Source organism: Nonomuraea solani (genome assembly GCF_900108335.1).
In the GTDB taxonomy this organism is placed as follows: Bacteria; Actinomycetota; Actinomycetes; order Streptosporangiales; family Streptosporangiaceae; genus Nonomuraea; species Nonomuraea solani.
This window is the reverse complement of record NZ_FNVT01000014.1, coordinates 1-110,413: the sequence shown is the minus strand read 5'-3', so window position 1 is coordinate 110,413 and position 110,413 is coordinate 1. Positions and strand designations below refer to the sequence as shown.

The 110,413-nt window shown below is 69.8% G+C and carries 118 protein-coding genes (1 of these 118 cut by a window edge); 70 read left to right on the top strand and 48 right to left on the bottom strand.

What is annotated here, in order from left to right; translation table 11 throughout:
- The 5 genes from C4V41_RS38945 to C4V41_RS38925 all read right to left on the bottom strand — a co-directional run.
- Positions 1 to 772: the 5' portion of a GNAT family N-acetyltransferase gene (locus C4V41_RS38945; RefSeq protein ID WP_103961017.1), read on the bottom strand. The gene continues 14 nt to the left of window position 1, outside the view; 772 of the gene's 786 nt are visible here — the first part of the coding sequence; its start codon is at positions 770 to 772; its stop codon lies beyond the left edge, outside the window.
- 41 nt (positions 773 to 813) lie between these two features.
- Complete coding sequence (gene uppS / locus C4V41_RS38940; RefSeq protein ID WP_103961016.1) at positions 814 to 1,593, bottom strand: polyprenyl diphosphate synthase; 780 nt, start codon at positions 1,591 to 1,593, stop codon at positions 814 to 816.
- A gap of 61 nt (positions 1,594 to 1,654) precedes the next feature.
- Complete coding sequence (locus tag C4V41_RS38935; RefSeq protein WP_103961015.1) at positions 1,655 to 2,266, bottom strand: LysE family translocator; 612 nt, start codon at positions 2,264 to 2,266, stop codon at positions 1,655 to 1,657.
- Between the two features lie 62 nt (positions 2,267 to 2,328).
- Complete coding sequence (locus tag C4V41_RS38930; protein WP_103961014.1) at positions 2,329 to 3,309, bottom strand: small ribosomal subunit Rsm22 family protein; 981 nt, start codon at positions 3,307 to 3,309, stop codon at positions 2,329 to 2,331.
- 308 nt (positions 3,310 to 3,617) lie between these two features.
- Positions 3,618 to 4,199: a TetR/AcrR family transcriptional regulator gene (locus C4V41_RS38925; protein ID WP_103961013.1), complete on the bottom strand. Its 582-nt coding sequence runs from the start codon at positions 4,197 to 4,199 to the stop codon at positions 3,618 to 3,620.
- A 74-nt stretch (positions 4,200 to 4,273) separates the two neighbouring features.
- Here C4V41_RS38925 and C4V41_RS38920 point away from each other — a divergent pair, with 74 nt between their 5' ends.
- Positions 4,274 to 5,278: a DsbA family protein gene (locus C4V41_RS38920; protein WP_103961012.1), complete on the top strand. Its 1,005-nt coding sequence runs from the start codon at positions 4,274 to 4,276 to the stop codon at positions 5,276 to 5,278.
- Here C4V41_RS38920 and C4V41_RS38915 read toward each other — a convergent pair.
- Complete coding sequence (locus C4V41_RS38915) at positions 5,263 to 5,685, bottom strand: VOC family protein (protein WP_103961011.1); 423 nt, start codon at positions 5,683 to 5,685, stop codon at positions 5,263 to 5,265. The genes C4V41_RS38920 and C4V41_RS38915 overlap by 16 nt on opposite strands.
- 88 nt (positions 5,686 to 5,773) lie before the next feature.
- On the opposite strand from C4V41_RS38915, the gene C4V41_RS38910 reads away from it, so the two are divergent.
- Together C4V41_RS38910 and C4V41_RS38905 are read left to right on the top strand one after the other, a co-directional pair.
- Positions 5,774 to 6,382 (top strand): RNA polymerase sigma factor, encoded by a 609-nt coding sequence (locus tag C4V41_RS38910; protein WP_235030653.1) that lies wholly within the window; start codon positions 5,774 to 5,776, stop codon positions 6,380 to 6,382.
- Positions 6,375 to 7,043 carry a hypothetical protein gene (locus C4V41_RS38905; protein WP_103961010.1) on the top strand — a complete coding sequence of 223 codons (669 nt, stop codon included), beginning with the start codon at positions 6,375 to 6,377 and terminating at the stop codon, positions 7,041 to 7,043. Before C4V41_RS38910 ends, C4V41_RS38905 begins: the two co-directional genes overlap by 8 nt.
- A 295-nt stretch (positions 7,044 to 7,338) precedes the next feature.
- On the opposite strand, the gene C4V41_RS38900 is transcribed toward C4V41_RS38905, so the two are convergent.
- The 3 genes from C4V41_RS38900 to C4V41_RS38890 form a co-directional block, all read right to left on the bottom strand.
- Positions 7,339 to 7,764 (bottom strand): hypothetical protein, encoded by a 426-nt coding sequence (locus C4V41_RS38900; protein WP_103961009.1) that lies wholly within the window; start codon positions 7,762 to 7,764, stop codon positions 7,339 to 7,341.
- Between the two features lie 93 nt (positions 7,765 to 7,857).
- Positions 7,858 to 8,691 (bottom strand): carbon-nitrogen hydrolase family protein, encoded by an 834-nt coding sequence (locus C4V41_RS38895; RefSeq protein ID WP_103961008.1) that lies wholly within the window; start codon positions 8,689 to 8,691, stop codon positions 7,858 to 7,860.
- A gap of 101 nt (positions 8,692 to 8,792) precedes the next feature.
- On the bottom strand, positions 8,793 to 9,224 hold the full coding sequence (locus C4V41_RS38890) for a MarR family winged helix-turn-helix transcriptional regulator (protein ID WP_200824511.1): 432 nt from the start codon (positions 9,222 to 9,224) through the stop codon (positions 8,793 to 8,795).
- 102 nt (positions 9,225 to 9,326) lie between these two features.
- Between C4V41_RS38890 and C4V41_RS38885 the strand changes: the two genes are divergently transcribed.
- Positions 9,327 to 10,718, top strand: a complete 1,392-nt coding sequence (locus tag C4V41_RS38885; protein WP_103961006.1) for an LLM class flavin-dependent oxidoreductase — start codon at positions 9,327 to 9,329, stop codon at positions 10,716 to 10,718.
- Here C4V41_RS38885 and C4V41_RS38880 read toward each other — a convergent pair.
- Entirely contained in the window at positions 10,642 to 11,865 is a 1,224-nt protein-coding gene (locus C4V41_RS38880; protein ID WP_200824510.1) for an MFS transporter, read from the bottom strand. The genes C4V41_RS38885 and C4V41_RS38880 overlap by 77 nt on opposite strands.
- Positions 11,866 to 11,906: 41 nt before the next feature.
- On the opposite strand from C4V41_RS38880, the gene C4V41_RS38875 reads away from it, so the two are divergent.
- The 7 genes from C4V41_RS38875 (at position 11,907) to C4V41_RS38850 (ending at position 15,705) form a co-directional block, all read left to right on the top strand.
- Positions 11,907 to 12,290: a MerR family transcriptional regulator gene (locus C4V41_RS38875; RefSeq protein ID WP_103961004.1), complete on the top strand. Its 384-nt coding sequence runs from the start codon at positions 11,907 to 11,909 to the stop codon at positions 12,288 to 12,290.
- Positions 12,278 to 12,904 (top strand): GNAT family N-acetyltransferase, encoded by a 627-nt coding sequence (locus C4V41_RS38870; RefSeq protein WP_103961003.1) that lies wholly within the window; start codon positions 12,278 to 12,280, stop codon positions 12,902 to 12,904. Before C4V41_RS38875 ends, C4V41_RS38870 begins: the two co-directional genes overlap by 13 nt.
- Positions 12,905 to 12,946: 42 nt before the next feature.
- Positions 12,947 to 13,075: a hypothetical protein gene (locus tag C4V41_RS65530; protein ID WP_268808756.1), complete on the top strand. Its 129-nt coding sequence runs from the start codon at positions 12,947 to 12,949 to the stop codon at positions 13,073 to 13,075.
- Entirely contained in the window at positions 13,051 to 13,317 is a 267-nt protein-coding gene (locus C4V41_RS38865; protein ID WP_200824509.1) for a class I SAM-dependent methyltransferase, read from the top strand. Before C4V41_RS65530 ends, C4V41_RS38865 begins: the two co-directional genes overlap by 25 nt.
- Before the next feature lie 208 nt (positions 13,318 to 13,525).
- Complete coding sequence (locus tag C4V41_RS38860) at positions 13,526 to 13,906, top strand: hypothetical protein (RefSeq protein ID WP_103961002.1); 381 nt, start codon at positions 13,526 to 13,528, stop codon at positions 13,904 to 13,906.
- A 105-nt stretch (positions 13,907 to 14,011) separates the two neighbouring features.
- A complete protein-coding gene (locus C4V41_RS38855; RefSeq protein ID WP_103961001.1) occupies positions 14,012 to 14,854 on the top strand; it encodes an LLM class flavin-dependent oxidoreductase in 843 nt (280 codons plus the stop codon).
- Between the two features lie 50 nt (positions 14,855 to 14,904).
- Entirely contained in the window at positions 14,905 to 15,705 is an 801-nt protein-coding gene (locus C4V41_RS38850) for a TetR/AcrR family transcriptional regulator (protein ID WP_103961000.1), read from the top strand.
- Between the two features lie 46 nt (positions 15,706 to 15,751).
- Here C4V41_RS38850 and C4V41_RS38845 read toward each other — a convergent pair whose 3' ends face one another.
- Genes C4V41_RS38845 through C4V41_RS38830 form a run of 4 tightly spaced genes read right to left on the bottom strand, consistent with a single transcriptional unit; the run spans position 15,752 to position 18,530 of the window.
- Positions 15,752 to 16,102, bottom strand: a complete 351-nt coding sequence (locus C4V41_RS38845) for a DUF4180 domain-containing protein (protein WP_103960999.1) — start codon at positions 16,100 to 16,102, stop codon at positions 15,752 to 15,754.
- The gene (locus C4V41_RS38840; protein ID WP_103960998.1) at positions 16,095 to 16,940 is read right to left on the bottom strand and encodes an alpha/beta fold hydrolase; all 846 of its coding nucleotides are present in this window, start codon (positions 16,938 to 16,940) and stop codon (positions 16,095 to 16,097) included. The genes C4V41_RS38845 and C4V41_RS38840 overlap by 8 nt, the downstream gene beginning before the upstream one ends.
- Complete coding sequence (locus C4V41_RS38835; RefSeq protein ID WP_103960997.1) at positions 16,937 to 17,338, bottom strand: helix-turn-helix domain-containing protein; 402 nt, start codon at positions 17,336 to 17,338, stop codon at positions 16,937 to 16,939. Before C4V41_RS38835 ends, C4V41_RS38840 begins: the two co-directional genes overlap by 4 nt.
- A 34-nt stretch (positions 17,339 to 17,372) precedes the next feature.
- Positions 17,373 to 18,530 carry a winged helix DNA-binding domain-containing protein gene (locus tag C4V41_RS38830; RefSeq protein WP_103960996.1) on the bottom strand — a complete coding sequence of 386 codons (1,158 nt, stop codon included), beginning with the start codon at positions 18,528 to 18,530 and terminating at the stop codon, positions 17,373 to 17,375.
- Between the two features lie 122 nt (positions 18,531 to 18,652).
- On the opposite strand from C4V41_RS38830, the gene C4V41_RS38825 reads away from it, so the two are divergent.
- From C4V41_RS38825 to C4V41_RS38810, 4 genes are read left to right on the top strand one after another with little or no spacing between them, the layout of a single operon-like run.
- Positions 18,653 to 20,188, top strand: a complete 1,536-nt coding sequence (locus C4V41_RS38825; protein WP_103960995.1) for a phenylacetate--CoA ligase family protein — start codon at positions 18,653 to 18,655, stop codon at positions 20,186 to 20,188.
- The gene (locus C4V41_RS38820; protein WP_103960994.1) at positions 20,185 to 20,631 is read left to right on the top strand and encodes a DUF4188 domain-containing protein; all 447 of its coding nucleotides are present in this window, start codon (positions 20,185 to 20,187) and stop codon (positions 20,629 to 20,631) included. The genes C4V41_RS38825 and C4V41_RS38820 overlap by 4 nt, the downstream gene beginning before the upstream one ends.
- Complete coding sequence (locus C4V41_RS38815) at positions 20,628 to 21,704, top strand: hypothetical protein (RefSeq protein ID WP_103960993.1); 1,077 nt, start codon at positions 20,628 to 20,630, stop codon at positions 21,702 to 21,704. Before C4V41_RS38820 ends, C4V41_RS38815 begins: the two co-directional genes overlap by 4 nt.
- Positions 21,701 to 22,618, top strand: coding sequence for a nitroreductase family protein (locus C4V41_RS38810; protein ID WP_103960992.1), 918 nt, complete (start codon positions 21,701 to 21,703; stop codon positions 22,616 to 22,618). Before C4V41_RS38815 ends, C4V41_RS38810 begins: the two co-directional genes overlap by 4 nt.
- Before the next feature lie 2 nt (positions 22,619 to 22,620).
- Here C4V41_RS38810 and C4V41_RS38805 read toward each other — a convergent pair whose 3' ends face one another.
- Genes C4V41_RS38805 through C4V41_RS38780 form a run of 6 tightly spaced genes read right to left on the bottom strand, consistent with a single transcriptional unit; the run spans position 22,621 to position 27,876 of the window.
- Positions 22,621 to 23,448, bottom strand: a complete 828-nt coding sequence (locus C4V41_RS38805; protein ID WP_103960991.1) for an alpha/beta fold hydrolase — start codon at positions 23,446 to 23,448, stop codon at positions 22,621 to 22,623.
- A 46-nt stretch (positions 23,449 to 23,494) separates the two neighbouring features.
- The gene (locus tag C4V41_RS38800; RefSeq protein WP_103960990.1) at positions 23,495 to 24,499 is read right to left on the bottom strand and encodes an amidohydrolase family protein; all 1,005 of its coding nucleotides are present in this window, start codon (positions 24,497 to 24,499) and stop codon (positions 23,495 to 23,497) included.
- Positions 24,496 to 25,308, bottom strand: a complete 813-nt coding sequence (locus C4V41_RS38795; RefSeq protein WP_103960989.1) for an ABC transporter permease — start codon at positions 25,306 to 25,308, stop codon at positions 24,496 to 24,498. The genes C4V41_RS38800 and C4V41_RS38795 overlap by 4 nt, the downstream gene beginning before the upstream one ends.
- Positions 25,305 to 26,099 carry an ABC transporter ATP-binding protein gene (locus C4V41_RS38790; RefSeq protein WP_103960988.1) on the bottom strand — a complete coding sequence of 265 codons (795 nt, stop codon included), beginning with the start codon at positions 26,097 to 26,099 and terminating at the stop codon, positions 25,305 to 25,307. Before C4V41_RS38790 ends, C4V41_RS38795 begins: the two co-directional genes overlap by 4 nt.
- A complete protein-coding gene (locus C4V41_RS38785; RefSeq protein ID WP_200824508.1) occupies positions 26,096 to 26,911 on the bottom strand; it encodes an ABC transporter permease in 816 nt (271 codons plus the stop codon). The genes C4V41_RS38790 and C4V41_RS38785 overlap by 4 nt, the downstream gene beginning before the upstream one ends.
- Positions 26,908 to 27,876: an ABC transporter substrate-binding protein gene (locus C4V41_RS38780; RefSeq protein WP_103960987.1), complete on the bottom strand. Its 969-nt coding sequence runs from the start codon at positions 27,874 to 27,876 to the stop codon at positions 26,908 to 26,910. Before C4V41_RS38780 ends, C4V41_RS38785 begins: the two co-directional genes overlap by 4 nt.
- A gap of 201 nt (positions 27,877 to 28,077) precedes the next feature.
- On the opposite strand from C4V41_RS38780, the gene C4V41_RS38775 reads away from it, so the two are divergent.
- The gene (locus C4V41_RS38775) at positions 28,078 to 29,088 is read left to right on the top strand and encodes a LacI family DNA-binding transcriptional regulator (protein ID WP_103960986.1); all 1,011 of its coding nucleotides are present in this window, start codon (positions 28,078 to 28,080) and stop codon (positions 29,086 to 29,088) included.
- Here C4V41_RS38775 and C4V41_RS38770 read toward each other — a convergent pair.
- The 4 genes from C4V41_RS38770 to C4V41_RS38755 all read right to left on the bottom strand — a co-directional run bounded on the left by C4V41_RS38770 (position 29,077) and on the right by C4V41_RS38755 (position 36,112).
- Positions 29,077 to 29,907, bottom strand: a complete 831-nt coding sequence (locus tag C4V41_RS38770) for an ABC transporter ATP-binding protein (protein ID WP_103960985.1) — start codon at positions 29,905 to 29,907, stop codon at positions 29,077 to 29,079. The genes C4V41_RS38775 and C4V41_RS38770 overlap by 12 nt on opposite strands.
- A gap of 42 nt (positions 29,908 to 29,949) precedes the next feature.
- Entirely contained in the window at positions 29,950 to 34,500 is a 4,551-nt protein-coding gene (locus tag C4V41_RS38765; RefSeq protein ID WP_103960984.1) for a WD40 repeat domain-containing protein, read from the bottom strand.
- Positions 34,501 to 34,521: 21 nt separating this feature from the next.
- Positions 34,522 to 35,025 (bottom strand): hypothetical protein, encoded by a 504-nt coding sequence (locus tag C4V41_RS38760; protein ID WP_103960983.1) that lies wholly within the window; start codon positions 35,023 to 35,025, stop codon positions 34,522 to 34,524.
- A 250-nt stretch (positions 35,026 to 35,275) separates the two neighbouring features.
- Complete coding sequence (locus C4V41_RS38755) at positions 35,276 to 36,112, bottom strand: nucleotidyltransferase domain-containing protein (RefSeq protein ID WP_235030652.1); 837 nt, start codon at positions 36,110 to 36,112, stop codon at positions 35,276 to 35,278.
- 76 nt (positions 36,113 to 36,188) lie between these two features.
- Between C4V41_RS38755 and C4V41_RS38750 the strand changes: the two genes are divergently transcribed.
- The 5 genes from C4V41_RS38750 to C4V41_RS38730 all read left to right on the top strand — a co-directional run bounded on the left by C4V41_RS38750 (position 36,189) and on the right by C4V41_RS38730 (position 39,135).
- A complete protein-coding gene (locus tag C4V41_RS38750; protein ID WP_200824507.1) occupies positions 36,189 to 36,776 on the top strand; it encodes an ArsR/SmtB family transcription factor in 588 nt (195 codons plus the stop codon).
- Position 36,777: 1 nt separating this feature from the next.
- On the top strand, positions 36,778 to 37,488 hold the full coding sequence (locus tag C4V41_RS38745) for an SRPBCC family protein (RefSeq protein ID WP_103960981.1): 711 nt from the start codon (positions 36,778 to 36,780) through the stop codon (positions 37,486 to 37,488).
- A gap of 264 nt (positions 37,489 to 37,752) precedes the next feature.
- Positions 37,753 to 38,091, top strand: coding sequence for a hypothetical protein (locus C4V41_RS38740; protein WP_103960980.1), 339 nt, complete (start codon positions 37,753 to 37,755; stop codon positions 38,089 to 38,091).
- 208 nt (positions 38,092 to 38,299) lie between these two features.
- On the top strand, positions 38,300 to 38,536 hold the full coding sequence (locus tag C4V41_RS62245) for a hypothetical protein (RefSeq protein WP_160150533.1): 237 nt from the start codon (positions 38,300 to 38,302) through the stop codon (positions 38,534 to 38,536).
- Positions 38,537 to 38,652: 116 nt separating this feature from the next.
- Entirely contained in the window at positions 38,653 to 39,135 is a 483-nt protein-coding gene (locus C4V41_RS38730) for a metallophosphoesterase family protein (protein ID WP_103960979.1), read from the top strand.
- Between the two features lie 281 nt (positions 39,136 to 39,416).
- Here C4V41_RS38730 and C4V41_RS38725 read toward each other — a convergent pair whose 3' ends face one another.
- Positions 39,417 to 40,481 carry an ABC transporter substrate-binding protein gene (locus C4V41_RS38725; RefSeq protein ID WP_103960978.1) on the bottom strand — a complete coding sequence of 355 codons (1,065 nt, stop codon included), beginning with the start codon at positions 40,479 to 40,481 and terminating at the stop codon, positions 39,417 to 39,419.
- Positions 40,482 to 40,772: 291 nt separating this feature from the next.
- On the opposite strand from C4V41_RS38725, the gene C4V41_RS38720 reads away from it, so the two are divergent.
- The gene (locus tag C4V41_RS38720; RefSeq protein WP_103960977.1) at positions 40,773 to 42,071 is read left to right on the top strand and encodes an FAD-binding oxidoreductase; all 1,299 of its coding nucleotides are present in this window, start codon (positions 40,773 to 40,775) and stop codon (positions 42,069 to 42,071) included.
- A gap of 666 nt (positions 42,072 to 42,737) precedes the next feature.
- Here C4V41_RS38720 and C4V41_RS38715 read toward each other — a convergent pair.
- On the bottom strand, positions 42,738 to 43,568 hold the full coding sequence (locus C4V41_RS38715) for a DeoR/GlpR family DNA-binding transcription regulator (RefSeq protein ID WP_103961179.1): 831 nt from the start codon (positions 43,566 to 43,568) through the stop codon (positions 42,738 to 42,740).
- A gap of 130 nt (positions 43,569 to 43,698) precedes the next feature.
- Between C4V41_RS38715 and C4V41_RS38710 the strand changes: the two genes are divergently transcribed.
- Both C4V41_RS38710 and C4V41_RS38705 read left to right on the top strand, forming a co-directional pair.
- Positions 43,699 to 45,216, top strand: a complete 1,518-nt coding sequence (locus C4V41_RS38710; protein ID WP_200824506.1) for a glycoside hydrolase family 31 protein — start codon at positions 43,699 to 43,701, stop codon at positions 45,214 to 45,216.
- Between the two features lie 39 nt (positions 45,217 to 45,255).
- Entirely contained in the window at positions 45,256 to 46,359 is a 1,104-nt protein-coding gene (locus tag C4V41_RS38705; protein WP_103960975.1) for an alcohol dehydrogenase catalytic domain-containing protein, read from the top strand.
- Between the two features lie 92 nt (positions 46,360 to 46,451).
- Here C4V41_RS38705 and C4V41_RS38700 read toward each other — a convergent pair whose 3' ends face one another.
- A complete protein-coding gene (locus C4V41_RS38700) occupies positions 46,452 to 46,889 on the bottom strand; it encodes a nuclear transport factor 2 family protein (RefSeq protein WP_103960974.1) in 438 nt (145 codons plus the stop codon).
- A 109-nt stretch (positions 46,890 to 46,998) separates the two neighbouring features.
- On the opposite strand from C4V41_RS38700, the gene C4V41_RS38695 reads away from it, so the two are divergent.
- On the top strand, positions 46,999 to 48,042 hold the full coding sequence (locus C4V41_RS38695) for a helix-turn-helix domain-containing protein (RefSeq protein ID WP_103960973.1): 1,044 nt from the start codon (positions 46,999 to 47,001) through the stop codon (positions 48,040 to 48,042).
- Positions 48,043 to 48,051: 9 nt separating this feature from the next.
- Here the strand turns inward: C4V41_RS38695 and C4V41_RS38690 are convergent, their stop codons facing one another.
- Positions 48,052 to 48,939: an RNA polymerase sigma-70 factor gene (locus tag C4V41_RS38690; protein WP_103960972.1), complete on the bottom strand. Its 888-nt coding sequence runs from the start codon at positions 48,937 to 48,939 to the stop codon at positions 48,052 to 48,054.
- A gap of 171 nt (positions 48,940 to 49,110) precedes the next feature.
- Here C4V41_RS38690 and C4V41_RS38685 point away from each other — a divergent pair, with 171 nt between their 5' ends.
- The 3 genes from C4V41_RS38685 (at position 49,111) to C4V41_RS38675 (ending at position 51,677) form a co-directional block, all read left to right on the top strand.
- Positions 49,111 to 49,596 carry a carboxymuconolactone decarboxylase family protein gene (locus C4V41_RS38685; RefSeq protein ID WP_103961178.1) on the top strand — a complete coding sequence of 162 codons (486 nt, stop codon included), beginning with the start codon at positions 49,111 to 49,113 and terminating at the stop codon, positions 49,594 to 49,596.
- 11 nt (positions 49,597 to 49,607) lie between these two features.
- Positions 49,608 to 50,942 carry an FAD-binding oxidoreductase gene (locus tag C4V41_RS38680; RefSeq protein WP_103960971.1) on the top strand — a complete coding sequence of 445 codons (1,335 nt, stop codon included), beginning with the start codon at positions 49,608 to 49,610 and terminating at the stop codon, positions 50,940 to 50,942.
- 204 nt (positions 50,943 to 51,146) lie between these two features.
- A complete protein-coding gene (locus C4V41_RS38675; protein WP_103960970.1) occupies positions 51,147 to 51,677 on the top strand; it encodes a hypothetical protein in 531 nt (176 codons plus the stop codon).
- Here C4V41_RS38675 and C4V41_RS62240 read toward each other — a convergent pair.
- On the bottom strand, positions 51,668 to 52,129 hold the full coding sequence (locus C4V41_RS62240) for a hypothetical protein (RefSeq protein WP_160150532.1): 462 nt from the start codon (positions 52,127 to 52,129) through the stop codon (positions 51,668 to 51,670). The two genes, C4V41_RS38675 and C4V41_RS62240, sit on opposite strands and share 10 nt — an antisense overlap.
- 458 nt (positions 52,130 to 52,587) lie before the next feature.
- Here C4V41_RS62240 and C4V41_RS38670 point away from each other — a divergent pair, with 458 nt between their 5' ends.
- The 4 genes from C4V41_RS38670 (at position 52,588) to C4V41_RS38650 (ending at position 57,001) form a co-directional block, all read left to right on the top strand.
- Positions 52,588 to 53,253 (top strand): Crp/Fnr family transcriptional regulator, encoded by a 666-nt coding sequence (locus C4V41_RS38670; protein WP_235030651.1) that lies wholly within the window; start codon positions 52,588 to 52,590, stop codon positions 53,251 to 53,253.
- 72 nt (positions 53,254 to 53,325) lie between these two features.
- A complete protein-coding gene (locus tag C4V41_RS38665) occupies positions 53,326 to 54,102 on the top strand; it encodes a nucleotidyl cyclase domain-containing protein (protein WP_103960968.1) in 777 nt (258 codons plus the stop codon).
- Positions 54,099 to 56,156, top strand: coding sequence for a hypothetical protein (locus C4V41_RS61050; RefSeq protein WP_146103948.1), 2,058 nt, complete (start codon positions 54,099 to 54,101; stop codon positions 56,154 to 56,156). The genes C4V41_RS38665 and C4V41_RS61050 overlap by 4 nt, the downstream gene beginning before the upstream one ends.
- 2 nt (positions 56,157 to 56,158) lie before the next feature.
- Positions 56,159 to 57,001 carry a hypothetical protein gene (locus tag C4V41_RS38650; protein WP_103960965.1) on the top strand — a complete coding sequence of 281 codons (843 nt, stop codon included), beginning with the start codon at positions 56,159 to 56,161 and terminating at the stop codon, positions 56,999 to 57,001.
- On the opposite strand, the gene C4V41_RS38645 is transcribed toward C4V41_RS38650, so the two are convergent.
- Positions 56,982 to 57,518 carry a Pycsar system effector family protein gene (locus tag C4V41_RS38645; protein WP_103960964.1) on the bottom strand — a complete coding sequence of 179 codons (537 nt, stop codon included), beginning with the start codon at positions 57,516 to 57,518 and terminating at the stop codon, positions 56,982 to 56,984. The genes C4V41_RS38650 and C4V41_RS38645 overlap by 20 nt on opposite strands.
- A 612-nt stretch (positions 57,519 to 58,130) precedes the next feature.
- Here C4V41_RS38645 and C4V41_RS38640 point away from each other — a divergent pair.
- From C4V41_RS38640 to C4V41_RS65525, 3 genes are all read left to right on the top strand, one after another.
- Positions 58,131 to 59,450, top strand: coding sequence for an MGH1-like glycoside hydrolase domain-containing protein (locus C4V41_RS38640; RefSeq protein WP_103960963.1), 1,320 nt, complete (start codon positions 58,131 to 58,133; stop codon positions 59,448 to 59,450).
- A gap of 113 nt (positions 59,451 to 59,563) precedes the next feature.
- A complete protein-coding gene (locus C4V41_RS38635) occupies positions 59,564 to 59,932 on the top strand; it encodes a hypothetical protein (protein ID WP_103960962.1) in 369 nt (122 codons plus the stop codon).
- Between the two features lie 33 nt (positions 59,933 to 59,965).
- The gene (locus tag C4V41_RS65525) at positions 59,966 to 60,088 is read left to right on the top strand and encodes a hypothetical protein (RefSeq protein ID WP_268808753.1); all 123 of its coding nucleotides are present in this window, start codon (positions 59,966 to 59,968) and stop codon (positions 60,086 to 60,088) included.
- 121 nt (positions 60,089 to 60,209) lie between these two features.
- Here the strand turns inward: C4V41_RS65525 and vanY-N are convergent, their stop codons facing one another.
- Positions 60,210 to 60,785, bottom strand: a complete 576-nt coding sequence (vanY-N, locus tag C4V41_RS38630; protein ID WP_103960961.1) for a D,D-peptidase/D,D-carboxypeptidase VanY-N — start codon at positions 60,783 to 60,785, stop codon at positions 60,210 to 60,212.
- A gap of 189 nt (positions 60,786 to 60,974) precedes the next feature.
- Here vanY-N and C4V41_RS38625 point away from each other — a divergent pair, with 189 nt between their 5' ends.
- The 9 genes from C4V41_RS38625 to C4V41_RS38590 all read left to right on the top strand — a co-directional run bounded on the left by C4V41_RS38625 (position 60,975) and on the right by C4V41_RS38590 (position 68,377).
- The gene (locus C4V41_RS38625) at positions 60,975 to 61,649 is read left to right on the top strand and encodes a response regulator transcription factor (protein WP_160150548.1); all 675 of its coding nucleotides are present in this window, start codon (positions 60,975 to 60,977) and stop codon (positions 61,647 to 61,649) included.
- A gap of 14 nt (positions 61,650 to 61,663) precedes the next feature.
- On the top strand, positions 61,664 to 63,199 hold the full coding sequence (locus C4V41_RS38620; protein ID WP_235030650.1) for a sensor histidine kinase: 1,536 nt from the start codon (positions 61,664 to 61,666) through the stop codon (positions 63,197 to 63,199).
- Positions 63,196 to 63,690 (top strand): hypothetical protein, encoded by a 495-nt coding sequence (locus tag C4V41_RS38615; protein ID WP_103960960.1) that lies wholly within the window; start codon positions 63,196 to 63,198, stop codon positions 63,688 to 63,690. The genes C4V41_RS38620 and C4V41_RS38615 overlap by 4 nt, the downstream gene beginning before the upstream one ends.
- 119 nt (positions 63,691 to 63,809) lie before the next feature.
- On the top strand, positions 63,810 to 64,391 hold the full coding sequence (locus tag C4V41_RS38610; RefSeq protein ID WP_146103947.1) for a hypothetical protein: 582 nt from the start codon (positions 63,810 to 63,812) through the stop codon (positions 64,389 to 64,391).
- Positions 64,392 to 64,395: 4 nt separating this feature from the next.
- Entirely contained in the window at positions 64,396 to 64,527 is a 132-nt protein-coding gene (locus C4V41_RS65520) for a hypothetical protein (protein ID WP_268808752.1), read from the top strand.
- Between the two features lie 43 nt (positions 64,528 to 64,570).
- Complete coding sequence (locus C4V41_RS38605) at positions 64,571 to 65,650, top strand: ABC transporter substrate-binding protein (protein ID WP_235030649.1); 1,080 nt, start codon at positions 64,571 to 64,573, stop codon at positions 65,648 to 65,650.
- Positions 65,643 to 66,740: a FecCD family ABC transporter permease gene (locus C4V41_RS38600; RefSeq protein ID WP_200824505.1), complete on the top strand. Its 1,098-nt coding sequence runs from the start codon at positions 65,643 to 65,645 to the stop codon at positions 66,738 to 66,740. Before C4V41_RS38605 ends, C4V41_RS38600 begins: the two co-directional genes overlap by 8 nt.
- A complete protein-coding gene (locus tag C4V41_RS38595; RefSeq protein WP_103960957.1) occupies positions 66,730 to 67,626 on the top strand; it encodes an ABC transporter ATP-binding protein in 897 nt (298 codons plus the stop codon). Before C4V41_RS38600 ends, C4V41_RS38595 begins: the two co-directional genes overlap by 11 nt.
- Positions 67,616 to 68,377, top strand: coding sequence for a DJ-1/PfpI family protein (locus tag C4V41_RS38590; RefSeq protein ID WP_103961174.1), 762 nt, complete (start codon positions 67,616 to 67,618; stop codon positions 68,375 to 68,377). Before C4V41_RS38595 ends, C4V41_RS38590 begins: the two co-directional genes overlap by 11 nt.
- A gap of 524 nt (positions 68,378 to 68,901) precedes the next feature.
- On the opposite strand, the gene C4V41_RS38585 is transcribed toward C4V41_RS38590, so the two are convergent.
- The 4 genes from C4V41_RS38585 to C4V41_RS38570 all read right to left on the bottom strand — a co-directional run bounded on the left by C4V41_RS38585 (position 68,902) and on the right by C4V41_RS38570 (position 73,113).
- Positions 68,902 to 69,861 carry a CU044_5270 family protein gene (locus C4V41_RS38585; RefSeq protein WP_103960956.1) on the bottom strand — a complete coding sequence of 320 codons (960 nt, stop codon included), beginning with the start codon at positions 69,859 to 69,861 and terminating at the stop codon, positions 68,902 to 68,904.
- Positions 69,858 to 70,436 (bottom strand): RNA polymerase sigma factor, encoded by a 579-nt coding sequence (locus C4V41_RS38580; protein WP_103960955.1) that lies wholly within the window; start codon positions 70,434 to 70,436, stop codon positions 69,858 to 69,860. Before C4V41_RS38580 ends, C4V41_RS38585 begins: the two co-directional genes overlap by 4 nt.
- 422 nt (positions 70,437 to 70,858) lie before the next feature.
- Positions 70,859 to 72,208, bottom strand: coding sequence for a cytochrome P450 (locus C4V41_RS38575; protein WP_103960954.1), 1,350 nt, complete (start codon positions 72,206 to 72,208; stop codon positions 70,859 to 70,861).
- Positions 72,205 to 73,113, bottom strand: coding sequence for a terpene synthase family protein (locus C4V41_RS38570; protein WP_200824504.1), 909 nt, complete (start codon positions 73,111 to 73,113; stop codon positions 72,205 to 72,207). Before C4V41_RS38570 ends, C4V41_RS38575 begins: the two co-directional genes overlap by 4 nt.
- 821 nt (positions 73,114 to 73,934) lie before the next feature.
- On the opposite strand from C4V41_RS38570, the gene C4V41_RS38565 reads away from it, so the two are divergent.
- The 3 genes from C4V41_RS38565 to C4V41_RS38555 are packed head-to-tail and all read left to right on the top strand — an operon-like array spanning position 73,935 to position 76,749.
- Positions 73,935 to 74,495 (top strand): carboxymuconolactone decarboxylase family protein, encoded by a 561-nt coding sequence (locus C4V41_RS38565; RefSeq protein WP_160150531.1) that lies wholly within the window; start codon positions 73,935 to 73,937, stop codon positions 74,493 to 74,495.
- The gene (locus C4V41_RS38560) at positions 74,492 to 75,685 is read left to right on the top strand and encodes an FAD-dependent monooxygenase (RefSeq protein WP_103960952.1); all 1,194 of its coding nucleotides are present in this window, start codon (positions 74,492 to 74,494) and stop codon (positions 75,683 to 75,685) included. The genes C4V41_RS38565 and C4V41_RS38560 overlap by 4 nt, the downstream gene beginning before the upstream one ends.
- 14 nt (positions 75,686 to 75,699) lie before the next feature.
- Positions 75,700 to 76,749, top strand: coding sequence for a beta-ketoacyl-[acyl-carrier-protein] synthase family protein (locus tag C4V41_RS38555; protein WP_103960951.1), 1,050 nt, complete (start codon positions 75,700 to 75,702; stop codon positions 76,747 to 76,749).
- A gap of 85 nt (positions 76,750 to 76,834) precedes the next feature.
- Here the strand turns inward: C4V41_RS38555 and C4V41_RS38550 are convergent, their stop codons facing one another.
- Complete coding sequence (locus tag C4V41_RS38550) at positions 76,835 to 78,232, bottom strand: cytochrome P450 (protein WP_103960950.1); 1,398 nt, start codon at positions 78,230 to 78,232, stop codon at positions 76,835 to 76,837.
- Between the two features lie 22 nt (positions 78,233 to 78,254).
- Entirely contained in the window at positions 78,255 to 79,313 is a 1,059-nt protein-coding gene (locus tag C4V41_RS38545) for a terpene synthase family protein (protein WP_103960949.1), read from the bottom strand.
- A 360-nt stretch (positions 79,314 to 79,673) separates the two neighbouring features.
- On the opposite strand from C4V41_RS38545, the gene mvk reads away from it, so the two are divergent.
- From mvk to C4V41_RS38515, 6 genes are read left to right on the top strand one after another with little or no spacing between them, the layout of a single operon-like run.
- A complete protein-coding gene (mvk, locus tag C4V41_RS38540; protein WP_103960948.1) occupies positions 79,674 to 80,588 on the top strand; it encodes a mevalonate kinase in 915 nt (304 codons plus the stop codon).
- Positions 80,558 to 81,583, top strand: coding sequence for a diphosphomevalonate decarboxylase (mvaD, locus tag C4V41_RS38535; protein WP_200824503.1), 1,026 nt, complete (start codon positions 80,558 to 80,560; stop codon positions 81,581 to 81,583). The genes mvk and mvaD overlap by 31 nt, the downstream gene beginning before the upstream one ends.
- Positions 81,580 to 82,617: a phosphomevalonate kinase gene (locus C4V41_RS38530; protein WP_103960946.1), complete on the top strand. Its 1,038-nt coding sequence runs from the start codon at positions 81,580 to 81,582 to the stop codon at positions 82,615 to 82,617. Before mvaD ends, C4V41_RS38530 begins: the two co-directional genes overlap by 4 nt.
- Positions 82,614 to 83,693, top strand: coding sequence for a type 2 isopentenyl-diphosphate Delta-isomerase (fni, locus tag C4V41_RS38525; protein ID WP_103960945.1), 1,080 nt, complete (start codon positions 82,614 to 82,616; stop codon positions 83,691 to 83,693). Before C4V41_RS38530 ends, fni begins: the two co-directional genes overlap by 4 nt.
- Positions 83,686 to 84,729 (top strand): hydroxymethylglutaryl-CoA reductase, encoded by a 1,044-nt coding sequence (locus tag C4V41_RS38520; RefSeq protein WP_103960944.1) that lies wholly within the window; start codon positions 83,686 to 83,688, stop codon positions 84,727 to 84,729. Before fni ends, C4V41_RS38520 begins: the two co-directional genes overlap by 8 nt.
- Before the next feature lie 9 nt (positions 84,730 to 84,738).
- Positions 84,739 to 85,929, top strand: coding sequence for a hydroxymethylglutaryl-CoA synthase (locus tag C4V41_RS38515; RefSeq protein ID WP_103960943.1), 1,191 nt, complete (start codon positions 84,739 to 84,741; stop codon positions 85,927 to 85,929).
- Between the two features lie 60 nt (positions 85,930 to 85,989).
- Here C4V41_RS38515 and C4V41_RS38510 read toward each other — a convergent pair whose 3' ends face one another.
- The 4 genes from C4V41_RS38510 to C4V41_RS61045 all read right to left on the bottom strand — a co-directional run bounded on the left by C4V41_RS38510 (position 85,990) and on the right by C4V41_RS61045 (position 88,907).
- Complete coding sequence (locus tag C4V41_RS38510) at positions 85,990 to 87,279, bottom strand: polyprenyl synthetase family protein (RefSeq protein ID WP_235030648.1); 1,290 nt, start codon at positions 87,277 to 87,279, stop codon at positions 85,990 to 85,992.
- An 18-nt stretch (positions 87,280 to 87,297) separates the two neighbouring features.
- Positions 87,298 to 87,666, bottom strand: coding sequence for an STAS domain-containing protein (locus C4V41_RS38505; RefSeq protein WP_103960941.1), 369 nt, complete (start codon positions 87,664 to 87,666; stop codon positions 87,298 to 87,300).
- On the bottom strand, positions 87,663 to 88,031 hold the full coding sequence (locus C4V41_RS38500; RefSeq protein ID WP_103960940.1) for an STAS domain-containing protein: 369 nt from the start codon (positions 88,029 to 88,031) through the stop codon (positions 87,663 to 87,665). The genes C4V41_RS38505 and C4V41_RS38500 overlap by 4 nt, the downstream gene beginning before the upstream one ends.
- A gap of 465 nt (positions 88,032 to 88,496) precedes the next feature.
- Positions 88,497 to 88,907: a hypothetical protein gene (locus C4V41_RS61045; RefSeq protein ID WP_146103946.1), complete on the bottom strand. Its 411-nt coding sequence runs from the start codon at positions 88,905 to 88,907 to the stop codon at positions 88,497 to 88,499.
- A 727-nt stretch (positions 88,908 to 89,634) separates the two neighbouring features.
- On the opposite strand from C4V41_RS61045, the gene C4V41_RS38490 reads away from it, so the two are divergent.
- From C4V41_RS38490 to C4V41_RS38475, 4 genes are all read left to right on the top strand, one after another.
- Positions 89,635 to 90,684: a tryptophan dimethylallyltransferase family protein gene (locus C4V41_RS38490; protein WP_160150530.1), complete on the top strand. Its 1,050-nt coding sequence runs from the start codon at positions 89,635 to 89,637 to the stop codon at positions 90,682 to 90,684.
- On the top strand, positions 90,657 to 92,027 hold the full coding sequence (locus tag C4V41_RS38485; protein WP_103960937.1) for a tryptophanase: 1,371 nt from the start codon (positions 90,657 to 90,659) through the stop codon (positions 92,025 to 92,027). Before C4V41_RS38490 ends, C4V41_RS38485 begins: the two co-directional genes overlap by 28 nt.
- 838 nt (positions 92,028 to 92,865) lie before the next feature.
- Positions 92,866 to 93,357: a DUF2975 domain-containing protein gene (locus tag C4V41_RS38480; RefSeq protein WP_103960936.1), complete on the top strand. Its 492-nt coding sequence runs from the start codon at positions 92,866 to 92,868 to the stop codon at positions 93,355 to 93,357.
- Positions 93,357 to 93,578, top strand: coding sequence for a helix-turn-helix domain-containing protein (locus C4V41_RS38475; RefSeq protein ID WP_103960935.1), 222 nt, complete (start codon positions 93,357 to 93,359; stop codon positions 93,576 to 93,578). Before C4V41_RS38480 ends, C4V41_RS38475 begins: the two co-directional genes overlap by 1 nt.
- A gap of 476 nt (positions 93,579 to 94,054) precedes the next feature.
- Here the strand turns inward: C4V41_RS38475 and C4V41_RS38470 are convergent, their stop codons facing one another.
- Positions 94,055 to 94,498 (bottom strand): tyrosine-type recombinase/integrase, encoded by a 444-nt coding sequence (locus C4V41_RS38470; protein WP_103960934.1) that lies wholly within the window; start codon positions 94,496 to 94,498, stop codon positions 94,055 to 94,057.
- On the opposite strand from C4V41_RS38470, the gene C4V41_RS62235 reads away from it, so the two are divergent.
- The 3 genes from C4V41_RS62235 to C4V41_RS38455 all read left to right on the top strand — a co-directional run bounded on the left by C4V41_RS62235 (position 94,497) and on the right by C4V41_RS38455 (position 97,961).
- Positions 94,497 to 95,642: a helix-turn-helix domain-containing protein gene (locus C4V41_RS62235; protein WP_103960933.1), complete on the top strand. Its 1,146-nt coding sequence runs from the start codon at positions 94,497 to 94,499 to the stop codon at positions 95,640 to 95,642. The genes C4V41_RS38470 and C4V41_RS62235 overlap by 2 nt on opposite strands.
- Complete coding sequence (locus C4V41_RS38460; RefSeq protein WP_103960932.1) at positions 95,567 to 97,180, top strand: tetratricopeptide repeat protein; 1,614 nt, start codon at positions 95,567 to 95,569, stop codon at positions 97,178 to 97,180. Before C4V41_RS62235 ends, C4V41_RS38460 begins: the two co-directional genes overlap by 76 nt.
- 100 nt (positions 97,181 to 97,280) lie before the next feature.
- The gene (locus tag C4V41_RS38455) at positions 97,281 to 97,961 is read left to right on the top strand and encodes an alpha/beta fold hydrolase (RefSeq protein ID WP_103960931.1); all 681 of its coding nucleotides are present in this window, start codon (positions 97,281 to 97,283) and stop codon (positions 97,959 to 97,961) included.
- A gap of 251 nt (positions 97,962 to 98,212) precedes the next feature.
- Here C4V41_RS38455 and C4V41_RS66220 read toward each other — a convergent pair whose 3' ends face one another.
- The gene (locus tag C4V41_RS66220; protein ID WP_407670133.1) at positions 98,213 to 98,281 is read right to left on the bottom strand and encodes a hypothetical protein; all 69 of its coding nucleotides are present in this window, start codon (positions 98,279 to 98,281) and stop codon (positions 98,213 to 98,215) included.
- Between C4V41_RS66220 and C4V41_RS64605 the strand changes: the two genes are divergently transcribed.
- From C4V41_RS64605 to C4V41_RS38440, 3 genes are all read left to right on the top strand, one after another.
- Positions 98,268 to 98,456: a hypothetical protein gene (locus tag C4V41_RS64605; RefSeq protein ID WP_235030647.1), complete on the top strand. Its 189-nt coding sequence runs from the start codon at positions 98,268 to 98,270 to the stop codon at positions 98,454 to 98,456. The genes C4V41_RS66220 and C4V41_RS64605 overlap by 14 nt on opposite strands.
- 192 nt (positions 98,457 to 98,648) lie before the next feature.
- Entirely contained in the window at positions 98,649 to 99,005 is a 357-nt protein-coding gene (locus tag C4V41_RS63325) for a hypothetical protein (protein ID WP_200824501.1), read from the top strand.
- A 305-nt stretch (positions 99,006 to 99,310) separates the two neighbouring features.
- Complete coding sequence (locus C4V41_RS38440; protein ID WP_103960929.1) at positions 99,311 to 99,886, top strand: GNAT family N-acetyltransferase; 576 nt, start codon at positions 99,311 to 99,313, stop codon at positions 99,884 to 99,886.
- Between the two features lie 729 nt (positions 99,887 to 100,615).
- On the opposite strand, the gene C4V41_RS38435 is transcribed toward C4V41_RS38440, so the two are convergent.
- Complete coding sequence (locus C4V41_RS38435; RefSeq protein ID WP_103960928.1) at positions 100,616 to 101,197, bottom strand: TetR family transcriptional regulator; 582 nt, start codon at positions 101,195 to 101,197, stop codon at positions 100,616 to 100,618.
- Between the two features lie 90 nt (positions 101,198 to 101,287).
- Here C4V41_RS38435 and C4V41_RS38430 point away from each other — a divergent pair, with 90 nt between their 5' ends.
- Together C4V41_RS38430 and C4V41_RS62230 are read left to right on the top strand one after the other, a co-directional pair.
- Complete coding sequence (locus C4V41_RS38430; protein WP_103960927.1) at positions 101,288 to 102,070, top strand: SDR family oxidoreductase; 783 nt, start codon at positions 101,288 to 101,290, stop codon at positions 102,068 to 102,070.
- 20 nt (positions 102,071 to 102,090) lie between these two features.
- Positions 102,091 to 102,264: a hypothetical protein gene (locus C4V41_RS62230; protein ID WP_160150528.1), complete on the top strand. Its 174-nt coding sequence runs from the start codon at positions 102,091 to 102,093 to the stop codon at positions 102,262 to 102,264.
- A gap of 188 nt (positions 102,265 to 102,452) precedes the next feature.
- Here C4V41_RS62230 and C4V41_RS38425 read toward each other — a convergent pair whose 3' ends face one another.
- From C4V41_RS38425 to C4V41_RS38415, 3 genes are all read right to left on the bottom strand, one after another.
- The gene (locus tag C4V41_RS38425) at positions 102,453 to 102,953 is read right to left on the bottom strand and encodes a hypothetical protein (protein ID WP_103960926.1); all 501 of its coding nucleotides are present in this window, start codon (positions 102,951 to 102,953) and stop codon (positions 102,453 to 102,455) included.
- 697 nt (positions 102,954 to 103,650) lie between these two features.
- On the bottom strand, positions 103,651 to 103,977 hold the full coding sequence (locus C4V41_RS38420) for a hypothetical protein (protein WP_146103945.1): 327 nt from the start codon (positions 103,975 to 103,977) through the stop codon (positions 103,651 to 103,653).
- Between the two features lie 52 nt (positions 103,978 to 104,029).
- Complete coding sequence (locus C4V41_RS38415; protein WP_103960924.1) at positions 104,030 to 104,344, bottom strand: DUF1330 domain-containing protein; 315 nt, start codon at positions 104,342 to 104,344, stop codon at positions 104,030 to 104,032.
- 76 nt (positions 104,345 to 104,420) lie between these two features.
- Here C4V41_RS38415 and C4V41_RS38410 point away from each other — a divergent pair, with 76 nt between their 5' ends.
- The 4 genes from C4V41_RS38410 (at position 104,421) to C4V41_RS38390 (ending at position 109,539) form a co-directional block, all read left to right on the top strand.
- Positions 104,421 to 105,143: a TetR/AcrR family transcriptional regulator gene (locus C4V41_RS38410; protein WP_235030646.1), complete on the top strand. Its 723-nt coding sequence runs from the start codon at positions 104,421 to 104,423 to the stop codon at positions 105,141 to 105,143.
- Positions 105,144 to 105,802: 659 nt separating this feature from the next.
- Entirely contained in the window at positions 105,803 to 106,312 is a 510-nt protein-coding gene (locus C4V41_RS38400) for a (2Fe-2S)-binding protein (RefSeq protein ID WP_407670132.1), read from the top strand.
- A 6-nt stretch (positions 106,313 to 106,318) separates the two neighbouring features.
- Positions 106,319 to 107,299: an FAD binding domain-containing protein gene (locus C4V41_RS38395; RefSeq protein ID WP_103960922.1), complete on the top strand. Its 981-nt coding sequence runs from the start codon at positions 106,319 to 106,321 to the stop codon at positions 107,297 to 107,299.
- Positions 107,296 to 109,539, top strand: coding sequence for a xanthine dehydrogenase family protein molybdopterin-binding subunit (locus tag C4V41_RS38390; protein ID WP_103960921.1), 2,244 nt, complete (start codon positions 107,296 to 107,298; stop codon positions 109,537 to 109,539). Before C4V41_RS38395 ends, C4V41_RS38390 begins: the two co-directional genes overlap by 4 nt.
- Here C4V41_RS38390 and C4V41_RS38385 read toward each other — a convergent pair.
- Entirely contained in the window at positions 109,517 to 109,801 is a 285-nt protein-coding gene (locus tag C4V41_RS38385; RefSeq protein WP_103960920.1) for a hypothetical protein, read from the bottom strand. The genes C4V41_RS38390 and C4V41_RS38385 overlap by 23 nt on opposite strands.
- A 199-nt stretch (positions 109,802 to 110,000) precedes the next feature.
- Between C4V41_RS38385 and C4V41_RS38380 the strand changes: the two genes are divergently transcribed.
- A partial coding sequence (locus tag C4V41_RS38380) for an AI-2E family transporter (RefSeq protein WP_235030645.1) occupies positions 110,001 to 110,413 on the top strand: 413 nt, incomplete at its 3' end.

Genomic DNA, 110,413 nt, shown 5'->3' with positions numbered 1-110,413 from the left:
ACGGCGTCGTCGTGGTCAGCGGCGCGAACCCCAGCCGCGCCAGGATCGGGCGGCTCTCGCTGGAGGCGTCCACCTGCAGGTAGTCGTAGCCCTGGGCGATGGCCTGCCTGGCCCGGTACGCCACCAGGGCCCGGTAGATCCCCCTGCCCCGCCACTCCGGCACGGTGCCGCCGCCCCACAGGCTCGCGAACCGCGTGCCGGGGTGCGGGTCGACGCGGGCCGAGCTGACGGGCACGTCTCCGGCCATGGCGACGACGGCCATGAGGGTGCCGTCGGCGAGCTGGTCGAGCAGCCGCCGCCCGAGCCGGTCGGCGCTCTCGCCGAAGGCCCGCTCATGTGCCCGCATCGCCAGCTTCACCCCGTCCTCGTCACTCACCGGAACCAGCCGCACTCCGTCGATGGCGGACGGCTCGGACGGCTCGGATGGCTCGCCCGCGATGCCGGCGGCCTCGGCCACCATGAGGGTCTCCGGCGGTTCGGCGGTGAAGCCGGCCGCCAGGAGACGGCGGCCGAGGTCGGCGGGCCGGTCGTGGGCGTACAGCTTCCACTCGAACTCCAGCCCCAGCTCGCCGAAGTAGCGCACCTGCTCGGCGATGGCCGCGTCCGCGTCGCCGGCGTCGAGGTCCGACCAGACGACGCCGTTCCAGGCGTGCGCGGGCCCGACCTGCCGCACCACGGCCCCGGCCCGCTCGACCCTGGCACCCGGGCCGTCGGGGCGGGCCCCAAGCCGTAGCTGCCGGTCGAACAGGGCGAGGACCTCGTCAGAATTCATCGGGCCACCTCAGCACCGCGCGGGCCGCCGTGCAACCGGATTTATCCGCCGAAGCGCCGCTGCCGGGCCGCGAAGCTGCGCAGCGCGCGCAGGAAGTCGATCTCGCGGAACGCGGGCCAGTACGCCTCGCAGAAGTACAGCTCGGAGTAGGCCGACTGCCAGAGCAGGAAGTTCGACAGCCGCTGCTCGCCGCTGGTGCGGATGACCAGGTCGGGGTCGGGCTGGCCGGCGGTGTACAGGTGGGGGGCGATGTCGTCCTCGGTCAGGGTGGCGGCCAGATCGCGCATGGACTGGCCGGACTCGGCCCGCTCGTACAGCAGTTCGCGCAGGGCGTCGATGACCTCCTGGCGGCCGCCGTACCCGATGGCGAGGGTGAGGTGGAACCCGGTCGTACAGGTGCGCGTCGCCTCGACGGCGCTCTTGAGCGCGCGGGCCGTGGTGTCGGGCAGGATGTCGAGCAGGCCCGCGACGTGCACCCGCCAGCGGGCGTCCGGCCGGTCGAACCGGTCGGCGACCATCCGCTCGATCACCCCCAGCAGGTAGGCCACCTCCTCGTCGCCGCGCCGCTGCAGGTTCTCCGTCGAGCACAGGAACACCGTCACGTGCTGGATGCCCAGGCCCTCGCACCAGGACAGCACGTTCTCGATGTGCTCGGCGCCGTACTTGTGGCCGATGCTCGGGTTGGGCAGTCCGCGCTGCCTGGCCCAGCGCCGGTTGCCGTCCATGATGAGGCCGACGTGCCGGGGCAGCGGCCCGGCCGCCGCGAGGTTGCGGCGCAGGCGCCGGGCGTACAGGGAATGAAGGAGGTCAGTCGTGGGCACCCGTCAAGGATGGCGCGGATGGGGTGCCGGAATCTGATCTTTCATGATTTTCGACGGTGGTTCACTGGTCGGTCAGGGCGAGTTTGGCGCCCATCGCGACGAACGCCGCCCCGAAGCCGCGCCGCATCCAGGTCAGAACCTTGGGCCGGGAGATGACGTGGTTCCTGACGGCGGCGGCGAACAGGCCGTACCCGGCGAAGACCACGAACGTCAGCGCCATGAACACGGCGCCGAGTTCGAGCATGCGGGCCAGGGCGGCCGGTTCGCCGGTGCTGACGAACTGCGGCAGGAACGCGAAGAAGAAGATCGACAGCTTGGGGTTGAGGATGTTGATCAGTACGCCGTCGGCGATCACCCTGAGCGCGGGGCGGGGGGCGGTGTCCCGCTCGACGCTGAGGCCGCCGCGCTCGCGCAGGGTGCTCCAGGCCATGTAGAGCAGGTACGCCACGCCCGCGTACTTGATCACCTGGAAGGCGACGGCGCTGGTGTGCAGCAGGGTGGCCAGGCCGGTGACGGCGGCCGCCATGTGCGGCACGATGCCCAGCGTGCAGCCGGACGCGGCCACCACGCCCGCCCTTCCTCCGCGTGACAGCCCGGCCGCCAGCGTGTAGAGCACGCCGGTGCCCGGGGTGATGACGATCACGAGGGTGGTCAGCAGGAACTCGATGCTCACGGCCGGCGGCCTTTCGGAGGGGGTGGGGTCCTCCGAAAGGCAATCACTCCTCGCGTTCTATGTCAATCGACGTTGGTTTTAGTGGGCCAGCCATCTCCCCATTCGACGTCTCTGGCCTGGCGGTAGAGGTCGCCCTGCCGTTTGGAGACGGTCTCGTCGCGGAGGCCGCCGGTCTCCGTGCAGAGGCGCAGCGCGACCACGCCCTTGCGTTTCTGCGGGTGGCGCAGGACGCGGGCCTCTGGACGGGGCCGGGGTGCGGGGGTGGCGGCCACGTACGAGAACTTCTCGTCCTCGAAGCTGAGGGTGCCCGCCTTGATGCGGCGGTGCAGGGCCGTTCTGGGGAGCCGTACGGAGAAGTGGCACCAGTCGCGGCCCGGCTGGATCGGGCAGGCGCCGTCGTGCGGGCAGGGGGCGACGATGGTCATCCCCTGACTCCTCAGGACGTCCCTGGCCTGGGCGATGGTGGCGTAGCCGGCCGGGGTGCCGGGCTCGACGATGAGGACCATCGCGGCGTCCTGGGCCAGCCAGCGGACCACCTTCGGGCGTTCCGGCTCAGGGAGCTCGCCCAGGGCGTACGACATGGTGACCAGGTCGGCGGGAGGCCGGTCGAGGGCGGCGGTGATGGACGCCTGCCGCCAGGTCGTACCGCGCAGGGCCGCCGTGTCGCGGACCAGGCGTTTGCCCAGGTCGATGATGTGCGGATCGTGTTCGATCACGGTGATCTTCTCAATGGACGGCCAGATCCGGCTCGCCGCCCAGATGGCCGCGCCCGTGCCGCCGCCGGCGTCGAGGTGGGAGCGCGGCTCGAAGCCGGGGGTGAGCGCCGCGGCCTGGCGCATCGCCGTGGCGGCGGCGGCGTGGGTGGCGGGCATGCGGTAGGCGGCGTAGGCGGCGATGTCGGCCCGGGAGCGCAGGTGGTTGCCGCCGGTGGAGATGCCGGTGCGGTAGCGCTCCGTCAACTGGGCCACGGAGCCGGCCAGCTCCTGCGGGGAGAAGCGGGCCAGGGCCTGGTCGAGGGCGGATCTGAGGTCATCGGGGAGCATGGCGGAATTCACCTGGTGTGGGGTTCGGGCATGACGGGGTCGGGAAATGCCGGCGCCGGCCCGCTGAGGGGCGCGCGGGCATGGGGGCACGCGAAAGGGATCCTCGAAAGGACAGGGGAAACGGTCGGTTAGGCGAGCGACCGCTTCAGACGTGAAGCATCGCCCGCCGGCGCGAGCCCGACGGCGATCGGATCAGGACGTGAAGCGTCCTCGCCTGGAAGCGGCGGCTGAATCCTTGTCGAGGCGCATGCGAACCCCCATCTATCGCGCGATATCAACCCAGCACATTATCAACCATCCGGGGAGTTTCAGCGGCTATCCGCCGCCTGGCATCCGTTGCGGAAGAGGCGCCAGAACGCCAGGGCCGCCTCGTCCGTACCGGCCCGCGGCCGGCTCGCCACCCAGTGCGCGATCACGCCGACCAGGGCGCCGGACAGGTAGGCGGCGTGCAACTCCGCGGGTACGTCGTCCCAGCCGGACGGCCGTAACCCGGCGGTGAAGCGGCCGGACAGTTCGACGGTGAGGCGTTCGCGCATGCGGGCGGCGAAGCGGGCGCTGCCGTGGGGGCCGAGCATCCGGGCGTACATGGTGGCGTTGGCGGCCACGTGCTCGAACAGCTCGCCGAGCGGTTCGGGGGCCCGGTGGCGGGGGGCGTCGAGGGGGCAAAGGGCGGCCGCGCGGGCGACCGCGGCGACGGCGTCCTCCATGGCGTCGGTGACCAGGGAGTCGACGTCGGGGTAGTGCAGGTAGACCGTGGCCCGGTTCACCTCGGCGCGCTTGGCCAGCGCGGACACGGTGATGGTGGCGAGCTCCTGCCGGGCGGCCAGGTCGAGCACGGCCGCCTTGAGCCGGGCGCGCGTGCGCTGGGCGCGGGGGTCATCCGGGTTCACGCCGCCACTATACGACAAGCGCCGCTTATGCGACATCTGTTGACTAATCAACATTTGTCGCATACTTTGCTGGCATGCGTATCGAGATCTGGGCGGACGTCGTCTGCGGGTGGGCCCACATCGGCAAGCGGCGGCTGGAGAAGGCGCTGGCGTCCTGGGAGGGCGAGCCGGTCGAGGTGGTCTGGCGGCCGTACCAGATCGATCCCTCCGCGCCCGCGCGGGCGGTGCCGATGGAGCGGATGCTGCGGGACCCGATGGTGGACGAGGCGCTGCGCACCTGCTCGCCGGGCCTGTCCCCCACGGAGAACCGGGCCCGGGTGGCCGAGATCGCCGCCGCGGAGGGCCTCGGGCCGCAGTGGGGCTCCGGATGGCGGGCCGGGACGCTGGAGGCGCACCGGCTGATCGCGCTGGCGTACGAGAAGGGCGGCGCCGAGCTGCAGGACCAGGTGGTGGACAGGGTGCTGCGCGCCCACTTCGTCGACTTCCTGGACATCAGCGACCTCGGCGTCCTGACGGACATCGCCACGGACGCGGGGCTGGCCGAGGAGGCCGGCTACACCACCGCGCCCGATCCGGCCCGGCAGACGCTCCCGGGAGCGGACCTCGTGCGGGAGCTGCTGCTCACGGGCAAGGCCAAGGGTGTACGCACCTCGCCCACGATCGTGGCCGGCAACCTGGCGCTGGAGGGCGCCCAGTCACCGGAGACGATCAGGGAGTTTCTGGAGGACGCGAGCCGGCGCACGCCGCGCCGCCTGCCCGCCGAGGTGACCCGGCTGCGCCACGCCGAGTCGCTGCTCGACCTGCGCGACCCCCTGGGCGCCCTCACCCTGCTGCGGCCGCTGCTCCAGGAGCACGGGGACGATCGGGGTGTGCGGCTGCTGGCGGCGCGGGCGTATTTCGCCTCGGCGCAGCTCAACCGGGCGCGTACGGCGCTGGAGTCATTGGTGACCGAGGTCCCCGACGACTCCTACGCCCGCCACCTGCTCGGCCGCACGCTGCGCCGCCAGGGCCGGCACGAGGAGGCGGCCTCCCACCTCACCCTGGCCGCCGCCATGACCCCGGACTACGCGACCGGCTGATAGGCCTCATAGCGCCGGAGCCACACCGCCCGGATCTCCGGCGAATGGCGATCTTGTACGCAGAACTCGTTGCCCTCAGGATCGGCCATCACCACCCAGGCCCGGTCGTCGCCCTGGCCGACGTCGGCGCGGGTGGCTCCCAGCTTCTCCAGACGGGCGACCTCCGCGGACTGGTCATCGGGCCGCAGGTCGAAATGCAGGCGATTCTTGATCGTCTTGGACTCGGGCACCTTGATGAACAACAGGTCGGCCACCACGCAGTCTTCCCGGCTGCCTTCCGGTGGCTCGACCACCCATTCGGGATCCTCGTCCCGGCTGATCACCCAGTCCAGGGCCTCCGCCCAGAACCTGGCGACCCGTCCGGGATCATGGCAATCGACGATCAAGGCACCTATACGCAACCCCATGGCAGCACCGTAGGACCCCGCGAGCGCGGCCGTCGACAGGTTGTCCCGTGAACCTGATCGAGAGCACCGGCATATAGCAGGTGTGACCATGATGGACCGATCAATCCCCCCGGAGATCGAGATCGAGCAGAGCGACGCGTCGCTGATCGACCGCTCACTGCGCGAGCCGGAGATCTTCGCCCTCGTGTTCGACCGGCACGGAGCACAGGTACACCGCTATCTGGCGCGGCGGGCCGGGCCGGCGGACGCCGACGACCTGATGTCCGAGACCTTCCTGACGGCGTTCAAGCAGCGCGATCGTTTCACCTCCAGCCGGAGTCCCACCGGCGCGCTGCCGTGGCTTCTGGGCATCGCGACCAATCTGCTCCGCATGCACCAGCGGTCCGAGACCCGGCGCTGGGCCGCGTGGGCGCGTACCGGAGCCGACCCGGCGGTACCGGCGCCGGCCGATCAGGTGGCCGACCGGGTCGACGCGGAAGTCACCTTCCGGCTGATGGCCGGTGTGCTCGAAGAGCTGGCCGACGGTGATCGCGATGCCCTGCTGCTCTTCGCCTGGGCCGGGCTGACGTACGAGGAGATCGCCGCCGCCCTGGACGTTCCCACCGGAACCGTACGATCACGCCTCCACCGGGCCCGGCTCCGGCTGCGCACCGCGCTCTCCACCACCAACGACGACGGGAATCACGATCATGGATGAGATCAAGCTGCTGAGCGGCATGGGAACGGACATGCCGCCGGTGTCCGAGCGGGCTCAGGCCAGAACGAGATCCCTGCTGCTGGCCGCGGCGACGGACGAACGCGGCAGCGCGGCCGAAACGCCCCTGCGCTCTGCACCGCCCCTGTCGCCCACCCGCGCCGGCCGGTTCCGGTCCTGGACCCGGCGAAGGGTGAGGCTCGGCCTCGTCGCCACCGGGCTGGCCCTCTCCGCGGTGATCATCATCCCCTTGACGACCGGCACGGACGACCCCGCGCACGCGGCCTACCTGCTGACCAAGAACCCCGGCGGCACGATCACCATCACGATCAACCAGTTCACGGACGCCGAGAAGCTGGAGCGGGATCTGCGGGGGCTCGGGGTCGCCGCCGTCGTGGACTACGTGCCCGAGGGCAGGCGCTGCCAGGAACCGCGCGCCCGCTACCTGGGCGCCGTCGTCAACCGCGTGGTACAGGGGAACGCGGGCGCGAGCTTCACGCTTCACCCGGAGGCGATCGAGGCCGGCCAGACCCTGGTGGCCACGGCGACGTTCAACGATCCTGCCAACGCCGACTCGGGCTCGGCGATCGGCTTCGAACTGGCGGAAGGCCCGGTCGCGCCCTGCACCCAGCTCGACACCGGCCTCCCCCGTACGGGGGGATAAGGGCCTGGCCTTTCACGCCTTCGAGGGATCCCGCCCGGTCGGCGTCCCGCGACAACGGTCCTGACGGCCTCGACCGGGTGGTGCCGAACGCGGTCACCGGTGTCCTCGGGACCGATCTGGACTCCGGAGGAGAGCCGGTCTTCCTCACCAGGCCGGCCGTGACCTTGCCGATCCGTCTGAGGGAGAGATGGCCACGGGCCTTCCTCGGCCGGGCCGACTCGTCGGTACCGGTCAGCCGTGGCCGCCGGGCTGGGCCTGCTCTGGTTCTCTTCGGCGTTGGGCGTGGTCTTCCTGACTACCGCCCAACGGAACGGTGGCGGCGGCGCAGATCCACCGTGGCGAGGCACAGCAGCACGGCCCAGACGGCACAGTACGCGCCGAAGATCGCGCCGCCGCGATCGGTGAGCACCGCGCCGCCGAGCATCCCGGCCGCTCCGACGGCGGCCACGGCCGTGCAGAGCCAGTGCGCCGCCAGCGTCACCCGGTACGTCCACCGCCCCCGGAACCGGAACCGCCCGGCCAGCAGGATCGCCATGATCAGCACCCCTGACCCGGCGTTGGCCCACTGAGCCGACGCCACCTCACCCGGCCCGTAGGTCAGGTAGCCGTCCGGGGACACCTTCGGCCCGCCCGTGACCCCCAGCCGTTCCTCCAGGGCGAAGACGACCTTCGACGCCACGTACAGTCCGGTCCACGCGATCCCCGCGTCAGCGATTTTCACACCATCGACCTTGCCGACCGGTTCGCCCGCCCGGCTCCCCCGTACAGGGGAGATGTCTCCCCCGGAAGAGCGTGAACGGCCCGGGGTGCGGCGTCAGGCGCGCACGGCCGTGTCCTGGGACGAGGGGCGGGGGTAGCCGGCGCGGGTGTCCTTGGCGCGGAGCGTGTGCAGGTCGGCGCGGGACAGGGTGGCCGTGAACAGGCCGGGGAGGGCGGTGGCCTGGGTGAGGCGGGTGCCGTCCGGGTGCCAGGCGCCGCTGCCGCCGCAGGAGACCCAGCCCGGCCCGGTTCCGGCGTGGTTGGCGGCGATGGCGTACATGCGGTGGTCCATCGCCCGCGCGCCGAAGTGCAGGTCCAGCCGCCGTGCCTCCTCCAGCGTGTACAGGACCGAGCCGGCGTAGACCTCGGCACCGCTACGGGCCGCGCGTTCGGCGTGGGCGGGGACGCCGGCGTCGTAGCAGATGGCGAGGGCGACCTGCCAGCCGTCCACGTCGAGCAGCCCGTCCTGGTCGCCGGGCCGGAAGAGGTCGCGCTCGCGGCCGTGCAGGTGCCGCTTGCCGTAGGTGTGGACGGTCCCGTCGGGGCGCAGGGCCAGAGAGGCGATCCAGGGCGTGCCGTCCGCCCGGCGACAGGCCGCGCCCAGCACCGTCGTCACCCCGTGGTCGCGGGCGGCCCGCCGGACGACGTCGAGGCGCGGGTCGTCCTCGGTCACCCAGACACCCGGGTCGTCGTCGGTCGCTCGGGCGGCTGGAGTGTCGAAAAGGTCGAGGTCGTAGCCGGTCAGGGACAGCTCGGGGAACAGCAGCAGCTTGGCGCCCGCGGCACCGGCCGCTGACACGAGGGCCGCCGCCGCCGCGGCGTTGGCGCGGACGTCGCCCGGCTGGGCGGACGTCTGAGCGACCGCCATGATCAGGGTCTCTTGGGACACGGCGGCATCGTAGCGAACCCGCCAACGCCTCCAAGGACACGGCCGTACCGTAGCGAACCCGCCAACGCCTCCAAGGGCACGGCCGCACGGTGGCCGACCCGCTAACCGCGCCCCCGCGTCAGGATCGCGGCGATGGCGGAGGCCAGCAGGTCGCGCTGGTCGAGCGGTAGTTCGGCCGCCAGCTCGTCCAGCCGTCGAGCGACCTCCTCGTGTGCCAGCACCCCGATCCGGGCCCCCTCGCAGGTCAGCTCGATGTGGCAGGCGCGCCGGTCGCGGGCGTCGCGGGTGCGGGCCACCAGGCCGCGCTTCTCGGCCCGGTCCACGAGCCCGGTCAGGCTGGATTTCTCCAGGTGCAGCGCACGGGTCAGCTCGCTCATCCCCACCGGCCCGTCCACGAGCAGGCACAAGAGCTGAGCCTGCTGCGACGTCAGGTCGTGCTCCCTGCTGACCTCCCCGAACACCTGCTGCACCAGGTGCGCCAGACGTACGAGCGCCTCGGAGAAGCGCAGCACCGGCTCTTTCGTCGTGACCACCCGACCGAGTCTAGTTGACAGTAGTTGGCAATACGAACTACTTTGCTGCAAACAGGCAACAGTTCGCTATGCCAACTAAAATGGCCCACAGGAGCCCTCCCCATGCCCGACTACGGTCACGACCTGCTCTTCAGCGCCAACCTGGTGCCCGACGCCCGGCAGCCGGACGACGTCGTGGCCGTCGCCCGGTTCGCCGAGCGCGCCGGGCTCGACCTCCTCACCTTCCAGGACCACCCGTACCAGCCGGCCCTGCTCGACACCTGGACCCTGCTCGCCTACGTCGCCGCCGCCACCGAGCGCATCCGGCTGGCGGGCAACGTGCACCCGCTGCCGCTGCGCCCGCCCGCGATGCTGGCCCAGGCCGCCGCCAGCCTCGACCTGCTCAGCCACGGCCGCTTCGAGCTGGGCCTGGGCAGCGGCGGCTACTGGGACTCCATCGCCTCCATGGGCGCCCCGCGGCTGACCCCGGGCGGGGCCGTGGACGCGCTGGAGGAGGGCATCCGGATCATCCGCGCCGCCTGGGACACCGACGCACCCGGCGGCATCCGGCACCACGGCGAGCACTACCAGGTGGACGGCGCTCCGCGCGGGCCGCGGCCGGCGCACGACATCGGGATCTGGCTGGGGGCGTACAAGCCGCGCATGCTCCGCCTCACCGGCCGGCTCGCGGACGGCTGGCTTCCCTCGCTCCCCCACCTGCGGACCTTCGACAAGATCGGCGAGGGCAACGCCGTCATCGACGAGGCCGCCGCCGAGGCGGGCCGCTCCCCCGGTGACATCCGCCGGCTGCTCAACCTCGGCGAGGAGCTGGAGCCCGGGCGGCTCGCCGAACTCGCCCTCACGTACGGCGTCAGTGTGTTCATTCTCCTGGCCGGTGAGCCCACCCGTATCGAGCGGTTCGCCGCCGAAACGGCCCCGGCCGTCCGGGAGCTCGTAGCCGCCGAACGCGGCCAGACGCCCACGGTCCAGGCACCCGCGCGTCTCTGGGACGAGGGCACCCGGCCCACCGCCGGCAACCCCAGCTCGTCGCGCAGCCATCACCTCATCGAGGTGCACGACCACCTGCGCGCCGAGCTCGCCCAGCTTCGCGACCTCGTCGACCAGGTGGCCGCGGGCACCATGGACGCGGGCGCCGCCCGTTCGCACATCGGCACCATGACCATGCGCCAGAACAACTGGACCCTGGGCGCCTACTGCGAGTCCTACTGCCGCCTGGTCACCATGCACCACTCCGCCGAGGACGCCGCCGTCTTCCCCGCCCTGCGCCGCGCGGAGCCCGCGCTCGCCCCCGTGCTCGACCGCCTCCAGGAGGAGCACGAGGTCATCCACAAGGTTCTCGACCAGGTCGATCGCGCCCTGGTGGCCTTCGTCGCCGACCCGGGCGGGTTCGACGGGCTGCGCGCCGCCGTTGACCTGCTCACCGACGGCCTGCTGTCTCACCTGTCGTACGAGGAGCGCGAACTGGTCGATCCCCTGTCCAGGCTCGGCTTCTAGGAGAGGCGGCCACCGCCAGCGCCACGGCGACCAGCGGCAGGGCCGCCCACGGCAGCGCGCCCGCCCCGGCGGACTCCAGCACCAGCCCGCCGGCCAGCGAGCCCGCCGCGATGCCCGCGTTGTACACGGTCGTCTGCAGGGAGGTGGCCACGTCCGCGTTCCCGGGGCCGGCGACGTTCACGAGCGCCGTCTGCAGCAACGTCGGCACGCCCCCGAACGCCGCCCCCCACAGCCCGACCGCCACCATCGACACGTCGGCGGCCCCGCCGAGCACGCCGAGCACCGCCAGCGCCCCCGCCACGACCGCCAGCACGACGACGAGCGCCGCCCGCGGCCGGCGGTCGATCACCACGCCGACCGCCCAGATCCCGGCCACCGTCCCCAGGCCGAACACCAGCAGCGCGGCCCCGGTGCGCGCGCCTCCCACGAACGGCGCCAGGTAGGTGTACATCGCCTGGTGCCCCACCAGCACCAGCGCCGTCATCCCCAGCAGGATCCGGACCCCGGGCAGGACCACCACCCGCCGCAACGGCACCCGCTCCCCGGCCGCCTCGCCGGGGAAGTCCGGCACCTGCCACCGCACCCACCCGATGAGGACGACCGCCACGACGGCCAGCCCGACGAAGACCGCCCGCCAGCCGGACGCCGAGGCCAGCGCCGCCCCCGCCGGGATGCCCGCGCACAACGCCACGGTGACCCCCGCCGACACGATGGCGATCGCCCGGCCGCGCCGCTCGGGCGGGACCATCCGGGCCGCGTACCCGACCAGCATCGCCCACATCACCCCGCCCATCACGCCGGCCAGCACACGGACTCCGAACGTCAGCGCGTACGAGGACGACAGCGCCGTCACCCCGTTGAGCACCGCGAACCCGGCCAGCACCCCGATGAGCACCCGCCGCCGCGCGACCCCCCGCAGCAGCGCCGTCACCGGGATCGCCGACAGGAACGACGCCACCGCGTACGCCGTCACGAGGAACCCGACCCGCCCTTCCGGCACGTCCAGCTCCCCCGCCATCAGCGGCAGCAGCCCGGCGGGCAGCAACTCGGTCATCACCGCCGTGAACGCGGCCGTGAACAACGCCAGCAGCCCCGGCCAGGGCATTCTCCGTACGCCAGCCGCGCTGGCGAGCACCGCATCACTCATGCGACCATGCTCAAAGGTTCACATCAATGTGAAGGCAAATCGTGAGGATCGGGCAACTTTCCCAGCGCACCGGCGTCCCGGCGCGGATGCTGCGGTACTACGAGGAGCAGGACCTCCTGCACCCCGAGCGCGCCGACAACGGCTACCGCCATTATCCGGAGTCGGCGGTCTATCGGGTCCAGCAGATCCGGGGGCTGCTCGACTCCGGGCTCACCACGGAGATCATCCGGCGGATCCTGCCGTTCCTCGGCCGGCAGGACGAGATTCACCTGCACCCGCAGTGTCTCACGCCGGAGCTCGCCGACATGCTGGAGGCCGAGGCGGCCCGGATCACGCAGCGCATCGACTGCATGGCCCGCAACCGCGACGCCATTCACGCCTATCTCGCCGTCGTACGGCGCCAGGGCCTTCCGTGGAGGAACTGATCGCCGGCGTGGAGCGCGGCCACCCGCCCGCGGCGGACGGCGGCCTGACGCTCGTGCCCCAGCCCTCGCCCCGCGACCTGGGGGTGATCGCCTTCACGGCGCACACGGTGGTCTTCGCCGACGTCGAACCGGGCTGGATCCGCGACCGGCTCCCGCCCGGCGACCTGTCGGCGCCGCTGTGCCCACCGTTCCTGCAGGCCCTGGCCGATCGGACCGGGCGGCGGGCCGGCGGCATCGACCTGCTGAGCCTGGCCGGGCCGCTGCCGGGACCGCCGCCGGTCGCGCTGGAGGAGGTCACCCGCAGCGCGCATTCGCGGGTGGCGCGGGCCCGCCGCTATCGCGACGCGGTCCGCGTCTGGACCGCCCACGACGGCGGCGCGCTGCTCAGCGTGGGACGCGGCGTGGCCGGCCGGTGGGAGGTGGCCGTCGAGGTCGAGCCGGAGCACCGGGGCCACGGGCTGGGGCGGCTGCTGGCCAGGTCCGCCCGGCACCTGGCGGGCGCGCCCGTGTGGGCGCAGGTCGCGCCGGGGAACGCGGCCAGCGTGCGGGCCTTTCTCGCGGCCGGGTACGCCCCGGTGGGCGCGGAAGCGCTGCTGACCGAGCCCACCGGTTGACCGGCCCGCACCGATGCGGTGGTCTGAGACGAGGAGGTGGACATGCCCCTCGCAAAGCATCACGAAGACCACACGAACGCCACCATCGGCCATCCCCGCGCCTACGAGCTGTTCGCCGATCTCGGCTTCGCCGACAGCGGCGCCTGGTGTTCACCCAGCTCGCCGCCCTGACCGGGGCCCGGCCTGGAGACCGGGTGCTGGACGTCGGCTGCGGCACCGGCTACCTCACCCGCCGCCTGGCGCCCCTGGTCGCGCCCGGCGGGGAGATCATCGGCGTGGACCCGGCACCCCAGATGATCGGGTACGCCCGCCGCCACGCCCCGCCGAACTGCTCGTACCGGGTGGGCGAGGGCCAGGCCCTGGACCTGCCGGACGAGTCGTGCGACGCGGTGGTCGCTGGAGACCCGGGGTGATCTGCGGCCGCTGCTGACGTACGTACGGGCGGTGAAGCCCTAGAGAAAGCGGACGGTTTCCCGCGTACGACATCGACCGGTGACATGGGCCGAGTTTGCCGGTCAACGCCCCCCTGTTGGACGAAAACGGGCGTGGCGCTGCATGAATGCCACAAGATCGCTACGTATAGTGATGGCCGATGTCACTTCGTGATTACAGGGGGAGATCATGAGAAGTAGCCTCATCGCAGGCGGTGCGCTGCTCGCCGCTGCCGCGCTCTTCGGGAGCGCGAGCCCGGCGGCCGCCGACATCTGGACCGACTGGAACCACACGTACCCGAAGGACTGTGGCCTCGGGCTCAACGAGGACACGACGTACCACCACGTCACGCACCACGGCGTCTTCGCCGGCACCCGCGACGCCGACGGCTGCAAGGGCGGCAGCCACGGCAACGGGTACGGCGGCCACAAGGGCCACGGCGGGTACCACGGGGACGACGGGCATTGGGCCGACGGCCACTACACGCACCGCAACTGGCCCAACAGCGGCAACGGCAACTGGGTCGGCCACGGCATCGGCCACGGAGTCGGTGTGGGCGTCGGAGACTGATCTCCCGCCACTCCTGTCCCGGCCCCCGCGATGGCGGGTGCCGGGACAGGCGCCGTTCGGCACCCCGGCGCACCAATGAGGATCATCAGCCGCTAGCCTGATCCGGTGCGACTAGGCGTGAACGTTCCCAACTTCGGCCCGGGCACCGACCCGGGCGTCCTGCGCCAGTGGGCCCGGACGGTCGAGGGGCTCGGCTTCGATCTCCTCCTGGTGTCCGACCACGTGGCGATCACCCCCGACGTCGCCCGGCAGTATCCCCCGCCGTTCTACGAGCCGTTCACCACCCTGTCGTGGCTGGCCGGCGTCACCGGCCGGATCGGGCTCGGCACCACGGTGGTCATCGTCCCCTACCGGCACCCGCTGCTGGTGGCCCGCATGGCGGCCAACCTCAACGACCTGAGCGGCGGCCGGTTCGTGCTGGGCGTCGGGATCGGGTGGGCGCGGCAGGAGTTCGACGCCCTCGGGGCCGACTTCGAGCGGCGCGGCCGGGTGACCGACGAATACCTCGCCGCCATCCAGGAGGCCTGGGCCGACGACGCCGACTACCGCTCCGGCGGCGTACCGATCTGGGTGGGCGGCAACGTCGACGCGGCCCTGCGCAGGGTGGTGCGGTACGGCCAGGCATGGCACCCGCTCAGGAGCACCGTGACCTGGCTGCGCGAGACGTTCCCGCGCCTGGAGGCCATCGCCGCCGAGCAGGGCAGGCCCGTGCCGGCGCTGTGCCCGCGCATCCTGCTGCGGATCACGAAGGAGCCCGTGACGGGCCCCGACCGGCGCGCGGGCGAGGGCACGGTCGAGCAGATCGCCGAGGACCTCAAGGCACTCGACGCGCTCGGTGCGGAGACCGTCGTCCTCGACCCGTTCGTCGGCGACCCGGAGGAGACCCGCCACCCGGAGAAGGCGTGGGAGATGCTCGCCACGGTGGCCGCGCTCCGGGCCGCGATGTGACCCGCCGCTGATATTCTTATCGTGTAAAGAATCGCACGGGGAGTTCCGCGTTGGTCGTCTTCGCCGGTCAGGGTGACGCACGGCGGTCGATGGCGCTGCTGTGGCGTGGCGGAGAGCGGCCCAGTGATAAACCGGGCGGCAAACCGGGCCCCAAGCCGGCGCTGAGCGTCGACGCGATCGTCGACGCCGCCATCGCGCTGGCCGACGCCGAGGGCATGGCGGCGCTGTCCATGCGCAAGGTCGGCGAGCGGCTGGGCCGCACGGGCATGGCGCTCTACACGTACGTGCCGAGCAAGAGCGAACTGATCGACCTCATGTACGACCGCGCCCTGGCCGAGCTGCCCGCCGGCTATGACACCGGCGCCGGCTGGCGCCCGGCCGTGGCGCAGTGGGCGGGCGACACGCTGGCCTTCTACCTGCGCCATCCGTGGATCCTGCAGGTGTCGCAGGCGCGGCCGGTGCTGGGGCCCAACGAGTTCGCGATGCTGGAGAGCGTGGTCACCGTCCTGCGCGTGACCGGGCTGGGGCCGCGCCGGTTGCGGGGGGTGGTGGCGCTGCTGTTCGACTTCGTACGGGGGGCGGCGACCACGATCGCGGAGTCGCGGATGGCGCCGTCGGTGACCGGGGTGTCCGACGAGGAGTGGTGGCTGGCGCGCTCGTCGCTGCTGGAGGAGGTGGCGCCCGGGTTCGCCGGCCGCTTCCCCATGGCGACCTGGGTGGAGTCGGAGGACGACGAGCCGGTGCCGGAGGAGTGCCGCGAGGAGTCCTACTTCGAGCAGCGGGTCGGCGAGACGTTCGCGGTGGGCCTGGCGCTGCTGCTCGACGGCATCGAAGCGACCATCAAGGGCTGACCCCCGCTCAGAGACCCCGCTCAGAGACCCCGCTCAGCGGCCCGGCTCAGAGGCCGCGCTCCGACCGACGGGCGGCGAGTTCGGCCAGGTCCTCGACGAACCAGAGCTGGCCGCCCCGGTTGGCCTCCAGCACCCAGGCGCTCAGGGCGGAGCTCTTGGCGGTGTGCTGGGAGACCTTCCCCACGATCGCCAGGCCGATCCGGTAGTTGGCGAACTTCTGCGCGATCTCGCCCGCCACCCCGGTGCGCAACGTGAAGAAGTCGCCGGGCAGCCGCCCGGCGGGCACCGCCACCCAGGAGGCGCCGTGCTGCCACGCCTCGGCGATGAGGTCGGTGACGTCGCGGGTCTCGCGCAGGGGCGCGCCGTCGGGGTCGCACAGCAGAACGTCGTCAGGCATGCGTGGCCTCCAGGAAGTGCATGATCTCGTGGGTCTGCGGGGGCAGCAGGTGACCGGTGCCGGGCAGGACGCGTACGTCCGCCGCCGGCACGGCCCGCCCCAGGCGGCGCCGGGTGCCGCCGGAGTCGATCATGCCGTCGCGGTCACCGGCGATCATCAGCACCGGCATGGTGAGCCGGCCCAGCTCCTCGCCGGAGAAGAGCGGCAGCCGATCACGCCGGTAGTGGTAGCTCCGCTGGATCAGCTCCATGAACGCGGCCCCGTCACCCGACGGGGTGTGCGGCCCGAGGATGAGCCGCAACGCCCGCCGCCGCCCGCGCTCCCCGCCCAGCGCCAGCAGCGGCAGCGCCGCGAGCGCCGGCAGGGACCGCTGCCGCCCGATGCCGCCCGGGCACATCAGCGCGAGCGCCGAAACCCGCTCGGGGTGGCGGGTGGCATAGGAGAGCGCCATCCATCCGCCCAGGGACATCCCCGCGACGGCGGCCCGCCCGACGCCCAGCCCGGTCACGACCTCCGCCAGCCATCCGGCATAGACGTCGGGCTCCAGCGGCGGCCGCGACGGCGCGCTCAGCCCCGGCTCGCCGATGAGGTCCACCGCGTGCACCCGGAACCGCCGCGACCAGGTGGCGACGTCGCCGAGCCACATGGCGCCATTGGATCCCGACCCGTGCAGGAGCAGCAGCGGCGGTGCTCCTTCGGGCCCGCACACCACGGCGAACGTCTCCCCTTGCGAGGTCGGCACCCGGACGTGCTCCGCCGGCACCGGCCACAGGCCGAGCAGTTCGCGGTAGCTCCGCTCCACGGCCCGCGCGGCCTCCGGCGAGGTGTAGATGTTCACGGTCTCACCAGCGCGTCCACGATCCTGAGCACCTGAGCGCTCTCCTCCAGCCCGCCCAGCACGATGATCTTCAAATGCGCCCGCTCCTCGTCATAGGCGAACTGCACGTTCAGCCCGCTCGGCCCGCCCGCCAGCGACGCCAGGACCATGGTGCTGAGCCGGTCCATCTCGTGCCTGGGCAGCCCGTCGACCTGCACGATGCTGGACACCTCGGCACGCCGGGGCGGCGCGGCCTCCTCGACCGGCAGCCCGGCGAAGGCCGCCAGGTCGTCCTTGGCGATCCGGTACTGCTTGCCGACGCGGACGGCGGGCAGCCGCCCGTCGCGCACGTAGTTGCGCACGGTCTTGACGTGCAGCCCCAGCAGGGACGCCGCCTGATCAATGGTGTATCGCTCCATATCGCTCCCTATTATGCACCACAATAGGGAAGGATCAGGCGTGCGCTCCCACGGTGACCGGGCCGACGGTGAGCCGGGGCCTGGCCTCCAGGACCTCGGCCACCCGCTCCACCTGCTCGCCGAGTTCGGTCAGTTGCGCGGTGGTGAGGTCGTGGAGGGGTTCGACCGTGACGTCGGCGCGGCCGCCCGAGCGGCGCTGGTGCCAGACGCCGGCCACCTCGCCGTCCACGAGGAGCACCGGGAAGTTGCCCGCCTGGCCGCCGGCCAGCGCCCGCCCGGCGGCGGCGCCGGGGTAGAGGAGCTCGCGCGGGCGGCCCGCGATCACGTACGCGTCGAAGTACGGCAGCAGGCGCACGCCACGGGGCGGTTCGCCGGGCATCGCCGTGTCGCCCGCGAGCACCCAGGAGCGCCGGCCTTCGAGGGACACCTCTTCCAGGTCCATGGCGGCGAACGCCGCGTTCGCCCACCGCACCGGCCCGCCGGCCCACTGGGCGAACTCCGCCGGGGTGGCCGGCCCGTACGCGGTCAGGTAGCTCCTGACCAGCTCGGAGAGCCCGTTCTCCATGACCGGGGCGGCCGGGGCGGCCGGGGCGGCGGTGTAGGTGACCTTGCGGCCGCGTACCGGGCCGAAGACGAACGCGCCCCGGTGCGCCGCCAGCCCCATGGCCTGACGCCAGCGCGGCCACCAGCCCGAGAAGGCGGGCATGACGAGGTCGCCCGCCCACGGCCCGGTGGCGGCGATGACCGCCTCGCTCAGCTCGTCGATCGTCAGCTCGGCCCCGGCCGTCACCTCCGCGATCGCGGCCACCACCCGCTCGGTCTGCTCGGGCGTCATCCGGGCGGACTCGGCGGCCCCGTTGTAGGCGACCGGCACCGACGACATCGCGCTCACCCACATCGGCAGGTCACGGGCGGGCAGCACGTGCACGGTCCCGCGCGGGCCGTACGTCTTGACCAGACTGCTCTCGCCTCGAAGCTCACCCCGAGGCTCGCCCCACAGCGCCTCGCGGACGTGGGCCCGGGTCACGCCGTCGAGCCGCAGCCCGATCGACACCTCGGCGGCCGACATCACCTGCGCGTGCGCCCCGCACATGGCCGCCACGATGCCCGCGGGCGTCCCCGGCTTGGGCACCAGCAGCCCCGCCCGCTCCAGGCGCCGGGCGCTGACCTGCGGCCATGACAGTTCGATCACTACGTCCTCCTCAGTCCGACGTCACCACGGTAGAGCCGAATGCGGAATGTCCGATTCCGCAATACAAAGGATGAAAGTGGGTCACAAGTGACTTTTCATTTGATCCCACTAAGGTCACCGACATGACCCGCCTCAGTCCGGTCCTCGGGCCGCTCACCCCCCGTCAACGCTGGCGAAGGGCTCGCCTCCAGGCCTACTCCTGGTCTCTGACCGGGCTCTACCGCCTGGGCGCCCTGCACCCCGCCATCTGGCGGCTGGTCGCCCGTGGTTACCACCCCGCGCTCGACTGGGTGGCCGCCCGGCACGCCCGGGTGGCCTGCCAGTTCGCCGCCGTGGACGTGCCCGCGTACCGGCACTTCCTGCGGGAGCGCGGCGCCGAGCACGCCAGGACGCTGGCCGGTTTTCCCGAGACGACCAAGCAGAACTACGCGGGAACGTACGACGAGGAGAGCCGCTGCCAGGAGGGCAGGCTGCACCGGCCGGGCGTGATCGTGGACGAGTCGTCGGGGTCGAGCGGCAAACCGTACAACTGGGTACGGGGCCCGCGCGAGCTCAAGGGCATCTACCGCAACGCCGCCGGCTACATCGAGCTGGTCTTCCCCGGCGAGCGGCTGTTCGTGATCAACGCCTACTCGATGGGCGCGTGGGCCACCGGGACGACCACGGGCACGGCCATGGCCCGGATCGCCATGGTCAAGAACACCGGCCCCGACCTGGAGAAGATCACCGACACGCTGCTGCACTTCGGGCCCGGTTACGACTATGTGGTGGCCGCGTACCCGCCGTTCCTCAAGCATCTGCGCGACCGCCTCGACGAGGCGGGCTTCCCGTGGCGCGACTACCGCGTCCGGGGCATGGTCGGCGGCGAGGGCATGACGGAGGCGCTGCGCGACTACCTGGAGGAGCGGTTCGAGGAGGTCCGCTCCGGCTACGGCGCCAGCGACCTGACGATCGGGATGGGCGCGGAGACCGGGTTCAGCGTCCGGCTGCGCAAGCGCCTGGCCGTCGACCAGCGGTTGCGCGACGCGCTGCTCGGCCCGGGCGAGCAACGGCTCCCGATGATCTTCCACTACAACCCGCTGGAGACGTTCCTGGAGGTGAACGCGGACGGCGAGCTGCTGTGCACGATCAACACCAAGAGCTGCCTGCAGCCCAAGCTGCGCTACAACGTCGGCGACGAGGCCCGCCTGCACACCCTCACCGCGGTCAAGGAGGCGCTCGGCGACGACTACGAGCGCATGTGGACCGACGAGCGGATGAACCTGCCGCTGCTGTTCCTGTTCGGGCGCAAGGACTCGACGATCTCCTACATGGGCGCCAACCTCTACCCGCAGGACGTCGAGTACGGCCTCTACCAGGGCAATCCCTACGCCGCCGCGATCAGCAGGTTCTGCCTGTCGCTGGAAGAGCTGCCGGGCCTGGAGTACCGTCCGGTGATCAACCTGGAGGTACGCGGCGAGGTGGACGCGGAGGAGCTGGCCACGATCTGCCGCAAGGGCGTGGTGGCCCACCTGAGCGCGGTCTCGCGCGACTTCGCCGAGTCGCTCAAGGAGGACCCGACGGCCGCCGACCTGCGGATCAGGGTCTTCGGCGAGGGCGAGGGACCGTTCGCGAAGCTGACCAAGATGAAGAACGTCTACCTGGTGAAGGACGCATGAGAACCACGGATTTCAGCAAGGCGCCGCCGCAGGGGCAGGCGACGGCCATGTTCGTCGGCGCGACCCGCTACCGGGGGCCGCTGTCGATCATCACGCTCACGCTGACGTGGTTCCGTATGGTCCGCGACATGAAGCGCATGCGCGGCTACCGCTGGCACACCATCTACTGGGAGTTCCCGTTCACGCTCGGCACGCTGGCGTTCTTCGAGGACCGCGACGCGCTGCTGCGCTTCGCCCGCTCCCGGCACCACCGCAAGCTGATGCGATGGGTGACCGACGGCACCAGGAACGCCACCGCCGGCTACATCCGCCTCTACAACGCCGAGCCCGAGGGTTACAGCAACGGCGCGTGGCGGGCGGAGGGCGGGCCGATGGCGCACATCGAGACGTTCACGCCGCTGTCCGTGGAAGAGGGCGAAGGGCCGCGGGTGAGGCGGAAGTGAAGGGTCTCCAGCGCGTGGACAGCCGCCGCGACCTGCGCGACTTCCTGGCGCTGACCGGCCGCCTGTACGCGGGGGACGAGCGTTTCGTCCCGCCGCTGCACGCCACGGTACGCGCCTGGCACCGGCAGGGCGTGCCGATGTTCCTGCTCCGGCGGGGTGGCCGGGTGGTGGCCAGGACGACGCTGCACACCGACGCCGCGCTCGACGCCAAGCTGGGCCGGGCCACGCAGTTGTTCGGGCTGACGGAGTTCGAGCGGGACGCGGCGGAGGAGTTGTTCGACGGGATCGGCGCGGCCGGGCTGGACGGGGGCAGGGAGGCGGCGTTCGGACCGGTCTCGCTGCTGCCCAACCAGGCGGGCGGCATCATCACCTCCGGCTTCGGCGAGCGCGGCTTCATCGACAGCGCCTGGAACCACGCCTACTACCCGGACGCCTACGAGGCGTACGGCTTCACCCGCCGCTTCGAGTCCGACACCTGGATCTGCCCGGTGCCGGACGAGCCGGTGTTCGCCTTCGACGACGCGCGGATCGGGGCCGAGCGGCTGCGGGTGCACCGGGGCGACCGGCGGCGGATCGGGGAGCAGTTGCCGATCCTGCGCGAGATGCTCAACGCGAGTTTCACGCAGCTCGGTTACTACACGGAGATCTCGGCGGAGCAGCTGGCGGCGCAGACGGACGGGCTGGCGTACCTGCTGGACGAGGCGCTGCTGCTGTATGTGACAAAGGCGGAGCGGCCGGTCGCGTTCGTGCTCTGCTTGCCCGACATTTCGCGATTTATCGCGAAAATTGGTGGAAACCTGCACCCCTTCCAGCAGCTTCGCCTCCTCGCCACCCGCTCCCGATACCGCCGCGAGGCCGTGCTGATCATCAAGGGCACGGTTCCCGGCGAGCAGGGGCACGGCTACATGCGGCTGCTGTCCAGGGAGCTGCACGAGGGGCTGCGGCGGGGCGGCTACCACACGTTGCGCAGCACGTACGTGGAGCGGACCAACCCCGGCTCGGCCGCCCAGTACGTCGCGATGGGCGGGCGCCCGCTGCACGGCTACACCTTCTACGGCAAGGATCTCGCGTGAGAGAGCTGCGGGCGCTGGAGCCCGACTTCTGGCGGGCGCCCAGCGCGCACAACACCCAGCCGTGGACGCTCACCTACGGCGATGACGAGGTGGCCGTCGGCTGGGACCCCGACCGGGCGCTGCCCATCAGCGACCCCACGGGCCGCGACCTGCGCCTCAGCCTGGGGGCGTTCGTGGAGTGCTGTCTCATCGTGTGCGCGGACGCGGGGCTCGGCGTCGCCTTCCGCCCTGACCCGGGGCCGCGCCGGGTGGGGTTCCTGCACGCGGCCGCGCGGCCGTACGAGACGCCGTTCACGACGGCGGACGTACGGGCGCGCGGCGCCAACCGCGGCGAGTACCACCCCGGGCGGCTGCCCGAGGAGGTGGCCGCCGGGCTGACCGGGCTGCGCCGGGTGGCCTGCCGCGACCTGGCCGACCTGCTGCACGCGGCGGACCTGCACCAGTTCGGGGACCGGGAGGTGACACGGGAGCTGCGCGCCTGGCTGCGCCTGACCCGGCGGCACCGCCGCTACCTCCTCGACGGCCTCAGCGACCGGGCGCTGTCGCTGACCAGGCTGGAGGCGCTCGGGCTGCGGGCCTCGCTCGCCCTCTACCCGGCGCTGCGGCGGCTGGGCCTGCCCCGGGTGCTGGCGGGCGCCTCGCGCGGGCTGCTGGACTACGACGGCGACGTGCTGGTGCTGGTGGGGCCACCGGAGGAGGAGATGGAGGCGGGCCGGGCCCTGATGCGGCACTGGCTGACGCTGTCGGGCCTCGGCTACACCACGCATCCCCTGAGCCAGATCATCGACTGCGAGCGGACGCGGCGCGAACTGGCGGACCGCCTGGGGGTCGATGATCCGTGCAGCCTGCTCCACGTGGCCAGGGTGGGCCGCCCGAAGGCCCCGGCGGCCCCTTCGGCCCGGTTGCGGGACTGAGGTCACACCCTTTCGAGCACGCTGACCAGCACCTTCGCGAACTCCGCCGGATGCTCGGTGTATCCGCCGTGCCCGCCGGGGAACTCGACCAGCTCGCCGCCGGTCTGTGCGGCGAGCTCGGCGGCCGGCCGGTACGGCAGGTGACCGCGCGACTCGCGCCCCACGGCCAGGACCAGCCGGTCCGCCACGCCCGAGAGCGCGGCGACGTCCGGCCGGTAGGACGTGAACTGCCGTAGCTCGTGCTCCATGAAGAGCGGGATGTTGGCGGTCACCCGGGCGACCATCTCGGCGGCGCGCGGCGGCAGCGTGGCCGGGTCCGGCAGTTCCTTCATCTTCCCGCCGATCCCGGCCAGCATGTGGGCGCCCGCCGCGCCGATGCCCTCGGCCCGGTAGATCGCGTACACCTCGCCGAAGAACGCCCGCTGCGCGGCCGCGTCCGGCAGCACCTCGACGCACGGCGGCTCGTGCGCGACCACCCGGCGCAGCCGCCCGGGGTGGCGGGCGAGCAGGTCGAGCGCGACGATGCCGCCGTCGCTGCCGCCGAACACGTACGCGCCCTCGCCCGGCGGGGTGAGCCGTTCGAGCAGCCGGTGGGCGTCCTCGCTGTGCACCTCGACCCGCTGGTCCTCGTGGGGACCGTCGAGGTGGCTGCGGGAGTAGCCGCGCGGGTCGACGGCGACCACCGTGAACCGCCCGGCCAGCTCGTCCGCCAGCGGGTCGAGGACACCGGCGTCGCCCCCGCCGCCCGGCACCAGCAGCAGCACGGGACCGCCGCCTCTCACCTCGTAGTACAGGCGGGCGCCGGGCACGACCAGATGACCGGATTCCATGACATCGGCTCCATTCCTAGGGTTCCTAGGTTGAAACCTACCATCTCTAGGTTCGTGCGTTCATCAGCCGCCGGAGGTTGCCGTGGTAGATCTGCTCCCGGACGGCGTCGGTGACGTCCAGGTCGTCGATGACGCGGATCGTCTCGCGGATGTACATGGGCCCGCCCTCGGGGTCGAAGGGGCAGTCGGTGCCGAACAGGACGTGATCGGCGCCGAAGAAGTCCAGGCCGCAGCGGGTGCCGATGGCGGAACCCGACAGCGCGGTGTCGGCGTAGAAGCGGCGGAAGTAGTCCAGCGGCCGACGGGGCAGCAGGTTCCGGTAGTCCTCCCCCGCCGTCCTGCTGCCGAGCTGGTCACTCCAGCCCAGCCCGATCCGGCCCTCCAGGTAAGGGATCATCGCGCCCATGTGATGCGTGATGATCTTGATGTCGGGATGGCGTTCGAACAGGCCGGAGAAGACCAGCCGGGCCATCGCGGCACTGGTCTCGTACGGCCAGCCGAACGCCCACCAGATCTCGTACTTCGAGGCGTCCTCGGTGGCGTAGTCCGCGAAGGCGGCGCCGCGCGCCGGGTGCATCCAGATCGGCAGGTCCCGCCGGGCCATCTCGTCGAACACGCCCTGGAACGCCGGATCGTCCAGCGGCCGGCCGCTGACGTTGGTGAACACCTGCACGCCGCGCGCGCCGAGGTCGTCGATGGCGTACGCGAGCTCGGCCAGGGCGGCGTCCGGGTTGTTCATCGGCAGGGAGGCGACGAACGCCGGGAACCGGTCGGGGTGCTTCTCGCACAGCTCCAGCATCGACTCGTTGGCCAGCCGCGCCAGCGCCGCCGACTCGGCCGGCCCGGCGAGCAGCTCGATCGGCGGCGAGGACAGCGTGAGGATCTGCTGGTAGCCGTCGCCGAACTCGTCCATCATCCGCAGCCGAGCGTCCACGTCGTGCAGCGCGGGCAGCTCCAGCCACCGCTTGAGCGCGCCCGGATCGACGGCGAGCTCGCGCATCCGCTCGAAGTACGGCGCGGGCAGGATGTGGCTGTAGGCGTCGATCTTCATCGGTCCCCTCTCGATGTCCTCGGAACCCAGCGGGTGATCCGCCGGTCGGCCGCCTGCACCAGGGCCACGGCCCCGAGCGCGACGGCGATGATGACCAGGAGCACGGCCAGCACGCCGGCTCCGTCGAACCGGCCGCCCGCCTGGGTGACGACGCGGCCCAGGCCCACGACGGCGATGAACATCTCGCCGTTGATCATGCCGGTGACGGCCCGGCCGACCCCGAGCCGGACTCCCGCCATGATCATGGGGGCGGCGGCCGGGAGCATGACGCGCAGCAGCACCTGGCGCTCGCTCGCGCCGTACGAGCGGGCCATCTCGACCAGGTGCGCGGGCACCGACTGGATGGCCGAGGCGGTGTTGATGACGATGACGAACATCGCGTACATGACCACCACCGCCACGATCGAGCCGCGCCCCTCTCCCAGCAGGGAGAAGAAGATCGGCGCGAAGACCAGCGACGGGGCGGTCAGCAGCGCGTAGACGTACACGCCGAGGGCGGCCTCGACCTTGCGGTAGCGGCCCATGGCGACGCCGATGACCAGGCCGGCGGCCAGGGAGAGGGCGAAGCCGAGCACCAGGTTGACCAGGCTGTCGGCCAGGCCGGCGACGATCAGGCCGCTGGAGACGAGATCGGCCAGGCGGGCCAGCACCGTGCTGAGCGGCGGGAAGAACGACACGCCGGCCAGGTGCCCGACGAGCTCCCAGGCCAGCGCGCCGGCGGCCAGGCTGACCGGGGCGGCCGGCAGGGCCCGCCAGGAGAGCCTGCGGCGGGGGCGGAGCGCGGGCGCGTGTTCCGTCACGGCGCTCATCCGGCCACCTTGGCGGGGCGGTGCTCCTCGTGCATGTCGCGCAGGCGGTCCCAGAGGTAGGCGGTGATCTCGGCGTACCGGCTCGATCGTTCGAGGGCGCCGACGTCATTGGAGCGGGGCCGTTCCAGCGGAACCGGGACGATCTCGGCGATCCGGCCGGGCCGGGCGCTCATCAGCACCACGCGGTCGCCCAGCAGCACGGCCTCCTCCATGCTGTGGGTGATGAACACGACGGTCATCCGGTGTTCCTCCCAGATCGACAGCAGCTCTTCCTGCAGCAGGCGGCGGGTCTGCTCGTCCACCGCGCCGAACGGCTCGTCCATGAGCAGCACCCGGGGCCGTACGGCCAGGGCGCGCGCGATCCCCACCCGCTGCTGCATGCCGCCGGACAGCTCTCCCGGCCGCTTGGTCTCGAACCCGGACAGCCCGACCATGGCGATGAGGTCGCGGGCGCGCTCCTCGCGCTCGGCCCGGCCGACGCCGCGCATCCGCAGCCCGAAGGCGACGTTGTCCAGCACGGTCGCCCAGGGCAGCAGCGCGAAGTTTTGGAACACCATGCTGCGGTCGGGCCCGGGGCCGCGCACGGGCGTGCCCTCGACGAGGATGTCGCCGTCGTTCCAGGGGATGAGGCCCGCGACGGCCTTCAGCAGCGTGGTCTTCCCGCAGCCGCTGGGGCCGAGCACGGTCAGGAACTCGTTCTCGCCCACGGTGAGGTCGACGTCCTGCAGGGCCTGGACGACGGTGCCGTCCTGGCCGGTGAAGCTCTTGCTCAGTCCACGAATCTCGATCATCGGGCGCTCCTCGCCATCGTGGTACGGGCCCAGCCGGTCAGCCTGCGTTCGCCCCACCGCGCCACGGAGATCAGCAGCAGCGCCTCCGCCAGAATGATCACGATGGTGCCGTAGAGCAGCGGAGCCTTGAACAGGCCGCGGTATTCGAGGATCAGCCCGCCCAGCGCGGTGGACACCATGAGCAGCTCGACGATCACCATCCCGGTGACCGCCCGCCCGATGCCGAGCCGGATGCCGGTCATGATGGCGGGCAGCGCGCCCGGCAGCAGCACCCGTGCCCAGATCCGCCGCTCGGTGGCCCCGAACGAGCGGGCCATCTCGATCAGCGACGGATCCACCTGGCGGACGCCCGCGCGGCTGTTCACCACGACCATCACGATCGAGAAGATCGTGACGAGGATGACGCGCGAGGCCAGCCCGAACCCGACCGACATCACCAGCAGCGGGATGATCGCCGCCATCGGGGTGACCAGCAGGATGTTGAGATAGACGTCGGCCAGGCGTTCCAGCGCGCGGAAGCGGCCGAGCACGATGCCGGCGGGCACGCCGACGACCACGGCGATGCCGAAGCCGAGCACGAGGGCCTGGTTGCTGACGTACATCGCCTGCCACAGCTCCGCCGTGCCGAGCAGCTCGGCCGTGGCCTGGACGGTCTCGGTGAAGGTGGGGATGAGCAGGCCGCCCCACTCGCGGGCGTACAGCTCCCAGCCGGCGGCGAAGACGGCGAAGGTCAGCAGTTGGTACGGCAGGCTCGCGTCGAGCATGCGCCGCAGCACCCCCGGCCGGTGCGCGGGCCGCGGGCCGGCGGTCACGCGGCCGCCTTGAGGAAGGACAGGTCGGCCGCGTCCCGCGCGGTCATGCCCGGCTTGATCACGCCGGCCCGGGCGAAGAAGTCGATGGTGCCCTGGACGTTCTGCTCGGTGAGGGCGCCGGCGTCGAACAGGCCCGCCGTGACGTACCGCTTGGCGATCTCGGCGACGTCGGCGGGTTTCTCGTCGGGCAGGTATTTGGCCACCAGGCCCACCAGGTGCCGCGGATCGGCGTTGATCTTGGCGTGCTCGCGGACCAGGGCGGTCACGAAGGCCTGCGCCGCCGCCTTGTGGCCGGTGAGGAAGTCCGCGTTGGCGTACACGGTCTGGGGGTGCAGGTCGGGCAGGGTCTTGCCGAAGTCGACGACCTGGGCGAACTTCGTACCCCCTTCCAGGGCCACCACGTCGGAGACCTCCAGCGGCGTCGCGTCGATCTCGCCCGCCACCAGCGCCTGGGCGCGCACGTCAGAGCCGCCGATGGTCAGGTAGTCGGGCTTCTTGCCCGCGCCGCACTGGGCGCCCACCCACTCCTTGGCCATGGCGGTCGCCACCGCGCCCTCACTGAAGATCCCGAACGGGCGCCCGCTCAGGTCGTCGCAGGAGGCGATGCCGGGCTTGCCGTAGATCGCCCACTGGTTGCCGATCACGTCGGCGATGATCTTGATGGGGGCGTCCTGCTCGATGGCGATCAGCGCCGGGCTGGTCGCCTCGGCCGAGATCGCGTAGTCGCCCTTGGCCAGGCCCTCGATGGCCAGCTCCGGCTCGGCCAGCTCGACCACCTCGACCTTGTGACCGGCCTGGCGGACGGCGTCCACCGCGGCCAGGATCGGCACCGTCGTGATGTCCGGCTCGATGACGGCGACCGTGAACGACGACGTGCCGTCCGCGTTGGTGCCCGCTCCCCCGCCCCCGCACGCGGCCGTCGCGGACAGGACCGCCAGCGCGGCGATCCGTTTCACAGCGTGCATGGCTCCTCCTCCTCACGTGACCTCAACCCGCAGGTCACCGGCTAGGCAAACGTCTGCCTTGCGGGCATGTTAGCCAGCCGCTCCGCCGTTTCGTCAAGGGGTGAGCACATGCTGATTACGTGCGGGTTTCCGGCATTCGATTGTTGACCTGGGGTTCTCGTGCGATGATTTAGGCAAACGTTGTCCTAGAAAGGCGAGCACGTGAGTTCACTGGTGGAGGTCGCCAAGGCGGCCGGTGTGTCGGTGTCCACCGCGTCGCGGGTGCTCAACGGCTCCGACCACCCGATCTCGGCCGCGACCAAGGCCAGGGTCATCGCCACCGCCGAGCGGCTCGGCTACTCCCCCAGCGCCCTGGCGCGGGCGCTGGTCTCGCGCAGCAGCCGGCTGCTGGGGGTGCTGGTCAGTGACATCATGAACCCGTACTTCTCGGTCATCGCCCGGGGCGTCGACGACGTGGCCAGCCGGGCCGGCTACGCCACCATGCTGTCCAACGTTGACCGGCGGACCACGACGGAGATCAACCGGCTGCAGACCATGCGCGACTACCGCGCCGCCGGGGTGATCTTCGCGGGCAGCGGGCACGTGGACGACCCGCACGAGCCCGAGCTGGCCAAGGCCGTGCGGCAGGCCAGGGAGCAGGGCATTCGCACGGTGTCGCTCACCATGCGCGGCCTCGGCTGCCCGACCGTCACCGCCGACAGCCGGACCGCCGCGTACGACATCACCGACCATCTCGTCTCACTCGGCCACCGCCGGATCGCCTTCATCGAGGGGCCGCCCGGCATGATCGCCACCCGGCAGCGCCGCGAGGGCTTCCTGGCCTGTATGAGCGACGCCGACCTGGCCGAGAGTGCGCAGTGCCTGCCCGGGGGCTTCGACTACGAGTCGGGCCACGCCGCCGCGCTGCGGCTCATCGCCCGCCCGCCGCTGCCCGACGCCATCCTGGCCGCCAACGACGAGGCCGCCGTGGGCGCGCTCAACGCGCTGCGGCAGGCGCGCATCGACGTGCCCGGCGAGATCTCGGTGGCCGGCATCGACGACCTCCGGGTGGCGCGGTTCGTCGGACTGACCACGGTCAGCCTGCCTCTTTACGAGATGGGCGCCATGGCCGCCCGTCACATCATCGACGGCGGTCCCGACGAGGCCACGACGACCATCCTGAGCCACCGCCTGATCCCCAGGGAGACGACGGCCCGGCGGTCAGACCGCTGAGAACACGGCCCTTTCCGCGCGGGCGGCCCAGCGGCCGTCGTCGCTGCGGATCAGGCGTACCGGGTGGTCGAAGCACGTGCTGACCAGGTCGCTGGTCAGCACGTCCGCGACCGGGCCGAGCGCCAGGCACCGGCCCTCGCGCAGGAGCATGGCGTGCGTGGTGGTGGCCGGGAGCTCTTCCAGATGGTGGGTGACCAGGACGGTCGCCAGCGAGGTGTGCCGGGCGCGCAGCCCGTCGATGCCGGCCAGCAGTTGCTCGCGGGCGGCCAGGTCGAGCCCGGTGGCCGGTTCGTCGAGCAGCAGCAGCCGGGGGCTCGGCATGAGGGCGCGGGCGATCAGCGCGCGGCCGCGTTCGCCCTGAGACAGGGTGGGCCACCCGGCCTCCGCCCTGGCGCTCATGCCGAGCATGGCGATCAGCCGGTCGGCCTGCTCCTCCTCCTGCTCGGTGGGCGTCCAGCGGGGCACGAGGGCGGCGGTGTTGGTCAGGCCGGTCAGCACGACGTCCCGGACCCGCAGCGGGCCGTCGGGGGTGTGGCGGGGGTTGACGTGGCCCAGGTAGGAGCGCAGCTCGCGGACGTCGACGCGGCCCAGCGTGCGGCCGAGCACCTCGACGACGCCCCGGCTGGGGTGGGTGACGGCGCCCAGCAGTCCGAGCAGGGTGCTCTTGCCGGCGCCGTTGGCACCGAGCAGGGCCCAGTGCTCGCCGGGGCGGACGGTCAGGGAGATGTCCCGCAGCAGGTGACGGCCGTCGCGGACGATCTCCACGGCCTCGGCCCGCAGAACGGGACCGGTGTCGGCGGGGCTGGAGACGATCGTCATCGGGACAACGTACCAGTCATCAGATGTCCGACCTTTGGCGGGTCAGGGACAGACGCGCTCGTAGGGGTCGTCGGGGAGATACTGGGACCATTCCTCCTTGGTCATGGGGGCGGCCAGCAGTTCGCAGGCGGCGGTGAAGGGGCCGGCGGGGATGGGGACCTCCCACATCCTCACCGTCATGTCCTCACCGGCGGACACCAGGCGACGGCCGTCGGAGCCGAAGGCGACCGCGTTCACGGCGGCGGTGTGGCCGGCCAGGGTGGTGATCGTCCTGCCGGTCGCCCGGTCCCAGAGATGGATCGTGGCATCCTCGCCGGCGCTGGCCATACGGGTGCCATCCGGGCTGAAGGCGATGGCACGAACGGGGCCGCTGTGGCCTTTGAGCGCGGCGGTCGCTTTGCCGGTGGCGGCGTCCCACAGCCGGATGATGCCGTCGTTCCCGCCGGTGGCCAAAAGAGAGCCGTCGGGGCTGAAGGCGACGGCGTACACCGCGTCGGCATGGCCTCGTATCGAAAGGATCTCCTTGCCCGAAGAGCCGTCCCAGAGTCTGGCGGCGCCGTCGGAGCCGACGGTGGCGAACCGGGCCCCGTCGGGCCTGTACGCGACGGCGAACACCGTCCCGCTGTGAGCCCGGACGATGGCGAGTGGCTTGCCGGTGGCGCTTTCCCAGAGCCTGGCGGTGCCGTCCTCCCCTGCGGTGATCACCCGCGAGCCGGCCGGCTGGAAGGCCACCACCCGGACGGCGCCGGTGTGACCCTTGAGCGTCATGTCCGCCTGACCGGTGCGGCCGTCCAGGACCTCGACCGCCCCATCCTCGCGGGTGACGGCCACGCGGGAGCCGTCGCGGTTGAAGGCCACGCTGTTCAGCGGGACTTTGGGGTACTTGCGCGTGATCATCGGCCTCCGGGTGGCCGTGTCCCACAGGTTGACGATGCCGGCGTGGTCGACGGTGGCCAGGCGCGAGCCGTCAGGGTTGATGGCGACACCGAACACGAATTCCGTATGGCCCTTGAATACAGCGGCTCTTCCGGTGAACGTGTCCCAGATGCGCGCCGTCAGGTCTTCGGAGGCCGTGACCAGGCGCGACCCGTCCGGACTGAAAGTCATCCGCCCGACATTCCCGGTATGGCCGGTCAGCGTGGCGATCTTCTCCCCGGACGAGCCATCCCACAACCGCACGGTACGGTCCTCGCCGCTGGTCGCCAGACGGGAGCCGTCGGGACTGAAGACGACGCTCTCCACGCTGTCGGTATGACCTTTCAAGACGGCGATCTCCTTGCCGGTCCGCGCGTCCCACAACTGCGCGGATCCATCGCTGCTCGCCGTCGCCAGGAGCGAGCCGTCCGGGCTGAACTGGACGCCGGTGACCCAACCGGCGTGCCCTTCGAGGTCGGCGAGCACCTTTCCGGAGGACACGCTCCAGATCCGGACCGCAGTGTCCTCGTAGCCGGTGGTCGCCATGCGGGAGCCGTCCGGGCTGAAGTCCGGAGCTCCGATCTCACCCAGCCGGGCGACCAGTTCGCCGGTGGCCGCACTCCTCAGCTCGCTGCCTTTGGGGAAAGACGCCACCATACGCGAGCCATCGGGGGTGAATACGAGGTCAGCCGCCTTGGAAGGCTTCATGATGACCTTGCCGGTGGACCCGTCCCGCAACATCGTCTTGCCGCCCTCGTTGACGATGAGCCGGGATCCACTCCGGTTCAAGGAAGGACGCGCGGAGATCGTGCCCTCGATCGTGGTGATCACCTTGCCCGTGACCACCTTCCGCACTCGCACGGTCGTGTCCTCGCCGCTCGTGATCAGGCGCGAACCGCCGGCGGCGAAGGCGACCATCAATACCCCGCCTTCGTGATCGGCGAAGCTGCGGACCACATCACCGGTGGCCGAGTCCACGATCCGCACCACACCCTCTTCATCGCCGGTGGCCAGCAGAGAACCGTCCGGGCTGAAGGCGGCCACGGGCCAGTCGGCCCTGCCCCGGACGGAAGATCCCATCGCTTCACCGGTCTCCGCGCTCCAGAGCCCTATGACGCCATCCTCGTCCACGGTGAACAACCGGGATCCATCGCTGCTGAACTCGGCCAGCGTTGTCCGTCCGGAACGACTCCGCGGAACGGCGATGATCCTGCCCGTGTTCCCGTCCCATAGCCGGGCGGTGGCGTTCTCGCCATAGGTGATCAGGCGCGAGCCGTCCCGGTTGAATTCGGCCCGCTCGACAGGGCCCGTGTGACCTCGGAGGATGGCGCGTTCCGGGCTTTGCAGCGTCTTGAGCAGGCTCAGCCGCGCCTCGCCGGTCGGCGCCATGTGCCAGGCCGCGGTGCTCAACCGGCGCGCCAGGTCGATGTCGGTGTCGCCGATGTTCTCGCTCTGCGCCGCCAGTTGCCGCGACAACGACCGGGCGCGCTCGTCCTCGGCGCGGGCGGCCATGACGGCGGTGGTCGCGAAGCCGGTGACGGCCGTGATCAGCAGCAGCACCAGCGCCAGCACGCTCAGCCGCCGTCTGCGGAACCGGCGGGCGGCGGCGGCCTGGCAGGCCCGCAGGAAGTCGCTCCTGAGGTCGGTGAGCGCCGGGTAGCGGCCCGGGTCGGTGCGCCACAGTGCTTCGGCGTTCTGGGCGGCCGACAGGCGGGTGCCGCGGTAGAGGAAGGCCGGGTCGCGGTCGTGGCGGAGCCATTCGGCGGCGTCCTCGCCGAGCTCCTGGTGGATCAGCAGGGCCGCCCTGTCGCTCTCGATCCAGAGGCGGAGCTGGGGCCAGGCCCGGATGAGGGCTTCGTGGGCGATCTGCGCGGTGTCGGCGTGGACGGTGAGGAGGCGGGCGCGGACGAAGCGGTCGAGGACCTGGCGGAGGGAGTCGTCCTCGGGCGTACCGGACAGCAGTTCGGCCAGCGGCATGCTCCGGCGGGTGTCGTCCTGGCCCTCGCCGAGCCCGATGAGGCGGGTGAGCAATAATCGCGCGCTCTGGCGGCCCGGCAGGTCGAGGTGGTCGAGGGTGGCGTCGGCGGTACGGGCGAGCGCCTCGCGGATGCCGCCGGTGGCGCGGTAGCCGCCCATGGTCAGCTCGCCGTCCTCCCGGTGCTGCCAGGTGACCAGGAGCGCGTGCGACAGCAGCGGCAGCACGGCCGCCCCGGTGCTCGGCGCGGGCTCGGTGGTGCCCGGGCCGAGATCCTCCAGGATCAGCTCGATCAACCCCGGCTGCAGGGTGAGCCCGGCACGCCGCGCGGGCCCCTCGATGGCCTGGCGCAGTTGGGCGGAGGTCATCGGGCCGACGACCATGGCGTGTTCCAGGGCGGGTACGAGTTCGGCGTGCGCGGCGCAGTGGCCGAAGAAGTCGGCGCGTACGCCGGCGACGACCGCGGCCGTCCCGGACAGGGCGTGCAGGGCCTGGATGAAGACCCGGCGCCGCTCCTCGTCCGCGCAGGCGGTGAACACCTCCTCGAACTGGTCCACGATGACGACCGCCTGCCGCGTCCCCATCGCCTTCCTGAACAGCCCGACGAGGGAGCCCGGCTCGCTCTCCAGACGCCGGCGCAGGTCGGCCGGGTGTGAGCCGTCGAGGTCGGCGAACCGTTCGGCCAAGGCTCCCACCGGATCGGAGCCGGGCGTCATGACGGCGATCTCGGTGCCGGGCGCGCGGCGCAGCGACGGGATCAGCCCGGCCCGCAGCAGCGAGGACTTGCCCGAGCCCGAAGGCCCGGTCACCACCAGCAGGTCACCCGCGCCGACCTGCCGCGCCACCCGGTCGACGAGCACCCGGGTCAGCTCCGTACGGCCGAAGAAGTAGTCGGCGTCCTCCGGCCCGAAGGCGGCCAGCCCCCGGTACGGGCTGAACTCCGCCCGCTCCTCCGTGGCCTGGGCGGCGGGGTTGGGTGCGAGGATCTGCCGATCGCCCTGGTCGGTGGCCTGGCGGCGCGGCGCGGGGAACCCGCGTTCGGGCAGCGTGCGCGCCAGGCAGCGGTAGACGTCGTCGAGGGTGAGCAGGCCGGGCGCGGTGGGGTCGCCGCCGGTCAGCAGTTCCACGAGCGCGCCGGTGAACGCGGTGTGCCGCTCCCCCTCCGGCGCCCACGCGGCCTGGTCGCCCGCGGCGGCCAGCAGGTACGTACCGCGCGGCGTGGCGTCCAGCACCCGCTGCCCGGCGTCCCGCGCGTCCGGCGTGGCCCGGCCGGAGAAGCAGCAGTCCAGGATCACCAGCACGTGCGGCGCCGCGCAGCGCGCGAGCGCCTGCCGGACCGCCGGGTACGGCAGCGCCTGGTGCTGCGTGATCCCCTCGTGGGGATCGACGGTCGCGTACGTGGCCAGGTAGAGCTCGTTGTCGGACCCCACCAGCCCATGGCCGACGAAACAGAACACCAGCGCGTCGGTGGCCTCCTTGGCCGCCTCCACCAGGGCCTTGCCCAGCTCCACCGGGTCCGCCGGGTCGATCAGCGTGGTCAGGCCGTCCGGATCGAGCCCCGCGCGTTCGACCAGGCAGCGGCCCAGGTCGCGTACCGACGCCGCCACCGACCCGACGTCCGGCAGGCTGGAGCCGGCGGCGAAGGTGCCGGAGCCGGCCACCACCACCCGGACGCCCGGAGACCCGAGCATCAGGTGCGCCATGTCCCTTCCCCCTCCCTTGGATCACTCTGCCGCACCTTCCCCCGGCCGCGCCAGAACGGGATGTTTCACCAGCCGGTCGGCGATTGCGGCGGAGCCCGGTCGAACCGCGCTCCGCCACGCGCGACGCGGAAACCGCGGCGGCGTCCCCAGAACGCGGCCTGGACGGCATGGAACCGGGCCCAGCGCTGAACCGAATTCGGCGAAAACGTCCAGCGTACGGTGCAGGGCCTTGCCCAGATCGTCCGCTTCGAGGAGGGTCAGGACGGGCGACTTGAGCAGGGCGCCGGCGTCGCAGGCCCGCGTATCCCTTGAGGGCGACGGCCGGCCACGGCTCACGGTCGGCGCGCAGAATGTTCCCGGGTGCGGGCCGCCGTGGAGGATGACGTCCGGCTGTACGCGTCCCAGCTCGCCGGCGGTCGACACGGCGGCGTCCACCACGTACGGCGGCAGGCTGTGCGTCAGCTCCTTGGTGTCCTCGCGCACCCGCTCCTCCCATTCGCCCGCCTGCTCCTGCAGCCGGGCCACCCACCTCAACGCGCCCAACGGACATCAGCCGCTCTACGAAACTTCACCTGCCTCCGCCCACCTCACCCCTTCCCGACGAACCCTGCCCGCCCTGCCTCAGCCCGCCCCTGCCCCGCCCAACCCGCCCCACCAGCCTGGCCTGCCCTCGCTCAACCTGCCCCACCAGCCTGGCCTGCCCTGCCCACCCCTACCTGCCCTGCCCGCCCCTACCGGCTGTGCCCGGCCTGCCGTGCAACCCGCCCAACCCGCTTTACCCGCCTTGCCCGCCTTGCCCGCCGCAGGCCGTACGGACCTCCGCCACGAGACGGGCCGCCGCGTCGATGGTGGCGCCGATCTCCTCCGGTGTGCGCCCGACCGCCGCCAGCACCTCTCCCGCCCGCTCACCGAACCCCTCAGGCGCCGACGGCAGCCGCGCCGCCGAGGCGACCATGCCCTTCTCGTTGATCAACCAGGCCCCATCGGCCGCGTGCAGCGCGTGACAGGCCACACCGACCGCGCGGAACAGCGCCCCCGCCGCATACGCCGGATCGCCGCCGGCGGCACCGTACCGAGCCGTGGACAGGGCGAAGTCACACTCCCAGAGACGACCGATCATCGCCTCGCGCAGCGCCGGCGGGTAGTGCGCGGCCTCCTCGCGCAATGCGCCCACCTCCCCCGTGGGATCGGCGAGCACCTGGCACAGGGCGACCTCACCGGCATAGGCGCACGAGTAGAACCCGAGAGGGTGCCCCACCTGGAAACCGATCTCGTAGCGGCCCTCCTGACAGTCGCGCCAGACGTCCCGTACACGATCGAGGTCGCGGTAGATCCAGTCCACCCGCCACCCGTCCACCGTGAGCCAGCCACCCCCATCCACCCACGGCCCCCAGCCGCCGGGCTCCGTCACGTCGGTGTCCTGGCCCGTCACCTCCCGGGCGAGCGCGCGCAGCCGGTCGACGTCGAGCCCACCCCGGTAGTAGAGACCGAGGTCGATATCGGAGTCCGGGCGATGGGTGCCCCGGGCCCGGCTACCGCCCAGGACGACCGCCACCACCCCGGGCACCTCGGCCAGCCGGGCGGCGATGCCGTGAAGATCAGGATTGCTCACGAGATCGAGCTTAGGGGGCAGTCCGAGCACCAGAGCTGTCTTGACAATGATTTTTTTCGGTGCCATCGTTTCATCCATGTACGAAGTGGCGGTGATCGAAGACCCCGCGGCAGCCGAGGCGTCGCTCGACCCCATGCGCTCGAAGCTGCTGGCCGAGCTGGTGGAGCCGGGCTCCGCCACCTCGCTGGCCGCCAAGGTGGGCCTGGCCAGGCAGAAGGTCAACTACCACCTGCGCACGCTGGAGAAACACGGCCTGGTGGAGCTGATCGAGGAACGCAGGAAAGGCAACGTCACCGAACGCGTGATGCAGGCCACCGCGGCCTCCTTCGTCATCTCCCCGACCGCGCTGGCCTCCGTACAACCCGACCCCGCCCGCTCACCCGACCGGCTGTCGGCGCGCTGGCTGCTGGCGCTCGCCGCGCAGCTCGTACGCGACGTCGGCACGCTCCTCACCGGCGCCGCGAAGGCGCAGAAGCGGGTGGCGACGTTCGCCATCGACGGCGAGGTACGCTTCGCGTCCGCCGCCGACCGGGCCGCGTTCGCGGAGGAGCTGGCGGAGTGCGTGACCTCACTGGTCAGCAAATACCACGACGAATCCGCCGAGGGCGGGCGCGACCACCGGCTCATCGTGGCCGTCCATCCCGCCGTGAACAAGGAGCGCTGACGTGGGGCACGAGTTCGAGCTCCCCCAGGAGGCCCAGGTCAACGCCACGCCGGAGGAGGTGTGGGCGGCCATCTCGACGGGGCCCGGCATCGACTCGTGGTTCATGGGGCGCAGCGAGGTGGCCGGCGGTGTCGTACGCACCGCGTTCGGGGCCTACGACCTGCCCCCGTCCACCGTGACCTCCGCCGAACCCCTCGAACGCTTCGCGCACACCAGCGACACGGGCGACGACGGGCGTTTCGTGGCCTACGAGTTCATGATCGAGGGCCGCGACCGCAGCAGCACCGTCGTACGCATGGTGACCAGCGGTTTCCTGCCGGGCGACGACTGGCACGACGAGTTCGAGGCCATGTCCAGGGGCCTGGAGGGCTACTTCGCGACGCTGATCGAGTACCTCGGTCACTTCGCGGGCCGGATCGCCACACCGATCACGGAGTTCGGCCCCCCGATCACCGACTGGCCACACGCCTGGGAGACCCTGTACACCGCCCTCGGCGGCCACCCCTCCCCCGGCGACCACGTCCGCTTCGGGGGCGTCGAGGGAATCGTCTTCTTCGTCAACTCCCAGGTGATCGGCATCCGCGCCGACGACGCGATCTACCGCTTCATCCAGGGCTTCGGCGGCTCCATGATCGCCGCACACCTCCTGTTCAAGGACGGCGACGACCAGGGCCCGCGATGGCTGACGTGGCTGACGGACCTGTACGCGTGATCTTCATCGAGGACCCGGCACGGGGCGGGGAACGGCGGCCCGAATACCGCGCCGCCCGGGCCGGGTCCCCGCTCAAGAACGAGGCCTCTGGATGGCTGAACGAATTCTCGAGGTCCATGTCGGATCCGGGCTGGACGAGCTGCGCTTCGGCATGAACGAGCCCCAGGCGAGGGCCGCGTTATCCGCATTCGGCAACCTCCTGGACGCCACGGCTCCCGGAGGTGCGCTCACTCTTCACACGAAAGGCTCCGACGACTCATTTTCGTGTACGCCGCTTTCAAGGCCGACGGATCTCTGTTCACTCTTGAGGCCTGGCGACCGGATGACATTTCCCTGGTCGAAGTGACCCTCTATGGCATCCCCCTCTTCGCCACTCCTGCCGACGACGTCCTGGCGCAGCTGACACGGATGAGACACCGGCTCGACCTTTCGGAGAGGTTCTACCCGCATCTGCCCGAAGCGTCGATAGCGCTGGGCCGAGAGGGCGGTGACGAATGCGATGACGAGGGCCTCAGCCCTTATTTCCGCTACATATTCATCGGCCCACCCGGATATTTCGCCATGCCCGGACGCTCGTCGGCTCCGGGCGAGGTGGAGCCTTAGCGGCTACCAGGAAGCCTTCGCCACGGAGGATGAAACTCCGGTGCCGTCCGAGGGGGCAGGCCGGTGAACGGCTCCGAGAGCGGGCATTAAGAGTGCACGAAACGCGAGGTACGCCGCGTGCGTGTCAGCACCGCGCAGAATATACGGGTCATCTCCGAACACCGCCGAGATCTGCAGTCGACCGCCCAGAGCCTGAACGTAGCCAGCGATGGCCTCGACGCTGGACACTTCGCCACGTTCGATCTGCGCGACCCGGCTCTTCGTCACCCCCCATCCGATCGGCCACCTCAAGCTGCGACAGGCCCAAGGTCTTGCGCCGTTCGGCCAGGCGATGGCCATCGATGCAGGCCTGATTGCGCCGCCGCGCCTCAGCCACCGCCTCCTCTCCGCCGGAAGTGGCCACGAGGCCAGCACGAACATCACGCCACTTGAGAAAGCTCCATAGACCGCCTCCCAGGGTGGGACCGGCCTTGGCCAGGCGGTCGATGGCATCGACAACCCGCAATCCCCTACTCAAGAGCCGGGTGTGACCATACGCTCGGGAGTGGGCATGGTGACGGCGTGAGAGTCGTCGCTCTGTCCGATACGCACGCACCCAGGCGGTGGCGTACATGTCCGCCCCGGGTGGCCGAGCTGCTGCGGGGCGCGGACCTCATTCTGCATGCCGGGGACGTCTGCGTGCCCTCCGTCATCGACGAGCTGGCCGTGTACGCGCCCGTGCACGTCGTCAAGGGCAACAACGACGGGCCCGATCTGGTGGCGCCTGAGACGCTGGAGTTGACGGTGGACGAGGTGCGGATCGGGATGATTCATGACAGCGGCCCGGCCAAGGGGCGGGCGAGCCGCATGCGGCGGCGGTTTCCGCATGCGGATCTGGTCGTCTTCGGGCACTCGCACATTCCGCTGGACGAGACGGAGGGCGGGCTGAGGATCTTCAATCCGGGGTCGCCCACCGATCGGCGCCGGCAGCCGCACGGCACGCTGGGGGTGCTCACCATCGAACGAGGCGCGCTGGCCCGGGCCGAAATCGTGAACGTCACCTGACCACGCCATCTCGCGACTTTCCCGACCGGGGACGTACCTGACCACGCCGCCTCGGCCTTCCCCGACCGTGGACGTCACCTGACCACGCCATCCCCGGGCTTCTCCGACCGGGGACGTACCTGACCACGCCGCCTCGGCCTTCTCCGACCGTGGACGTCACCTGACCACGCCATCCCGGGACTTTCCCGACCGCGGACATCACCTGACCACGCCGCCTCGGCCTTCCCCGACCGTGGACGTCACCTGACCACGTCATCTCGGGACTTCTCCGCCTGGGGACGCTATTTGACCACGTCGTCTCTGGACTTCTCCAGGTTGGTCTTCAGTTCCTCCATGACCTGGGCGTAGCCGAGGTAGCTGTAGCGTTCGGCGGCGTGCCACGGGTAGAGCTGGCCGGCCTTGACGGCGGGAAGCTTGGCCCAGGTGGGCTTCTTGGCCATTTCGTCGATCTTCATGGACTGCGACCGGGCGTCAACGAGGATCACGTCGGCCTGGTACTTGTCGGCGTTCTCCCAGCTCAGCACCTCCCAGAAGCCACCTTCGCTCTCCGTGGGCTTCGACGGGTAGACGATGTTCAGGCCGAGTTCGCCCCAGTATTTGATGTCGGGGTGGTCCGGCAGGTACGCGACGTACAGGGACTCGGGCGTACCGGTGACGATCATGACCTTGAGGTCGGGCTTGGCGGCGGCGAGGGTCTTGAGTGCGGCGCCGGCCGCGTCGAAGCGGTTCTTGGCCTCGACCACAGGCGCCGCCTTGGGGTCGGCGCCGAGAGCGGTGGCGAGCTGGCCGTATTTGTCGATGATGTCCACCAGCGGTTTGCCGCTGAGCTGTACGCCGACCGACGGCGCGACCTGGTCGACCGCCGCGACCGACTGCTCGGGGATGTACCAGAGCGTGTCCTTCTGGTACATCCCCGCCACCAGCAGGTCAGGCTGCAGCGAGGCGTACTTCTCGACGTTGAACTCCCCCCACACGTTCCCAATCGACTCGACCTTGGCGATGTCGACCTCGCCCACCTCCGGGTCGCGGCCGCCGTCCTTGAGCCGGTGCGGGCCGAACACACCGATGGGGCGCACCCCGAAGTCCCACAGCGCGGCCGCGGCCGCCGACTGGGCGACGACGCGCTGCGGTCGTCGCGGCACCGAGATGTTCTTGCCGCGGTCGTCGGTCCAGGTCCAGGCGCCCTGCGCGCCCGAGGCGGAGGGCGCGGCGGCGGACCCGGAGGCGGAGGACCCGGGGGCAGCGGGCGCGGCGGCTGGGGGTGCGGCCGTCCCGCCGCAGGCGCTGACGCCGAGCAGCGCGGCGGCGCCGATGGCGACGAGGGTGCGTCGCGGGACAGTGGCCATGGAATCTCCTCTTTGCGCAGGCTTTGCCCTTCCGACGGAATATTAGATTAGCCTTACCTAACTTCGAAAGTCCCCCTACGTCCAGCGAGGAAGACCGGTCGGCCATCCGTACGACCGGCGGTGTACGGGATCCGGCGACGGGCGACCGATTCGTGACCGGGCGCGACCGCCGATTCTGGAGGCCGTAAGAGGCTTAAGGCGCGGCGGTAAGGCGACCAGAACGGCGTCGTAAGCGCCCTCGAGCACTCTGATCTCAGTCGAAGAGAGCCGCTGACGTGAAGGGCCGGAACCATGAGCCAGCCGTACATCATCCAGGATGAGATCCGCCTTCCCGGCTTCACCGGGACCGTGCACCTGCCGGGCGAGGCCGGTTACGACGAGCTGCGCCGTTCGCTCAATCCGTCGGTGGACTCCCGCCCGGCGCTGGTGGCCGAGGCGTACGGGGCCGCGGACGTGCGGGCTGCGCTGCTGGCGGCGCGCGGGCATGGGGTGCCGTTCGCGGTGCAGGCGACCGGGCACGGCACGCACACCGCCTGCGACGGCGGTGTGCTGGTCAGGACGTCCCCGATGGCGTCGGTGCTGGTGGACCCGGCCCGCCGGATCGCCCGCGTCGGGCCCGGCGCGCGCTGGGGCGAGGTCATCGCCGCCGCCGCTCCGTTCGGCCTGGCGCCGCTGTCGGGGTCGTCGCCGTCCGTCGGCGTCACCGGCTACACGCTGGGCGGCGGGCTCGGCTGGCTGGCGCGCAAGCACGGGTTCGCCGCCGACAGCGTGGTGCGGGCCGAGGTGCTGCTGGCAGACGGCCGGCACGTCACCGCCAGTGCCGACAGCCACCCCGAGCTGTTCTGGGCGCTGCGCGGCGGCGGTGGCGGGTTCGGCGTGGTGACCTCGCTGGAGTTCCGGCTGTACCCGGTTTCGCGGGTGTACTCCGGGTTCGCGTACTTCCCGATCGAGGCGGCGGCGGAGACGCTGAGCGCGTACCGGAACTGGATCGAGGACGCTCCCGACGAGATCAGCACGGCCGTGGTGTTCAAGCGGATGCCCGGCGACGAGCAGGTCCCGGCGGCGGTGCGCGGGCGGCACGTGGTGATGCTGAAGGTCGTGCACACGGGCGCGGCCGAGGAGGCCAGGCGGCTGCTGGCGCCGCTGTTCCGGGCGGCGGGGCCGGCGCTGCTGGACGAGACGCGGGAGAGCTCGTACGCGGCCACCGCCATGGGCGGCACGCCGAACCGGCACATGGACATGTTCGACGCCGTGCCCGACGAGGTCATCGACACGCTGGTGAGGACGGCGGAGCACGCGCAGACCGTCGAGATCCGGCACTGGGGCGGGGCGATGGGCCGGCCGGGGCCGGACGCCGGGCCTGTCACGCACCGGTCGACCAGGCTGTCGGTGATCGTGGACACCGTGGTGCCCGGCCTGGCGGACGAACTGCGGCCGTACGCCAACGGCGGCACCTTCCTGAACTTCCTGGCCGACCCCGCACGGACCGCGGCGGCCTATGCGAGCGGGGATTACGCGCGACTGCGGGAGGTCAAGCGCGCCTACGACCCGGACCACTTCTTCCGCGTCGGCCACGTCGTCACCACGTGAGCGGGCCAGGGTCCGGGTCCGGGGCATGGCCGGGCCGGGCCGGGCCAGGAGCAGGGACAGGAACAGGTGACCGGCTTGACACCCTTCAAGCCAGCCCCGCCTCCGGAACATCCCTCCGCCCCGTCGCCACCTGAACCGCCCACGGCTCCGGAACGTCCCTGTGCGTCTTACGGCCGTCTGAACCACCCGCACCTCCGAGACGCCCCTCCGCCCCGTCGCCGCCTCAAGCGCCCGCACCTCCGAGACGCCCCTGACCGCCCCCCACCGCCTGAGTCGTCCGCGCCTTCGGGACAGGCCCTGCGCCCTGCGGTCGCCTGCAGCAGCCGGATCCGTTGGGTCGCGTCGGCAGCGGCCGAGCCCGCATCACGATCTTCAAGGCACCGAGGAACAGACCCCGGCGGCGGCCGGCCGACCGACCGCAACCCCGCGACCCCCAGGGCGGCCGCGCTTCGTGACCTGATCGTGTGCTCCACCGGCGGCCCGCGGGCGACCCCCCGTGGGACACGGCGAGCGGGCGGCCGAAGGACGCCGCCGCACGGAACAGGGAGAGCAGGCGGCCGAAAGGTGCCGCCGCACGGAACGAGACGAGCAGGTGGCCGAAGAATGCCGCCGCACGGAACGGGGCAAGCAGGCGGTCAAAGGGCGACGCCGCGCAAGACGAGGTCGTCATGTCTCCGTGCACACCTCGACATCGAGGCCCGCGTCGCGGCACTCGGCCACGACCTGGCCGTCCGCCGCCGCTCCGGTCAGCAGCAGATCGGCCTCGTCGAGCGCACAGATCGGGGCCAGCTCGATCCGCCCCACCTTGGAGCCGTCGGCCACGAAGATCCGCCGCCCCGCCGAACTGATCATGGCCTGTTTGAGCTCCGCCTCCGGCAGGTTGAGGTTGGTGAAACCCCGCTTGGGGTGGACGCCGTTGCACCCGAGAAAGACGGTGTCGGCGTTGATCTGGGCCAGCATGCCGGCGCCGAGCGGGTTGACGAGCGAGTGCTGGAGCGGGCGGACCGTGCCGCCGGTGACGACGACGGTGAAGCGCGGGATGGCCCGTTCGAGCTCCAGCGCGATCGCCAGCCCGTTGGTGAAGATCACCACATCACGCAGATCGGCGCGCTCGACGAGCGCCCTGGCCGTGGCCATGGTGGTGCTGCCCGCCTCCAGGATCACGCTCTCGCCGGAGGTGATCAGCCGCGCGGCGGCCCGGCCGATGAGGGTCTTCTCCCCGACGGCGGCGTCCATCGCATCCTCGAAGGAGGACTCGACGATCCCACCGGCGCGGCTGGCCCGCGACGTGCCGCGTTCGAAGGCCAGCGCGCCGCCTCGCACCCGTTTCAGCAGGCCCTGCCCTTCGAGCACGTCGAGGTCGCTGCGCACGGTGACCCGTGAGATGCCGAACGTCTCCGCCAGATCGCCCACCCGGACGAACCCCCGGTCGGACACCAGGGTGGCGATCTGCTCACGGCGGCCTTGCGTCGGCATGCCCTCGGGCTCGGCGGTCATGCCGGCCATGCTGCCAGCCCTTTCCGAACCTTGTCAAACGGCAAGCTACTTTCCCTTCAGAAAGCCATTGACAGACTTATGGGTGGTTTCGCACGATAAACACGCACCAAAACGACGGAAAGGGAAGCATGTGACTCTCCAGGCGACGGTACGGCTGCCGATCGACGACGGCGAGCACTGGTGGGGCGGGGCGACGGTGGACGGGCTCAGCATGCCGTTCGCCGACGGCTTCCGTACGGACCTGCGCGACCTCGGCGGCAACCAGGGCATGCCGATGCTGCTGTCGAGCAAGGGCCGCTACGTCTGGTCCGACCGCCCATTCGCGATCGAAATGACCGGCGGCGAGCTGCTCCTGAGCGCAGACGTCGCGGCGGGCGTCGTGATCGAGGATGGACACCGCGACCTGCCTGGCGTCTACCGGCACCTGGCCGCGACCCGCTTCCGTCCCGACGGGCGGCTGCCGGATCCCGCGCTGTTCACGTCCCCGCAGTACAACCTGTGGATCGAGAACCTCTACGAGCCGACCCAGGAAGGCGTACTCGGCTACGCCCAGGCGGTGCTCAGGGAGGGTTTCCCGCCCGGCGTGCTGATGATCGACGACCGCTGGCACGAGGAGTACGGCCAGTGGACCTTCCACTCCGGGCGCTTCCCTGACCCGGCCGGCATGGTCGCCCGGCTGCACGAGCTGGGCTTCAAGGTGATGCTCTGGATCGTGCCGTACGTGACCCCCGACTCCAGGGTCTTCCGCGCCCTGAAGGCCGCGAACCTGCTGATCCGCGACCGGCACGGCCGACCGGCGATCGGCGAATGGTGGAACGGCTACGGCGCGGCCCTCGACCTGCTCGAACCGGCGGCACTGCGATGGTTGTCGGACGAGCTCGGCCGGCTGCGCCGGGAGATCGGGATCGACGGGTTCAAGTTCGACGGCGGCGAGGCGCCCTTCTACGCGGCGCTTGGGTGCCCGGATCCGCAGGCCTACACGATCGCCTGGAACCGCTTCGGGCTCCCGTACCCCTTGAACGAGTTCCGCGACGCGTGGCTGGCCGCCGGCCTGCCGCTGGCGCAGCGGCAGCGCGACAAGCACCACGCCTGGGAGGGGCGCGACGGGCTGGCCGCCCTCGTCCCGAACGCACTCGCGCAGTCGCTGACCGGGCACGCCTACACCTGCCCCGACATGATCGGCGGCGGCGAGTACCAGTCGTTCACCAGCGCCGACTTCGACCCCGAGCTGTTCGTCCGTTACGCCCAGGCGTCGGCGCTCTTCCCGATGATGCAGTTCTCGGCGGCGCCGTGGCGCCTGCTCCCGGCCGGCCACCTCGACCTCTGCCGGCAGGCCGCCGCGCTGCACACGCGTTTCGGCACGGAGATCCTCGCGCTGGCCAAGGAGTCGGCCCAGACCGGCGATCCGATCATTCGCCCTCTGGAGTTCGAGCATCCGGGCCGGGGCTACGCCGGGGTCATCGACCAGTTCATGCTCGGCCCCGACGTGCTCGTCGCGCCCGTCCTCACCCGGGGAGCGACCTCACGCGATGTCGTCCTGCCGCCGGGCCGCTGGCGGGCCGACGACGGCTCCGTCCACGACGGTGACTCGACCGTCACCGTCGGCGCGCCCCTGTCCCGGCTGCCCTGGTTCCGCCTCGACCGCTGATTATGACGTACGTTATATTCCGTGGTAGAAGGTGGCGGTATGCGTGAGCTCGTCTTCCTGCGCAGCGGCACCCTCGCCTGGCGCGCACGTGAGGCACCCCGCCTGACCGACCCGGGCGACGCCATCGTCCGCCCCTTCCTCGCCGCCCGCTGCGACGGCGACACCCTCCCCATCCACCGGCCGGTCTCCCGGGCGCTCCAAGCCGGCATGGCGCTCGGCCTCGTCGACCCGATCGTGGCCTCCATCTGCGGAAAGACCCCCTTCCGAGGCCCCTTCGCGATCGGCCACGAATGCGTCGCCCAGGTGATCGCCGTCGGCTCCGGCGTCCAACGGATCAAGGCCGGCCAGACGGTCGTCGTCCCCTGGGCGGTCTCCTGCGGCGCCTGCCCCCGCTGTGAGGCCGGGCTCACCTCCAAATGCGCCACCACCGCCCAGAGCACCCTCGCGGCCTACGGCTTCGGCCCCGCCAGCGGCCCATGGGGCGGCATGATCGCCGACCGGCTCCGCGTCCCGCACGCCGATCACCTGCTCGTCCCCGTCCCCGACGGCGTACCGCCGCTGCGCGTCGCCGCCGCCAGTGACAACCTCGCCGACGCCTGGCGCACCGGCGTCCCGCCCCTCGCTCAGCGTCCTGGCGGGTCCGTGCTGGTCCTCGGCGGCGGCGCCAAGAGCATCGGCCTGTACGCCGCCGGCCTGGCCGCCGCCCACGGCGCCACGACCGTCCACTACGTCGACGACAACCCGCGACGGCGCGAGCTCGCCGAATCCCTCGGCGCTCAGATCCGGCCGGTCACCGGCACCTACGACATCGTCGTCGAAGCCACCTCGCGCCCCTCCGGCCTGCGCCGCGCTCTCACCGCGACGGCTCCCGGCGGCGTGTGCACCGCGGTCGGCTACTACCTCGCGACCGGCACCCGCGTGCCCCTCATGCACATGTACGCCACCGACATCACCCTCCGGCTCGGCGTCTCCCACGCCCGCGCCACCCTCCCCGATCTTCTCGGCTTCGTGCACCGCACCGGATTCCCCGCCGAACGGGTCACCACCCTGCTCGCGGACTGGGACGACGCACCCACCGCGTACGCCGCGAGGACCACGAAGGTCGTTCTCCAGCGGAAACCGCTCACGGACCCGTCCGGGTGAGCCGGCGTCGGAGACGCCGGCGGCCAGCGCCGTGGGCCGGTCGCTCACGGGACGGCCGGATATCCGAATCGTACGTCGCAGCGCGCAGAAGATCACAAGGCCCGCTCCGTCGCCGGTGAGCGGAACCAGGCCGCGCCGCGTTGCGTGTCCATGTATTCGCGAACCCGATGGATCAGGCCGGACTCCAGCTCGAAGACGAAAACGTACTCGTTGTCGTAATGGCCGCCGTGGGCGAGGGTGGCCCGCAGCCGCATTTCGACGACCACGGTGTCGCCGTCGGCGTAGAAGCCGCCGAATTCGATGGACACGTGGTCGACGAAGACCGTCCGGAACTCCTCGGTCAGGAATCGTGCGATGCGGTCCCGGCCGATGAGATGGTGCGTTCCGTCGAGAGCGAGAGCGGTCGCGTTGCCGGCCGGGGCGAGCCATTCCGCGTCGGGGGTGAAGACGTCGCGTACCAGTTTCGCGTCACGGGTGGCGAAGACCTTCCACGCGTCGATGACGCGTTGCTTGTTCGATGCCGAGCTCATACGATGACCTTCCGTCAGAGGGGCTGCATCGCATTTTCGCGGGTCCCCGATCAGCGGGTCTGGTCATATTCGGACAGCGTCGGCGGCCGGTGGGTGCCATGGTGGAGACGTGAACGCAGTCGGCGCCGTAGTGACCACCGGTATCTACTGCCGGGACGACTGCCCGGGCCGTCCCCTCCCGTCGAACATCACCCGCTACCCGTCCGCGGCCGCCGCCGAAGCGGCCGGTTATCGCGCCTGCCATCGCTGCCGCCCGTACCGGATGGAGCCCGCCGCCGTCGCGGACATGCCCGAGCTGGTGTGCCGCGGGGTCCGGCTCATCGCCGACGGGGCGCTGGACGACGTGACGGAGAGCGGCCTCGCCGACCGGCTCGGCGTGTCGCCGCGTCACCTGCGGCGCGTGTTCCTCCAGCATGCCGGGGTCACGCCCGACCAGCTCGCCCGCTCGCGGCGCGCGCACTTCGCCCGCCGGCTGCTCGACGACACCGACCTGCGCGTCGCCGACATCGCGTTCGCGGCTGGGTTCGGCAGTGTCCGGCAGCTCAACCGGGTCCTCGCCGACGTTTTCCATGGCACCCCGCGTGAGCTGCGGGCCCGGCGGCGGGTCACCGACCGGCTCCAGACCGACGGCGGGCTGGCCATCCGGCTCGCGCACGACGGGTCACTCGATTTCGCGGCCGCCCTGCGTCACCTGGCCGAACGCGCGACACCGGCCGTCGAGGCGGTCTCCGGCAGCTCCTATCGGCGTACGATCCTGGTCGATCGCGACCCCGGCCTGATCGAGATCACCCGGCGGTCCCCGTCCGAGCTGCTGCTCGTCGCCCATCTCCCCCGGCTGCACGGCCTCATCCACCACGTACGCCGGGCCCGGAGCATCTTCGCGCTCGACGACCCCGCGACGACGTGGGGTTCCTGGGATCCGTTCGAGGCCGGTGTGTACGACATCGTGCGTGCCGGGGTGGCGGACGCGGCGCGGGCGCGGGCCATCCTGGGTGACCTCGCCCACCGGTACGGCGAGGTCGTGCCCGGCCTCGCCCCGACCGGCCTGACCAGGATGTTCCCGCGACCCGGTGCCCTCGCCCGGGCCGATCTCGACGGGCTGCCCCTCCCCACCGTCCAGGTCCTGCGGGCGTTCGCCGGCGGGGAGGGCTGAGCTCGGGGCTCAGCGGTGCAGGATGGTCTCCCGCTCCATGTGCGACAGCTTCTCGGGGTTGCGCACGGCGTACAGACCGGTGATGAGACCGTCGTCGACGCGCACCGCCATGACGGTGTCGATGTCGCCGTCGAGCCGGACGATCATCGCCGGGTGGCCGTTGACGTGCGCCAGCCGCAGCGTCCTCGTGTCGGCGATCTTGCTCAGCAGGTCGGCCACCTGCCCGGCTCCCACGATGGGCTCCAACGCGGCCAGCTTGACGCCGCCGCCGTCGGCGAGGAGGACGACGTCCGGCGCGAGAACGTCGAGCAGACGTTGCAGATCACCCGTTTCGACCGCCCGCTGGAACGCCTCCAGCGCGCCGCGGGTCTCGGCCGCGGAGACGGCGCCGCGGGGCCGGCGGGCCGCGACGTGCGCCCGCGCCCGGTGTGCGATCTGGCGGACCGCGACCGGGCTCTTGCCGACGGCCTCGGCGATCTCGCCGTACTCCAGGTCGAACACCTCGCGCAGCACGAACACCGCCCGCTCGGTCGGCGTGAGCGTCTCCATCACCAGCAGCATCGCCATCGAGACACTGTCGGCCAGCTCGACGTCCTCGGCCACGTCGGGCGCGGTCAGCAACGGCTCGGGCAGCCAGGGGCCGACGTAGGACTCCTTGCGCCGGCCGAGCGTGCGCAGTCGTTTCAGCGCCTGGCGGGTGGTGATCCGGACCAGGTACGCCCGCTGCTCGCGCACCATGTCCAGGTCGACGCCCGCCCAGAGCAGCCAGGTCTCCTGCAGGACGTCCTCGGCGTCGGCGGCCGAGCCGAGCATCTCGTACGCGACGGTGAACAGCAGGTTGCGGTGGGCGACGAACGCCTTGGTGGCGTTGTCATGACCGTCTGTCGGTTCACTCATTACGGATTCCTGCCTGTTCGTACTCGACTGTGCCACGCATAAGATCCCGGACCCCACCGCTTTGTGACACCCGAAATCGGTGACGCACGTCACACTTCCACGCTGTCACAAGGATCGGGCCGCCGGGATCTTGTGTTCGTTCAACGCGACACCACACGTGAGGACGACCCCATGGAACCCCGTATGGACCTGATGGCCAACGCGCTCGGCGCCAAGATCGCCAAGCGGATCTACAACGTCGCCCTGGCGATCCAGCAGTCGTCGCTCCCCCAGGCCGTCCAGGACCTGGTGATGCTGCGGGCCAGCCAGATCAACGGCTGCGGTTTCTGCATCGACTACCACACCAAGGACGCCACGGCCGCCGGGGAGAGCGCGCTCCGGCTGCACCTGGTCGCCGCCTGGCGCGAGTCGACCGTGTTCACCGAGGCCGAGCGGGCCGCGCTGGCGCTCACCGAAGAAGGCACCCGGATCGCCGACGCCCGCCACGGGGTGTCCGACGAGACGTGGGCCCAGGTGCGCGAGCACTACGACGACGACCAGATCGTCGCGCTGGTCTCGGTGATCGCCATGATCAACGCCAACAACCGCCTCAACGTGATCGTGCGCAACCCCGGGGGCTCGTACGAGCCCGGCATGTTCGCCGGCATGGCGAACTGAGAGGAAACATCATGAGCTCTGAAACCCTTCGTCGTGACTTCGGCGGCGACATCATCGAACCGGGCGCGGCCGAATACGCCTCGGCCAGCCGCTCGATCCTGGTCACGGGCAGTCCGGCCTTCGTCCTGCGGCCCGAGAGCGTCGCGGACGTGCGGGCAGGTGTCCGATTCGCCGCCGAGACAGGGCTCGTCCTGTCCGTACGAGGCGGCGGCCACGGCTTCCCGGGCTTCGGCACCAACGACGACGGCGTCGTGATCGACCTCGGCAGGCTGGCGAACGTCGAGGTCATCGACAAGGAACGTCATCTCGTACGGATCGGCGGCGGCGCCACGTGGGGCCAGGTCGTGGCCGCTCTGACCCCGCACGGCCTGGCGATCTCCTCGGGCGACACCAAGGGCGTCGGCGTCGGCGGGCTGACGCTGACCGGTGGCATCGGCTGGAAGGTCAGGAAATACGGCCTGGCCTTGGACAACCTGGTCGCCGCGGAGATCGTGACGGCCGATGGAGAGGTCGTACGGGCGAGCGCGGAGGACAACCCCGAGTTGTTCTGGGCGATTCGCGGCGGCGGCGGCAATTTCGGAATCGTGACCGCCTTCGAGTTCACCGCCCACCCGACGACGGACGTCTTCTACGGCAAGATCGCCTTCCCGGCGTCGGAGGCGGCCACCGTACTCCAGGGCTGGGCGGACCACATGCGCACCGCCCCCCAAGACCTCACCTCCATCGCCAGCTTCGCCAACCCCTTCGCCGGTGGCCCCGAGGCGCCGATCGAGATCCACGTCGCCTTCGACGGCGACGATGCGGAACGCGCGGCCCAGGCCATCGACCCGATCCGCCGGCTCGGCACGGTGATCGCCGACGACGTCGCACCGACCCCGTACGGGGACACGCTCGTGGACGGCCTCACCCCGCCGCCCGGCGTCCAACTGGTCACCCGGAGCGCCTTCGCCGACAGGGAGTCGGTCCCCGAGGTCCTCCGGATCCTGGCCGAGACCGGAGCGTCGGCAGGGTCGCCGTTCATCGCCGTCCGCAGCGTCGGCGGCGCGGTGTCCCGAGTCCCGGACGACGCGACCGCCTACGCGCATCGCCGGGCGGAGCTGATGTTCGTGACCACCGTCGCGGGACCGACGCCGGTCGTCGAGGCCGCCCGCCCGGCTCTGGCGGCGCTCTGGGAAAGACTCGGACCTCACGTCAGCGGCGCCTACGCCAACTTCCTCGCCTCCGCCACCGAGGAGGACGTCGCCGCGATCTATCCCACGCGGACGTATGAGCGACTGGGGGCGGTCAAGCGCCGGTACGACCCCGGCAACCTGTTCGCCCGCAACCACAACATCCGGCCTCAGTAGTCCAAGCCGCCTGTCGATGGCCACCCTGTCACACGACGACAAGGTGGCCACGACCGCAGGTCCCTGCGACCAGGACTCATGCCGGGTTGCACCCTTTCCTTGATGCCGGCTCCTGGATCGGTTGTCATCGGAGGCGGAAATCTGCTTCTGCAGACCCACCAGCCGCCTGGGTCATGCGTAGTCGCATCAACCCGTGGAGGCACCATGCGCAAGATCGTTTTAGTCGCGCTGTCATGTCTGGTGGCCGGTCTCATCGCCCCGCCCGCCCACGCCGATCCCACCCCCGCTCCGCAGGACGAGCTCATACCGGCTTGGGATACCCCCGGCCCTCAACGCAGCACGACCTATGAGGACGACCCTCCGGCCACCGATTCCGCGCGCGCCGCGGCGCCGGCGTGGCGGTGCTTCCTGTTCGTCAGCGACCCGGAGTTCGTCCGGCACAACGGCCGCGGGCACATCAAAGGCATCGGCCGCCAGTGGTGCACCGGAGCCGGCTACATCCCGCAGGGCCCGCGGCTGACCCTGCAGCGCTACCTCGGCCTCGGCATCTGGCGGAACGTGCGCCGTACGTCCATCGCCTGGTCCCGCGGCCATTTCGCGGAGATGCAGTACCTGTGGCCGTGCACCGGAACCGGCAGCGAACAGTACCGCTGGGTCGTCGACGGGTTCGCCCAGGGCGTCCGGCGGGCAAGGGCCAATGCGTACTCGCTGAACTACCGGCGGGTCTACTGCTGAGGGCCGCTTGCCGAGATGGCGGGCGCCTGACGCCCTCGCCAGACCACGATCGCCCAGCCGCGCAGCGCCACGACGGTCCGTGCGGCCACGCGCAGCCGGGCGATCCGATGGGTACGCAGGATACGCACATGAACCAGGTGACGACCCCTTAAGCCCCAGCCTCTGATGCGACTGCGTTCCGAGGAGTCGTGCCGTATCTCGACTTGCGCGCCCTCCCCGCGGAGGGGTGTGTCCGCGACGCGGATCGCGGTCAGGCCCAGGGAGCGCCAATCGTGGTCGTATTCGTACACGACCCATTCCAGCGCGTCCTCGTGAGCGAACAGCACCGCCGCGGCGTCGCCTTCGATGACGTCACAGGACAAGGGCACCACATCGGCATCGAGCGGAGCGTCCAGCCCATGCTCGATGACCCGAAGCCCGTGATCGGCCAGCGATGGGTGCAACTCTGGCATGACCCGACGGTAGGCCCACCGAATCCAGCGTGTCGAGAGACGTCCAGCGGGTCACCACCTTCCAGGCGATGACCGGCGCACGCTTCCCGCCGGCCTCTCTCAAGATCGCGTGGACGGCGGGAACGTAAGCGGGTTCGACCACCGGGACAGCTACCTATCGCCCATCAATAGGCAGGCTGAAAGTCGTGCTCGCTCGCAGAGGATCAGGTGTGACCGAGCTACCGCCTGGTCGTCCATGCGGCACGTGGGGATGGGTGTGATGTGGCAGTCCTCCGCCAGCACACCGTCCTTCCAGGCGACTCCCCACGGTGTCCCGCAATTGCAGCGCATGACAGAGCCGCGGTTCTATCGCTCGCAGAAGCTCACATGGCCGTTGGCCGGAATTGAGATCGGTGTCATATTGCGAGTGGAGAAATCAACCGGGTCGCTGGAGGCTTCCTGTGGCGGCAAAGTGGCCGATGGGAACGTTCCTTTCCCGCCTGCCTGAGGCGATGCCGGCCGAGTTGGTCGCGCTGGGTACCACGCTCACGGCGCCGGATGGCACATGCTTCATTCGTCAGGGCGAGCCCGGTACGCTGATCTATCTGATACTTCATGGCCTGGTCAAAATCACGACTTGGGCGGAGAACGGCGAACGAGCACTTCTCGCCGTTCGGGTCAGCGGCGACGTCATCGGCGAGATGGCGATCCTGGGGGCAGGCAGACGCAGCGCTGATGTCACGACCTGTGGGCCAACCTCGTTGTGTGCGATCAGGGGCGCTACTTTCATCGGCTATTTGCAACGACATCCGAGCGCCGGGTTCGCGCTTTCCGGGCTCCTCAGTGACCGTTTGCGGTGGGCCAATCAGCGACGGCTCGAATTCGCGGGATACGACGCGGAGGTCTGCCTTGCAAGGATCATCCTTGCGCTTGCCGCAGCGCACGGCCGCGCCGTACAGGAGGGCATGGACATCGGGGTCCCCTTGACGCAGGCGGAGCTAGGCAGCCTAATCGGCGCCAAGGAACCCACCGTACAGAAGGCTCTGCGATCACTTGCCGCACGCGGTCTGGTCTTGCGCAGACCCCGGCGGGTCGTCATTCAGGACATGGACGGGCTGATGAAGCTCGCTGATTCCGACCCGTGAACCCGTAAAAATCGCGGTCGTTCTCCGCCCGAAGACGCCACCGTACTTGCACAGCGAAGGAACAGGAGCGAGATGAACGACGATCCGCAGTACCGAGCGATGCTGACCTACGACATCGAGGACTACAGTCAGCGCAACAACTCAGACCAGTACACCCTGCAGTCCACCATGATCCGACTGCTGGACCTCGCGGCGGGTGCTGCTGGGCTGGGGCTGCTGGACTGGAAGCGGCAGCCCCAAGGCGACGGGGAGTTCGTCGTCCTGCCCTCGTCCATCCACCCAGCGCGGCTCCTCGGCCCATTCACGGACGCATTGAGCCAGGCCATCAACGACCACAACGCATCGTCGCAACCCCGCCTACGCCTACGCCTGGCGATTCATGCAGGGCCCATCCACGTGGATGGGCCCGCTGGATCGCCCGGCAGAAACGCGGTAGCAAGCGGAAGGCTAGTCAACGCCGATGCTCTTCGCGCAGCTCTGCGCTCTGTCGCAGACGCGAATCTCGGGATGATCATCTCCGACACTTTCCATGCCGACTATGTCGGCCAAGGCTACGGCGGGCCACCCGCCGACCAGTTCCGACGGATCAAAGCAAAGATCAAACAACAGGAGTACGTGGCGTACGTCCACTTGCCTGGATACAACGTGCATGCCGTGCCCGAGCTCAGAGAGTTCGACGCTGAATGTAGCGAGAAAGAGGAAAAGGCCGAACAGCCGTCCCAAAAACATCAGGTGAGCGTCGGTGGCGATTGGTACGGCGGTAACAGCTACCACGTCTCAGGCGGCGGCAACAACTTCGCCGGCCGCGATATCACCATCACCGAACCCGGACAGAAGCCTTCGTCATGACCGAGGAGACGCCCATTCAGGAACCGGCGGGCACCGCAACCGACAACGTCCCGGCTTCGGAGGACGAGATCAACCAGCCGGGGCCGCCCTTAACCGCTCGCATCGAGCAGGAACAGAAGGAGCGCCGGCTCCGCAGCGAGATCATCGATGTGGGGCAGAACTGGTACGGCGGCTCGAACTACCGAGTCGATCAAGGTGGCACGCTGAACGGAGCCGGCCGCGACATCATCCAGTATTTCGGTGGCGATGAGCCGTCTGTTTCCACACACCCCATACCGTCCGATGAATTCGAACGGATTCGGACATGCCTGATCGAGACGGCATCACAGCAGGAACTGCTGGACCGGCTGGCGAACATGCCCGTCGTCCTGCTCAGAGGTGACCCGCACAGCGGAAGGTGGACAGCCGCGCTGCAGGCATTGATGCAACAGCGCCTGACGTGCAATCACCTGATCGTCAAGGATCCGAAGAAGGTTCGACCCAACGATCTCCGAGCAGGCCACGGCTATGTTCTTCGGGTTGATGAGGAGACCTGGCCTCGACGCCCCGAGGCGGTGCTCGACCAACTCTGCGCCGTGGCACGCGAGAGCGGTGCCGTGATCGTCGCCGTCGTCCCGAATGACTGTGCAGTTACGAAATCCGTAGTCACGCACAAATGCCCCGCCCCAGGAGATGTCATCCGCAGGCGACTTGTCCACCTCTCCCCCGGCATCGAGGATGAGCTCGAAGCGGTACGCCTCTCGCTGGACGAACACGTCGCGGGTTGCCGTCCTTGGGAGGCGGTTGAAACAGCCCGGCAGCTCGCGGATGGCCGACGGCAGGGCCGCTCTCTCGCTGCCATGGTGGCGGATCTGCCATACGTGGCCCTTGCCGAGCTTTCAAAAAGCCTGGAGAAGACCGATCCCGTTCTGAGCAGGCACTTCCTGATCAGCAGCGCAGTGCTCTATGGGCTGCCCGAGGCCGTCGTGTCCGAAGCCGCGCTAACCCTGGCGCAGCGGATCAGGCAGGACGAGCAACGCGACGCGGCGGACAAGGAGGACCAAGGTTTCCCGATATGGGAACGACTCAGCCAGTGGATCAGCCATCCAGGGTTGGACGCGGCAGAAGCCACCCGGGGCGGGGAAGGGCAACGCATCGAGGTGAAGCCTGGCATGGCCAATCGACTGCTGGTGGCGGTTTGGGAGCAGTTGCCCGCTGTCCGCCCAGCGCTCTACGACTGGCTCGCCGAATTGGTCCGCGACGATGACTGGCGGGTACGGCTCAAGGCCGCCTATGCCGTGGGCAAGCTTGCAACCTGCGACTTCCATGTCATCAACAAGCGGTTCCTCACGCCTTGGAGCAACGAGGACGGCCACGCGAAGGTGCTCGCCTGGGCTCTGGAATCTGCCACACTCGCCGACCCCAACGTCGCAGTGCTGGTTCGCGGACGGTTGAAGGAGTGGACGACCGGCACCTATCGCCAGCGGCTCGCCGCGGCGCTGGGCTACGGATCGGTTATCGGCGTCCGACACATCGACGAGGCGCTAGACGCCCTTCACACGCTTGCCGCCGCTGCGGTGTATCTGGATACGTGCGACCATGTCGCCCGTTCCGTCGCTGAGGTCTACACCTCCGAAACAGCTGTGGCAGTGCTGCGCGAGCAGGCTCGATGGGCAGCCGGAGAACACGTCGGCGAGCAGGTCACCGCCGCTCTGGCTTTCGTTCGCCTGGCCACCGCCGAGCGGGACGAGGAGTCGTACCCACCTCTGTGGCGGCATGAGGTGGTCGACGAGCTCGCGCTGCTTTGGGTCAACGCCCTCAACTGGGGCCTGTCCACGACGCGCGGGGACGTGCAGTTGCCCGCCTATACGCCGTCCGCCTGGCTTCTCATGGCCGACTGGGCAAAAGGCGCGGCGACCGAGCCGACGATCAACAACGTCATCAACGAGGTGCTCCGCAGGGCCACGAGAAGGCTCCGCCCTTCTTGGACCTTCCATCTGCACTTGTGGCACAAACAGCAATCCATTACCGCCGCTCAGTTCGCCGAATATATTCGGCTCGTCAAGGGAGGATGATCATGTCGCTCACGAAACTCATCAAGCGACCCGTGCTCGTACAGCGCTGGACGAGACTTCCCGCCGGAACGAACTCTCAAGAGACCACAACGGCCAAGGAGGAGCCGGCCGTGACCCACGAGGATGCCTCCTACATTTTTGCGGCACCATCTCGCGGCGATGGGTTCAAGTTCGTCGTGACCGTCTGGCTCTGGCGGCGTTCGGCTACCGGCTCGCTCATATTCCGTCCCTGGAAGGAACTGAAGGAGGAACATGAGCATTCGATCAAGGACTACGTCCGGGAGATCGTCCGCTCCTCGCTGCGGCAGCACAGCATCTTCGACCCGGAAGCAGCAGAGCAGGCGGCAAATGATGCCTTGAAGCGCTGGCTGAGGGAACGGCCATCCGATTCCGTGACAGGCACATGGCGAGCTGCCATAGAAGTGGACGTGCCCGAGGAGGTGCGGAAACTACGCTGTGCGCACGAGAGCGAGCTCTACAAAATAAGGGCCCGGGCAGACGAGGTCGCACTGCAAATGACGAAGTTGCGCGCATCCCGGCGACTCTGCGAGCAGTTCCTGACCGAAACGATGGACAGCTCGACGGCGCGGCATGCGGTACGGCTCACACAGGCGGTCGAGAAGGTGGCGGACATCACCGACGGCATGCTCAATGAGCGCGAGGAGAAGGCCAAGCAACTATTGGAGCTCCTAGCCAAAATCGTGGACACACAGCGGCACGCGAATGCCTTTGAACTGGTCATCTCCAGTGAGTCCGCGCTGCGGGCGGCGTTCGAGCGGCTCGGAATCCCGCTGCCACCGCCGGATCCGGACTCCCCGTTCGCTCTCATGGAGGAGGCGCAGTGAGCACGATGTTGATCAGCGCCGCGCTGACCGTGGCAGCCAACCCGATCAACAGCAACCAGAATCCCCATCGAATGAGCCGGTACTTCCGCCCGACGATCCCGCTGACCCGATGAAGCTGATCAGCGATTCTCTCTAGATCCAGCGTCGAGGATTTCATCAGGGCTCTAGAAACGGCCGCGGCAGACTCGAAACGGAGCACATCGGCGTAGTACATGACAGCGCCGTTCTGCTTCCTGCGGTCCAGCCGGGGATATACGGCGCGGGCCAGCACCACTACCGATGTCATAGCCGCGGCCGCTCCTGCCCACCATAGCCACTCAATGGCGTTGGACAACCTGAACGGCGACCAGCTCCCGGCGAGCAGCCCGCCCGTTACGGCACCAAGCCCGATACCCACGATTCCGAGAAGAACCTGAGCTTTCATATCCGCCCGATTGAGCTCCTCGCGAGCCTCATGCAGTAACTGGGCGCCGTAGGCGCACGCGTCATCTTCGGCTGCTTGCTGCTGATCTGGCATCGTAAGAGCTTGGACGATCCTACGAAACATGAGCGACCCCTTGGCCTTGGACGATCACACAGCTGAGCATCCCATGGTCGATTTCGCTTGAGCATGTTGCTCCGGTTGACGGACCCTTCAACAGGCCCGGAGTTGTAAGGCAGAGTGAGCCCGGGCGGTGACGGCGTATTCGACAGGGCGTAACCCGGTGACGAAGGAGTGCAGCCCAAGCAGGTGGTCGTCGAGGCGGTGGTCACGACTGACCATCCTGTCGCGTACATTTCCGCCTCCTGGCAGTCCCCGCTCCGCAGAGCGACGGCAGGCCGACGCCTGTCCGCCTACGAAGGCAACAGCTGTCGTACGCCCTGCGTGGGCTCCCGTGCGACCAGCCGGTGCGGGGCCAGGTGGGACCTCGAACGGCAGCGGCTCTTCCGAGCGGATCCGGGCGGCCAGGCACTTCACCGCCACGTCGGCGACCCTCCGGCAGGCCGTCGGCGTGCAGGCCAAGTTCAGCATGTACGCCCTCCACCTGACCTCGGGCACCTGGCCCCCGCCCTGGCCCTGCTCATCCTGGAGGCCACGACCGCGGGGCTGCGCTCCACCGCGCGCTGACGCTTGGATATCCTCAGGCCCGTGCTGACCTGCCCCCGGCCCGATCTCGTCGCGGTCTACGAGGCCGCGCTGCACAACCTGCTCGACGTCAACACGATCGGCGGGATCATCCGCGCCGGCGGCGGCTATCCGGCTCCGTGGACCAGGGACGCCTCGATCAACGCCTGGTACGCGGCCAGTCTCCTGTCGCCTGACGCCGCCCGCGACACCCTCCTGGCCGTCACCGGTGAAACCCTCGTCCAGCAGGACGACCAGTGGTGGGACCAGATCATCTGGGCCGTCGCCGCCTGGAACCACGTCGTGGTCACGGGCGACGAGGATTTCCTGGCGCGGGCGTACCCGATCGCCGCGGCGACGATGGAGGTCCTCGACAAGGAGCGGCTCGACGGCAGGTACGGGCTCTATCGCGGCGGCGCCGTCATGCAGGACGGCATCTCCGGATACCCGGAGCCGCCCAATGATCCCGGCATCGAGTCCAGCTTCGTGCTCGACTACCCTCGGGCGCACTCGATCATGTGCCTGTCCACGAACGCCGTCTACGCCGGGGCGCATCGGGCGCTCGCCCGGATGGCGGCCGCGCTGGGGGCCGACGGGCGGCCTCATCTGGCGCGCGCCGACGCCACGCGGGCCGCGGTGAACCGGTGGCTGTGGCGCGAGGACGCCGGACTGTACGGCTACTTCCTGTCCGAGGACGGCCGCCTGGACCCGCATCAGGAAGCTCTGGGGCTGGCCATGGCCATCCTGTTCGGGGTGGCGGACGAGCGGCGGGCCGCCCTGATCGCGGCGAACACGCACCGGGAGCCGCGCGGCGTGGTCAACGTGTGGCCGCACTTCGACCGGTACGGCCCCGGACGTCCCGGCCGCCACAACGCGATCTGCTGGCCGATGGTGATGGGCGTGTGGGGTGACGCGATGGCGCGAAGCGGCCACGCGAACCGGTTCCACGAAACGCTGGACGACCTGATCGGCCTGTTCGGAGGGGACGGGTTGTCCGAGGTCTACAACGCGATCACCGGCCTGCCCGACGGCGGCTGGCAGCAGGGCAGGCAATGGCCATCGGAACCCGATCAGACCTGGTCGGCCACGACCATGCTCGGCCTGGTCCACCACGGCCTGTTCGGAATCAGGCTCACGCCCGAAGGAATGCGCTTCTCCCCCATGATGCCCGCCCATTGGCGCGACGCCGCGCTGAACGGTTTGCGTTATCGCGACATGACCCTGCGGATCACCGTGTCAGGGGGCGGTACGACGGTACGGAGTGTCCGCCTCGACGGGCGTGAAGTGGATCTGGTGCCCGCCACCCTCACCGGTCACCACGACGTCCGGCTCACGCTTGGCTGAGGCCTCTACCGCAGAAGTTTACCGGGAAATCACGCCCCGGTTTGATTTCACGCCGTTCACTGATCCCTACGTTGGGAGCCGTTCGAGAAACACCAGCAGGGAAGAGGCACACGATGAGGCAGGCACTCGCACGTCTGGGCGCCGTGGCGGCCACGGCGATCGTCCTCACCGCCGGCCTGAGCGGTCCGGGTCAGGCGGCGTCCACCGGGGCTCCGCAATGTAACGGCTGGCCCCATGGCAACTACGACGACGGCTCGGACGTCATCGAAAAGGGCAGCAACATGAAGGCCGGCCCGTACACCGCCTGCGGCAATGTCAAATACCTGAAGCCGTACACCAACGTCTACTTCCACTGCATGGTCATCAACGACTACGGCAAGGTCTGGATCTACGTGCGGGTCGCCAGGACGAAGTGGCACGGCTGGGTCTCCTGGGACAACCTGCAGCAGTGGAGCTCGAGCACCATCAAGTCCTGCGACTGAGCGCCTTTTCGAGCGTTTCAGCCGAATCGACGCATGGCCTCCTGGGCGGAGCTCACACTCCGCCGCAAAGCCTGCACCGCCGCCTCGCTGCTGTTCAGCGCCCGCGTCAAGGCCGCCACCTCGGGCAGTGCCTCCGTGCGCAGCACCGACAGCTAGGCGGGCGATCTCCCACTCCAGCGCGGGCAGGACCACCGCGTTGCATACGTCGTCGAGCAGGCCCTCGGCGTTGATCCGGGAGCCACCTGGGCGTCCTGCGGCGGCACGTCGGGGTCTACGATCACATCCGCCACGGGTTCGGGTCCTCCGGCTCGCTCGCGCCGGGGTGGGGCCGTCGGCGGGGTGGTGTGCCGCCGCATTCCGGGCGGTGTTCGAAGTGCCACCATTCGTTGTCGTAGATGCGGTAGAGGTCGTAGCGGGCGCCGTGCTCTTCCAGCCAGCGGGCGCCTTCGTGCGGGCGTACGTCCAGGGCGGTGCCTTTGACGTGGCTGGATTCGGCCGGTGGCAGGACGAGCATGCGGGCCGTGGTCGCCGAGCCGGAGCGGCGGACCTCTTCTTCGAACATGCGCTGCTGGACGAAGGGGTCGCGGTAGCCGGAGGTGAGGCCCAGAAGCTGGCCGTGGCGCCAGAGGGCGTCGGTGCGTGCGGCGGTGAAGGCGGCGCGGGCGCCGTCGGTCAGCCCGGACAGGTCTTCGGCCGGGAAGCGCAGCGCCAGTGCCCAGTGGCCGGCCCGTTCGCGGGCGCGGCCGGGGTGGCGGGCGAACGCCGCGGGCAGCAGCAGCACGGCGAGCACCAGCGTGGCCGCGGCGTAGAGCCGGTCGCGGGGCCGGGGCGGAATCATGCGTGATTCGTCCATGACGAACTACGATTGGTAACGAATGTGCGCACGTGGTCTGCCGTTTGTCACCGTTTGTCGACGGCGGCCATCATCGGCGCGATGGTGACACGACCATGACATGGCGCGGACGTGGCGGGGACATGGCCGCTCGACAGTGGATGCGTCGAGCAGGGGCGAGTGACGGGGTGTGTGGTGAAACTCGGCGGCGTGTCGCGGGTGTTGTTGATCGAGGATGATCCGGCCGTACGGGAGGGCTTGGAGCTGGCGTTGACCCGGCATGGGCATCGGGTGCGCGCGGTGGAGTCGGGTGAGCTGGGGCTGGAGCGGCTGCGGGCGGAGATGCCGGACGTGGTGGTGCTCGACGTGATGTTGCCGGGTATGGACGGGTTCGAGGTGTGCCGGCGGATCCGGGCGGCCGGGCAGGTGCCGATCATCATGCTGACCGCGCGGGGTGACGACATCGATGTGGTGGCCGGGCTGGAGGCGGGCGCCGATGACTACGTGGTCAAGCCGGTGCAGCCGCGGGTGCTGCAGGCGCGGATCGGGGCGGTGCTGCGGCGGATCGGCCGGGAGCAGGCGGAGCTGGAGCGCTACGGGGAGTTGAGCATCGACCGGGCCGCGCTGGTGGTGGCCAAGGGCGGGGTGGCGGTCGCGCTGGCGCCGACCGAGTTGCGGTTGCTGCTGGAGTTGTCGGCGACGCCGGGCCGGGTGCACACCCGGCAGCAGTTGCTGGAGTCGGTGTGGGAGCACGGCTATTTCGGTGATTCGCGGCTGGTGGACGCGTGTGTGCAGCGGTTGCGCGCGAAGATCGAGGACGATTCGGCGGCGCCGGTGTACGTGCAGACGGTGCGCGGGTTCGGCTACCGGTTCGGCCCGGTGTGAGCCGGGCTGAGCCGGTGGCTTCGCCGTCGTGGTGGCCGAGCCTGGGGTTGCGGGCCCGGCTGTTGTGCGCGTTCGCGCTGTTGTGCGTGCTGACCGCGGCGGCGGTGGCGGGCGTCATGTACGTGCGGGCGCGTACCGACATTCTGCAGCGGGCTCAGGACGCCGCCGTGCGGGCGATGACCAGCCGCCTGGAGACGGTCTACCCGCTGCGCACGGCGACGCCGGGCCCGGACGAGCTCGCCGAGATCGCCGACGCGGTGACCGACGGCAACAACCGCGCGGTCGCCGTCTACGGCGAGCTGCACTCACCACTCGCCCCGACGCCGGGAACCGAGGTGCCGCCGGGGCCGCCGGTCGCCGCGACGCGGGAGCCTCCGATCGATCAGCCGGAGCGGCGGAGACCGGGCCGGGCGCGGGTGTGGGATCTCGGGGTGATCTCATCGGAAATGCGGCGCAGGGTGGCCGCCGGCGAGATCGTGTGGCAGCGCATGTTCTGGCAGGGCGAGCCGTGGCTGATCGTCGGCACCCCGCTGCTGATCACCGAGCAGAACCAGCGGACCCGGGTGTCCGGCATCGAGGTCTACGCCGCCCACAGCCTGCTGGCCGAGCAACGCAGCATCGACGACCTCGCCGCGTGGGCCTGGCTGACCGGCGGCGCGGCACTGGCGTTCGCGGTCGCCCTGGCGCTGCTGGCCACCCGTGGCGTGCTCGGCCCGGTCCGCGAACTCGGCCGGGCCGCCCGCCTGCTCGGCCAGGGCGAACTGCGTACCAGAATCACCGTGCGCGGCACCGACGAACTGGCCGAAGTGGCCCGCACCTTCAACACCACCGCCGCCGAACTGGAACGCCACGTCGACCAACTCGAAGCGATGGAGGCCGACGCCCGCCGGTTCGTCGCCGACGTCTCCCACGAACTGCGCACCCCGCTGGCCGCCCTGACCGCGGTCGCCGACGTACTCGAAGAAGAAGCCGCCGAGCTGCCCGACCCCGCCGGCCGCGCCGCCCGGCTGGTGAGCCAGGAAACCCTCAACCTCACCGCCCTGGTCAACGACCTCATCGAGATCAGCCGCTTCGACTCCGGCGTCGCCGCCCTGGCCCTCAACGACGTCGACGTGGCCGAACTCGTCCACGCCACCCTGCGCGTGCGCGGCTGGACAGCGTCGGTGACCACCGACCTGGCCCCTGAGGTGACGGCCCGGCTGGATCCGCGCCGGGTCGACGTCATCCTCGCGAACCTGGTCGGCAACGCGCTGCGGCACGGCGAGCCTCCGGTGTCGGTACGGCTCTCCACCGACTCGCACTGGATCACCCTGGAGGTCCGTGACCACGGGCCAGGGCTGGAGGAGACGGTGCTGCCGCACGTGTTCGACCGCTTCTACAAGGCCAGCGCCACCCGCGCCCGATCCGAAGGCAGCGGTCTGGGCCTGGCCATCGCCCGCGAGAACGCCCGCCTGCACCACGGCGACCTCACCGTCACCAACGCCCCCGGCGGCGGCGCCCTGTTCACCCTGCGCCTCCCCCGCCCGGCCCCCGACCAAGGCTCCGCATGAGAACCACATTCGCCCGCCGCGCGATCGCCGCGGGCCTGCTCACACTCATCGCGGTGGCCGGCTGCGGCGTACGGCCCAGCGACGTCATCACCGCCGGCGACCCGCCCAGCGGACCCGTCGCCCCCTCCGCCATGACGACCACCCTCTACCTGGTCAGGAACGGCCGGCTCAGCCCGGTCACCCGGTCCGGTGACCGTCGCCTGTTCCTCACCACCAAGCTCGCGCTCCTGGCGACCGGGCCCACCACGAGGGAACAGGAGCACGGCTTCACCACCGACCTGCCCCCCGAAGCCGCCCCGTTCGCGGTGACCCCCAAACCGGCCGGCCGCCTGGTGGTGACCCCGTCCACCCCGGCCGGCGAACTGTCCATCCTGGCCATCCAGCAGATCGTGTGCACCGTCGTCGCCGCCGCCGCGCCGGAAAGCCCCGGCCTGATCACCGTCCTCGGCGCCGACCAGGACGCCGGCCCCCGCACCTGCCCGACCGGCTGAACCAGGAGACGGCGCGCCGCGTATCCCCTCCTGCAGGTGCCGAGCCACCTGTTCCCTGGACCTCGGCAACCGTGTGGGAGGATCTGGCCACGATGGGTCCGTTCTCGGTGGTGAGGTGGGTGCGCGCGGCGAGTTTCGCCGCCACGTGCGCCGCCCTGGCCGCGCTCGGGCACGTGGTCGGCGGAGGTTCCTTCGACCCGGCAGCGGCGCTGGGCGGTTTCCTGCTCCTCCTGCTGCCCGCTCTGGCTCTGACCGGACGAGAACGAACGCTCGCCTCCATCCTGCCCGCGACCGCCGCGTCGCAGATCATCCTGCACGCTCTCCTCACCCAGAGCGCCGACCGGCAAGCGGCGGCGCATTGTGCGGAGATGGTCGGGATGGAAGGGATGGCCCACGCGCAGCCCACTCCATCGATCGGCTTCGGGATGCTGCTCGTGCACGCGGCGAGCGTGCTGCTCACCTCAGTATGGCTGCGGTGGCTGGAGGCAAGGCTGTGCGCCCTGGTCCAGCAACTGGCCGGCTGGGTGCTGCGCCCGCTACTGGTGCTGTTCTTCCTGGTCGCCGGCTGGATCGCCACGCCGCCACGACCGACCGGACATGCGCGCCAGGACGAGAGCGCGCGCATCAGGTTGTTCCTGAAATACGTCCTCGTGCTCAGGGGACCCCCTGGAGGTCAGGCCTGGCCCGCAGCGGCCATGTGATCCGGTGATCGACCGCGCCCACGTTCTGAACGACAGCAGCAACCTGCTGCCGCCCCGGCGCGATCTCGCCATGGTCGGTTTTCGCTGCCTGCGGGTCTTCCGATCGCCGCGCTCGGCCACTTCTCCGGCCGTCTGAGGCGCGCGCACCTCCAGACCCGACCCACAGAGAGCACCTACGCATGAACCCTTCTCGTTTCGCTGCCGCCATGGCCGCCCTCGTGTCCCTGACCGTCACCGGATGCGGAGCCGGCACCGAACCCACCGGCACCGCGGCCGCCGCCATCGACGTCTCGGCACCGGCCTCCAAGACCGGCTACCCGCTGGCCTTCGACAACTGCGGCATGAAGGTGACCTTCCAGAAGCCACCTCAGCGGGTGCTGATCCTCAACGGCACCAGCGTCGGCGAGGTGGAGAGCTTCATCCTGCTCGGCCTGGAGAGCACCATCCTGGCCAACGCGCAGAGCTATGGCGTCTCCGACGACCCGTCCATGATCGGAAAGATCAAGGCGCTGCCGACCGGCGGGCTGACCATGAACAAGAACTTCGACGTCCCCGCCGAACAGGTGCTCAAGCTCAAGCCCGACCTGGTCGTGTCGACGTGGTCCGGCGGGTTCGAGGCCAAGAGCGGTTTCGCCACCCGCGAGCAGCTCGCCGCGGCCGGCATCACCAGCCTGGTCAATCCGGTGAACTGCGCCATGGGCAAGCCGGAGGCGACCGAAGAGGAGCAGCGCGCCTATCGCAACCAGTCGATCAACAGCTCGCTCGAGTTCATCAGCCTCCTGGGCCGGATCTTCGACGTGCGGCAGCGCGCGCTCGACGTGATCACCGAGCTGCGAACCCGCGTCGAGACGGTCCGCGCCCGCGTCGCGAACCTGCCCGCCAAGAAGGTGCTCGTCGCCTATCCCGGCATGTCCATGATGAACGCCAACGGACTGCCCGCCGTGATGACCGGCGGCATCTACGACGACGTCATCAAGGCCGCGGGCGGCGTCAACTCCTTCGCCGGTCTGACCTCCGACGCCACCAGCACCATCAACAGGGAACAGCTCGCCACCGCGCAGGTCGACGTCCTGGTGGTCGGGCTGTTCACGCCGCGGGAGAAGGGCGATCAGGAGGCGGCCGAACTGTTCGCCGCCTACCCGAACTGGGCGGCCTCGAAGTCCAGGACCTACACGATCGTCTCCGACGGCGTCTATCTCGGCCCGCTCAACGCCGCGGCCGTCGAGAAGATTTCCAAGGTGGTCCACCCCGGTGACTGACACCCTGACTTCCCCTCCGCGGGCCAGGCCCGCGCCGTCCCGCCGCCCGCATCTGATCTCCGGACCGGCGACCGGGCTGCTGCTGGCCGCCCTGCTCGCCGGGCTGGTCGCGGCCCTGGTGGTCGGCATCTCCATCGGCTCGGTCAACCTTCCCCTCGGCCAGGTCTGGGGCGTGGTCTGGGCGCACGTCACCGGACGTGGCGCGCTGGCCGATCCGCTGCTCAGCCAGGTCGTCTGGGAGATCCGCACCCCGCGGGCGCTGCTGGCCGCGCTGGCCGGCGCGGGTCTGTCGGTGGCCGGCGTCGCCTTGCAGGCCCTGGTACGCAATCCGCTCGCCGACCCGTACGTCCTGGGCGTCTCCTCGGCCGCCTCGCTCGGCGCCGTGCTCGTCCCGGCGCTCGGCGGCACCGCGCTGGCGGGCGCGTTCGGGGTCACCGGCGCGGCCTTCGCGGCCGCCATGCTCTCGGCGCTGCTGGTCTACGTCCTGTCCCAGCGCTCCGGACGGCTGCTGGACTCCTGGCTGGTGCTGACCGGCGTCGCCGTCGGCTATCTGTGCGCCGCGGCCACCACCTTCGTCCAGCTCCAGCTCAACCCCACCGAACTGCAGGGCATGATGTTCTGGCTGATGGGCAGCGTCGCCGGCGCGTCCTGGCCCGACCTGGGCGTGCCCGCCCTGCTCATCGTCTGCTGCATGGCCTGGCTGTTGTCCCAGGCCCGCGCCCTCAACGCGTTGATGGCCGGCGAGGAGGCGGCCATCGCCATCGGCGTGCCAGTGGCGGCCCTGCGGATCGGGCTGCTGGTCGCCGGGTCGCTGCTGACGGCCACCGTGGTGAGCGTCGTCGGCGGCATCGGCTTCATCGGGCTGATGATCCCGCACATGGTCCGGTTCGTCGTCGGCGCCGATCATCGGCGGGTGCTACCGGTCTCACTCCTGACCGGGGCGCTGTTCCTGATCCTGGTGGACCTGGCCGCCCGCACCGCGGACCGGCCGAACGAGCTGCCGGTCGGGATCTTCACCACCGGCCTCGGCGTGCCGTTCTTCCTGTGGTTGCTGCGCCGTCGCGCGAAGGGAGGCGGCGATGCGGCTTGATCTGGACGGCATCAGCGCCCGCATCGACGACCGCCCCATCGTCGACGACGTCACCCTGACCGCCGGGCCGGGCGAGTTCGTCGCGCTCGTCGGCCCGAACGGCAGCGGCAAATCCACCCTGCTGCGAACCGTCTACCGGGCGTTGCGCCCCTCGGCGGGCGTGATCCGGCTCGACGGCCAGGACCTGTGGCGGATGCGACCCCGCCAAGCCGCGCGCCACCGCGCCGTACTGCCCCAGCACGGCCAGGCCATCGAGGGGTTCACCGCGGCCGAGGTCGTCGCGGCCGGCCGCCACAGCCGCAGACGTCCGCTCGAACGCGAGACCTCCACCGACCGGATGGCGGTCACCACCGCCCTCAAAAGGGTGGAGATGGACTGGGCCGCCGACCGGCTGATGACCACGTTGTCCGGCGGGGAACGGCAACGCGTCCTGCTCGCCCGGGCCCTGGCCCAGGAGGCGCCGCTGCTGATCCTCGACGAACCCACCAACCACCTGGACGTCGGATCCCAGCTCCTCCTGCTGGACCTGATCCGCTCCCTCGGCCTCACCCTGCTGGCCGCTCTGCACGACCTCGACCAGGCCGCCGCCTACGCCGACCGGGTCGTCGTGCTCCGCGACGGCCGCGTCGCCGGGCACGGCCCGCCCCTGGAGGTGCTGACGCCCGCCTTCATCGAGGAGGTCTTCGGAGTACGCGCTCATGTCGGCCCGCACCCCATCACCGGACGCCCGCACATCGCCGTGGCCTCAGCCCACGGCCAAGTCACTGACGCGGCGCCGGAGCAGCGAGTCGACCGCCTACTCGCCAAGGAGAAGAAGATGGGCACCAGCGCGGGCATGACCTGTGAATCAGCACGACGGCAAGGAGGGCTCGGAGATGACCGATAAGGAGAGCAGCCGGCGGGCTGTGCTGAAAGCGGCAGCCGCCGGTGGCGTCGGGGCAGGGCTGGGCGCGATGGGCATGGCGTCGCCGGCCGCCGCCGCGCCGCGACGGCGGCGGGTGGCGATCCTGTTGTACGACGGCTTGACGGCGCTGGACGCGGTAGGGCCGTACGAGGTGTTGTGCCGGGTGCCCGATATCGAGGTGATCACGGTGGCCCGACGCGCAGGGCCGGTGCGTACCGACACCGGGGTGCTCGGCCTGGTCGCCGACCGTTCGCTGCGCCAGGTGCGGCAGGCGGATGTGCTGCTGGTGCCGGGCGCGGGCAACCGCGGCGTCACCGCCGCCATGGCGGACACGGAGACCGTGGACTGGGTGCGCCGCCTGCACAAGGGCACGACCTGGACCACTTCTGTGTGCACGGGTGCGTTGATCCTGGGCGCGGCCGGGTTGCTGCGCGGCGTGCCCGCCACCACGTACTGGGCGTCCAGGAGCTATCTGGAGACCACGTTCGGCGCCGTGCTCACCCCGGGACGCTTCGTCGAATCAGGAAAGATCATTACGGCCGGAGGGGTGTCCGCAGGCATCGACATGGCCCTGCACCTGGCCGCCAAGCTCGCCGACGAACGGGCGGCTCAGGCGCTGCAACTGGCCGTCGAGTACGACCCCCAGCCACCTTTCGACACCGGCAGCCCCGAGAAGGCCGGGCCCGAGCTGCAGCAACTCGCCCTGAAACTTCTGGAGGACGCCGCCCGCTAGCCGTGTGCCGAACCGCCCGGACGACCACGCAGGAGTAGCCCGACCAATCCAGTGCGATCCTGCGGAGATCGAATGACCGGTGTCGTCCGGGCGGTGAAGCAGGCATGTGGCTCCGCCGCCCGGAGCGGTCATGGGGACGAGCTCCGCGCCGTACGCGGTGACCGTTGGTGTTGCTGACCACGGTCCTTGCCTTGAGCGGCCGCTTGAGCGTGCCAAGCCGGCATCGCCGCCGGAGTGACGAAGAACGGCGCATGCGAGGAAGCAGACGCGGCCGGCCGCACCCGGTCCGCGGGCTGCAAGCGGACGGGCGGTCTGCCGCCGAAGCACGGCGGCCTCATGCCTCAGCACCGCCGCTACGCGCGAGCAGATGCCGGACGATCATGTAGAGCGCTGACCACATCATGCCTGGATGACATGTCGGACGATCAGCCTTGATCACCGTATGACCGCAGGTAGCAGCACCAGGTCCAGTTTCCGCATCCCATAGGCCGGCGCGGCCCGCCCGTCGTCCGGTGGACGCGGGCTCAGACGCAGCCTCTCCGCTTCAAGGACTTGGACCAGGCCGGGAGTACGTCGGTGACCTGCGGACGGGAGATGGACCAGAGCTCACGCCCGTGCCCCGGCACGAGTTCCTGGCCGCCCATGAGGGTGTAGGAGGTCTTGTCGAAGATGAGGGATTCGCGGGAGATGGCACCTCCGGGTCCTCGATTGTCCACCCGGGTCACGGCGATGCCCGATCTGCCGGTGGCGTCCTTGAGCTCTTCCGTCTCGATGCCCGGCAGGGTCGCGGCGATCTTGTAGATGGCCGCCTGCTGCTTGGGCGGGACCGGGCTGCCGAGGATGTTGAGGGCACCGTTCCAGGTCTGGGTCGCGGCGTCTTTGCCGGGGAGCATTTCGTTGCCGCGTTCGGCCAGTTTGCGCCGGAGTTGCTCCTGGTCGGTCGGCCACCCTTGGAGGTCGGCGTAGGCGGGGCGCCCCGCGCCACGTTCGGGGCACCGGGTCAGGAGTTCCTTGTATTCGTAGTCTTGTGGCCAGGATTTCGATGGCTTGTGCCAGAGCAGTCCTGGGCGGGAGCGGTCGACGGACTCCCAGACCTCGCCCGTGATGTGGCGTGGGCCGACGTTGGCAACCCCTTTCTCGCTGCGCGTCTCCGCGATCCGCTCGTAGTGGAGGTACTGGTCGTCGCGGGGTTGCGGCCACGGGGTGGTGGTCGCGGCCTCGGCCGCGAGCCTCAGGACCTCGGCGGCACTCGCGGGCGCGGAAGGGTTGAAGGTCTGGACGGCGATCGCTCCTGCGGTCATCGCCGCGACCAGGCCGCCTGCCAGCATCACACGCCGCAGCCCGGCCGGCCGGGCCCAGAGCCGCCGCTTCGTGCGGGCTTCGGCCAGGAGAGCGGTACGGGCGGGGGCGAGGCGGTCCGCCGTGGGGTGCGGCTTGCCGGCGAACAGGTCGCGGAGTTCGGTCAGGTCGGCCGGTTCGTTCATGAGGTCTGCTCCGTCGTGGGGTCGGGGCTGCCGAGGGCGTTGCGGACGATGGCCCGCGCACGGTTGAGGCGGGAACGAACTGTTCCGATCGGGATGGACAGGGCATTGGCCACCTCTTCGTAGGTGAGGTCGGCCCAGGCCACGAGTAAGAGGACGTCGCGGTCGCGTCCCTTGAGCGAGGCGAGCGCCTGGGCGAGAGGGCGGCGTACGGCGTGCGCGCTCGCCCGCTCAAGAGCTTGTTCCGCGGCGTCGTCGGCGTCGGGAAGCACGCCCACTTTCGAGTACGCCTTGTAGCGGTGTATCTCGGCGCGCTGATGCCGGCGGATGAAGTTGGTCGCGAAGCCGTACAACCAGGGAAGGGCCTGCGGACGGGCGGTGTCGTAGCCGCGGCGTTGCCTGAACGCGGCGAGGAACGTCTCGGAGACGATGTCGTCGGCCGTGTCGTCGCCGAGCCGGCGGGCCACATAACGGTGGATGTGTCCTGCGTGCCTGTCGAACAGCAAGGCGAAATCCTCGGGATCTCGCCACGACCGTTCGATCAGGTCGGCGTCAGACAGGGTCGTACTGAGCGGCATGTGGTTGGGCCTTTTCGGGGAAGTGGTGTCGCCCGTCTTTCACACGAGTCAGGAAACGAGTTCACGGGAGGCTGCCTACCGCCCGGAAGGCTCGGGTGAAGGCCAAGAGAGCGCACGCGCCAGGATCGCAGGCAGGGAACGCGCCAAGGCCGCCAGGAGCGCCCGATCGGCCCAGTCCGGCTTCGGGCGGGCGAGTCGACGCGTCAACACGGCCACCTCATGGCGGAGCACCATGATCCTTGGACGCCTGGCCTCGCCCCAGCAACACCAGCCCGGCCGAACCATGATCAGATACAGCAGACGAACCGACACAAGCCGCGATCTTTCCTGTGCCGCTACCGAAGGTCAAAACCGCAGATCAAGCTGCAAGCGGCGATGTCACTTCCTCACGTCGCGTGTCATTCAGCCCCGTAGCCGGAAGTTCATCGGGCTTCGACCCGCATGTGAGACCTCTTCGGCTGCAGGGTGATGCCGACGTGGGTGGTGAGATCGGTGCCCGGCGCCGGGGTCAGGTGCCATCGCGAGGTCACCGCCGTGAGAAGCAGCGTGATCGCGATCATGCTGAAGTGCTCGCCGGCGCATTTCCGGTTGCCGGTGCCGAACGGCATCATCGCGAATCGCGGGACACCGTCCGCGCGTTCCGGGCTCCAGCGATCGGGGTCGAACGTGAGGGGGTGCTCGAACGAGCGGGGGTCTCGCTGCATGGCGTACGGGCTGTAGATGATGTCCGCGTCCGCGGGGATGAGGTGCCCGCCGATTTCGACAGGGTCGGTGGTGTGGCGGGTAAGAAGCCAGATGGCGGGGTGCAGCCGCATCGACTCCATGACGATGTTGCGGGTGTGAGACAGGGTTCGCAGGTCCTCGGCGCCCGGCGGGTGTTCGCCGGCGATGGCGTCCGCCTCCTCGCGCAGGCGCGCTTCTTCGCGCGGGTGCTGGGAGAGGAGAAGGAACGCCCAGGCGAGGGTGTAGGCCACGTTCTCGGTTCCCGCTACCAGCACAGAGGCGACATGGTCGTGGATCTCCTGGTCGCTCAGCGGCTGACCGCTCTCCTCGTCCTTTGCCGTGAGCAGCGCCCCGATCAGGTCGTCGTCGTCCACGCCGCGGGCCCGGTGCTCGGCGATCGCCTCATCGATGATCTGGTGCAACCTGGTCAGGGCCCGGTCGAGGGGACGGCCGGTGAAGGTGGGCAGCATCGCCAGAGGGCCCGCGGACAGGATCAGGCGGCGGTACATGCAGGCGAACACCGTGTGCAACAGTACGCTCACTTCGCCGGCTCGGGTGGCGATGGACTCCGATCCCAGCAGCGAGCGCGCGATCATGCGTACGGTGCAGTCGGAGAGCTCTTCGCCCACGTCGATGATCTGCCCGGCCTGCCAGCGCCGGGTCAGCGCACGCGCCTCCTGCGCCATGGCCGCCGTGTGGCCGGCCACACGGTCCGGCTGGAACCAGGGCTGCATCATACGGCGGCGGCGCCGGTGGAGAGGGCCGTTGATGGTGGCGAGTCCCTGACCGAGCAGCGGTTGCAGGGTGTCCCACATCGGGCCGCCGACGGCGGCGGATCGCGCGTGCTTCACGAGCAGTTCGCCCAGGGGCTCCGGCGCGCATACCGCGTAGACGGTTCGCGGGCCCAGCCGCACTCGGACGATCTCCCCGTGGTCTCGCAGAGAGGTCAGGAATGCCAGGGGGGCGCGCAGGAATTCCCAGCCGTGACCGAGAAAGGGTTTGGCGCCGGCGGCGAGTGGCGGGGCCTGAGGTGCGGTTTCGGTGTTCATCGTTGACCTCCGGGGTCGACCACGTACGGGGGATGGGAAGGGTCCTGCCAGGTGTCGAGTCGGTAGCGGGCGGATTCGTGGTGGAACCAGTAGACCGATGAGAACCAGTTGCGCATGTTCGACAGGCACGAGTGGGCCGTGCGGGTGATCGCTGGGTTCGGCCGTATCTCATCGAGGAGGTGCAGGACGTCTGTCTCCGCGTTGAGGAACGCGGCCACTCGTCCGCCCGCCCTGCGGCGTACCTCGCGGGAGGCGTCCGCGGCGGTGAGTCCTTCGTGGTGAATGAGGCTGATTCCCAGGTTGTGCTGTTCCTTGCCGGCCAGCTCTTTGGGCAGGGAGCAGAGGTCGTTGTACCAGGCGGAGAAATCCTGGGAGGCCAGGCCGGCGCGGCGATAGGCGGTGCTTTGCCTGACCCGGGGCGGTAGTTCGCGCCCCGCGGCCAACTCCAGGAGGTCGATCCACACCTCGTGCCCGAAGGTCTGCCGCCGCAGTTCCACGTATTCGTCGACGGTGGGCACACGGCCCGCGATGGTGTTGTGGTACTCCTCGTCGTACGTTTCTATGATCGCGTGCATGTGCCGGGCGAACCGCGCGTTCCAGCGGCGGGGCAAGTGTGAGAAAAGCCGGGCGACGCTGTCGGCGAAGCCTTTCACCAGCGGGTCCGGGTGGCTCAGGTGGCGGCGCGGGGCGTCCAGGGCGTGGTGCAGATCCTCGCGCAGGCTGTTCCATGCCACGTCTCTGCGGTGCGCGGTGTCCTGGGCATGCCGGTCGTCCCAGAGGAAGAACCAGATGCTGAAATCCGAGATCGCGGACAGCACCGGCTCGGAGGCGTCCACGTAGTAGCCGGCCACGAGGTCGGTGTACCGCAGCTCGTCGGCGAACGCGGCGACTTTGTCCGCCGGCATGAGTCTCATCCGCCGCAGCCATGATCGCGCCGACTTCTGAAGGCGAGCCCAATGAGGGTGCCGTCGTCGGGGGAAGGTGGTTTCGACTGCGGGGATCGAGAAGATCGGTTGTACGGCTGGTCGCTGTTTCGCGAATGATGGCAGTGGCATCGGTCTGCTCCTATGTACGTCGGTGCCGGAGATGGCACCGACAGACAGGGCAATCGGCCTTGCAGATACTTAGCGAGCCGAGGTCACCTGGTGCGGCGCCCATTCAGCCATCGCAGATCCTCCTCCCCGGAGGCGGCCCAGGCGTGATGCGGCGGTGAGGTGGCCAATGTGCGCCGCATCGCCTCCCGGCTGGGCACCGCTCTAATCCGGTGTCGACCAGCGCAGGATCGGCCCGGCGAGGTTGCGGCTTCACGGCCATCTCCGCCGAGTGGCCACGATGACGACGCTAAACACCGGCAAGGCCACCGCCAATCGACCGTTCCACACGACGGAACAGCTCGTCGGCTCGCCTGTGGGGCTCAGTTGCAGGATTCGGCCCTGACCGGGCGGTGGCAACGGGAGCCACCCCGGCACAGCGCTGGCGAGCCTCGGCCGGGCACCTCCTTCCAACGCCGGCTGGATGAGCGCGGCCCGGCGGTGTCGCCAGAGCGCTGCCCAAACGCCTTCGACGCATCGGCGTGACAAAGAAGCTGGATGCCATCCCGTCGTGTAGCGCTGATCAGTCAGCCGCGGAAATGTTCTATCAGGTGGAACGCGTACTCGCCGATCTCGATCCTGACGTCCACGGTTAGAGCTTCAGGATGCAAGCGTTCCATTGGAGATCTCTGAAGATGTCCCGATTGCAAAGCCCGTCGATAGCAGAGCTTCCCGAAGAGGCGGCAATGGCGCTGAAGCGGTTTCCGGTGCCGGTCAACAGCGCCGTGGCCATCGCTCTTGCCCCGACTCTGGTAAAACCCCTTCTCGATCTCGTTACCGCGCTTCTCACCACCTTGGAATTGCCACCGAAACTCCGGGAAATGCTCATCCTGCTCGTTTCGCATGAGACGCGATGCAGCTACGAATGGGCCCAGCATTTACCACAGGCGGCCGCGGCAGGCGTCGGCGATGATGAATTGGCTCTGGTCACCGATCGCCATCTGGACAGCGCCGACCCGGCGGAGCGCGTGATGCTCGATGCGGCGCGCATGTATCTCGACGGGACCCCGTGGGAGGACGCCACAATGGCGTCCCTCCTGGAGCGCTTCCCCGAAAGGCAGGTGGCCGAGATCCTCTTCGTGCTGGGTGCGATCCGGATGTTCACGCTCTACATCAACGCGCTCGACATCGAACTCGACCCATCCGGCGAGGAACTGGCCGAACGCTTCGCCGATCTCGCAGAAACCCGATCATGAGGCCGCGACCTCGGCTCCGTGCGGCGGTCGTCGGCGGCAGCATCGCGGGCTGCGCCACCGCGATCGCGATACGCCGGGCGGGCAACGACGTCACCGTCTTCGAACGCAGCGCCGGCCGACTTCAGACCCGCGGCCTGGGAATCGCCATCCCGGGTCCGCTACGTGACCAGTTGATAGCCGCCGGATATCTCGATGAGAGCATGCCACTGCGCCGCCTGACCGAACGAATCTGGTTGGTGCGCCGGCCGGGCCGCCCTGACAGCCGGGAATTGTGGCGGCAGAAGAGTCCCGTGCTGGCCTGTAACTGGGGGCTTCTGTGGCAGTCGTTGCGCAAGAGAGTCGACGGAGCCGAATACCTGACGGATGCCGCTGTTTCGGCGGTACGGCGACTTCCCGACGGTCGTGCCACAGTGCAGAGAAAAGGCAGCGGCGAGATGGCGTACGACCTCGTCGTCGGAGCCGACGGCTACCGCTCTCTGGTACGCGAGTCGCTACTGCCGGGCTGCCGCCCGAATTATGCGGGATACGCGCTATGGCGAGCGAGCGTCCCGCTCAGTGCGCTGTCCGATCCGGCCAGGGTCATGGCCGTGCTGGACGACGCCTACCTCACCATCGTGTTTCCCGGCGGGCACGCCATCATCTACCTGATTCCCGCCAACGACCCCGGCAGCGAACTGCGACTGAACTGGGCCATCTATGCCCGCCCTCCTGCGGAACCGCCGTCCGACGAAATCACCATGACCCGCCATATCCAAGACCTGGTGGCGCGGTTCTTTCCGGCCGAATGGATCGAGCCGGTCATGGCCGCCGAAACCATCGCCGTACACCCGGTGCACGATCTGAAAATCCCCTTGGTCGCAGACGCGCCGTTCCTGCTGGCAGGCGACGCGAGCACCATCACCCGGCCGCACACCGCCAGCGGGGCGGTCAAGGCTCTACAGGACGCCCTCTGCCTGGAACGCGCATTGTCGTCGTCCCATCGCCCGGCCCAAGCCCTGACCAGGTATCAGCAAGAGCGCTGCGCGGAAGGGAACCGGCTGGTCGACCTCGGCCGGGCGATCGGCCGCGAGCAGGTAGAACACACACCCGACTGGACCAGGATGGGGCCCTCGCAAATGGACCAGTGGACCCGCGAAACGCTCGACGGCCACAACCATTACCTGTACGGGAACATCAGCCGGTCCTCTTGAAGGGGAGATTCTCGATGCCGCACATCACCCGTCCTGAGATCGTCCTGCCCGAACATTGGGTCAGCACCGACGACCTCATCGAGCACTTCTCCGCGACCTATGCCGGGCATCCGCGCCTGCAGAAGGCGTTGGACGTCATGCGCGCGACCACGGTCCGCGGCCGGCGGTTTTCCCGGCCCCTGACCGAGCTGACCGACGCCGACCACCCCACAGACCTCCGGCTCCAGCGGCACTTCGAGGATTCCTGTCACCTCGCGGAGGAGGCGGCCCGCCGTGCGGTCAAGAACTGCGGCCTCGATCTGGACGACATCGACACCCTGGTCTGTGCCAGCATCACCGGCTACGCCATGCCGGGGCTGGACACCTACCTCGTCAACTCGCTCCCGCTGCCGCCCACGGTCCGGCGCCTTCCAGTGACCCAGATGGGCTGCAACGGCGGAGCGTACTCTCTGGCCCGCGCCGCCGAGCAGTGCACCTCGCCCGGCCACAACGCCCTGGTCGTGGGCGCGGATCTGCCCATGCACTACGTCCATCCCGATGACACGGGGATGGACGTCATGATCTTTCGGGCGCTGGTGGGGGATGCGGCCGGCGCATGCGTCGTACGCGGCCACGACACTCTGCCGGGCCTGCGCATCGACCAGTCCTGGGACTACGTCCAGCCGGAGACCGCCGCCATCGTCGGCTCCCGGGTCCGCCAGGACGGCATGCACCTGTTCAACTCCCCTCAGCTCTACGACGCTTTGCGCGACATCCTGCACGAGCTGACAGGCTGGCTGGAAAAGACCTCCCCCACAGGCACCGATCCGCGTCCAGAATTCCTGGTCGGGCACACGGGCGGCCCCAAGATCATGGAGACGCTCTTCGACGCCCTGGGACTCGATCCGTCGCTGGCTCACATCTCCAGGCAGAGCCTGCAAGAACTGGGAAACGCCGGCGCGGTCTCCATTCTCGACGTGCTCGCGCGTACCTACGACTCACCGCCGCCAGCCGGCGCCCACGGCCTGTCCATCGGCGTCGGCCCGGGGCTCAGCGTCACCGCCTCACGCCTGCGATGGCAATGAGCATGCCCCTCCGCCACGAGACGAGCCCTCAGCAACCAAGATCAGCCGTTGAGTTGACACTCCCCGATGTCGGAGGGTCCCCCGTCTACCGCTCGCGCCGGGTGTGTCCGGTGTCGAGATGGGGGTGGGGAGTCAGCAGGAGTCTGCTCGGGTTGACGGTGACGTGGGCGACCGGGCGGACTGTTCGGCGCGATGCCTGTGTCAGCCGCCAGCGGCTCGCGATCATGGTCAGGATGATGAGCAGTTCGGTCCAGGCGAAGCTCTCGCCGATGCATTTGCGTCTCCCGTCGCCGAAAGGGAGGAAGGACGTGCGGGGAACGGGGTGGGCGACGTTGGGCAGCCAGCGGTCCGGATCGAAGCGGTACGGGTCCGGGAAGACGACGGGGTCGTGCTGGAGGAGGTAGGGGCTGAAGATGACTTCGGAGCCTGCGGAGATCAGGTGGTCGCCGAGTCGGACAGTGGTGATGGCGGTCCGGCTGATCATCCAGGCGGGCCCGTAACAGCGCAGCGTCTCCTGGAGGACGCGGCGCGTGTATTCGAGCGAGGACAGTTGCTCATGGCGCAGCGTGTGTCCTCCGCACACCGCATCGATCTCCTGGTACAGGCGGTCTTCGACGTCGGGATTGCGGGAGATTTCGTACAGGGCCCAGGCGAGTGTGGCGCTGGTGGTCTCGATGGCGCCGGTCAGGAGTGTGATCACCTCTTCGCGCAGATGGGCGGGACTCAACTTTTGACCGGTCTCGGGCTCCCGGGCGTCCAGCAGGGTGTCGAAGAGCCCGGGATGTTCTTCGCCCGAATCCTGCTGCCGCTGCCGACGGCGCTCGTCGATGGTTTCGTCGACCAGCGTTCGCAGCCGTGTCAGACGTGTCCGGTGCCGGTGGTTGAACGGGAGCGGGAGGGTGGTCAGCCAGGCAGGCAGGATCGTCTGCAGGAGGGTGCCCGCCATGATCTTGGGGAGAAGGGCGGTGAACTCTCGCTGGATCACGGCCGGCACGCCAGTGCCGAAGAGGGCCGTGAGGAAGGCGGCGAGCGTGAGCTCTCTCATCTCCTGGTGGATCCGAAGGGGCGTGCCGGCGTGCCACCGGGTGGTGCGCTGCCGCACGAGATCGATCATGGCGTCACCACGCGTGGCGATGTGCGCGAGGTTGAACATCGGCTGGAGCAGGCGGCGGCGCCGCAGGTGCGGGTCTCCTTCGGTGACGGTGGCCAGGCCGTTTCCGAAGAACTGGCGCAGGGCCTCGATGATCCGTCCGCCCTTCTTGAACGCCTTGGCTTCGGTGACCAGCATCGTGTGGGTCAGTTGCGGGTCGGTGACCACATAGGCGGATGAGGTGCCCAGCTCGACACGCACCACCGAGCCGTGCCGGCGCAGCGAGTCCAGGAAGTCCAGGCGGCGTAGCAGGAGGTGGCCCGTATGTCCCAGCAGAGGAATACGTCCTGGAGCGCGGGGGGTGGGTCGCGTCGGGCGTGATTCGATGTCCATGGGTGGATCCCCTTTGCCGGTGTCAGACCGGACGCGGTGACGAGCCGGAGCCCTTCGGGGTCAGCAGATCGTCGACCGAGCCTCGTCCTTGTCGTTCGACGGCCGCCACCACGTCGGATCTGTTCGCGGTGTACCGCCCGGTGTTCCGGGCCCAGTCGTAGTTGCCGCGTATCCAGTTGCGAATACCGGCCACTCCCACATCCGTCGCCGCCCGCTGGTTCTGCGCCATGCCGAGTTCGTCGCACAGCCGCGGCACGCGCGACTCCAGGTGCAGGTAGGCGGCGAGCCTATCGGCGGTCATCCGCACGGCCTCGTCAATGGCCGCCGCCCGCGAACAGCCGCGGTGCCGCATGAGGACGGTGACCAGGTTGTGCGAGTCGCCGCGCCGCTCTTCACGCTCAAGAGATTGCAGGTCGTTCATGTAGGCGATGACGTCGGCGGCCGCGGCCCGCATGTTCTGCATCAGGGGGTGGGCCTGGATCTGTACGGGCACCTCGGTCCGGCAACTGCGCTCGGCCGCGTCGATGGAGTGGTGGATACCCACCGAGCGGCGCCGCAGGTCGATGTAAGCGGCAAGATCCAGGTTCTCGCCCGCGGCCGATATCCGCACTTCCTGTGCGTGAGCCGCCAGAAACCGCGCCCATGATGACGCGAAACGGTTGCGCCAGCTCTCCGACATGCCCATGGAGAGTTGGGCCCACACTTCCACCCAGGCGAGCGTGATCGGGCAGACCTCTTCGGGAGGTGCTCCTGCGGGGCGGAACGGAATGGTGATCATCTCGCGAGAGACGTGAGCGATCTGCTCGACCCGTCCTTCAGAGGTCGCATCGAATTGGTCATCGAACAGAAACGCCAAGGAAAACCAGTTCATGAACATGAACATGTCGTCGGCCGTCTGGGTGCCGGGATAGGTTCGCGCGGCCGCCTGTGGCAGATCCCAGGACAGGTATTCGTCCCATCCGGCCTCGCTGCGGACCAGGCCATGCTCGCGCACCCAGCCCAGATGTCTTCTTCGAGCGGGCTTGAGGTATGTACTGACCGAAGAGCGGAACGGGATGACGAATTCCATGTTCTGGGGCATGGCTTCTCCTATTGGGCAACGTCAGCAGGATGTCGGCCGTCGCGACGGCGCGTGAAAGCACGTCGTCGTTGGCGGTCGGCGACTCACAATTGCGATGCCTCCCAATATCCATGCCGAAGCCCGACCGAGCAGACTCTGTTCCGGCCAGCGGAACGCCGATTGGGCCGAAATCGACAATGCGCCTAGCGTCGCTGGACATGAACATCCGACAACTGCCGATCGCGATCACCGATCACCCTCGATCCGGCTTCGGCTGATTCCCAGATAAGGCCCGTTCGTGCCTTTGAAGATTGTCGGCAATACCCCGCCAGGGCACACGGTTGTGGCGGGGGTTCGTCGCGTACCACCAGCGGAGCACTCATGACCACCATGACGAAGTCCGTGGGCGTTGGTCTGGCTCATGGCAAGGCGATCCTCTTGGGCGAGCACACCGTCGTGTACGGCACGCCGGCCATCGCCCTGCCCATGGCCGGTCTCACGGTGAGCGCGGCGGCTCGTCATGGCACCCGTACGGCACCGCGAGACGATCACATCGACGCCACCATTGAGGCGGCGGCCGATGCGGCACTGCGGCGGCGAAGAGCGCCCGCCGGCATCCCGCACGTCGAGATCACGTGCGGCATTCCGCTCGGGCGTGGACTGGGGTCCAGCGCCGCCTGCGCCACGGCCGCCGTCCGCGCCGTCGCCGACCTGTACGACGCGTACCGGGAGTCCGACGCGCTGTACGACCTGGTGCAGCACAGTGAGCGGCAAGTGCATGGAAGCGCCAGCGGGGTGGACGCGCGCGCGGTCGCCGCGGACACACCGATCTGGTTCGAGCATGGGACGGCCCGGCCCCTCACCTTTGGCAGGCCGGCGGTCTTCGTGGTGGCCGACACCGGTGTCTCGGGCGCTACCGGCAAGGCCGTGGCCTGTGTACGCGAGGTGCTCGGCGCCGATCCGGCCCGCGCCGAGCGGTTCCTGGCGCGGGCCAGGATGCTCGTCTGCGCCGCGGCGGACGCTGTGGTGTCGGGCCGCTTGGACGTCCTCGGCCAGCGCATGCTGATTTTTCAGGACTTGCTGGGCGAGTTGGGCGTGAGCACGCCGGCGATCGACCGGCTGGTCGCCGCGGCGCTGGAGGCCGGGGCGCACGGTGCCAAGCTCACCGGTGGCGGCCTGGGTGGTTGTGTCGTGGCGTTGACCGGTTCAGCCGATGGCGTGGAACGGTTGCGGGCGGCGCTGCGAGAGGCCGGGGCGGTCTCGACATGGACGATCGCGTTCGGGGCCGGGTCATGACGGCGGCCGGCGTCACGGCGGTGGCGTATCCGAACATCGCGTTGGTGAAGTACTGGGGCAAGCGGGATGAGCAGTGGGGACTGCCGGTCACGGGCAGCCTGTCGATGACCCTGGACTGCTTCCCGACCACAACGCGTGTCGCGCCGGCTCCTGGTGCCCGTGCCGACCGGGTCATCATCAATGGACAGACCGCTGAGGGGGCGGCCCGGGTCCGCCGGTTCCTGGATCTCGTACGAACGCTCGCCGACCGGCCCGAACCCGCGATGGTGGAGTCGGTGAACGCGGGGCCGACGGCAGCCGGACTGGCGTCGTCGGCGGCCGGATTCGCCGCCCTGGCCGCCGCGGCCGCCTCCGCCTACGGGCTGCGCCTGGACGGCCGTGCGCTGTCGCGGCTGGCCCGGCGCGGGTCGGGATCGGCGTGCCGGTCGGTGTTCGGCGGTTTCGTGCAATGGCACGCCGGCACCGCCGACGGTCCGGCGGGCGATGCGGGTTCGTACGCCGAACCGGTGCCGGTCGGCGCCGTCGAACCGGCGCTGGTCGTCGCCATGACCGACACGGGCTCCAAAGCGGTGCCCAGCCGGGAGGCGATGCGGCGTACGCTGGCCACCTCCCCGCTGTACCGGGCCTGGGCCGAGTCCAGCCAGGACGATCTGTGCCGGCTGAGATCGGCGCTGCGACAGGGCGACCTCGGCACGGTCGGGGAGATCGCCGAGCACAACGCGCTCGGCATGCACGCCACCATGCTCGCCGCCCGCCCCGCCATCCGCTATCTGTCGGGGGCATCGCTGGCGGTGCTGGACCAGGTCGCGTCGTTGCGGGCGGGAGGCGTGCTCGCCTACGCCACCATCGACGCCGGCCCCAACGTGGTGGTGCTGTGCGCCCGCGATGACGCGCCCCGCGTGGCCGCCGCGCTGGGTGAGGTCGATCAGGTCCGGTCGGTGCACGTGGCCGGGCCGGGGCCGGGCGTGGCGATACGTCAAGGAGAAGGCCGATGACCACCTTCCGGGCGCCGGGCAAGCTGTTCATCGCCGGCGAGTACGCCGTCGTCGAGCCATGCCAGCCGGCCGTACTCGTGGCCGTGAACCGCTACGCGACGGTGACCGTCACCGGCACGGGCGGAGCCACGACGCTGACCTCCGACCTCGCCGGTGGGCTGACGGCCGAGTACGAGCCGGGCCGCACGGCGCGAGGGCCGTTCGCGTTCGTTGCGGCGGCCGTACACGTCATGGAACGCCTGGCCGCCGAGCACCGCATGCCGATCCGGCCGTTCCGGCTGCTGGTCACCACCGACCTCACCGGGACCGGCGGCCGCAAACTCGGGCTCGGCTCCAGCGCGGCCGTCACCGTCGCGACCTGCGGCGCGCTCGCCCGCTTCTACGGCCTGCGGCTGACCCGCATGGACCTGTACCGGACCGCGATGCTGGCCACCCACGCCGTGGCCCCGGCCTCCTCCGGCGGCGACGTCGCGGCCAGCACGTTCGGCGGCTGGCTGCTCTACCACTCCCCCGGCCACAGACCGTGTGACGCCACGGTGACCGCCGCGCTCGGCGCCGAGTGGCCCGGGCTGATGGTCCGGCCACTCGCGGCCCCGCCCGGCGCGCACCTGGAGGTCGGCTGGACCGGCGAGACCGCCTCCACCCCAGAGCTTGTCGGACGTCTCGGCGAAGACCACCACCGTTCCTTCCTCGCCGGCAGCGCCGATTGCGTGTCCAGCCTGGTCACCGGCCTGGAACACGGCGACATCACGCGCATGCAGCACCAGGTCAACCGGGCCCGGGGCCTGCTGACCGAGCTGGACACGCGGACCGGCCTCGGCTGGATGACCCCCCGGCTGCACGCTCTCTGCCGGGCCGCCGACGCGATCGGCGTGGCCGCCAAACCCTCCGGCGCCGGTGGCGGTGACTGCGGTATCGCCCTGCTCCGCCCCGATCAGGAGCACCGCGTACCCGCGCTGCGCGAGCAATGGACCCGCGACGGCATCCAACCGCTGCACCTGCGCCTTCACCCCACCGAACAGGACCGGACATGAGCCCCAACCGTAAGGACGACCACGTACGTCACGCCGTCGACCAGCAGCGGGACGGCACAACCCCCCAGGAAGCGACCGCCGGCGACTTCGACGCGGTGTCCTTCGTGCACCACGCGCTGGCCGGCATCGACGCCGACACCGTCGACCTGGCCGTCAAGGCGCCCGGCGGAACCTGGCCGGCACCGCTGTACATCAACGCCATGACCGGGGGCAGCGCCAACACCGGGAAGGTCAACCGCGGGCTGGCCATCGCCGCCGCTGAGGCCGGAATCCCCATCGCCTCGGGGTCGATGAGCGCCTACCTGCGTGATCCCGGCCTGGCCGACACCTACCGGGTCCTGCGCAGCCACAACCCCGACGGCGTGGTCATCGCCAACATCAACGCCAACGCCGACCCCGGCCAGGCGCGCCGGGCCATAGACCTGCTCGAGGCGGACGCCCTGCAGATCCACCTCAACGCGACGCAGGAGATCGTGATGCCCGAAGGCGACCGGGCCTTTCACGCCTGGCCCGCACACGTCGAACGCATCGCCGCCGAAGCCGGCGTCCCGGTGATCGTCAAGGAGGTCGGGTTCGGCCTCAGCCGCAAAACCATCCGCCGGCTGCGCGACGCCGGAGTCACGGCGGCCGACGTCAGCGGACGCGGCGGCACCAACTTCGCCCGTATCGAGAACAAGCGCCGCCCCGGCGGCGACTTCGCCTTCATCGCCGACTGGGGCCAGTCCACCCCTTGCTGCCTGCTCGACGCCGCCGACATCACCGGCATCGACATCCTCGCCTCCGGCGGCGTGCGTTCTCCCCTCGACGTCGCCCGCGCGCTGGCCCTGGGCGCCACGGCCGTGGGTGTCGCCGGCCATTTCCTCGGCGTCCTCGTCGACCAGGGCGAGAAGGCGCTGATCGAGGAGATCTCCGACTGGCTCCACCAACTCCGGCTCATCATGACCATCCTCGGCGCGGCCACCCCGCCCGAACTCGCCGACTGTGACCTGCTCCTGTCCGGAGAGGTGGCCGGCTACTGCCAGGCCCGCGGCATCGACCCCGTTCCCTACAGCTCCAGGAGCCTCCGACATGACTGACTCATTCGCCGCCGTCCCCCTGCAGTGGGTGGGACCGATCCGGATCACCGGCAACACCGTCAACGAAGAGGTGTCCGTCCCGCTGGCCACCTTCGAATCACCGCTGTGGCCCTCGACCGGGCGCGGCGCACGCGTGTCCCGCCAAACCCGGGACGGCATCGTCGCCACGCTCGTCGACGAGCGGATGACCCGCTCGATCCTGCTCGTGGCCGACAACGCCGAAGCCTCGCACCGCGCGGTCCGGCAACTGGCCGCCGAGTTCGCTCAGTTGCAGGCCATCACCGCAGAATCCAGCAGGTTCGCCCAGCTCATCGGCCTGCACCATCAGATCGCGGGGAATCTGCTGTTCCTGCGCTTTGAGTTCTCCACCGCGGACGCGGCCGGGCACAACATGGTCACCCTGGCCTGCGACCACCTCATGGACCACATCGTCACCGCAGTGCCCGGCGTGCGCTACGGGTCGATCTCAGGCAACTACTGCGCCGACAAGAAGGCCACCGCCGTCAACGGCATCCTCGGCCGGGGCAAGAACGTCGTCACCGAGCTCCTGCTCCCCCGCGACCTCGTCGAGGACGAGCTGCACACCACCGCGGCCGACGTCGCCGCGCTCAACCTCCGCAAGAACCTCATCGGCACCCAGCTCGCCGGCGGCATCCGCTCCGCCAACGCCCACTACGCCAACATGCTGCTCGCCTTCTACCTGGCCACCGGCCAGGACGCCGCCAACATCGTCGAAGGCTCCCAAGGGCTCACCCACACCGAGGACCGTGACGGCGACCTCTACTTCTCCTGCACCCTGCCCAACATCATCGTCGGCACCACCGGAAGCGCCAAGAACACCGGATTCGCCGCCGAGAACCTGGGCCGTCTGGGTTGCCACGCCGACCGCGAGCCCGGCGCCAACGCGCGCCGCCTCGCCGTCCTGGCCGCCGCCACCGTCTTGTGCGGAGAACTGTCCCTCATGGCGGCCCAGACCAACCCCGGTGAGCTCATGCGCGCCCACCTGAAATCCGAACGCCAACCCGTCACCCATTGAGGACCTGCCATGACCGAGCCCGCGATCGGCATCCACGACCTGTCCCTCGCGACCACCCACTACCGCCTGGATCTGGCGACCCTCGCCCACCATCTGGGCACCGATCCCGCCAAATTCCACACCGGCCTCGGCCAGGACGCGATGAGTGTTCCCGCCGCCGACGAGGACATCGTCACCATGGCCGCCGCGGCGGCCCGGCCGATCATCGACCGGCACGGCGCGGATCGCATCCGTACCATCCTGTTCGCCACCGAAACCGGCGTCGACCAGTCCAAAGCCGCCGGCCTCTACGTGCACGGCCTGCTCGGCCTGCCATCGGCGTGCCGCATCGTCGAGCTGAAACAAGCCTGCTACTCGGCCACCGCCGCCCTGCAGTTCGCCACCGCGCTCGTCGCCCGCGATCCCACCCAGCAGGTCCTCGTCCTGGCCAGCGACATCGCCAAGTACGAACGGGGCACCGCCGCGGAAGCGACGCAAGGCGCGGCGGCCGTGGCCATGCTCGTCACCGCCGACCCGCGACTCCTGCGCCTGGAAGTCCCCTCAGGAGTGTTCTCCGCCGACATTTCCGACTTCTGGCGCCCCAACTACCGCAGCGAGGCCGTCGTCGACGGGCGAGCCTCCATCACCGCCTACCAGAAGGCCACCGTGGAGGCCTGGAACGACTACCGGCGCCACGGCGGCCGCGACCTGTCCGAGTTCGCCGCGTTCTGCTACCACCAGCCGTTCACCAACATGGCCTACAAAGCCCACCGGCACCTGCTGGAAAGCACCGGAGCAGCCGCCGGCGCAGCAGACCTCGACACCGCTCTGGCCGCCGCTGCCGTCTATAACCGGGCCCTCGGAAACAGCTACAGCGCCTCGGCCTACCTCGCCCTCGCCTCCCTCCTCGACCACCGCGACGACCTCGACCAGCGCCCCGTCGCCATCATCAGCTACGGATCAGGCAGCGTCGCCGAAATCCTCAGCGGCGTGATCGTCCCCGGCTACCGAAACCACGTCAGGACGGCAGCCAACACCAACGCGATCGACCTTCGCGAACCCATCGGCTACGCGCGCTACGAAGAACTCCACGACCCGGAACTGCCCGACGACGGAAGCCACCACGAGCTCCCGGCCGAAACCAGCGGCCCCTACCGCCTGGCCGCCCTTACCGGCCACAAGAGGATCTACCAACCGACCGGCCGGCCGGCCGGGACGTGAAGCTGAGCGGTAAAAGGGGTACAGCGATTCCGGATATCGCGGAGGGCAGGCCGCGAGGGCCTATCGGGTCCGTGCGACGGCCTTCTCGGCGAGTTCTTTCAGCGCCTGCCTGGCTTCCGACTCGATCGGCGCGCTGCGCAGGGCCGCGAAGGCGCGTTCGGCGCGTTCGTTGATCATGTCTTCGGTTCGTGCGAGTGCGCCGGTGGCGGTGATGATCTCGCGCAGTTCTTCCGCTTCCGGCTCCTGCAGGTCCGGGTCGCCGTACAACGCTCGGATACGGGCTCGCTGCACTGGGGTGGCATGCCGTACGGCCTGGGCGATGAGGACGGTGGGCTTGCCTTCACACAGATCGTCGGTGGCGGATTTGCCGGTGACGGCCGGGTCGCCGTACACACCGAGGACGTCGTCGCGCATCTGGAACGCCTCTCCCAGCGGAATCCCGAACCTGGAGTACGCGATCAGCGTCTCCCGCGTGGCTCCTGCCAGCGCTCCGCCCAGTTGCAGCGGGCGTTGCACGGTGTACCGGGCGGTTTTGAGGCGTGCGATGGCCAGCGACCGCTCCACGCTGCCGTCGCCACGGGCGGTCTCCAGCACATCCAGATACTGCCCGGCCACGACTTCGGTGCGCATCACGTCATAGACCCAGCGTGCGGCGGCCAGCCTGCGCGCGTCCAGACCGCTGTGGTTGAGCAGCTCATCGGCCCACATCAGGCACAGATCGCCCAGCAGAATGCCGGTGGCGGTGCCGAACGCCTCGGAGGTGCCGCGCCAGCCGTTCCTGGAGTGCTGGTCGGCGAGCCTGCGGTGCATCGCCGGGCCACCGCGCCGCGTTTCGCTGCCGTCCATGATGTCGTCGTGGATCAGGGCGAAGGCGTGGAAGAGCTCAAGGGACGCGGCGGCGGACACGATCTCCGGGCAGTCCTCCTCCCCCGCGCCGCGCCAGCCCCAGTAGCAGAACACCGGGCGGGCGCGTTTGCCGCTTCTGAGCACGTATTCGCGCAGAGAGCCGAGCACCGAGCCCAGTTCCTCCGCCTCCTGCGGCAGACTCTGGTCGTCGATGAAGGCGGCCAATGCCGCTTCCATTCTTCCCGCCAGGTCCGTCGCCACGCCGGTCATGACGTGACCCGCTCGGCCCAGCGGCCGGCTCGGGTAGAAGCCATTGCGCCGCGTCCCTTCAACGATGCCGTCAGATATGTCGGACTCGTTCCAGGGTGCGCGCGTCCCTTCGACCGGGGCGAGAAGCGGTTCCATCGTGTGGAACAACTGGTGTGCGCATGTGCGCTCACCGGACCCTGCTTGCCGCACCACGCGGCTGCCAACGTGCGGTGGTACCGCCAGGGCCGCTGACATCCCCCGGGCGAGATCCGACTATGCGGGCTCGGTGGGCTCGGCACGGCCGAGGGCCTGCACGGCGGCGATCGCCTGCTCGATGTGGTCGTACACGTTCACGGCCTGCCAGGCGCCGGTGATCTCCAGGATGCGGGCCACCCGGGGCTGCGGTCCGGCCAGGTGGAGACCTGCTCCATGGGCACGGGCGAGGGTGGCGGCGGCGAGCAGCACGGCCAGACCGGAGCTGTCCAGGAAGGACAGTCGGCTCACGTCCACGACCAGGTGATCGTGCAGCGTCCGGCGCACCTGATCGAGATACGCCTCCAGAGTCCCGGAGGTGGAGGCGTCCACCTGGCCGGTCACCGTGATCAGGGTCATTCCGGGCAGGTGCCGGCTGGTCAGGTTCATGACAGCCGGCGACGGTCGGCCGACAAGGGGAGGGTGGCGGTGGCCTCCGCCACGTCGGCGTGGATGTTCAAGACGTCCCACACGCCGGTGATCTGCAGGATCCGGGCTGGCAGATCCTGCACCGCGGCCAGATGCAGGGTGGCGCCCTCGTGATGGAGGCCGGAGTGCACGCGTAACAGTACGTGCAGGCCGCTGCTGTCCATGAAGGTCAGCTCACCGAGGTCGAGCACCACCGGCTGGCCGGGCCGGCGGGCGCCGCCGATGGAGGACTCGAGGTGGCCGGCGTTGGTGACGTCGAGTTCGCCGGCCACGGTGATCAGCACGCCGGCGGGCAGCGGACAGTGGTTCAGGCTGAGGGGAGACATGGCGGACTCGCTGCGAGTGTTCAGCTTGTCGATGTGTGCGCAACGGTGACGATCATGAAGGGTTCCCCTCCAGGTAGACCCGGCGACTGCGGCATCGATGCCATCATCGATGAGGCTACGGCCGAAGGCTGTTACAGGAAAGGCGATTCATCAAAAAATCTTCGGAGAAAGAAATTTCAGCCGTTCCGGCATCTCGGAAAATCGGCGACGCCCGGTCGCCGAGCGCGAACGAAGTGGTAGTTCCCGCCGACGTGGCCCTGGAGGACGACGCCAGAAGGCCCGCATCACTATGACCTTGGACAGGTGTCCGATCTTCGGGAGCCGCGAGCGCAACCGTCCTGGAGTCACGAGGTCGGACGCGATCAGTCTCTTCGCCGGCGTTGTCGAGGAATCTCATGGCCGGAAGCCGTATATGACGTCGGTCATGTACGGCCTCCGGCGTTTGTCAGGCGACGCGCCTGATGGTCAGAGTGCCAGCAGGTCGAATCCGCCGTTGGCCAGGCGTCCGGTGTTGGTGTCGTAGACGTTGACGGCGATGGTGTTGCTGTGCCGCCAGCAGGTCGCCGATGGGTTGCGGTAGGCGATGTGCGGCAGTCGCCGCGCATCGCGTGGAGTGAGCTGGATGAGCGAGTAGGCCGCGTCCACGGAAGAGGCAAGTTGGACGCAGTAACGACCGGTGCCCGCCCGCCAGGATCTGCGGACGTTCGTGCCGTTGTTCAGGCTGCCGTTGGCGTTGATGATGGCGGCGGCGCTGCCATAAGGCGTCGATGAGCGTGCGTGCGCAGCCTGAGATTCGGCGTGTGCGGGAGAAGTCGCTGCCGCGATGAACCCGGCGACCGTCAGTGCGAACGCGCCTGACACCGTACGACGAAGCATGGGAATTCCTTTCGAGCGTGCCCCAGATAGGAAGCAAGACTGAAAGTAAGTCCGCATCGGTCGTGGCACCGCGCGCCACCCCGGACCAGGACAATCAAGAAATCTTGAGCGATCAGACGTGAACCGATGGCTATCACAGGTGATGCCTGCTTAAGGCGAGATGTCCCGCCGGGCACTGGTGGCCCAGACGGAAAACTCGTGGGACAGCGCACCAGGGCGCTCATCAAGATTCACATCGCACTCCGACACTGTTCATGGTGGGTGACGACCTGAACGAGGTGCCGGACTTCGCGCCTGTCCCAACGCCGGCCGTGCCACATCTGGCCGGCGGAATGGCGCGTCGTATCCGCTCCCTCGCCTCTCCACGACCGCCGGCCTGAGCGGCGGGCGCGGTGCCCAGACACCTCGTATCCCATGATGTGAACAGGCACGGACATTGGGCAAAGGGATGTCCCGCACGGTGGAACCTTGCCGCCTTACGGCCGGCTCGCGAAGGGCGGTGGCGAACAACGCGAGGAGGCTGCGGGTGCCGAATATCGCGTCACGCCGTGCGACCTGGGAGCATTCCCGCCGGAGTTGACGATCCAGTCAATATGGCTGCGGACGTACCAACAAGAATCGCCCGTTGTTCCGCTGCTTGGAACGACGCATGCGGCCACTCCCCGCTCCACCTAGCGTGAGGGATCTCAAGGCGGCAAGCAGCCGAGAGGAACTGATCATGCGAGACATGTCGCTCGGAGATTACGCCGCAGAGCGCCTGTGGCGCCTGCGCAAGCTGACGGGACACCACGGCGCCGACGACATCCGGCTCTTTCGTGAGCTGATGGGGCCGGTGGCCGGGCGGCCACTGACACGCCCGCCCGCGTGGAAGTCCGATGTGACCGACGATCACACACCCGTGGAGTTCTCGCTCGCCTTCCGGCGCGATCATTCCCCGCAACTTCGTGCCCTCATCGAGCCGCTTCCCGACCGGCCAGATCTCCCATCCAATTTCGAGGCCGCCCGCCAGGCGATCGAGGACGTCGCCCACACGCTCGGCTATTCGCTGGAGACGTTCGAACAGGTGACCGACCTGTTCTCCACTTCCCTGCCACAAGGGCGTTTCGCGCTGTGGTGCGGACTGGTCATGCATCCGTCCAGGCCACCCGACCTCAAGGTCTACTTCAACCCGCAGGTCCAGGGGCGGCACCGGGCTCCCGAACTGGTGCGGAAGGCCCTCGATCGCCTGGGGCTGCACCAGGCCGCCGAAAGCCTCATCCGCCCGGCAGAGCCGCAGGAGGACCTCCTCTACTTCTCCATCGATGTCGGCCAGTGGGAAAATCCGCGTACCAAGATCTATTCCGCGCATCGCCGGCTCCCGGCGCAGGAGATCATCCCGCCCGAACAGCGGGAGCCGCTCGCCGCATTCTGTGATCGGGTGTGCGGGCCCGGCCCGTACGCCAGGCGGCCGCTCCTGCTGTGCCGATCCTTCTCGGCGGCGGGCACCCGCCACACCATGCACGCGCCGATCCGCGACTACGTACCCGACGACGCGGTCGCCCGCGAGCGAACACATGACGTCATGCGAAGGCTGGGCCTGGACCGCGAAACGTTCGACCACGCGCTCGGCGCGGTGGCCGACAGGCCCCTGACCAGCGATTCCGGGCTCCTCAGCTATCTCTCGCTGGCGCTGGATGAGGACACCCCGAGATTGACCACCTACGTCACCATCGAGGCGTACTCTGCCGACCGCACCCCTGAGGCCATGCCATGGAGCCATACCGGATCAAGGTCATAGAACCGATTCCCTTCCCCTCGCGGGAAGAGCGGGAACGCGCGCTGACCCGCGTGCACTACAACCTGTTCGACCTGCACGCCGACGAGGTCACGATCGACCTGCTGACCGACTCGGGCACGGGGGCGCTCTCCGCCGCCCAGCTCGCCGCCTCGATGACCGGCGATGAGTCGTACGCGGGCGCCCGCTCGTTCCACCGCTTCCACGCGGCGGTCCAGGATCTGACGTCGTACCCGCACATCCTGCCCGTGCACCAGGGGCGCGCCGCGGAGCGCGTCCTCTTCTCGACCCTGCTGGAGCCTGGGCAGATCACGATCAGCAACACCCACTTCGACACCACCCGGGCCAACGTGGAGCTGGCCGGATGCGAGGCGCGCGACCTGATCTGCCGCGAGGCCGCCGACCTCGACCAGGCCCACCCGTTCAAAGGGAACATCGACCTGGCGGCCCTCGAACGCACGCTCGCCGGACCCGAGGCGGCCAAGGTGGCGGCGGTCATCATGACCATCACCAACAACGGGGCCGCCGGGCAACCGGTGTCCATGGCCAACCTCACGGCCGCTCGCCAACTCTGCGATCAGTACGACGTGCCGTTCCTGCTGGACGCGGCCCGCTTCGCCGAGAACGCCTGGCTGGTCTCCCAGCGTGAGCCCGGGCAGGTGGGACGCGAGCCCCGGGACGTCGCCAAGGAGGCGTTCCGCCTGGCGGACGGCTGCGTGGCCAGCATGAAGAAGGACGGCATCGTCCACATGGGCGGCTTCCTCGGCCTGCGCGACCCCGATCTGGCGGCCCGCTGCGAGATGCTGCTCATCGCCACCGAGGGCTTTTCCACCTACGGCGGCCTGGCCGGACGCGATCTGGACATGCTCGCCCTCGGTCTGACCGAGGTGACGGAGCCCTCCTACCTCGGCGCCCGCGCCGAAGCGGCGGCCCACCTGGCGGACGTCGCCCGCGCCGCCGATGTGGCGGTCGTGGAGCCGCCCGGGCTGCACGCGGTCTATCTCAACGCGGGCCGCCTGCTGCCTCACCTGCCGGCCGAACATCTGCCCGGCCACGCGCTGGCCTGCGCGCTGTATCTCGAAGGCGGCATCCGCTCGGCCGAACTCGGCTCGCTCTACCTCGGCGAACTCGATGAACAGGGCAACGTCGTCAAACCCGCCCCTTATGAGCTGGTACGGCTCGCGCTTCCCCGCCGGGTCTACACCATGAGCCATCTGGACCACGTCGGCCGGACCCTCGAACGCATCGCCCGGCAGGCCGATCGCGTCCCCGGCTATCGGATCACCGACTGCCCGCCCCTGCTCCGGCACTTCAAGGCCCGCTTCGAGCCGGTTCACGCAGCCTGACTCCACCGCCGACCCGCACGTCCGAGCCACGGAGAGCGACCGGCCAGAGTCGCTCTCCTCACGTGTGCACATATGTGCCGGGGGCATCCCCGATGACGGGGTACCGGACGCTGCCGATCGGAGGCAGGGTGCGCTGAGAGCCGGCCCGCTCGGCAAGCCATCGCGCCCAGGGGAGCCACCACGTTTCGCGGTGCTCGCCGGCTTCCGCGAGCCAGGCATCGGGGTCGGATGACGGTCGCCGGTCCATTATCCCGGGGAGGCCAGGACGCTTCCTATGCGTCCTCCAGCGGCGAGGAAGAACCGCGAATCGCCGGGGAAGAGGGCGGTAGCACGATAGGACGACTCCCAGGGAACCAAGTGATCGTCGCGGCCGGCGACGATGAAGAGATCCTGCTTCACTCGGTCAAGCCGCAATGACCGCCCAGCGATTTCGGCGGCACCTCTGGCGAAGCTATTGCGCATCCAAAGCTCGCGCAGTAAAAGGCCAGGAGCCGAAAGGCCGGGGGCGACCGGCCCATGAGCCAGTTCGAGACAACGTATTTCCATATCGCGTCGTTGGCCTGCAATGAGCGGAAGCACGCATCGAGACCGCGGCCGGCGAGGTAACCCTGACGGGCCGCCACACGCACGCGGCAGGATTTCGGCGTGGTCGGGTGGCGTCCGATTCGTGCTCAGGTAAGGCCGGCTTCGACAAGATCAAGACGGTTCGCAATGCCATGGGAGGGGGCGGCGGCGTCCGGCCACGGCGCGAAACCGGCACCCACCCTCCATCCCAGCCCTTGCTTCACCTATCGAAGATCGATAGATTACCATCGCAAATCGATGGAAGGATGGGGCCATGGGAAAGCTGACAGTGCGTGCGCTGCGCGCCGTGCTCGTCGTGGTGCTCGCCGGCACCGTGTTCGTACAGGCATCAATGGTGTGGGCATTGGTCAGCGGGAGCGACCCGGAGGACGGGTCGCTCCCGCTGACCCCGCTGCGCGTGATCACGATCCTGGGCATGATGTCGGCCCAGGTCGCCCTGGTCTGCGTATGGCGGCTGGTGACGATGGTGCGACGCGGAACCGTGTTCTCCCACGCCGCCTTCCGTTACGTGGACGGCATCATCGGCGCGATCGTGGCGGCTGCCCTCGTGTGGTTCGCGGTCACGGCCCTCAATGCGCCGGGCCAGCGGGACGATCCGGGCGTCACCGTCATCATGGGCGGGGTTGGCGTGGCCATCCTGGGGGTCGCGCTCATCGTGCTCGTGCTGCGGATGCTGCTCGCCCAGGCCGTCGCGCGCGACGTCGAAGCGGCAAAGATGCAGGCCGAGTTGGACGAGGTGATCTGATGCCGATCGCCGTCGACATCGACGTGATGCTGGCCAGGCGGAAGATGTCCGTGGGCGAGCTCGCGGACCGCGTAGGGATCACGCCCGCCAACCTGGCGGTCCTCAAGAACGGCCGCGCCAAGGCGGTGCGCTTCGCGACGCTCGCCGCACTCTGCGAGGCGCTCCAGTGCCAGCCGGGCGACCTGCTGCGCTGGGAGGCCGAGGACGCCGCGGGCGGATGACGCACCCCAGGGCAGGCGTGAAAACGCCTGCTCATAATCCGTGGGTCGTGGGTTCAAGTCCCACTCGCCCTACTCACCAATATCGCATTCGACCTGGGGTTTCTCGGTTTTTCCAGCCTCGGATCTCGTTTTTGATCATAGTTGGTCGCTCGGTGGTCGCTCTTGTGTACGGACCGCGTATCGCGGTAGATCGTTTAGGCGCCCACCGTCAACTCAGACCCCAAAGACGATGATCAGAAGGTCAAGCCAGAAGGTCTGCTCGGTGTCGCTGGTCAAGCTGTCCAAGTCGGCTCCTCTTACCCTCCAGACCGTTTTTGACCAGCAGATAAATGGTCCGCTGCTTCTCACAGCGCCTCGCTCGGCCTGTTCGCCGCGCAGGCTCAGGATCGATCGGCTGCCCCGTTTGCACGACGGCCACTGAGAGCAAAAGGCAGGCCCACCGAAGGATCGGCGGGCCTGCCTTTGGTGTTGGTGGTTCAGGTGGCGGTGTTCCCGGCCTGGGTTGGCAGAGTGATCAGCCGAGCCATCTGCGCGCCGCTGGCTGCGGTGTTGACGAGGTCGGCGGTGGATTCCGCGGCGGCCCGGGCCACCTCCGGGTAGACGCTGGTGTAGGTGTCCCGGGTGAAGGTGGAGGAGACGTGGCCGAGGGTCTCCTGCACGACCTTCAGATCGACTCCGGCGGCCAGCATGAGTGAAGCGGCGCCGTGGCGGAGGTCGTGGAGCCGCACCGGCGGCAGCCCTACGTGGAAGGCCAACCGGTAGAACTGGTCGCCGACCTGCTGTGGGTGTAGCGGCCGACCGATCTCGTCGGGGAAGACGAACTCGCTGTCGGTCCAGGCCTCGCCCGCGGCCAGTCGCTCGGCGGCTTGCCGCTTGCGGTGCGCGCGCAGCGCCGTGACGGTGTCCTCATCCAGGGCGATGGTGCGGTCGCCGGCCTCGGTCTTCGGCCTGCCTTATATCGGCTCCCAGCCCAGCTGGGTGATCTGCCAATGCACCCCGGCGGTCCCGGCGGGCAGGTCGATGTCCTTTCAGCGCAGCCCGACCGCCTCGCCCCGGTGTAGCCCGCGCAGGGCGATCAGCCGGTACAGCGCGAACAGCCGGCTCGCTGATGGAGCGTGCCCTCGCCCTGGTGAACTCCGCGCCTGGGCCACGGCTGGGCAACTCGCGGCCCGGGCGCGCGGGTTGCTCGCCGAACCCATCATGTTCCTATCGCCCCGCACGGTCACGTCACACCTGTACCGCTCCTGTCCCAAGCTCGGGTATCGCCATCCGCAACCTGATCGACCCCCCATAGTGCCTGACGGCCAAGTTACGATTACCCCGGTCCCATCGGGTCACGTACCCCTTGCGGAGAAGGAGGGCCGCCCCATCGCCGCCCCACCTGGCTTCGGAGAGGTGCTGCGTGCTCAGCGGCACGCGGCGAGCTTGACGCTGGAGCAGCTCGCCGAAGCCTCCGGGGTGAGCGCCCGGACGCTGTCGGACATGGAACGCGGACGCAGCAGAGGCCCACAGCACCGGACCGTCACCGCGCTGGCCGATGCCCTCGACCTGGACGAGGCCGACCGCGAGCAACTCGTCGAGCTGGCCCGCCAAGGCCGATTACGTGATCACTGGACACGGCCAACAGAACTTTGTGATCTGCCCAGATCAGTGGACGACTTCACCGGCCGAGCCGCGGAACTGGCCTGGACCGACGATCTGGTTCGCCACGGGAATGTGCCGGGTGCCGCAGGTGCGGGACTCATCACCGGGTCTGCCGGATTGGGCAAAACCGCGCTCGCCGTGCGCGTGGCCCACACGTTGCGTCCGCACTTCCCCGACGGGGTGTTCTTCCTCGACCTGTTCGGTATGTCCCCCCATCCGCTGCCCGTAATGGAGGCGCTGGCGCTGTTGCTGCGCGCTCGGCGTCACCGAGCAGAAGTTTCCCGGCGATCTCGCCGGACGCGCGCCCTTGTACCGGTCGCTGTCGTGAGCGGCGTGTCCTGGTCGTGCTCGACAACGCCGCCTCCGAAGAACAGGTCCGGCCGCTGCTGCCGGGCGGTGGCGCGGGCAGGGTCCTGGTGACCAGCCGCCGCTTGCTGGCCGGTCTGGAAGGTGTCCGCAGGCTCAGCCTGGGACCGTTGCCGCTGCAGGAAGCCGGCGAACTACTCAGCGCGATCCTGAAAGACCGCGGCCCCTCCGACGACGGTGCGGCGATCTCCCGGCTCGCGCAGCTGTGCGGCGGCCTGCCACTCGCCCTGCGGATCATCGGCAACCGCCTGGCCAGCCGACCGGCCTGGAGCGCCACCGAACTCGCCGCCCGCCTGGCCGACGAGGAACGCCGCCTTGACCAGCTCAAAGCGGGTGACCTGCAGATCGCCAACGCCTTCGGCATGTCGTACGAGCAACTCGCGGCACCCGCGCGACGAACCTTCCGGCGGCTCGCCCTGGTGCCCGGCCGGGACTTCGACGTCGCCCTCGCGGCGGTCGCCGGCGGGCTCGTGATCGAGGACGCCTGGGCGACCCTGGACGAGCTCGTCGACCTTGGTCTGCTGCTGGACAGCGCATCGGGCCGCTACCGCTTCCACGACCTGGTACGGCTGTTCGCCCGCGATCGGCTGCGCACCGAGGAGACCGCGGCCGATCAGGACGCGGTCACCGAGAAGGTGACATCGTGGCTGGTCCGGATGGCGACCACCGCCGGGCGGTGGTTCGAACCCGGCTATGGCCGTCCCGAGCGGCCTGACGCCGACCTGTCGTCCCTGGAGGAGGCCGACCGCTGGCTGCGCGTGAACGCGGACAACTGGCTGAGGGCGTTGCGAGCCGCGGCGAGCGGCAACCGGCACTCCGCCGTTCTTGACTGCGCCGAGTCGATGCACTGGTTCTCCGACCGGTGGATGCACGCGCCGCACTGGCATGAGGTCTTCACCCTCGGTGCCGAGGCCGCCGCCGCTCTGGGCGATCCGGTACGGCAGGCAAAGCAGCTGACCTTGCTGGCCTGGGTCCATCTGGTGTCGCGAGACGACCCGGAAACCGCACTGCAGTACACCACCCAGGCGATGGACCTGGCCACCCTCAGCGGCGCCACGGCACAGATGGCCTCGGTCCTCCACACCGCGGGAGGCGCTCTTCGCAGGCTGGGACGTCTCGATGAGGCCACCGCGTGGGAGACCCGGGCGGCGGAGATCTTCAAGGCCGACGGCGACATGGATTCGTACTGCCAGTGTCTCGGCGCCCTCGGCACCTGCCTTCGCGACGCCGGGCACCACAGGGAGGCGCTGAAGCAGTACCTCGGTCTGTGGGAACTGCTGAACGACGACCGGTCGGGAGTGACGCCGAGCACCGCGGCGTTCACCCGGCCGATCGCCCTTGCCCGCATCGGCGAATGTCTCGGATTGCTCGGCCGGCGACCCGCGGCGATCAGCAAGCTCACCGACGCGATCGACCTCATGGAGCAGGCTCAACTGCCCGCGCCTCAGGCCGGCGCCCTGGAGACGCTTGCGGCTCTGCTGGCCGACGAGGGCCGTGCCGGCGAGAGCCGCCAGGCGTACGCGCGGGCGGCCGAGGTGTACAAGGCCATCGGCAACCGAGAGGCGAGCAGCCGCTGCCGCGATCTCGCCTGAATTCTGCGTCCTGTTCTGCATGGTCCGGAGGCACGGGCGTGGCTTGGATGGAAGGCGCGGGGACAGGCACCGTGCCCGTCCCGTCCAGGTAGGAGCGACCATGACCACCAACAGGAACATCGTGCTGGTGCACGGTGGCTTCGTGGACGGATCCGGCTGGCAGGGCGTCTACGACGAACTGACCAGGGACGGCCTCCGCGTCCATGTCGTGCAAAACCCGACGCTGTCGCTGGAGGACGACGCCGCGGTGAGCCGCCGGGTCCTGGACGGCCTCGACGGCCCGGCCGTCCTGGTCGGCCACTCCTACGGCGGGGCCGTCATCAGCGAGGCCGGCACCCACCCCAACGTCGCCGCACTGGCCTACATCGCCGCGTTCGCCCCGGACAAGGGCGAATCGGTCAACACCCTCATCGCCGACCCGCCCCCCGGCGCACCGGTGCCACCCATCCTGCCGCCCGTGGACGGATTCCTGCTCCTCGACCGCGACAAGTTCCACGGCTCCTTCGCCGCAGACCTGCCCGCGCAGACCGCCGCGTTCATGGCCGACGCGCAAGTGCCCTGGGGCGTGGACGCCCTCAGCGGGGCGGTCACCGAACCGGCCTGGCGGCACAAGCCGAGCTGGTACCTGGTGGCCACCGAAGACCGCATGATCCCGCCGCCGGACCAGCACATGATGGCCGAGCGCTCTGGAGCGACCGTCGTCGAAGCCGTCGGTAGCCACGCCGTCTACGTCTCCCAGCCCGCCACGGTCGCCGACCTCATCCGCCAGGCCGCCGCCTGACCCCCGGCCGTCCCTTCCCGCAAGGAGCGCAGGTGAGCCGCTCCGCCACCCCACTGGACCGGCTGACCACAGCAGATGAGCACATGTTCGGACCCGGCCAAAGGCCTCAGCACGTTCTGCGACCGGATCCGGATGCGCACCCGCCTCATCGGCCCCCGCCGCTGGCCGCATCGGGGTAGAGCATGCTGGCGCGAGTGCCGGGCAGCCGGGCCCGGGACCGGGACCGGATGATCACCGTACACGCCGGCCACTCATGCCAGTTCCTCCCTCAGCCTGGCCTTGGCCCGCATGACACGGGTATTGACGGTGCGCTCTGGGATCCCCAGCAGATGCGCGGCCTCCCGCGTGGTCAGCCCCGTCCAGGACGGTGGCCTCGATGGCCGCGCGCTGCTCGGGCGGCAGGCGGGCGACAACGATGCCAAGGTCGCCGTGTTCGACGCCGAGCAGGAAGACTGCCTCGGCCGACTCGACGAGCAGGTGCGCGTTATCAGGTGAGGGGCTGACGACGATCCCGCGGCTGCCGCGCCGCACCAAGACCGGCCTGCGGATCGCGATCGTCCAGATCCACGCCGCCACGTCGTCAGGTAGCGGGCCGCACCACACGGCGACGAAGGTGTCCTGGATAACGTCATCCACCACGTCGGGGTCGGCGCAACGGCGGGCGAGCCCTACCCGGAACCAAGGAGCATGCCTGTGGTGCAGGACGCGCAGCGCCTCCACCCGCCCGGCGGCGACGGCCGCGTGCAGTTCCACGTCGTCGTCGCCGAGGCCGCTCGGCGGCGGCTCCCGGCGTACGGCGCGGAATCGGTACACATGGGGTCTATCGCGGCCTGCTCCGCGCCCGGTCGTCAGCCGGCCTGCCGGTTTCCGGTCCGCGCCACGCCCAAGGCACTCTGCAAGACCATCCTGGACGTCTACGGCGACCCCCACCCCGGGACCCTGGACGACCTCGTCCGCTCCGTCCGCGACTCGATCCGCGACCACAACACCACCGCGCTGCACCCTGACAGCCTGGCGGCGCACAAAATTCTGGAAAACCCATGAGGTGGTGGAGACGGGTGCTGCCCAGGGGGCGAGGACGGGTGGGCCGCTGATCTCATAGGAATGCCGACGGCTCTTCATTTAACGATCGTTCTGAAGACGCGGGGTCTCGCTCGAGCATCTCGCGCGGGCCGAGTACGCCGCTTTCGTCGCGCTCTTCCGAAGTTGCCTGCACCGTACGTCGGTTGTCGGTTGTCGCTTCGGTGTCTTGTCGGTTCCTGTAGGACGATCGCCGCGTCGTTGTCGGAGACGTCGTCCGCAGTAATCCGTTTGTGTATCACCACAGCCCGCTGTCAGTATGAGGGCCCATGCGTCACCCTCTTGACACGCTGGACTGGCCGATTTCCACCGAGCGGCTGCTGTTGCGCCGGGCCGCCCCCGACGACCTGGACGCGACCTGGGCCTTCCGGCAACTGCCGGAGACTCACGAATGGGTCACGGCCGCCACAGAGACCTACGACGACTACCGTGAGCGTTTCCTCCGTGAGGAGCGGCTCGCAGACCTGCTCATCGTCGAACTGGACGGCCGGGTGATCGGCGACCTGACACTGAAGGTCCAGGACGGTTGGGCCCAGGAAGAGGTCGCTGACCAGGCGGAAAGCGTCCAAGGAGAGCTCGGGTGGACGCTCGATCCCTCCTACGGCGGCAACGGCTACGCCACCGAAGCGGTACGCGCCCTCATCGACATCTCCTTCAAGAGCCTTGGCCTGCGCCGCCTGCACGCGGACTGCTTCTACGACAACGAATCCTCGTGGCGGCTGATGGAGCGGGTCGGGATGCGCCGCGAACAGCACACGGTGAGAGACTCACTCCACCGCACCAAGGGATGGCTCGACGGTCTCTCATACGCGCTCCTGGCCGAGGAATGGCCCCCTCACGAGTGATTACGGCGGAGACGCTTGGGAGCCCTCGCCAGGCCGAAGATCACGCTGTCACTCACACACGCGGCCACTCTCCTGCCGGCGCTGCGGCTGGAACCCAAGGACGCCACCGCGCCGGCGCGGCTCAGTGCGTGGGGTGAAGCGCGGTGAAGGACATTCGGCCCGCCCGTCATCGTTGGTGTCCGGGGGGAAATGCCGTTCGGATAGTCGGATCCAGGCGCCGGGCCAGGGACTCGCAGGTAGACGCGGCCATGACCGACCGTCGTCCGGCCTCAGTCGTCGTGCCGTCCGCTGCCGGCCGCGACCTGCCAGCCTTCACCCGATGCCCGCCGATCAACGACGGTCAGCTTACGAACCTGGTCATGCCTACAAACACCGCCAGTTGGTTGTAGGCATGTCTCGTCGGGCCACCTACGTTTTCTGACCGCCTACGTGATTGGTTGATCGCAGTCACTCCTGGGGAAGGCCAGGCCCGGCGTGTTGCTCGATCAAGACGGCGACCTCATCGGATTCCCGCGAGGACGTGGTCTTCAGGATGATGAGAGAGCGTCCGACTCCGCGCCGGCACGTACAACGATGACCGGCCGAGGAGCCCGAGCCGCTGGGCGCCCGCCCCTACGGCGGCATCCCCGGCGCTTTCGAGCTGCGTACCGACACCTTCAAGATCGTCTACACCCACGGAGCCGACCACCTGCCGGCGTGGGTCCTGCAGATCAACACCTGAGCCCTGGGTCAGTCGGTGGCCGCCTGTTCGGCCACGGCGCGGGCCAGGTCCACCACGACCGCGCGGCGGCGGGCGACGGCTCGTTCGGGGTCGGGCTCGTCGAGGATCAACCGGCGTAGCTGCGGGACGGCGAAGTTCCAGGCCACCAGCCCCAGGATGGTGAACAGCCAGTCCTGGGCCGTGGCCCGCTCCCTCATGCCCGCGTCCATGAGACCGTCGACGTGCCCGCGGTAGGAGCCCTTGCGCTCCTCCTCCCCCGCGACCTGCCCCGCGTCGACCTCCAGCGCCTCCCACAGCAGCAGGCGGATCAGGTCGGGATGCTCGTGGTACCAGTCGAAGAGCAGGCCGACCCCTTCGGGCAGGGTGCGGGGGTCGAGGCTGACGGAGTGGCAGATCTCGTCCACCTTGGCCCGCACGACCAGGCCGAACAGCTTCTCCTTGCCGCCGAAGTACAGGTAGATGGCCTGCTTGTTGGCCCGGGCGGCAGCGGCGATGCGATCGATCCTGGCGCCGGCCAGGCCGTGCCGGGCGAACTCGGCGGTGGCGGCGTCGAAGATCCGCTGGCGGGTCGCCTCCGCGTCGTACGTCATGAAAAGGATTAAACCATCTAGTTGACTTTTTGGGCGCATCACGCCAGAGTCTTAAACCAACCGGATGGTTTATTTACTGAGGAGAACCCCATGTCCATGACCACGCTCGCCCCGATGCCGACCGCTTCCCCCTTGCCCGCCGCTCTGGAAGGCCGCACCGTGATGGTCGTCGGAGGCAGCTCCGGCATCGGGCTGGCCGCCGGCGCGCTGCTCGCCGCGGTGGGCGCGCGCGTCACGCTCGTGGCCCGCGACCAGGGCCGGCTGACGGCCGCGGTCGACCGGATCCGGGCGGAGAGCGGCGGATCGGTGCTGGGGATCACCGGTGACAGCGCCGACGAAGATGACCTCGGGCGGGCGTTCGACCAGGTGGGGACGGTGGACCACGTGCTGGTGACGGCGGGCGGCTTCGGGACGGGGGCACTGCTGGACACCCCGCGCGAACAGGTGCGCGAGGCCGTGGACAGCCGGATCTGGGGCGCGTACGCGGTCGCCAGGACCGCCGGCCGCCGACTGCCCGCGGGCGGGTCGATCACGTTCAGCTCCGGCCTCTACCTGACCCGCCCCATCCCCGGCGCGTCGTCCGCCATCGCCAGCCTCGGCGCCGTCGAAGGGCTCACCAGGGCGCTGGCGGTCGAGCTGGCCCCGCGCCGGCTGCGGGTCAACGCCATCCGGTACGGGATCGTGGACACCCCGCTGTCGCGCGGCGCGATGGGGCTGGCCGACGACATGGCGGTGGCGGCCGCCGGGCAGGGTTCGCTGATCGGCCGGTTCGGCACGGCGGAGGAGGCCGCCTCGGCCGCGCTGTTCGTCATGGCCAACCACTACATGACCGGCACGGTCCTCACCGTGGACGGCGGCCAGAGCCTGGTGTGAGCAGGCCGACGATCAGGCCGATGATCGGCATGCTGCAGGAGGCGGTGCTGCGCACCGGATGCCTGAAGGCGGTCACGTCCGCACGGAAGAAGATCAGGTCCTTGAAGTTGCGGACGCGTCGCATCAAGGGTGCCGTCAACCAGGCTGCTCTCGGCCGCCAAGCAGGCGCTGAACTGCGGAGACCGGCACCGTGACGTGATCAGCGGGAACGGCGCGTGCGATGGGATCGTGCTCGGCGGTGATGTGGGCGGAGGTCTCCTCGCCGAGGCGGACGTAGCGGGGCACCCCGCCGCCGTGAACGACGCTCTTCACGACTGCCCGCGCTGCCGCCGATGTCCGGCGACGACGCGCGGGAACCTTCCTACGGGGTCTGATCTGGGCTTCAACGGACGAGCGGCAGGTCCTTGCGGGCCTGTTCCAGGTCCGATGCCCAGATCCAGAGCCGGTGCTGCGGTGGCACGGCGTGGTAGCCGTACAGGCCGACTTCGGTCATCGTCCGAAGATCAACACAGACCCGCTGATAAGCCTCCGCGATGGCCTTGGCCGGATCCTGCAGGTTCTTCACACCGAGTTTGACGCAGGCCCGGCACTCATAAGCCGGCAGGAGATCTTCGCCGAACTCATGCCACGCTCCCAGCTTGTCGGTCCACGCCTTGTCCGCCCCCGTAAGGAGAAGATTGAGGTCGAACGCCCGCGGGATCCAGGGGTAGATGACGAACAGCGCCGCCCACCCGGAGACCACCATGTCCAGGTTGAAGGTACGCCGCCGGGGATCCTCTTTCGGAGGAAGCGGGTCTGAGGCTCCACCGCTGAACCAGGGCGCGGTGCAGGCCAGAAGCCGGCCGTTGTCGTCGACCAGCGCGCCGGTGGCGATGACCGCCATCTTGCGCTTCTTGCCCTCAGGCAGCGCCAGGCGCGCATCAACCTTCTGAGTGAGCGTTTTATCTCGTTAATTCCATTTAATCCCGAACTTTTGTACGAGAAAGTTTGAGTCTGGGTGATTGTCGCCGGGGTCTTCGACGACCGCACTTGGATCGTGTATCTGCAGATAGAGCGGCAGGCGAGGGTGCCGACCGGCGGGAGTGGAAAGCGCTCCCACCGTCGAGTCGATGGGCCAAAGCGCCGCATCTTTAGACCAAACGGGAATGATGGCACAGATGCGGCTTCATTCGGATAGTCGATCAACGGCGGCAGCTCGGAAATCTCCGCATACCGGACTAATGCCTCAATCGTTCGGAGGGGCAAAGCAGGGCGAACCCTCAACTATCGCGACCAAACGCCGTCTGAGGTCACGAAAGTGGTGACAGGTCCGGTGGTCGGTGATAGACCGGCTCTCAAGCAGGTGTGACGTCTCCAATGGACCGCCGCTGCTGCGGGCCGACCATGCCCCTGCGTACGGTTCGCAGCCGCATCGCCCCGGCACCTCCGCGACCGGGGCGAACAGTCGTGGGACCACGGCCAGACCGTGACCCCACGACCGAGGTCCCGAAACTCCCCTCGCCGAGTCCTCCGGCCGTCTCATGGGACCTACTCACGCGTACGCACGTAGACCGGCCCGAAAAGTCGGGAAACGGCCTGGCTCATGGGCCGGCCCCGGTGGGCGCCGGCTCAATGTCGGCGGCCGCACCGATTCGGCACAGCGGGCACCAGGGGCGGCCGGAGCGAGGGTTCAGGTCGACGCCACCGGCCTCGCCGTGCGGGCAGCAGGGCCGGGTGCGGCGGTCGTCGGGGGCCAGGCGCGCCTGCTGGCGGCTGGCCCGCCCGCGGACGTGGCCCTGGAAGTCGGCCAGGTCGCCGCTTTTGGCCAGGGCGCCGAGGCAGCCGGCGAGGTTGCGCGGGGCGTACTGACACTGGACGGCGGCGGCGATCTGCCCGGCTTCGGCGCGGTCGACGCCGAGCTCGTTCATCACCATCTGGGCGGGCCCGCGCGGCGCGGGCCGTCACCTCACCGGAGGGCTCTTAGGAGGGGAGGGTGAAGCCTTCGGGCGGGGAGCCTTCGACGAAGAGCAGCCCGACCCGGACCTTGCCGTCTCGGATCTCCCTGGCCCGCCGGTATTCAGGGGAGTCGTACCACAGCCGGACGCGGTCCATGTCGGGGAACTCGATGATCAGGATCCGGGAGGAGGCCCAGGCGCCCTCGGCCGGTTCGGGCACAGGGCCCGCGACCAGGTAACGGCCGCCGTGGTCGAGGATCGACCGCTGGGCCACGGGAGCGTAGACCCAGCCGGCCTCCTCGTCGAGCACATCGACGTTGGCGATGACGTACGCAGACATGGAACTCCGTTTCATTTGGACACGGCGTATACTTTTGACTCGATGGAGAGTAACGCATCCCTGTAACCTGTTCAAGGTGAGCATCGATGAGGGCGAACGCGCCGACGGCATGATGAGCCGCCGGGAGCGACTGCGGGTGGAGACGAGCCGGGAGATCAAGGCCATCGCGCTGCGGCAGATGGCCCAAGGCGGGCCAGGAGCGATCTCGCTGCGGGGCATCGCCCGCGAGATGGGGATGACCGCGCGCGCGATCTACAGCTACTTCCCCACTCGGGACGACCTGATCACAGCACTGATCAGCGAGATCGCCGCCTCGCTCGCGGATACGTTGGAGTCAGCCAGCAACGCGGTGCCCAACACCGACCCCGGTGGCAGGTTGATGGCCTGGGGTCAGGCGCTGAGGGAGTGGGCACTGGCCCATCCGGAGAGCTTCCGGCTCTTTTACGGACATCCCGTCCCGGGCTACCAGCCGCCCGAGAACGGGCCGGTCGACCAGACGGCCCGCCGCGTGTGCCGCGAACTCACCCGCCTGGTGGCGACCGCATGGCCGCATGCCCGGCACAACCAACCCGACGACACCTCCTGGTCCGACCTCCATCCGGACTACGTGGCGAAGATCCAAGCGGATCTGCCCGACGTGCCGCCCGCCGCGGCGGCGCTCGCGCTACGCGTCTGGGGCCGGATGCACGGCCTGGTCGCCCTGGAGATCGACGGCCACATCCACCCCGTAGCAGGCAACCCAGCCGCCCTGCACCGCGCCGAGATGCTCGACCTGGTCAGGTCGCTGGGCCTGAGCTGAGCGCATCTGACCACGCCACAAAGAGTGATGGCCGGTACGCATCGCTACTTTGGCCCTGGGGCCACGTTCGGGTACCACCCGGTCGGGAGAACGGTCTCCGGGGTTGCGCCGGGAAGAGCCGGCCACCTTGTCGGGGATCGGCATCGACAACTGCGTACGTCTGGAGCGCGGAAAAGAGACCCGCCTACATCTGCTCGACCTGACCGCACCCTCATTCACCACGCCCGCGACCGCGACCGCGACGGATGAGACGCCGCGCGGACAATCCTGACCCCACCCCGCGATCCACGAAACGTGGGGGGTTGTGTCATTCCCCTGAACACCATTCCCTGGAACAGCACGCCCTGTCAGGAGGCCGGCCAAGCCGCCAGTCTGACGGTGCGGTCAGCCACCGTCCCGGTCACGGTGTCAAGCCCGCTCCTTGCACACTCCCACCACCTGCATGAATCAACGGCGAGGTATCGGCCGACCCCCGCAGCCTGCGCACGACCACTGACCCCCTCCACCGCAACGAGAGAGTGGCCATGTCTACCGAACTCCCCGCGTCAACCGCCGGCCCCGCCGAGGCAGGCGCGACCGCTCTGTCCCGGCGCACGTTCATCGCGACCACCGCCGTCGGTGGCGTCGCGGCGACCTCAGGACTGCCCACGGAGCCCGCGGTGGCCGTCGCGGCTACATCCACGGAGGTACTCACCGAGGCACCGCCCACCAGCCGGGTGACGCTGTCGGTCAACGGCGACCGGCACACCGCCCTGGTCGACAACCGCACCTCGCTGCTGGACCTGCTGCGCGAGCACCTCGGCCTGCCCGGCACCAAGAAGGGCTGCGACGCCGGCGCCTGCGGGGCGTGCACGGTACTCATCGACGGACGGCGGGTCAACGCCTGCCTGACCCTGGCCGTACGGCTGGACGGGGCCAAGGTCACCACCATCGAGGGCTTGGCCGACGGCGACCGGCTGCACCCGCTGCAGCAGGCGTTCATCGACCAGGACGCCTTCCAGTGCGGCTACTGCACCCCTGGGCAGATCATGTCCGGCGTCGGCTGCATCAAGGAAGGCCACACCGGCTCTGCTGCGGAGATCCGGGAATGGATGAGCGGCAACATCTGCCGCTGCGGCTGCTACACCAAGATCGTGCTTGCGGTCGAGCAGGCCGCGGGCCGGAAGTGAGTACCGATGTACCCCTTCACCTTCACCAAGGCCGCCGGCATCCGTGAGGCGATCGACGCCGGCCGGCGCGGCGGACGCTACATCGCCGGCGGCACGACGCTCGTCGACCTGATGCGCGAGACCGTCGAGCGCCCCGAGACACTGATCGACATCGCCGCCCTGCCCCTGGGAGAGGTCACCGTCACCGGACGTGGCACACTGCGCATCGGCGCCCTGGTACGGATGGCCGAGGCCGCCGCCCACCCCAAGGTGCGCACCACCTACCCGGTCATCTCCCAGGCCCTGGAGCTGAGCGCGTCCGCGCAGTTGCGCAACATGGCCACCATCGGCGGCAACATCATGCAGCGCACCCGCTGCACCTATTTCCGCGACGTGAGCGCCGCCTGCAACAAGCGCCGGCCGGGCTCCGGATGCGCCGCCCTGCAGGGCATCAACCGCAGCCACGCCATTCTCGGCACCTCCGACCGGTGCGTGGCCACCCACCCCTCCGACGTCGCCGTCGCCTTCGCGGCGCTGGAGGCCACCGTGCACCTGCTCGGCCCGGACGGCCAGCGCACCGTTACCTTCGCCGACTTCCTGCTCCAGCCCGGCACCACGCCGGAGCGCGAGCAGAACCTGCGCCCCGGCGAATTGATCACCGCCGTGGAGATCCCGGCCCACCCGCGCCCGCTGAAGTCCGGCTACCTGAAGGTCCGCGACCGGCAGTCGTACGAGTTCGCGCTCACCTCCGCGGCCGTCGCTCTGCAGGTGCGCGCGGGGGTGATCCGCGAGGCGAAGGTCGCCGTCGGCGGTGTGGGAACCGTGCCGTGGAAGCTGCCCGCCGTCGAGCGGCACCTCATCGGCCAACGCCCCTCCGACTCCCTGTGGATCGCCGCTGCCGCGCTTGCCGCCGATGGGGCCCGCCCGCTCACCCACAACCGCTTCAAGGTCGAACTGCTCAAGCGCACCGTCGAACGCCAGCTCCGCGTCGTGGGAGGATCCGCATGAGCCCGCAGCCGCAGCAAGCCGTCGGCGCGCCGCTGTCACGCGTGGACGGCCGGTTGAAGGTGACCGGCCGCGCCGCCTACGCCGCCGACCACGGCACTGAGCAGGGCATCGAGCACGGCATCGAGCACGGCATCGAGCACGGCATCGACGGCATCACGCACGCCGTCGTCGTCACCAGCAGCGTCGGCCGCGGCCGTATCACCGCCATCGACACCAGCGCCGCCGAAGCCCAAAGCGGTGTGCTGAAGGTGCTCGACCACCGCAACGCCCCGCGACTGCCGTACCGGCCCAACCCCGGCTCGCTCAACCTCCCGGGCGAACGCCTGCACGTCTTCCAGGACGACCAGGTCCGCTTCCACGGCCAGCCCGTCGCCGTCGTGGTCGCCACCACCCTGGAGGCCGCCCAGCACGCCGCAGGACTGGTGCGCGTCGACTACGCCGCCGAGCCGCCCGCCACCGACCTGACCGGCGCCCCCGCCAACGAACCCGCCACCGCCTATACGCGCGGCGACGCCGAGGCGGCGTTCAACGCGGCGCCCGTACGGATGGAGATGACCTACCTGCTCTCCCGCACCCACCACAACGCCATGGAGCCACACGCCACGATCGCCCGCTGGACCGGCGCACGGGTCACCGTGTGGGAGAAGACCCAGTGGGTGCAGAGCACCCGCGACGAACTGGCCGCCGTGTTCGGCATCCCGGCCACCGACGTACGCGTCATCTCACCGTTCGTCGGCGGCGCGTTCGGCAACGCCGCCCGCTGCTGGCCGCACACCGTGATCGCCGCACTCGCCGCCCGCGAGGCCGGCCGCCCGGTCAAGCTCGTGCTGACGCGCAAGCAGCTCTACTCCGGGGTCGGGTTCCGGCCTGCCTACGAGTACAAGCTGCGCTTGGGCAGCGACCGTGACGGCCGGCTGGCCGCGATGCTCCACGACCTGCGCGCCGAGACCTCACGTTATGAACGATTCAGCGAACGCGGTGTCCTGTCGCCCGGCCAGATGCTCTACACCACCCCCAACGTCAGCCAGGCCTACCGCACGGTGCCGCTGGACGTGAACACACCCACCCCGATGCGCGGCCCCGGCTACTCCACCGCCGCCTTCCCCATCGAAAGCGCCATCGACGAACTCGCCCACGAGCTCGGCATCGACCCCGTCGAGCTGCGCCTGCGCAACGAGCCCGACAGCGACCAGGCCAGCGGCATGCCGTTCTCCACCCGCCGGCTGCGCGAGTGCCTGGAGGTCGGCGCCCGCGAGTTCGGCTGGAGCCGCCGTAACCCCAAGCCCGGCCAGACCCGCGACGGCGAATGGCTGATCGGCACCGGCATGGCGACCGCGGTCTACGACACCCTCCGCGCCCCGGCCCAGGCCCGGGTACGGCTGCACGCCGATGGCACCGCCCAGGTCGAATCGGCGACCAGCGACATGGGCCCAGGCACCTACACCTCCATGACCCAGATCGCCGCCGACGCCCTCGGCCTGGCCGTCCGTGCGGTGACCTTCCGGCTCGGCGACACCATCCTGCCGCCCGCCCCCGTCCATGGCGGCTCGCTCACCATGGCCAGCGTCGGATCCACCGTCCAGGACGGCTGCGACAAGCTGCGCCGGCAGGCGATCCGGCTCGCGGTCGAGGACACCGAGTCGCCGCTGCACGGCGCCGCGCCCGACGACGTCGTGGTCCGCGACGGCCGGCTCCAGCTCAAGGACGACGCCGCACGCGGGGAGACGTACCGGCAACTGCTGGGCCGCAACAACCGCGCCCACCTCGAAGCCGACGGCGCCTACACCCCCACACGCCCGCAAGCCTCCATGTACGCCTACGGCGCGGTGTTCGCCGAGGTCGCCGTCGACCAGCGGCTCGGCATGGTCCGGGTACGGCGCATGCTCGCCGTCTACGACGCCGGCCGCGTCATCAGCCCCAAACTCGCCGACAGCCAGGCCATCGGCGGCATGGTCGGCGGCATCAGCGCCGCCCTGCTCGAACACACCCTCACCGACCCCCGCGACGGCCGGATCACCAACGCCAACCTGGCCGACTACCTCGTCCCCGTCAACGCCGACGTCCCCCAGCTCAAGGCCATCTACCTCGACGGACGCGACGAGATCGCCGACCCCATCGGCGTCAAGGGCCTGGGCGAGGTCGTCCTGGTCGGCGTGGCCCCCTCCATCGCCAACGCCGTCTTCCACGCCACCGGCCGCCGCATCCGCCGGCTCCCCATCACCATCGACAACCTGCTCTGAAAGGGGGTCCGTCAGCCGGCGGCAGCTCCGTCTCGTACGCCAGCCGGTTGAACTGGTCGCTGATGTGCTGAGGGTGCAAGGGCTCGCCGAGTTCGTTCGTGAAGACGAACCCGCTGTCGATCCGCGCCTCCCCCGCCGCCAGCCGTTGGGCGGCCTGGTTTCGGCGGTGGGTGCGCAGGAGGGCGATGACGCGGTCGCTGGCCTCGGTCTTCGGCTTGCCCTGGATGGTGTTCCGGCCGAGCTGGGTGATCTGCCAGTGCACCCCCGCACTACCGGCATCGACGGTTGCGGTCAGCAGGCGGACGAGCCTTTCTTCAACATTTCCCGGGCTCGAAGCCTGAAAGCCCGCCTATCCCTGCCCGGTGGGGAAGCTTCCCTGTATGGATTCACCTCAGGAGCGCCTGCTGCGGTTAGTGCCTGCGACCTTGGCGAGGGTGGCCGCGTGGTGCGCGTGTCTGATCGTGATCGGCATCGTGGCCAACTTCGTGTTCGGTTTCGTGGCGACGATGCGTATCGTCGCCCTGCCGGTGGCGGTCGCCCTGCTGCTGACCGCGCTGCTGTTCCCACTCACCCGACGCCTGCGCGCGTCGGGCCTGCCGACGATCTACGCCACCTGGCTCACCATGCTCGTCGCCCTCGCCGCACTGGGCGGGACGGGCTGGATCATCGGCGTCCGGGCCAACGAGGAGTTCCCCGGCCTGGTGACACAGGTCAGGCAGACGGCCAAGACGGTGGAAGGCTGGCTCTACACCGGCCCACTGCACCTGGAACCCATCCAGCTCAGCCGCTGGGTCGACGAGATCGCCCAGTTCGTCACCGAGCGGCAGCAACAGATCACCTCGACGGTTCTCGCGGGCACCGTCGTGGTGGTCGA

Excerpts from the sequence above, each read along its gene's own strand:
- C4V41_RS38515 (WP_103960943.1), top strand. The coding sequence starts at position 84,739 with ATGACCGAGCCCGCGATCGGCATCCACGACCTGTCCCTCGCGACCACC.
- C4V41_RS62235 (WP_103960933.1), top strand. The coding sequence starts at position 94,497 with ATGGTGCGGTCGCCGGCCTCGGTCTTCGGCCTGCCTTATATCGGCTCC.
- C4V41_RS38565 (WP_160150531.1), top strand. The coding sequence starts at position 73,935 with ATGTCCCGATTGCAAAGCCCGTCGATAGCAGAGCTTCCCGAAGAGGCG.
- C4V41_RS38705 (WP_103960975.1), top strand. The coding sequence starts at position 45,256 with ATGCGTGAGCTCGTCTTCCTGCGCAGCGGCACCCTCGCCTGGCGCGCA.
- C4V41_RS38765 (WP_103960984.1), bottom strand. The coding sequence starts at position 34,500 with ATGGCGCACCTGATGCTCGGGTCTCCGGGCGTCCGGGTGGTGGTGGCC.
- C4V41_RS38585 (WP_103960956.1), bottom strand. The coding sequence starts at position 69,861 with ATGAACGAACCGGCCGACCTGACCGAACTCCGCGACCTGTTCGCCGGC.
- mvaD (WP_200824503.1), top strand. The coding sequence starts at position 80,558 with ATGGACGATCGCGTTCGGGGCCGGGTCATGACGGCGGCCGGCGTCACG.
- C4V41_RS62240 (WP_160150532.1), bottom strand. The coding sequence starts at position 52,129 with ATGCCAGAGTTGCACCCATCGCTGGCCGATCACGGGCTTCGGGTCATC.
- C4V41_RS38590 (WP_103961174.1), top strand. The coding sequence starts at position 67,616 with ATGACCGATAAGGAGAGCAGCCGGCGGGCTGTGCTGAAAGCGGCAGCC.
- vanY-N (WP_103960961.1), bottom strand. The coding sequence starts at position 60,785 with ATGGACGAATCACGCATGATTCCGCCCCGGCCCCGCGACCGGCTCTAC.
- C4V41_RS38555 (WP_103960951.1), top strand. The coding sequence starts at position 75,700 with ATGCCGCACATCACCCGTCCTGAGATCGTCCTGCCCGAACATTGGGTC.
- C4V41_RS38930 (WP_103961014.1), bottom strand. The coding sequence starts at position 3,309 with ATGCTCCCCGATGACCTCAGATCCGCCCTCGACCAGGCCCTGGCCCGC.
- C4V41_RS38510 (WP_235030648.1), bottom strand. The coding sequence starts at position 87,279 with ATGTCAGCGGCCCTGGCGGTACCACCGCACGTTGGCAGCCGCGTGGTG.
- C4V41_RS38560 (WP_103960952.1), top strand. The coding sequence starts at position 74,492 with ATGAGGCCGCGACCTCGGCTCCGTGCGGCGGTCGTCGGCGGCAGCATC.
- C4V41_RS38645 (WP_103960964.1), bottom strand. The coding sequence starts at position 57,518 with ATGCCAGATCAGCAGCAAGCAGCCGAAGATGACGCGTGCGCCTACGGC.
- C4V41_RS38580 (WP_103960955.1), bottom strand. The coding sequence starts at position 70,436 with ATGCCGCTCAGTACGACCCTGTCTGACGCCGACCTGATCGAACGGTCG.
- C4V41_RS65525 (WP_268808753.1), top strand. The coding sequence starts at position 59,966 with ATGGCCTCCTGGGCGGAGCTCACACTCCGCCGCAAAGCCTGCACCGCC.
- C4V41_RS38395 (WP_103960922.1), top strand. The coding sequence starts at position 106,319 with ATGTACCCCTTCACCTTCACCAAGGCCGCCGGCATCCGTGAGGCGATC.
- C4V41_RS38880 (WP_200824510.1), bottom strand. The coding sequence starts at position 11,865 with ATGAGTGATGCGGTGCTCGCCAGCGCGGCTGGCGTACGGAGAATGCCC.
- C4V41_RS38545 (WP_103960949.1), bottom strand. The coding sequence starts at position 79,313 with ATGCCCCAGAACATGGAATTCGTCATCCCGTTCCGCTCTTCGGTCAGT.
- C4V41_RS38595 (WP_103960957.1), top strand. The coding sequence starts at position 66,730 with ATGCGGCTTGATCTGGACGGCATCAGCGCCCGCATCGACGACCGCCCC.
- C4V41_RS38770 (WP_103960985.1), bottom strand. The coding sequence starts at position 29,907 with ATGACGATCGTCTCCAGCCCCGCCGACACCGGTCCCGTTCTGCGGGCC.
- C4V41_RS62230 (WP_160150528.1), top strand. The coding sequence starts at position 102,091 with ATGATCGGCATGCTGCAGGAGGCGGTGCTGCGCACCGGATGCCTGAAG.
- C4V41_RS38820 (WP_103960994.1), top strand. The coding sequence starts at position 20,185 with ATGAGAACCACGGATTTCAGCAAGGCGCCGCCGCAGGGGCAGGCGACG.
- C4V41_RS38530 (WP_103960946.1), top strand. The coding sequence starts at position 81,580 with ATGACCACCTTCCGGGCGCCGGGCAAGCTGTTCATCGCCGGCGAGTAC.
- C4V41_RS38805 (WP_103960991.1), bottom strand. The coding sequence starts at position 23,448 with ATGGAATCCGGTCATCTGGTCGTGCCCGGCGCCCGCCTGTACTACGAG.
- C4V41_RS38390 (WP_103960921.1), top strand. The coding sequence starts at position 107,296 with ATGAGCCCGCAGCCGCAGCAAGCCGTCGGCGCGCCGCTGTCACGCGTG.
- C4V41_RS38780 (WP_103960987.1), bottom strand. The coding sequence starts at position 27,876 with ATGCACGCTGTGAAACGGATCGCCGCGCTGGCGGTCCTGTCCGCGACG.
- mvk (WP_103960948.1), top strand. The coding sequence starts at position 79,674 with ATGACCACCATGACGAAGTCCGTGGGCGTTGGTCTGGCTCATGGCAAG.
- C4V41_RS38455 (WP_103960931.1), top strand. The coding sequence starts at position 97,281 with ATGACCACCAACAGGAACATCGTGCTGGTGCACGGTGGCTTCGTGGAC.
- fni (WP_103960945.1), top strand. The coding sequence starts at position 82,614 with ATGAGCCCCAACCGTAAGGACGACCACGTACGTCACGCCGTCGACCAG.
- C4V41_RS65530 (WP_268808756.1), top strand. The coding sequence starts at position 12,947 with ATGCCCCTCGCAAAGCATCACGAAGACCACACGAACGCCACCATCGGC.
- C4V41_RS61045 (WP_146103946.1), bottom strand. The coding sequence starts at position 88,907 with ATGCTTCGTCGTACGGTGTCAGGCGCGTTCGCACTGACGGTCGCCGGG.
- C4V41_RS38715 (WP_103961179.1), bottom strand. The coding sequence starts at position 43,568 with ATGACCGCCGAGCCCGAGGGCATGCCGACGCAAGGCCGCCGTGAGCAG.
- C4V41_RS38675 (WP_103960970.1), top strand. The coding sequence starts at position 51,147 with ATGCGCAAGATCGTTTTAGTCGCGCTGTCATGTCTGGTGGCCGGTCTC.
- C4V41_RS38915 (WP_103961011.1), bottom strand. The coding sequence starts at position 5,685 with ATGGGGTTGCGTATAGGTGCCTTGATCGTCGATTGCCATGATCCCGGA.
- C4V41_RS38800 (WP_103960990.1), bottom strand. The coding sequence starts at position 24,499 with ATGAAGATCGACGCCTACAGCCACATCCTGCCCGCGCCGTACTTCGAG.
- C4V41_RS38920 (WP_103961012.1), top strand. The coding sequence starts at position 4,274 with ATGCGTATCGAGATCTGGGCGGACGTCGTCTGCGGGTGGGCCCACATC.
- C4V41_RS38440 (WP_103960929.1), top strand. The coding sequence starts at position 99,311 with ATGCGTCACCCTCTTGACACGCTGGACTGGCCGATTTCCACCGAGCGG.
- C4V41_RS61050 (WP_146103948.1), top strand. The coding sequence starts at position 54,099 with ATGACCGAGGAGACGCCCATTCAGGAACCGGCGGGCACCGCAACCGAC.
- C4V41_RS38910 (WP_235030653.1), top strand. The coding sequence starts at position 5,774 with ATGATGGACCGATCAATCCCCCCGGAGATCGAGATCGAGCAGAGCGAC.
- C4V41_RS38425 (WP_103960926.1), bottom strand. The coding sequence starts at position 102,953 with ATGGCGGTCATCGCCACCGGCGCGCTGGTCGACGACAACGGCCGGCTT.
- C4V41_RS38550 (WP_103960950.1), bottom strand. The coding sequence starts at position 78,232 with ATGGACATCGAATCACGCCCGACGCGACCCACCCCCCGCGCTCCAGGA.
- C4V41_RS38575 (WP_103960954.1), bottom strand. The coding sequence starts at position 72,208 with ATGAACACCGAAACCGCACCTCAGGCCCCGCCACTCGCCGCCGGCGCC.
- C4V41_RS38415 (WP_103960924.1), bottom strand. The coding sequence starts at position 104,344 with ATGTCTGCGTACGTCATCGCCAACGTCGATGTGCTCGACGAGGAGGCC.
- C4V41_RS38520 (WP_103960944.1), top strand. The coding sequence starts at position 83,686 with ATGACTGACTCATTCGCCGCCGTCCCCCTGCAGTGGGTGGGACCGATC.
- C4V41_RS38490 (WP_160150530.1), top strand. The coding sequence starts at position 89,635 with ATGTCGCTCGGAGATTACGCCGCAGAGCGCCTGTGGCGCCTGCGCAAG.
- C4V41_RS38650 (WP_103960965.1), top strand. The coding sequence starts at position 56,159 with ATGTCGCTCACGAAACTCATCAAGCGACCCGTGCTCGTACAGCGCTGG.
- C4V41_RS38430 (WP_103960927.1), top strand. The coding sequence starts at position 101,288 with ATGTCCATGACCACGCTCGCCCCGATGCCGACCGCTTCCCCCTTGCCC.
- C4V41_RS38505 (WP_103960941.1), bottom strand. The coding sequence starts at position 87,666 with ATGAACCTGACCAGCCGGCACCTGCCCGGAATGACCCTGATCACGGTG.
- C4V41_RS38845 (WP_103960999.1), bottom strand. The coding sequence starts at position 16,102 with ATGCCTGACGACGTTCTGCTGTGCGACCCCGACGGCGCGCCCCTGCGC.
- C4V41_RS38605 (WP_235030649.1), top strand. The coding sequence starts at position 64,571 with ATGAACCCTTCTCGTTTCGCTGCCGCCATGGCCGCCCTCGTGTCCCTG.
- C4V41_RS38420 (WP_146103945.1), bottom strand. The coding sequence starts at position 103,977 with ATGAACGAGCTCGGCGTCGACCGCGCCGAAGCCGGGCAGATCGCCGCC.
- C4V41_RS38485 (WP_103960937.1), top strand. The coding sequence starts at position 90,657 with ATGGAGCCATACCGGATCAAGGTCATAGAACCGATTCCCTTCCCCTCG.
- C4V41_RS38685 (WP_103961178.1), top strand. The coding sequence starts at position 49,111 with ATGGAACCCCGTATGGACCTGATGGCCAACGCGCTCGGCGCCAAGATC.
- C4V41_RS38725 (WP_103960978.1), bottom strand. The coding sequence starts at position 40,481 with ATGGCCACTGTCCCGCGACGCACCCTCGTCGCCATCGGCGCCGCCGCG.
- C4V41_RS38435 (WP_103960928.1), bottom strand. The coding sequence starts at position 101,197 with ATGACGTACGACGCGGAGGCGACCCGCCAGCGGATCTTCGACGCCGCC.
- C4V41_RS38500 (WP_103960940.1), bottom strand. The coding sequence starts at position 88,031 with ATGTCTCCCCTCAGCCTGAACCACTGTCCGCTGCCCGCCGGCGTGCTG.
- C4V41_RS38750 (WP_200824507.1), top strand. The coding sequence starts at position 36,189 with ATGTACGAAGTGGCGGTGATCGAAGACCCCGCGGCAGCCGAGGCGTCG.
- C4V41_RS38570 (WP_200824504.1), bottom strand. The coding sequence starts at position 73,113 with ATGCCGGCGGACAAAGTCGCCGCGTTCGCCGACGAGCTGCGGTACACC.
- C4V41_RS38680 (WP_103960971.1), top strand. The coding sequence starts at position 49,608 with ATGAGCTCTGAAACCCTTCGTCGTGACTTCGGCGGCGACATCATCGAA.
- C4V41_RS38480 (WP_103960936.1), top strand. The coding sequence starts at position 92,866 with ATGGGAAAGCTGACAGTGCGTGCGCTGCGCGCCGTGCTCGTCGTGGTG.
- C4V41_RS38475 (WP_103960935.1), top strand. The coding sequence starts at position 93,357 with ATGCCGATCGCCGTCGACATCGACGTGATGCTGGCCAGGCGGAAGATG.
- C4V41_RS38720 (WP_103960977.1), top strand. The coding sequence starts at position 40,773 with ATGAGCCAGCCGTACATCATCCAGGATGAGATCCGCCTTCCCGGCTTC.
- C4V41_RS38665 (WP_103960968.1), top strand. The coding sequence starts at position 53,326 with ATGAACGACGATCCGCAGTACCGAGCGATGCTGACCTACGACATCGAG.
- C4V41_RS38635 (WP_103960962.1), top strand. The coding sequence starts at position 59,564 with ATGAGGCAGGCACTCGCACGTCTGGGCGCCGTGGCGGCCACGGCGATC.
- C4V41_RS38795 (WP_103960989.1), bottom strand. The coding sequence starts at position 25,308 with ATGAGCGCCGTGACGGAACACGCGCCCGCGCTCCGCCCCCGCCGCAGG.
- C4V41_RS38670 (WP_235030651.1), top strand. The coding sequence starts at position 52,588 with ATGGGAACGTTCCTTTCCCGCCTGCCTGAGGCGATGCCGGCCGAGTTG.
- C4V41_RS38615 (WP_103960960.1), top strand. The coding sequence starts at position 63,196 with ATGAGAACCACATTCGCCCGCCGCGCGATCGCCGCGGGCCTGCTCACA.
- C4V41_RS38690 (WP_103960972.1), bottom strand. The coding sequence starts at position 48,939 with ATGAGTGAACCGACAGACGGTCATGACAACGCCACCAAGGCGTTCGTC.
- C4V41_RS38700 (WP_103960974.1), bottom strand. The coding sequence starts at position 46,889 with ATGAGCTCGGCATCGAACAAGCAACGCGTCATCGACGCGTGGAAGGTC.
- C4V41_RS38905 (WP_103961010.1), top strand. The coding sequence starts at position 6,375 with ATGGATGAGATCAAGCTGCTGAGCGGCATGGGAACGGACATGCCGCCG.
- C4V41_RS38825 (WP_103960995.1), top strand. The coding sequence starts at position 18,653 with ATGACCCGCCTCAGTCCGGTCCTCGGGCCGCTCACCCCCCGTCAACGC.
- C4V41_RS38790 (WP_103960988.1), bottom strand. The coding sequence starts at position 26,099 with ATGATCGAGATTCGTGGACTGAGCAAGAGCTTCACCGGCCAGGACGGC.
- C4V41_RS38835 (WP_103960997.1), bottom strand. The coding sequence starts at position 17,338 with ATGGAGCGATACACCATTGATCAGGCGGCGTCCCTGCTGGGGCTGCAC.
- C4V41_RS38885 (WP_103961006.1), top strand. The coding sequence starts at position 9,327 with ATGCCCGACTACGGTCACGACCTGCTCTTCAGCGCCAACCTGGTGCCC.
- C4V41_RS63325 (WP_200824501.1), top strand. The coding sequence starts at position 98,649 with ATGCCTGTGGTGCAGGACGCGCAGCGCCTCCACCCGCCCGGCGGCGAC.
- C4V41_RS62245 (WP_160150533.1), top strand. The coding sequence starts at position 38,300 with ATGGCCTCGACGCTGGACACTTCGCCACGTTCGATCTGCGCGACCCGG.
- C4V41_RS38860 (WP_103961002.1), top strand. The coding sequence starts at position 13,526 with ATGAGAAGTAGCCTCATCGCAGGCGGTGCGCTGCTCGCCGCTGCCGCG.